We start from the raw sequence: 98206 nt of genomic DNA, 5'->3' as shown, positions 1-98206 counted from the left end.
CGGGCGGGCGCCCGGCCCCGGGTGGTGGCGTCGGCCGGCGCCCGGACCCTCGCCGTCGCCGACGGCACGGCGGACGCCTGTCTGCACACCGGGACCGAGGCGGCGGAGGGTACGGCGATCGCCGCCGTGGCCACGGCCCTCGGGCTGCACACCCTCCGCCCGGCCGAACTCGGCGCGGTCCCGGGCGCGTCCGAGAACGACGTACTGCTGTGCCGGGCGCCGCTGGCCCGCGTGCTGCGCGCCGCGTCGGCCGCCTCCGCCGGCGGGCCGCCCGGCCGCGCGGTCCGCCTCGTCGCGCCCGGGAGTGCGCGGGGCACGGCACTGCGGGCTCCGAGCACCGCCCGGCGATAGCACGGGGCGGCACCCGGCGGCAGTCCCGGCAACCGCCACGGCGTCACCCGGTTCCGGACACCGGTCGGGCCGGTGTCCGGAACCGGGTGACGCCGTGGCCGCGTGGCACCCCGGACGGTACGGACCCGGCGCGCGCCACGGTGCCGTGCGCCGGCCGATCATCCCGCGGTGCCGTGCGCCGTGCGCTGTCCGGCCGTCCCGCTGTGCCGCCGTCCTGCCGTCCCGCCTCCTGCCGTCCCGACGGGAGCGCGCGCCGACTACCAACCACCCGCCGACCGGCATCCGCCGACCGGCATCCGCCGACCGGCATCCGCCGACCGGCACCGCCGACCAGTAATGACCCACCCCCACCGCTACCCCCCACCGGCCGAGATGCCGAAGACCTCGAGCAGGGCGTAGACGGCCAACCCGGTGATCGCGACCGTGCTCACCGCCAGTACCGCCGTGGTCCAGGAGCCGGAGCGGAAGCGCCGGTCCACCTCGGTGGTGCGCAGCTGCCAGACCGCGATCAGTACGGCCAGCAGGAAGATGGCGTTGCCGATGGCCCCGATCTTCAGCAGGAGCAGGGGCGACTGGACGAACAGGTACATGGCCGCCCAGACGGCCGGCAGCACGACGGTGAAGATGCGCACCCAACGCGTGCGTACGGCCAGGTCGTTCCAGTCGATCACGCCCATCAGCCCGAGCGTGTTGGTCCACAGCCGCGGCACCGCCGCCACGGCGGCCACGTGCGTGGAGAACAGCACCGCGACGGCGCCGACCAGGAAGGCGACCTCGGCCCAGGAGCCGAGCGTGTCGGTGTAGATGCGCGACACCGTGGTGATGACGTCGTTCCCCTCCGGGACGGCGTTCTGCGGTGCCAGGACCGAGGCGCCCACGATGTAGAAGGCGAGCGTGGTCAGCGTGCAGATCACCCAGGAGACCAGTACGTCCAGCTGCATGACCTTCAGCCAGCCCTCGGCGCGGAGGGCGCGCTCCTCGGTGCCGTCGTCCGGACCGGTCCAGCGGGCGTACCCCTTCTCCAGGCACCAGTAGGTGTAGTTGGTCATGTCGTCGGCACCGACGCCCGTGGAGCCGAACATCGCCAGGGCGAGTCCGAGCGCCCCGGCCGGGATGGCGAAGCTCAGCCCCGTACCGAAATCGGCTGCCGAGTAGGAGTACGAGGTGAAGGGCAGCGCGAGCACGAGCGCGAAGGTGCTGGTCGTGAAGAGGGCCACGGATATCGTGGTGACCCGTTCGACGACGCTGTACCGGCTCGAGCTCATCAGCAGCACGCTCACCACCGTGATGACCACGGTCCAGAGCACCAGGGACGTACGGCTCAGTTCCGCGCCCGCGATCGGCCAGGCGATGGAACAAGCCGCGGCCGCTCCGCCGATGACGCCGCCGCGCTGGAAGTTCTTGGCGGTGTCGAGGCCGATCCAGAGCCAGTTGATCCATCCCATGCGGCCGATCCTGGGCCGGACCGCGCCGTACCCGGCGAGAGCGGTCCCGCCGTTGAGGATGGTCCATCGAGCCAGCTCCACCTGCACCCAGACCTTGACCAGGGCGCCGATGATCACGAGCCAGAGCAGGACGAACCCGGCTTTCGCGCCGAGTGAGGTGGTGACGAGGAGTTCGCCGGATCCCACGACGGACGCGGTGAGCACGATGCCGGGGCCGAGATAGCGCAGCCGTTCCCGGAAGGTCCGGGGCGGGACGCGGACGTCCTCGGCGCGCAGTTCGTAGGCGTCCCGGTCGGGGGCGAGGGCTTCGGTGACGCTCAAGGTGGGCTCCTTCGACAGGCCGGTGGTGGTCAGCTCGGGCGGCGCGGACGCGCGGTGGCCTTCGCGAACCGCTGGGCACCCCGGACCACCGATGCGATGTCGTCGGGATCGCCGAGCAGATGGACGGCGACGCCCACACCGGCGCACCCGGCTTCGACGCACTCTCCGGCCAGTTCCTCGTCGACGCCTCCGGTGGCCACGAACGGCACGTCGGGCAGGGGCCCGCGGAGTTGCCGGATGTGACCGGCACCGGCCGAGCTGATGGGGAAGACCTTGACGGCGTCGGCCCCGGCCCGGACGGCCCGGACGACCTCGGTCGGTGTGAAGGCGCCGGGCACGGACCCCATGCCGAGTTCCCTGGTGCGCTCGACGACCTGCGCGTCGATGTCCGGGGAGACGACGAACTGGCCCCCGGCCTCGGCCACCCGGTCCACTTCCCCGGTGGTGAGCACGGTGCCGGCGCCGACGCGTGCGCCCGCGCCGAGGCGGTCGCGGAGCGCGGTGATCCCCGCGAACGGATCGGGGCTGTTCAGCGTCACCTCGAACAGCCGGATACCGGCCTCGTGGAGGCCCTCGGCCAGGTCCGCGCACTGGCCGGCGGACTGACCGCGGAAGATGACCAGGAGACGGTCGCGTTCCAGGTCGTGCAAGAGGTCGTTCATGGTGCGGCCCTTCGTCTCGGAGACCCGGCTCGTCCGGGATCTCGGCTCGTCGGGATCTCGGCTCAGAGGTGCCGGCGCGGGACGGCGTGGCCGCGGCGCCCGGTCAGGAAGTCCAGATCGGCCCCGGTGTCGGCCTGATTGACATGACTGCGGTAGAGCGACGCCCAGCCCGAACCCGGGGCCGGGCGGTTCCGGAGGCCGCCGGAGACCGAGTCCTTCGGCGCGCGAGCGGCGAGTTCCTCGTCCGGGACGTCCGTCTCCAGCCGCCGGCCGGGAACGTCCAGGGTGACGCGGTCGCCGTCGCGGAGCAGGGCGAGCGGTCCGCCGGCGGCGGCCTCGGGCGCCACGTGCAGGACCACCGTCCCGTACGAGGTCCCGCTCATCCGGCCGTCGGTGACGCGGACCATGTCCCGCACGCCCTGGTCCAGCATCTTCCGCGGGATCGCCAGATTGCCGATCTCCGGCATGCCGGGATATCCGACGGGGCCGGCGTTGCGGACCACCAGGACGGTGTCGGGGGTCACGGGCAGGTCCGGGGAGTCCTTCGCGGCGTCGTAGTCCTCGATGGTGTCGAAGACGAGGGCCGGCCCGGTGTGCCGGGTGAGCTGGGGGGACGCCGCGGACAGCTTGATGACGGCACCGTCCGGTGCGAGGTTTCCGCGCAGCACCGCGGTGTGGGAGCCGGGTTCGGCGACCGGGTCCTTCCGGGTCCGTACGACGTCGGGGCGCCAGTTCGGGGCGTCGGCGCAGTTCTCGCCGAGCGTCCTGCCGGTGACGGTCATCGCGTCGCGGTCGAGGAGGTCGCCGAGTTCGCGGATGACGGCCGGCAGGCCGCCGGCGTCGTGGAACTCCTCCATCAGGAACCGGCCGGACGGCATGAGGTCGACCAGCAGGGGGACGGAGGCGGCCAGCCGGTCGAAGTCGTCGAGGGCGAGAGCGACTTCCGCGCGCCCCGCCATGGCCAGCAGGTGTACGACCGCGTTGGTGGAACCGCCGATGGCGGCGTTGACCCGGACCGCGTTCTCGAACGACCGCCGGTCCAGGAGACGCGAGGGGGCCAGCCCCTCCTCCACCATGGCGACGATCCGCTGACCCGCCTGCTCGGCGATGCGGGCGCGGCCCGCGTCCACCGCCGGGATCACCGCGCTCCCGGGCAGCGACAGGCCGAGGGCCTCGGTGACGCACGCCATGGTCGACGCCGTCCCCATGGTGGTGCAGTGGCCGGCGCTGCGGGAGAGGCACGCCTCCGCGGACCGGAACTCGCACTGGGTCATCCGCCCCGCCCGGACCTCCTCGCTGAACTTCCAGACATGGGTGCCGGATCCGATCGACTCGCCGCGGAAGCGCCCGTTCAGCGCCGGACCCCCGGTGACCACGACCGTGGGCAGGTCGACGCTGAGCGCGCCCATCACCTGTGCCGGCACGGTCTTGTCGCAGCCGCCCAGCAGGACCACGCCGTCGAGCGGGTTCGCGCGGAGCGTCTCCTCGACGTCCATCGCCATGAGGTTGCGGAACAACATGGCCGAGGGCCGCATCAGCGTCTCCCCGAGGGAGATCGTCGGGAACTCCATCGGCACGCCGCCGGCCATCAGCACACCGCGCTTGACGGCCTCGGCGACCTGCCCGAGATGGGCGTTGCACGGTGCGAGATCCGATGCGCTGTTGGCGATCCCGATCACCGGGCGGCCGTCGAACATGGACCCGGATCCGCCCCGGTTGTACAGCTTCGACCGGTGGACGAACCCCAGCTTCCCGTCGAGCCCGAACCACGCCGCGCTGCGCCGCTGCTCCACGGCCTTGTCTCCCTCGGGCATCTCGTTCCCTCCATCGTGAGATCGGTGACATGTAACATCATCGAAAAGCATGCAGCAATACCTATCTACATGTAACTTCAGCGGACCTGCATGTAGGATCGGCATCCGTCCACGGTTCGAGAGCCCAGGGGTGAGTCATGACCGTCGCGAGCGATCCCCGCGTCACCGATCGTGTCCATCAGGAGTTGCGCGACCGGATCTTCGCCGGTGACCTCCCGGCCGGCGCCCGGCTGAGCGTTCCCGCCCTGGCCGAGAGGCTCGGTGTGAGCCGGAGCCCGGTCCGGGAGGCGATCGTGCGTCTGGTGCACGAGAGACTGGCCCGCGAGGAGCCGCGGCGGGGCGCCGTGGTGGCCGACGTCAGTCTCAAGAGCCTCATCGCGATCTACGAGGTCCGGGAGGTCCTGGAGGGTCTCGCGACACGCCTCGCGGTGGAGAACGCCGGACGCCGGCTGCTCCGGACGCTCGAAGAGGTGCTCGGGGAACACGAACGCGCGGTCTCGGCGGTGGACCTGACGGCCGCGTCCGAGGCCGACATGACCTTCCACCGGCTGATCCGCGAGGCCGCCGACAACGCCGAGGTGGTCCGCATGCTCGACGACGTGCAGACCCAGGTCCGGCTCGCGATGCGCACCACCCAGGTCACCGGCGGGCCCAAGCTGGCGATCGCCGACCACCGCGCGATCGTCAGGGCCATGGAGGCGGGCGACCCGGCCGCGGCCGAGGGAGCCGCCCGGGCGCACATCGCCCGGCTGCGCGCCGTGCTGGCCGGGCAGGCAGGGGGGCCGCGTTGACCCGTATCGCCGAGGCCCGGGTGCGCGTCCTGGGCGCACCCGTCCGCGACGGCATCGAGATGTCGTTCTCGCCGCTGAACCGACGCACGATGGTCCTGGTCTCGCTCACCGACGAGGACGGGAGGACCGGGCACGGGGAGAGCTGGGTCAACTACCCGCCCTGGGCCGCCGCGGAGCGCACGGCGACCCTGCGGGAGGGAGTCCTGCCGCTGCTGGCCGGCCGCCGGGTGGACGATGTGCCGGCGGTGCACGCAGGTCTGTGCGACCGGCTCGACCCGCTGGGGCGGCAGTGGGGGGCTCCCGGCCCGGTCCGACAGGCGGTCAGCGCGGTCGACGTGGCCCTGTGGGACCTCCGAGGGCAGCGGGCCGGCGCCGCGATCGCGCGGGTGGCCGCGCGCCGGGTGCGGGACCAAGTCCAGGTCTACGCGAGCAGCCTGGGGCCGCGTTCCGTGGCGGCGCAGGCGGCTCAGTGCCGCGACGCCGGACACGTGGCGGCGAAGGTCAAGCTCGGTTTCGGGCCCGAGGCCGATGGGCGCAATCTCGCCGCGGCGCGGGAGACGCTCGGCGAGGACGTACTCCTCTACGCCGATGCGAACCAGGCGTGGGACCTCGGCGAGGCAGTGGCGATGGCGCCGGTGCTCCGCGACGCCGGGGTCGAGTGGATCGAGGAACCGGTCCGCGGCGACGAACTGGCCGACCTGGAGGAACTGCACCGCCGTACCGGCCTGGTGATCGCGACCGGCGAGAACCTGTACGGCCGCGGAAGGTTCGGGGCCTACGCGGCCTCGCCGGCGGTCGCGATCCTGCAACCCGACGTCGCCAAGGCCGGCGGGATCACCGAGGTGCTCGCGGTGTGCGACCTGGCGGAGAAGCACGGCACCGCCGTCATGCCCCACCTCTACGGCGGGGCGGCGGCCTTCGCGGCGACGCTGCAGGTGGCCGCCGGATCCCACGCGGTCGGCGGCGTCGAGTACGACGTACGGGACAACCCCCTGCGCGACCCGCTCCTGCTCGATCCGCCGACTCCCCGGGCAGGCCGGCTGGACCTGCCCGACCTGCCCGGCCTGGGGGTCCGGTTCGACACCGCGGCGCTGGAACGGCTGACCTGCCACGACGAGACGCTGCCGCTCGGCTGACGGTCACGCCCGCGCCGACGGCGCCTCCGGCACCGGGCCGGCCTGACAGGCGGCCGGCCTGACAGCCGGCCGGTCTGACATCCGGCCGGGCGGATGCGGCCGCGTCAGATGTCCCGGAACTCATAGACAAAGCTTCTGACCTGTGCAAACAACCCTTCTCGAAGATCGTCTTGCACGGTTGTTGCACAAGCCGAACGGTGCAGGAGTCACGCGGCCCGGGTGTAGGCGCTCCGGACCGCGATGCGGACCTTGGAACCGGCTCCCACGACCCGGTGCACGTACTTACGCAGGGTGAACGCGGGATCGGCGTGTCCGAGTCGGTCCGCGAGCGTGTACACGTCTACACCGCCGCTGATCATCATCGACGCGTACAGGTGTCGGAGCGCGTGCATCATCACGTCGCGGGACTTCTCCCAACGTCGTCCTTTCGCGTCGGATTCAAGGGGCTTGATGAGGCCGGCCGACGCCAGGGCGGGCTTCCAGCGGTAGGAGTTGAACCAATTCGACTGAATGGCGGTCTTCTCCCGGGTGTAAAAGATCAGCCGCACCGTGACCGGGTCGCCGCCTTTGCTGCCCCACGGTCGGGTCACCTCGGCCGGCGGGTACTTCTGCATGTGCGCGCGCAGGGGGATGGCCACGTCATCGGTCAGCTCGACCCACCGGTCCTTCGGGTCTTCGTCGTCTCCGCCCTTGGGGAGGGCGTATACGAGGAACGAGCCGTCGTGGACTACTTGCCGTTGCACGTGCACCATGGCGCCGTCCGGATGTGCCCAGTCGATATCTTCTGGTGACAGGCCGAATATCTCTCCTTGCCGAAGACCCAGGCCGCGACCACAGTCGACGAGCGCTTTGTAGCGGTCGGGAAGTTCGGCACGGATCTTCTCGGTGTCCTCCCATGTCAGGGTCAGCTCTGCCCGGCCGCCACCTCCTCGCTTCGGCTTGGCGTCCTGCACCGATTTGGCGAGGCACGGATTTTTGTGTATCAGGCTGTCGTCCACGGCCAGGTCAAAGACAGCCCGAAGGTTGTCGAAGACCAGGCGCAGTGTGGAACTTTCGAGCAGCCTGCGACGGTCGTGCAGCCAGTCCAGCAAAGATGAGGCGTTCACGTCCTTTACGCGCATCTTCCCCACTGCGGTAGGAACGACGTGCAGGAGAATTCGCTCCTTGTGGCGTCGGTAAGTTCGTGGATTCTTGTGTTCGTGCCCCTTGAGCCACGTAATGGCGAGCTCACTGACCCTGACCTCTCCGGCGCGAGGGTTGATATATGAACCGTCGTCCACTCCGGACCGCATCTTGGTCTCATGCCTGCGGGCTTCGACCTCGGTGCGGAAGAGCTCCGTCTGCTGGACATCTTCCCGGTTACGCCATCGGGCCTGCCACCGCTTCCCCGTCCCGTGATCCCGGGTCGGGACTTTGCCGTGTTCCTTGCAGGTCGACTCCCCGTCTTTCGGGCGCGACTTGTGCCAGCGGTCGTACGGCATCAACTAACTCCTAGTTTTCAATGGGCCTTTGAGTCTATTTGTGGACTCTCTTGAATCAGGGCGATCGTCGACGGCGAGATCGTGTGCCCGTTCATCGCGCCCTAAGTGAATTGGATGTTGATCCAGGCGAGCCGAAGATGTCAAATGCATTCTTGGGGTCTTCGTGACAAAGGGCGCAGAGTGGTAGAGAAGATTTCACCTAGGCGAATGCTCGCTGAGGGTTCGACGAGGTTTCGACGAGGGCTCGACGAACCCTCAGCGAAGATTCGCCTGTGTCCTTCGAGAGTTCGCAAGAGTCGTGGGTATTTCGCCGAAAGGCCCTCTGTTTGGTCCGGCCGGAATTCAATGCAAACGTTCGCCCACCACCACAGCGGAGTACCGCTCACGTGGTTCTTTCCTGCCCGCTTCGAACCGTTTTGGAGTGCCCATGCGTCGAACCACTGCCCGTGCGGAAGAAGCCGCCAGTGGCGCGGGGGACCGTTGTCCCTTGATGAGCGCGGAGGAGCTGGCCGACTTCCTGGGCGTACCTCTGAATACGGTCTACATATGGAATCACCGACACCAGGGGCCGCGAGCCCACAAGGTCGGCCGCTATTTGCGCTACCGCTGGCCGGAGGTAGAGGCATGGCTGGAATCTCAAGCGGTGAATCGCGCGACCTGATCGGCCAAGATTGGCTAGTGCCCTTGTCCTTGGTCGGGCGATAGAACCCGGCGTACAGCCCGCCTCGCCCGACGCCAACAGCGGCTTTGCCTTGGAAAGGGCCTCCGACGTAGGTCTGAGGCCCCTTCTAGTGACGCGCCATCCTGAAACGGCGCGGCCCCCCTACGCCCGGTCGCGCCTGAGAGCCGTCTCGCCGAGCCCGAGGGCCATGCTGCCCATGAGCTGACGAGCGAAGTCTTCCAGGATCGAGGGGTTGGTAGCGAGAAACTCCATGACCCGCTGGGTTCGCTGCTCAGGCGAAAGCTCTTTCAGTTCCTGCTGCCATGCCAGGGTGGCAACACCGCCATCCTCGACCTCGGCATTCACGATGAGGCTCCAGAGCGCCTGCTGGGCGTCCTCACGAGCGAGCCAAGTCAGGAACATCTGCTGAAACTGCTGGCTCGTCACAGTGACCTTCGGGTCGCTGGGCGTGGTGGCCAGATCTTGGGAAGGCGCGTCCGCCTCGACTCCCGGGACGGCAACAGGAGGTGTTGTGGACCCAGCCCGCAAGGCCTTCTTCTGGGCTCTGCGGGCCTGTTGTTTCAGCACCAAGGCTTCGCCCTTGGCAACGAGGGCCGGCGCGGCCCGGGTGCGCCACCAGTGGGCAACGCGAGGTTTTGCGATTTCTACAAGAGCCTCAATGATCTGGCCCGTGATGTCAGCCACGGCCTGTTGGCCGGGGGTGAGCTGAGGACGCTGATCCTCCACGTACTCGGTGACGTAGACGATCTCGGGCTTGTCTGCGAAACTTGACTCCTTTTCGGCCCTCAGGCGGATCTCGACGTGCTCCGGCCCTTTGTCACTCGTCTTGGGAGTGAACCCACGCTTCCAGCCTTCGCTCTTCCGCGAGTCGGCGAGGTGCTCGCCCTTGGGGATACGAACAACTGCGGGGACCTCGTCGTACTCCTGGTCCTCGGCCATGCGTCCTCGCTAGTGCTCGGGTCTTCCTCGGCGCTCGGTCGACGAGGAAGACGCGGTAGTAGAACCTCACCCATGACCGTAGCTGCAGCGTCCGACGATTTGGCAGGTTCGGCGGGCATCGCACCAGCCGCCACAAAGTCGCAGGCCCAAGGTTGTCACCAGTCCTTTTGCCGGATCCGCTCGTCGGACACGATCCCGTAGACGTAGCGCCCAGAACGTTCGGGGCATCGTGGAATCTCCGACGGCCCCGCGATCGGCCATGCCTCCAGCGCTGACCTGATCTCGTGCCACTGCACGTTGCGCCGGCTCTCGACGATCACCAGGGTGTAGTGGTTAGTCCGGTAGGTGAAGGGCTTGCCGGTCTTCGTGTAGAAGACCTCGCCTTGGTGCTCCTCGATCCGAGGCCTCGCCGTCTCCATGTTGGGACCGACCGGCACCGGCTCGGGCGGAGGTGGCGGCGCCACTGGATGCCCTGCCCACCGGAGCCGTTCCTCCGGCGTTGGCTCCCGGCTACTTCGATGCCAGGATGCGCTCCCCGGCACGGTGGTCGAGGTGACTGCCAGCTCTGTTCCGTCCGGCAGCACCCCACGGCCAGGCTCTCGGTAGGGCTCCGCGATCTTGATGTCACGCCGCTCATAGCCGAGCCTGGTGGCAACTGACTCCAGGGTGCCCATTTGAGTGTTCCCGACGTACGACAACTGGTCCTCGCTCGCATCGTCCGAGAACTCCACGACGCCGACCAGGTAGACCCCGTTCTCGTTCGGGTCGCCGAAGAGCTGCCGCAACAGGTCCGGTCCAATGTCGCCCGTCATCTATCCGTCCACCCCTGCATCGTCGCTGTCAGATTCTCCGTCGATTAATGCGATCACAGTCTCCCTTGCGGCTGAGTCGCGTGCTGTGCCATCCGGGACCCGATCACAGCCACCCTGCTGAGCACCTCGGTGGCTTCCTTGAGTGTGGTTGAGGGAGGCAGCACGAAGCGCGCGCCGAACTCGACTTCACCGCTGAGCTTGGCCTGCTTCTCGCCGTAGCCAGCGCCGAGGAACGCTGGAGCGCCGAGCGCCTTGAGTCGAGCCACGCCATCCTTCTCCCACTGCAAGGTCTTGCGCGGTGGATGGGGTCTCCACGGAATCCAGTCTTCTTGGGCGAGGTACTTCTGCCAGAGCAGCGCCAGGTGATCCCAGTCGTAGGCCTTGGAGGAGGTGACTTGTTGCTGTACGAGGAAGAAGCGGAAGTCGACCCCGCGAAGCCCGTTGCTGTCGACGAGCTTGCCAACGTCCTGAGTCGGCAAGCTCTCGGTGGCTTCCCAGCGGACGGTGTAGCCGCTGCCCGGAATCGGGGCGTCCACGATCGCGACGTACAGGCCACCGGAGCCGATCTCCTGGATGGACTTCGATGAGCCGCCGGGCAAGGCGACGTTGTCGTACAGGTAGGCAGCACGAAGCCGGAGGGCGAGGTACAGGTCGATATCGTCGATCTGATTCCAGATTGTGTGGCCATCCACCTCCGGCACCTGGGACTCGATGTGGCTTGTCCAGGCTGTGGCGGTCGTCGCGGCCCACGGTACCGGGGACGAGGCGAAGGGAGCGATGAGTTCCTCCCAGGTGAGGTTCTGCCAGTCCTGGGCATGGGTGGTGTCGAGACGGATGCGCTGAAGCGAGACCGCCACGAACCGGCAGTCGTCTCGGTCCTCCTCGGCGACGTATCTGTAGTACCGCTCCAACTGTTCAATTCCGAGGCCGGCAAGCAGCTTCACTTCGACGACAGCGACAACCTGACCGTTCGCCTCCACCACCAGGTCGGGGCGATCCGATGCCTTCCGGCCCCGCGACTTCGAGACCTCCCGACGGATCCGGAGCGGGCCATCAGCGTTGATGCCGAGGACGGAGCGGGTGATCGCCTGGTCGGCATTCATGAGGGTGGCGAGCAGATCGCTCCACGCGTTCTCGCTGTTGATCGAGAGCAGGAAGCGAAGGTCTGGAAGACTGCTCACTCGCTGCCCTCTCCCAGCTCCGCGTCGATGTTGAGCACGCGGATCCCGGACTGCGACTGCGCGAGGAGCACCGCAGCGTTCTCGGCAAGGCGACGGGCGGACTTGAGCCGCAGGTCCAGTTCGACATCGTCACCCCAGCGGACTGACGTTGCGATGGCGAATGCGATTGAACCACCGGACTCCAAGTGGCCGACGATCTCCTTGTGGATGCGGCGGCTGGTGCGCTGTCTAGAGCGATCCGTCTTGGCGTTGCGGTAGTTGCTGGCTCGCCTGGCCAGCTCCACGGACTCCCCGATGTAGAGTACGCGGATGCCGTCGTCGTGCACACCGAAATCGTATCGGTAGAGCCCTGGCGCTCGCGGGAGTGCGGGAAACCTCGGCAGGCCGACTTCGTCCAGCGTGATCGGGCCGGCGCTCAGCCACGAGAACGCAACGCGGACGTCGAGCGCCTCCAGTTCCTTGAGCTGGGACTCTTCGAAAGGCTCACGATGAGTCGCGCCGGTCAGCTGCGGGATTGAGCCGCTCTCGGTGGCCAAGGATCCGACACCGATCAAGAACCCGAGGTTCTGCAGCCACCGCCGAGAGGCTTGCGACTGAAACCGGCTGCGCTTGGCACCTGTCGCAAGGGAGATGACCTGCTTGACCGGCCAATGCACACCATCTACTTCGACCCAGTACTCACGGATCTCCTCGGGCACGTGACCAGCGAGACGCCTACGAACAAGCGTGGGCGTCAGCTCGAAGGATTCGCCATCGAGGGTGAACTGCATGGAACGGAGGTTAGCCTCAATCGTGCATGAGTACTCATCAGTTCGCTGACGGGGACGCTGTGCGTGTGGGGTGCGGCTCTTCCGGGGGTGAGGTCGCTCCTCCCGGACGACCAGCCTCATCCCCCTGGGCCAGGTGCCCAGGTCGGGCATGTCGGTGATTTCCGCGGCCCAGGCGCCGGGCCGTTCGGTGCCGCCGGCGTATTAGGGCCGGCGTCCACGCCTTCTTAGGGATCTTCAGTACGGCTTGGCGGATGGCGTCGGTGATGGTCATTCCGACGGACTACGACAGCCGCTGCCCATCAAGCGTGGATGCTGCCGCCGGAGTCGGTGCGGATCAGTGTCTGCCGCCCCAGCCGCAGAGTCTTGGAGAGTTGTGCCAGGGCGAGTCGGGCGGTTTCGATGTGGTCCGCGGCGGTGTTGGAGCCTGCGTTGCCGGGCCGCAGCAGGGCGGCCACCGGCTCCCCGGACCCGGCCTGGCCGTGGTCGGCGAACGCGACGAGGGGGCGGTGGCCGAAGCTCTTCTTCTTCCGGGGCGCGGTGGTGTCCTGTTTCTCGGAGTGCGCGAGGGTTAGCACTCCGCCGATGTCCACGATCACCTGGCCGTCGGTGGCCGGACTGTTCGCACGGGCCAGCGCGGGCCGAGCCGGATGTTCGGCCCGGAGGCCTCCGATCCCACAGTCTCCCGTGTCATCGGCAGACTCGCCGCATCCGGCCCGAAAGCCCACGCGGCGATCCGGGACGCACGCTCCCGAGCACGGGGCGGGTCTGGGAAAGCATGCCGATGTCGGCCAGACAGCCCCCGCCGAGTGCGATGGCCAAGGCCACATCCAGCAGGATCTTCCCCGGATCGTGCACGGGCCCGCGGCTTGCGCCACGGCGTGAGTGCCACCGATATCGCGGTGTTCAAAACGGACTTGCGGACCATCTCGGCCAGCAGCAGCGACCCGGCCTGTGAGTGGAGTGTTTCGCCATTGTTGAGGGCGAGCTCGGTGATGGGCAAAAAAGTAGAGAAGCCTTATTCTTGCTGTTCAGAAGCACGTCTCGCCTACGAGACCACCCGTCGGACAGCTCGCTTCATGAAAGCGCGAGGTTAGCGGTCAAACTGTGGGTCGGCGCATAACTGACCAGGAACGGAGACGCCGTGACGGACCTCCACACAGACGGCCAGCCCATCGAAGCCCTGCCGACGGAGTACAGCGGCACCACCTTCCGTTCCCGGCTCGAAGCCGACTGGGCCCGCACCCTCGACACCCAACGCATCCTCTGGCAGTACGAGCCCGAGCGAGTCATCCTGCCGTCAGGGGCGCATTATCTGCCGGACTTCTGGCTGCCCGAGATCGGGACATGGCTTGAGGTCAAGGGACCAGCCACGCCCCGTAAGGAAAAGGCCGTCGAGCTGGGCAAGACGCGCGCCTGCCGCTGCGACGGCCCCTGCGCCTGTGCGTGGCCCGGTGGCGAGATGGTCCTCCTTGGCTGGGTCGCGGAACGCACCCACGGCGACATCAACGTGGCACGCAGCCGGTCGGGCTATGCCAGTTGGGCCGCCGCTCACGGGCCCAGCGCGTACTTCGTGTTGTGCCCATGGTGCGGGCTCAGACAGTGGATCACCCTGCGGCGCCCGTGGAAGTGCCGCGCCTGTTGCCGCAGTCTGGAAAGCGAGGAGCTGTTCCAGCCCCACGACCGTGTGCTGCCTTTCGGGAGCGGCTCGGTATGGTCGCCTGCGGACACGGCGGCCATCCGCAGGGAGATCGCCGAACAGATTGCTGAGGCAGAGGCCGCCGATTCGGGCCACTCTCGCTCAGAGGCCCCGTACGAAGAGTGAGGGCGCGGGCGCCCACTCGCGGGTGAAGGTCCACTCTCGCCCGGCACCGACTGGGCGCCGTGCTGCCGCCACGAGGCGGCGACACTTCGACGGCTCCCCAGGGGCGGTCGGTCGGGGGTACTGAACCCGGCAGACCTGGAACAGATTCGCGCGCCCGGCGTTCTCAAATCATGGCGGCTCGAACACTACGGGCCGCTTCCGCCCCTCTCGCTGGCCTGCGTCGAACACATGGGTAGGGTCGCGGTACCCGAGCTGGAGAGGTAGCCGCATGGACCCCGAGATCGTGATCGCGCAGACGACGAGTGACGACGAGGAGCAGGCGAAGACCCTCGCCAGAGGCGCTGTTGAGAGCAAACTGGCGGCGGGCGTCCACATCGATGCGCCCATCACCGCCTTCTACTGGTGGCAGGGGAAGGTCGAGGCGGCTCAGGAGTGGCGGATCTCCTACATGACGTCGTCGGATCGCCTCCCCGCGCTAGAGGCATGGCTGCACGAGAGGCACCCGTACGACGTCCCCCAGTGGGTCACGCTGCCTGTGACCGGAGGGTCGGAGGCGTACCTGTCCTGGGTCGTCGACGAGACGCGCCCAGGGTAAAGGCCCCCACGACAGCGCCTCGCTCCGAGCCTGTGCGCTTCGACGCTTCACAGCGTCGCGAACGTCAGCAGGTGGCTGGCCAGGTCATGCTCAGTGTCGGGGAGCCCGGCAGCGATGGCCTGAGCCCGCTGCCGGCCCATGGTGTTGGGCTTCGACTCCGCCGCTGCGGCGAACTGGTGCGCTACGTAGGCTCCGCGATCTACGTCACCGCCGCGCAGAAGGGCGGACGCCAGGTCACCCAGGACGACCACACCGGACTCGGGTAGTTCACCGCCGAGGCGCTCGACTGCGGAGTCGGCCGTGGCGGTCAGCTCCTGACGCTTGAGTTCGCCGTAGACCGAGAGGGTTAACGAGTCCATGCGGTATGGCGTCACGAAGCGGACCCACGCCTGCTCGCTCGTATGGTCGGCGAAGTCATAAGCGAATTTGGCCTGGTCGAGAGCACGAAGGGCGCCAGCGTCATTGCCTGACTGAGCGGCTTCCTCCGCGTACCGGCCCAGAGCCCACGCTGCGGCGGTTGCGTTGCCACGTCCGCGTACGTCCTGAGCTGCCTGCGAAAGCATCTCCAGCGCCTTCGCTGGGCTGGGGGCACCGTAGCTCGCGTAGCCCAGAGCGAGAGCGCGCAGCGGGGGGTGTCCAGCCCTTTTCGCGCACTCCGAGGTCACTCCGTAATAGGAAGTGGCCTTGTCGTGCTCGCCGAGGTCCCAGGCGACCCACCCAGCAAGAGCGGCAGTCTCCCCGGCCGCGATGGTCAGGGCTCGCTCGTGGGCTCCGGCGCGGGGAAGGGCTGCGGTGATCGCGTCCAAGTGCGCCTCGACGCGGGACTGCAGGCTGAGCGCGCTCTCGTTCAGCTCGTCCACGTGCAACCGGGCCGCATGATCAATAAGCACCCCCGCGGACTCAGGGTCGATCTTGGAACCCTTGCTGAGTGCGTAGGCCAGCCGGCCCCACGGCTCGGCAGCCGCAGCCGCACCGATGACTGCGCCTCCCAGCAGCGTTCGGCGTTTCACGTCGTCCAGGTCCTCCGCCTCGGCCTTGTTCTTCTCTCGCCGCCTGGCGCGGGCGGCTTTCGCCTCGCGCAGCAGCGGCTCCAGCGGGACGCCACAGGCCAAAGCGATGTTCCCCAGGGTGTGATCCGTCGGAACGTTCGCACCGTTCTCGTACCGGTTCACCTCTCGGCGGGTCACCGTTGCCCGGCCGGAAGCGGCGTTGATCGCACCGGCCTGCTCGTCCTGCGTCCGATTCGCGTTACGCCGCAGGTGACGGAGCAGCTCGGCAAATGGATCCACTGCCATGAGTCTGACCCCTATCCGTGGGAGAAAGTCAATACTCCCCTCAACTCCCCCCTGATTTTCCCCCCTTGACAAAGATTTCCCCCCTCCGGTTTCCCCTGTCCCGGATCGCGCAGCCACGGTGCGATGTGCTCATGACCACGCACCGGACAGCAATGCCGCCCCGACCTCGGGGCGACGACGGTGGCGCCCACGTCGTCGGCGCCGCGACCGCTCGGTGTCCGCTGGCCTCTCACGTCTTCGAGATGGCCATGGAGCCGGTAGATGTGCACGTCGCTCAAGCGCGACGAACGACGGCCACCGTGCTGAAGCACTGGTCGTTGCCGGAGACGCCGGCAGAGGACGCCCGGCTCGTCGTCTCGGAGTTGGTGTCCAACGCGATCATCCACGGTTCCGGGGACGTCCGACTGCGACTGCGACACGACGAGCACGAGCTTCGAATCCGAGTCACCGACGACAGCACGGCACCGGCGAGGCGACGACGTGCAAGTGCCGCCGGCCTCGGCGGTCGAGGGCTGCACCTCGTCGCCTGCCTGTCGCTTCGGTGGGGCATCGCGGACGGCGGCCGGACGACGTACGCGGTCATCCCCACTCTCACGGAGGCACCCCCATGTCGCCGCACAACGCAATCAAGCACGGAGCCGACGTGTTGAGCCTCGTCGCCTTTGATCGGGGGCGAGAGAAGCACACGGGCGGTGGGGCGCCGACCGCTGGCCGTGACCACCCCAGCTGGCCTCGCACCTCTGCCCAGGTGAAGCGCCAGTCCCGAGCTGGCCAACTCCGAGGCTTCCGTCAGCACTTCTACCGTCAGGCCGTCAACGCGCAGGCCGATCAGCCGCTGCGCGTGCTGGCGTACAGCCTGGTACCGAGTCCGAGGGCCCGACCTGACGAGGACTGGGGGACGCTACAGGCTGAGGCCGACCAGCTCGGTTACGCGATCGCCGCCCGGCTCCACGATGTGGCGGTCCCGGTGACCACGACGTACTTCCCGGCATCCAGTGCGAGCCAGGGCGTCTACACGCCGCCTTGGGATCGACCTGGTTGGCGGGAAGCCGAGCGGCAGCTCCGAGAGGGCTTGGCCGACGGAGTGCTCGTCCTCGACCGGCACAACATCAGCTCCGATGACGACGAGTACCACGCCGTGATCAAACACCTGGGCGAGCACTGCCGGGCGTTTCTCCACCTCGTGATCTCCGAGGAGCCCGTAGCGCCGACTTGAAGGCGTCCACCGCGCTGGATGGACAGGAAGGGCTGGGGCTGGCGGCAGATCAGCGCCCAGATCGCCCTGATCGTCACCGTGAGTGTCGTGCTCGTCTTCACCTTCAAATACACCTGACCGAGGGCTGACCATGACTTTCGAGGGACACATCGATCGTGCGCCGCGCCTCCTTCCGCACCGCGAGCAGGGCGAAGCGCTCCTCGCCATCAGGGAGGTCGTCCCTTCGGCACCCAGCGAAGAGGGGATCGACCTCTTCGCCGTGCCCGCTGGTGAGGTTCAGGGGCGCGGCTTCGACCTCTCGCGCTTTCACCGGCTCTCGCGCCTGCCGGCCGTGCCGGACGGATCGACCTCGCCTTCGGCTGACGGCCCGCCGGACGCGGCCTGACTCTCCTCCAGCGAGCACGACGGCGACCACCACTGCCCCGGATGCCGCCGCCGGTTGCCACACCGTCCCATCCATCCTCGAGTAAAGGTCGCAGATGAACCGTCCCGTTCTCGCTCTGGCCACCACCATCGCCCTCGCGTCCGCAGTGCACATCGCCCAGCGTCGCCAGCAGCACCGCCAGTCCCTGGAGTTGGCAGTGCACCAGGCCCACGGCCGCATGCTCGAAGTCGCGACCACACACCCGGACTTGGACCCGATCTGGGTGCGTAACCATCCCGATCACGTCAAGGACGACGAATCGGGTCCGCTCCTGATGTGCCAGTGGTGGCTTGAGTTCTGGCGCACCGGCCTCAATCTCAGGGTGTTCACCCCCGCCGTCCTGCGGCAGAACGCGCGGAACTTTATGCAGGATCCGACGGCCCTCAAGGCGTGGGCCCTGACCCGCCACGGGCGTGCTCTGCAGTCCCGAGGGCGATGGGACCGCTTGCACGTGGCGTTGCTCGACGCGGCGTTCGAGGAGGCCGGCGGTCCGGCCCAGTACCCCGAGTTGGAACTTGCCCCGGCTTCGGCCCTCTGAGGCACGACGACACCCTGACGAGAGGACGATCATGACCGTTCCCGCTTGCGGATCGCCACCCGCTCCGGCCGCGCCGAGCGACCACGGGTCGCGCGCTCTTCTCCTCGACCTCGACGGGGTCCTCCTCGACACGCGTCCCGTGATGAGGAGGGCGTGGCAGAGGGTCCAGGAGATCCACGGCGTCGCGCTCCCCTTCCGTGACTACGAGCGCCACCTGGGCCGAGAGTTCGGCGACATCATGCAGCGACTGGGTGTGACCGATGCCGAGGCGGTCCGCCAGACGTACGAGGCGGAGTCCGTGGCCACCGCGCACCTCGCGGAGGAGTTCGCCGGCATCGTCGAGACGCTCCACGCCTTCGTGGCCGCCGACTGGCGGCTGGGCGTCGTGACGTCCAAGCACGTCGACCGGGCGGCCCCGCTCCTCGCACGCCTCGGGTGTCCCTTCGCGACCATCCGCACGCCCGCCGGCGCGGGCCGGACGAAGCCGGCCCCGGACCCGCTCCTCCTGGCGCTGGTCGACCTGGGAGTCGACCCCGCCTCCGCCGTCTACGTGGGTGACATGGCGGTCGACCAGGAGTCGGCCGCACGCGCCGGCGTCCCTTATGTGCACGCTGGGTGGGGCTACGGGCAGCCGACGGCTCCCGCCCCGGAGACGGTCTCGTCCCCCAGGGAACTTCTGAGCCTCCTCCCCGCCAAGCAGCTCGTCGAGGGGAGCACGGTGTGAGCCCCCGCACCGCTGGTGGCCTCGGCCTGGTCCGCTCCTCCAACGCCGGGAAGCCGACGTGGACTCTCGTTGGAACCGGCGCCCTTACGCACGCGCGAACCGACCACATCCACACGACGGACCTTGATGCGACGGTCGTCGACAAGCAGTTACTGCGCTCCGGCGTCGAAGACGTCATGGAGGCCGTCGACCGCTACAGCGCCAAGTGGGCCGCCACCCCGGGCGGAGCCGACTGGCTCCACGTTCAGCACGTCCCCGTGCGACGCTTCGTCGCCGAGATCGTGCGCAAGCTCCTGGCCCTGAACTCCTGGGCACCGTTCGCCTCCGCCCCAGGGCCCCTGATCCTGGCCCCCTACGAAGGTCTCGTGGGACTGCGTTCGAGCAGCTCGCGTGAGTACCTGGCCTACACCGTGACATGGTCCGGCGTCGCGTACGTGCTCGGTGCTGCGGCACCGCACAACCCGCCCCGCTCCACCCAGCTCCGGAACCGAGCCCGGACGAGTACGGCGAACACGGAGCCGAGTCCGCTCCCCTCGGATCTCGGACGGCAGGACGTTCTGGCGCTGTCGTGGACCTCCCGCCATGCCGCCACGCTGACCCCCGTTCTCGGCGAGCTGGCGCGAGGCGGGCAGAGGAGCCTCCTGCTCGATATCGCCACTGATGCCGCCGAGCGATGCAGCGCGGGACCGGCAATGGGTTTCGAGCTGCGCTCGGCTCCGAGCGACCTCTTCACCGTCTCCGGCACCGCCGAGGGCCTCCACCGCCCCGACGACGAGCACGTCGTCCAAGTGGAAGGCCACGGCGTCCAACTTGCCCGGCTTGTAAGGCTCTTGTCCGTGCTCTTGGAGACCAGCGGGGGCTGCACCCAGCCGTCGTGGCGGACGGTGGTGCGGGCGGAGAGCTGGCTCGACGACATCCTGTCGACCACCCGGCCGCACACCGTCCTGCTGAGCAACGACACCAGCCCACTGGGCGTGCTGGCCGCGCACGCCGCCGAGCGGCACGGAGCGAACTCGGTGCACGTCCAGCACGGGGCGTGGACGGCGGAATCGGTCGCCTGGCCGGCCCTGCACAGCCGCGACATCATCGTCATGGGCGAGCGGGACCTCGCCCTGGGCCGTGGGTGGGCGCGCCACCCCGAGGCCGAGGTGCACGTCCTCGGGCAGCCCCGCTTCGACGTCCTCGCCAGCCTGAGCCGCCAGGCACAACGGCGGTACTTGGAGAAGCTGCTCGCTCCGGGGGGCCGACGCGCGCCGACCCGGATCGCGGTGTGGGCCTGCCAGCCCTTCAACCCCGATCACCTCAAGTCCCACGCGGACCTCCTCCTGGACGGGCTCGCCGAGGCGGACGGCGACTGGGGGCTCGTCATCGCTCCACACCCGGCGCAGGGAGCCGACGCCTTCACCGCTCTGGTGAAGCGGGACGCCGGGCCGCCCATCGCGGTGGCCGATCCCCGAGTCGGAGCCCGAGGCTGCCTCGCTGGCGCGGACGTCCTGGCGAGCGCGTACTCGACGTGCGGGATCGAAGCCGCGCTGCTCGGCATCCCGGTCCTCGAAATCGGCCCGCCCGGCGAACGCACCCTGGGCCTGACCGGTCACGGACTGGCGACCCGGTGCGAGGCCGCCGGTGAGGTCGCCGAAGCACTCTCCGGCTTGCGCGCGGGCCCTGCGCCGATCCCGCGGGCGGCCTTGGACGCGGTCTGCCGGTGGCGCGGCGACAGCGCCACTCGGATCGCCCGGCTCATCACCGACCGCGCCACCTCCGGCCCGAGGGCCGACGACTCCACCCACCACCACCCGGGCGCCGCTGCGTCGCCCAAGGACGAAGGAGCATCCGTCCGATGACATCCCTCACGGCCGACAGCATCGCCGAGCTGTTCTCCGGCGCCGTCACGCTGGCCAAGTCCGGCGAGAAGATCAGCCCCCGGGGCATGGCCACCCACGAAGTCCGCGATGTGCACCTGCTGCTCACCCAGCCGCGTGCCCGCCTGCTCTACGCCCCGCCCGTCCGCATCGTGAATCCGGCCTTCGCCGTGGCCGAGACGGTCTGGCACCTGTCCGGCTCCGACGCCCCGTGGATCTTCGACTACAACAACCGGCTGCGGCAGTTCGCCGACGAAGGCGTCCTCCTGGGGGCGTACGGCCCCAGGATGCGGAACTGGGCCGGCAAGGTCGACCAGCTCGCCCGCGTCGTCGAGATCCTCCAAGCCGACCCCGACTCCCGGCGAGCCCTGATCCAGCTCTACGACCCGGCCCAGGACGCCGCAGGGCACAAGGACGTGCCGTGCACCCTTGGGTTCCGGTTCCACCTGCGCGCCGGCCGCCTGCACATGGCGACCATGATGCGCGGCCAGGACGTATGGATCGGCATGCCGTACGACGTGTTCTTCTACACCGTGTTGCACGAGCTGGTCGCCGGATGGCTCGATGCGGAACTCGGCGAGTTTCACCTGCACATCGGCTCGCTGCACATCTACGACGAGCACATCGAGCAGGCCGACATGCTCACCTCGCTCCCGGCGAGCGAGATCATGCCCGACCTGCGAACACCCTGGAACGGCTTCGGCGGCCTGCTCGACCAGGTCGAGGCCCGTGACGTGACCGGCCACCCCGGCTGGGACGCGATGGCCGAGACGCTGCGCAGCTACCGGCTGTGGAAGGACGGCAAGCGCGAGCAGGCGTGGCGGGCGGCCGACACGATCGACGGGCCCCTCGGCCAAGCCCTCACCGCCTGGTACGGAGAGCTGGAGCGGCGCTCGACCAATCGCGCCGCGACGGCCGGGGCAAGGTGACCGCCGCCATGAAGCGCACCCCCTCCGTGATCCTCGGCCTGTGCTCGTACACCCACGATTCGTCGGCCGCCCTTCTCGTGGACGGTGAACTCGTCGGCTTCGTCGAGGAGGAACGCCTCTCTGAGCAGAAGCACACCAAGCTCTACCCGGCCCGCGCCTTGGGATGGCTCCTCGACCAGGCCAAGCTGAGCGCCACCGATGTGGACGCCGTCGCCTACAACTTCCAGCCCACTCGCTACCTCGCCGAGTCGCCCGCCGCCCTGCGCATGGCGCTCTCGCCAATGACACGCGACCGGAGCCTGGCCCGCGCCCACGGGTTCGCCAAGGTCGCCCTGCGCACCCGGCGGCGGCTACGCGTCCTCGGCAGCCAGTTCCCCTCGGCCCGCGTCACACCGGTCCTGCACCACCGCGCCCACCAACTCACGGCCTACGCCGCCTCCGGCTGGGACGAAGCGGCCGTACTCGTCGTCGACAGCCTCGGCGAGCGGCAGACCACCACGATCGCCCACGGCCATGGCGTTCAGCACCCCCGCGTCCAGACCCTGGAAGCGATCAACGACCCGGCCTCCCTCGGTTACGTGTACGGCGCCGTCACCGAGCACCTGGGCTGGCGCCGGGGCGACGAAGAAGGCACCGTCATGGCGCTGGCCGCCCTCGGTGACCCCGCCCGCTTCCGCCACCTGTTCAGCACGGCCGTCCGCACGACGGCCACGGGCTTCCGCATCCACCCCGGCTACTTCCCGGCGCGCACCCTCACCTCGGGATACCCGAGGACATCCCGGCGGTTCGTCGCCGAGACCTGCCCTGAGCGGCACCCGAGCGAACCGCTCACCGACGTCCACCGAGACCTGGCGGCTGCCCTCCAGGAGCGGACCGAGCAGGTGATGGTCCACCTGGCCCGCCGCGCCAGAGTGCTCACCGGCTCCCGGCGCCTGTGTGTGGGCGGCGGCGTCGCCACGAACTGCGTGAGCATCGGGAAGATCATCGAAGCCGGCATCTTCGACGAGATGTTCGTCCCGCCGGCACCGGGGGACGCCGGAACTGCGATCGGGGCCGCCCTCGCCGTGCACGTCGACGCGCGCACGCGTCGCCCTGTCGCCGGCATCGCCCGCCACTGTTACCTCGGCCCCTCCTACGAGGACCAGCCCCTCGACCTGACCCCCTGGCCCGGCCTCCGCCAGAAGACCCTCGGCATCGAGACCGCCGAGTTCCTCGCCGACCAGCTCGCCCACGGCATGATCGCCGGACTCTTCCAGGGAGGGGTTGAGGCCGGGCCGCGTGCCCTGGGCAACCGCTCGATCCTCGCCTCCCCGCTGGAGCCCGGCGTCGTCGAGCGGCTCAACGCCACCGTGAAGTTCCGCGAGCCGTTCCGGCCCTTCGCCCCCATGGTCCCGGCCGAGCGCGCCGCCGAGTTCTTCACCCTCGGTCAGCCGGCCCCGTACATGTCCATGGCCTCCGGGGTGACGGACCTGACGCGCGAGCGAGTGCCGGCCATCGTGCACGCCAACGGCACCTCCCGCCTGCAGACCGTCACCCGGTCGCAGAACCCGTTCATGCACGCGGTGCTGACCGCCTTCGGCCGCCGAACCGGCATCCCCGTGCTGATCAACACCTCCCTCAACGTCAAGGGCAAGCCGATCTGCGGGACACCCGAGATGGCCCTGGACTGCCTGGCCAACTCCGGCCTCGACGCCCTGCTCCTCGAAGGGCGGTGGATCACCAAATGAAGATCGGATACAGCTTCTGGGGCTTCCTCGGCAACGGCGTCACCGACACCCCCGACGGAGGCCGCAGCCACCGCCGCCCCTTCATCGACGCCCTCCTTGCCCGCGGTCACGAGATCGTCTTCCTCCAGCCCGACCGCGACCGCCTCGAAGCCGGTGACGACCTCGGCGGCGCGTACACCTTCGACGACGGCCTGCCCGGCATCGACGCCCTGTTCCTGGAGTGGCGCTGGGCGATACCCGGCCGCAACACCACCGTGTGCGGCAGCGAGGGGCACACCTGCGACCTCCACCGGCAGGCCCAGCTCATCAACCACTACACGGCCCGGCACCGGACGCCCACCGTCATCTGGGACAAGGACCGCACCCTGCGCACCGAGAGCGTGTGGCGCCGTACGGCCCACACCCGCGTCTGCGAGGCCGCGCTCGCCCCGACGCTCGGCGCGCACTCGTTGCTCTTCCCTGTCGCCGAGGACCTCCTCGCCCAGGCCGATCCCCTCACCCTGGCGGCGCGGCCCCGGGATCTCGCGCTCGGCTACGTGGGCAACCAGTACGACCGCGACGAGCCCTTCGACCGCTTCTTCGCCCCGGCAGCCGCCCGCGTCGAGCACATGGTCGCTGGGAAGTGGCCCAAGACCGGCCGCTGGCCGCACGTCCGCTTCGCGGGCCGGATCCCGTTCGAGGACGCCGCCGGCGTCTACGGCCGGTCCCTGGCCACGGTGCTCATGCTGCCCGAGCGGTACGCCGCCGTCGGGCAGATGACCCAGCGCATCTTCGAGGCCGTGCTCGCCGGCTGCCTGCCGCTGGCCCCGGCGGACATCCGCTTCGCCGACCGGTTCGTGCCGAAGGAGCTGGTCGTGCGCTCCGGCAGCGACGTGCTCGAACGCCTCTCCTACCTGCGCGAGATCGCTGGCACCGAGCAGCACGCCGCCCTGATCGCCGCGTGCGTGGACCGGCTGCGTCTATTCGGCCTGTGCAAGCAGGTCAACTCCCTGGAGTCCGTCCTGCACGGCCTCCTTCAGGCCACCGCGACCGAGCGGGGGGCTGCCTGATGCAGACCGCTCGATCGACCACGGCGCGCGGATCCTCTGGGCGCGTCCCGGAGGATGGGCTCGCCGGACACCCGAACCTCTCTACGCTGGAGCACCATGAAGAAGGTCGCCATCGTCGGCTGCGGAGGCAGCGGCAAATCCCACGTGGCCCGCGAACTGGGCAGGATCCTCGACGCCCCGGTGACGCACCTGGACGCCGCGTTCTACGACGACGAGTGGAACGCGTTGCCCATGGACAAGTTCACGGACGTCCAGCGCGAGCTGGTCGCGCAGCCGCGGTGGGTGATCGACGGCAACTACAACTCGACGCTGCAGGTACGGCTCGAAGCCTGCGACACGGTGGTCCTGATGGACGTGTCGACCGTGGCGGCGCTGTACGGGATCTTCTCCCGGCAGATCCGGCACGGGGCCGGGCACAAGGGCAACGGGGTGCACAACCGCATCCACTGGGGCGTGATCAAGTACGTCGCCACGTACCGGCGCAAGATGCGGCCCCGCGTGATGGCGAAGATCGAGGAGTTCGGCTCCGGCACCGACGTGGTGCTGCTGGCCAACCGGCGTCAGACGCGCCGCTGGCTGCGGAAGGTCGCCGCCGAGCAGTCCTGACCGGTCCGCGCCCCCGGTCAGGGGGTGCGGCATGAACGAGCCCAACCCGTTCCTGGACCCCGCCCGACAGTCGGAGCTGTACGGACACGCCTCTCGGCTGGCCGGGCGGACCAGCGCCCTGATGCGCGCCAAGACCGTCGGCCACCCGGTGCCCGAGACGATCGTCAGCCTGGTGCAGACCCATCACGCCCGGCCCGACCGGCTCGGCGTGGTGCTCGACATCGGCTGCGGTCGCGGCACGAGCAGCCTCGTCATCGCCGAGCAGCTCCGGCCCGAGCGCCTCGTGGGTCTGGACGCCGCCCCCTCCCTGCTCGCCCAGGCCCGCGAGCGCGCCAAGGACCTGGCCGACAGCACGGTGGACCTCGTCGAAGGCGACTTCCACGACCTCCCTCTGCCCGACGGGTCGAGCGACATCGTCGTCGCGGCGTTCTGCCTCTACCACTCGCCGCGCCCCCAGGACGTCGTCGGACAGATCGCCAGGGTCCTCGCCCCCGGTGGTGTGGCCGTGCTCGTCACCAAGGGCCTCGACAGCTACCGGGAGATGGACCAGCTGGTCGCCGCCGCTGGCCTCGATCCGCGTGCCGCCCAGCACGAGAGCCTCTACACCGCAGCCCACAGCGGCAACCTCGCCGACGTGGCCGCCTCCTCGCTCGACGTGATCGCCGTCCTGGACGAGGAGCACGTCTTCACCTTCGACGGCCACGACCACACGGCGCAGTACCTGGCCACCAACCCCAAGTACGACCTGGCGCCCGGCCTGTACGGCAACCCCGGTGCCCTGGCGGCGACCCTGCACGAGTTCCTTCCCGACCAGCCGCTGACCACCCGGTCCCGGATCACCTTCGTCGTCGCCCAGCCGAAGGAAGGAGGAGAGCTGGCATGAGCCCCGCCTCGTTCACCAAGCACTACGCGGAACCGGAGCGCGCGGCGGGGGCGGTGCGCCACTACCGGTGGCTCACCGCGCACGCCAAGCCGCTGCGGCAGCCGGCCCTCCACACTGCCGGACCGCGGTTCCTGACGTTCGAACGGATCGAGGGCCGCCCCGTACGTCCCGAGGACCTCCCGCGCGTGGCGGAACTGCTCGGCCACGCCCACGGTGCCGCCTGGGCCAGCGGCCTGCACTCCGCGTCGCTGGACACCCCGTACCACTTCGAGGACGGCACGCTGTTTGACGACTACCTCGGTCCCCGGAAGGTCGCTCTACGGCGACGCCACGAGCAGGGCTACCTGCCTAACAAGACGGCCCTGCACGCGATGCTCGGCCTGCTGCAGGCGACCGCCGAGGGCCCGTGCGCCTTCTACAAGGACAGCAACCCGCGGAACTTCATCATCACCGCGCAAGACATCGTCGCCGTCGACACCGACGACCTGTCCCTCGCCCCGCTGGGCTACGACCTCGCCAAGCTCGTCGCAACGCTCCACCTGACCTACGGGCCGCTCACGGACCAAGCCGTCACTACCGCCCTGCTCGCGTACAACGCGGCAGCCCGACGCTACGACGCCCGGCTGGGCACGACGGACCGGGGCCAGCTCGACAGCTTCCTGGGCCTGCACGCCGTGCTCACCGCCCCGTACGTCGGCCGCAACGGCTACCACTACAGCCTGCCCCTCCGTTTCACGCACCGAGGAGCCTCATGATCACCACCGAACTCGTCTTCGTCCGGCACGGCCAGGCCCAGTGCAACGCCGACGGCCTCGTCGGGGGCCCGCGCACCTGCACCGGCCTGACCAACCTCGGTTACGCCCAAGCCGAACAAGCCGCACGCCGCCTGGCCACCGAGCACCTGAAGAAGCCCTTCGACGTCATCTACACCGGCCCGCGGATCCGACTCGTCCAGACCGGCGAGATCATCGCCCAGACGCTCCAGATCCCCGTGCACCACGACGAGCGACTCGACGGACCGGTCCACGGCGACGCCGACGGCCGGCCCTGGGACGCGGTGAAGACGGCCGCCGACGGTGGCCCGCACGCCCACCCCGACACGCCCTGGGCCAAGGGCTCCGACACCTGGAACGGGTTCCTGGAGCGCGCCAGCAGGAACCTGAGCCAGCTCATCAAGGAGAACCACGGCAAGCGCGTCGTCTTCGCCGCCCACGGGGAGACGGTGATCACCGCACACACCCTGCTGCTGGGCATCCCAATCGGCTCGCCCGCCGGATTCACCCACAACCACGCCTCCATCACCCGCTGGCAGCACCACCGCAACCGCCTGGGCCAGACCCGCTGGATGCTCGACCGGCACAACGACACCGAGCACCTCAGCCTCCTCACGCCGGAGCCGACCCCGTGATCGCGACCTCGCGCGACCCCCGGATACAACTGGCGCACCTCCTCCTCGGCACAGTCGACATCGCAGCGGACCCCGCGCTCCCGCCCCGCGTCGTACGCCTGGTGGCCGGCGACGGGCGTCAGTTCATCGCGAAGCAGCACGCGGAGCGAGACCGGTACGCCGGAGAACTCCACGCCTACGGGGCGTGGGTCACCCATCTGACCGGCCATGCACCGGTGTTGGTCGGCCGGGATGATGCCACCCACACCCTGCTGCTCACCGCACTCGCAGGCGACCGCGCGGACACCTTCGCTCCGGGCTCGCCCGAGGAGGAGCTGGCCCACTACGAGGCCGGGCACGTGCTGGGCAAGCTGCACCGAGCCACGGCCATGCCCCAGGGCGGTGCCGTCGGCGCCTCGCTCGCCGAGCGGTTCCAGGGGTGGATCGACCGGGCCGTCCACGCCGACCTGCTCGACGCGGCCGAGGAGAACCTGCTGAAGCACCACGCGGTGATCCTGGGCACCAGCCACATGGACAGCGCGATCTGCCACCTCGACTATCAGCCGCGCGACTGGCTGCTCGGCGACACCTTCGGCATCTACGACTTCGAGCACATGCGACGCGACGCCCGGGTCCGCGACTTCGCCCGGCTCGAATTCCGACGCTGGCAGGCCGCTCCCCACCTCCGCACCGCCTTCTTCGACGGCTATGGACGCTCACCCAACGACCTCGAACGACGCCTCCTGGAGTCCTTCGGCGCCATCGAGGCGGCCACAGCCCTGGTCAAGGGCCACCAGGAGAACGACGCCGCCCTCAGCGCGCACGGCAGAACCGTCCTGTCCCGGCTCACCTGACCAGCCCCTTAGACGACACCACTCTGGAGATCTCCGTGCCACAGCACGAGCAGCCCCCGACCAACGCTTCCCCCCGACGGGCCGTGGTGACCGGCTCCGCCGGATTCATCGGCTCCCACCTCGCCCACGCCCTCGTCCAGGCCGGCACCACCGTGATTGGCGTGGACCGCCGAGACCCGTCCACCGACCCGACGGCCGCCGCCAACCTCGCCGCGCTGCGGGGTCGCCCGGGATACCACCACGTCACGGCTGACCTCCTCCACTGCGCGATCGACCCGCTCCTGATCGACGCCGACACCGTCTTCCACCTCGCCGGCATCCCCGGCGTACGGCCCTCGTGGGGACCGCAGTTCGGCGACTACCTCGCGTCCAACGTGCTGGCCACCCACCGCGTCCTCGAAGCCTCCACCCGGATCGGCGTATCCCGACTGGTCGTAGCCTCCTCCTCCAGCGTCTATGGCCCGACCGACGGCGACGCGAGTCGCGAGACCGATCGCCCCAACCCCGCCTCCCCGTACGCCGTGACCAAGCTGGCCGAGGAGCAGCTCTGTCTCGCCTACGCCGAGCGCCCCGTCGGCCCCAGCGTGGTCGCCCTGCGGTACTTCACCGTCTACGGCCCCCGGCAGCGTGCCGACATGTTCACCCACCGCGCCCTGTACGCCGCCCTGACCGGACAACCCCTGCGCCTTTACGGAGACGGTCACCAGCGCCGCGACTTCACCTACATCGACGACGTGGTCGCCGCCACGATCGCCGCCGGCACCGTCCCGAACGCGCACGGCACCATCAACGTCGGCGGTGGCTCGAACGCGTCCCTGCTGGACGTGATCAACATCGCCAACAGCCTCACCAGCCGCGAGATCCAGCTCCACCAGGACCACGTGCGCAACGGGGACGTCCTCCTCACGCGTGCCAACCCCGGCCGTGCGGGAGAGGTCCTCGGCTGGCAGCCGCGCGTCGACCTCCACAGCGGACTGCGCGCCCACATGCAGGCTCTGGCCACCCCAGTACCGGACTACAGCCGTGCCGCCTAGGCGCACCCGTCGGATCACGAGAGGAGTGCTCATGGAGACCCCCGAGCGAGCGCGGCTGGACGCCTTCTTCCGAAGGATCACCGCGCAGTTCCCCGCTGGCCAGGCGATCACGACGCTGGTCATCACGCACCTGCTCCAGGAACGACCTGCGTTCTTGCGCGCCATGACCGCGGTGTCCACGATCGGCGCCGTGCTCCCCAAGCCCCGGTCGATCCACCAGCCGACCCTCGACACCGTCCGCCGCACCCTGCCGGTCCACGACCTGAGCCGCGAGCGGTTCACCGACGAGACCCAGGCCCTGCACTACCTGGAGGACACGGCCGGCGGCCAGGACGTCGTCCTGGTCGACATCGGCGGCTATTTCGCAGCCAGCCTCGACACCCTCGTGGACAAGTTCTCCGGCCGCATCCTCGGCGTCGTCGAAGACACCGAGAACGGACACCAGCGGTACGCGGCCCTCGGCTCGCTCCCGTGCCCGGTCGTGTCCGTGGCCCGCTCACCGCTCAAGGACTGCGAGGACCACCTCGTCGGCCGGTCTATCGTGTTCTCTACCGACGCCCTCGTCCGCGCCCGCGGGGACATCCTCACGAGCCGCAGCGCCTGCGTCATCGGCTTCGGCAAGATCGGTCGCTCGATTGCGCAGACCCTACGTGCCCAGGACCTGCGCGTCACCGTGTACGACAACGACGCGGTCAAGCGGGTACAAGCGCACGCCCTCGGCTTCCACACCAGCGCGTCCACCACCGAAGCCGTCCACGACGCGGATCTCGTCCTGTGCGCCACCGGCAATCTCGCCCTCCGGCACGAGGATTTCGCCGCCCTGCGCAACGGCGCGTACCTCGGATCGGTGACTTCCTCCGAGGACGAACTCGAACTGGGCAGCCTCGACGACCTCTACGAACGTCAGCCCGTTGGCCCCCAGTTGACCCGGTACGAGGTCACCGGCCACTACTTCTACGTTCTCGCCGACGGCGGTGCCGTCAACTTCGTGCACGGCGCCGCCGTCGGCACCTACATCCACCTCGTCCAGGCCGAGATACTCGCCGCCACCGCCGCACTCAGCCACACGCGGCTCCAGCCCGGACTGCACGAGATGCCGGCGGCCGACCGCGACACCATCGCCAGAACCTGGCTCCGCCACTTCGAAAGGTGACCTCGTTGCCACCCTCCACCGGACACGTCCGCGCCGTCACCGAGGCGTACCTCGCCTGCCACCCGGACGAGCGCGCCTCCCTGACGATGCTGTTCGACGTACTCGCGGGCGCGGACGATCCCACCAGCCGCAAGACCTTCCCTGCCCACGTGACCTGCAGCGCCATCGTCATCAACGGTGAACGGCACGTGCTCCACATCCTGCACAAGGCGTCCGGGAAACTTCTGGCGCCCGGCGGGCACAACGAACCGTCCGACCAGCGCCTGCGCGACGCCGCCCTGCGCGAATTGCACGAGGAGGCCGGCATCCCGCCGAGCGCCGTGGTTCCCCTCGCCGGCCACGAGGACATCCCCCTCGACATCGACGTGCACGCGATCGACGCGAACCCGTCGAAGAACGAGCCGGCCCACCACCACGTGGACTTCCGCTGGGCCTTCCAACTCGCGACCGATCACGCGGTGGTGCTGCAGGAGGAGGAGGTCGACGGCTACCAGTGGCGGCCGTTCGCGACCACTTCCTCACCCACCGTCCGCGCCAAGCTCGCCCAGCTCACCTGAAGCCTGCCCGAACCCGACCACCAGGAGGACGCCGTGGCCGCCACCACAGCCCGACAGACCGACGCCCAACGCCGCCGGCACATCGCCGTCATACCGTGCCGCTGGGGTGCCTCCCGTTTCCCCGGCAAACCACTGGCCCTCCTCGGCGGCAAGCCGCTGCTCTGGCACGTCCACCAGCGCTGCCTGGAGGCCAAACGCCTCGACGGAGCCATCGTCGCGACGGACGACGAACGCATCGAAGCGGAGTGCCGCAAACTCGGCATCGACAGCATCCGTACCGGGGAGCACCTCACCGGCACCGACCGCGTCGCGGAGGTAGCCGCACGCCTGCCAGCCGACGGATACATCAACGTCCAGGGCGACGAGCCGTTCATCTCGCCGACCGCCATCAACGACGTCTCCGAAGCCCTGGAATTCACTCCGCCCAGCACCCTCGCCGTGAACGCCTACACCGAGCTGGTCGATGTCGGCGCCGTCCTGGACCACAACGTCGTCAAGGTCGTCGTCACGGCTCGCAGCGAGGCCCTCATGTTCTCGCGCCAGCCCATCCCGTACCCCAGGGGCGACCGGCCGAAGTACCTGCGCCAACTGGGCCTCTACGGCTTCACCGGCGAGGCTCTCCAGCACTTCCGGCGGCTCCAGCAGGGGCCCTTGGAGCGTGCCGAGGGAGTGGAGATGCTGCGCTTCGTCGAACACGGCCACGCCGTACGGATGGTGCCCGTCCTGGACGACGGAGTGGCAGTAGACACTCCCGAGGATCTGGCGCGAGCCGAACGTCTCCTCGATCAGCACCACTGAGACATCCGCGCGAACGCAACCCTTCCTGTTGGACGCCTCGTTGCATTTATCGGCCGTCAACTAGGTTATTTAGGCGACGGGTTAGCGAAGGTCCTCGGGCTTTCTGGGCAACGGTGCTTGGTGAGAAATAGAGTGCCTCCCGAGAGCGCACTCCAAAGGCATTTCAAGATCAATGGGAGAGGTCACCGGCCGCTTTTGATCTTGCCTTGCCCTAGTGATCCGTCACGCCCGGGTGACCTTTGCAACACGTTCTTCTCTCATGGTCACTTAATCCCCCTTGTACGCTTAGGCGCGGACAGTGCGTGCCGGTCCAGCACCGTGCGCATCGAATACGGCTCCAGCCTGCCAGCGCCTCGCGTACGCGCGTTGAGGTATGGGGTCTGCAGTGAGAATGGAGCGACTATGCGTTGGCGTAGGGATCCTTCACGTCGCGCCCTTGTGAGGGAATGCGAGAGGAAGCTCGCTGATCTCCCTATACCAACCCCCTTCAGCGTCGAGACGCTGGTGAGCAATATGGAAAGCGCGCTGAGGCGTCAGATCCAGTTGGTCCCACTGGACGACCCCGACGGGGGCCTAGGGACAGCGTGCGGCCTTCGGGTGAAAACTCCCGAGGCGACCATCATTCTCTATCGTCGCCGCTCAAGCAGAAATCAAACAGAACACGTAATCCTCCATGAGATCGCGCATGAGTGGATGGATCACGGCACCTCTCTGACGGCCGTGGAAATCGAGCGCTACGTCCCTGAGCGTATCCGGCAAGAAGTGCTTCGGCGCTACCCATCAGCCCTCATTCAAGCGCGCGTAGATTTCGACAGCCACGAGGAGAAGCAGGCCGAGCTTTCAGCGTCATTGATCAAGCGCCTGGCACGTCGCCAGTCTGCTACCGGAGACGATGTGATCAGCCTGTTGGAGTATTCGTTGGCGCATCCGGTTGCCCCGCCGCGGCGTCGGCGGTAGCTCCACACGATCCGCAATCTCGCACTGACCAAGTCTGCACTCTGCAGGGCCCGTGAGCGGCGACAGGTGTGGCATCTATAGATCGACTGATTCCGTGTTCGACTCCTTCAAATACTTCACTGCTGCAGTCATGACGCTGATCTCCATCTGGCGTTTCCCGGCTGTCAGGTATGGCGATGCGCATCGTAGGGCGCTCTGGGGCGGCTACGCCGGGTTTGCAGTGGCCCTGTGTCTATACACCCCAGCAGCAATGGACGCGGTCGATCGCATTCCGGTGGTCGATCTCAGCGCCCTGCTCCGGCACTTTGCCAGCACGGCGGCGATCATGGCGGCCCTGACCTATGTCGCCACCAGCTACGGCAAGACCGCTGAGGCGGTCGTGCCCAGGCACGTGGAGTTCTCACGGTGGATCGCCCGAGCGTCGTACAAGGCCGGAGCCGTCGGCGTGGTGCTGCTCGCGATCCTCTTCTTTACCGTTGTCCAACGAGATCGGCCGAGCGAGGACTTTCTCGTTGACCATGCGGGAGAATGGGGCGTCGCGGTCTACATGACCGTGTTCTATTTCTTTCCGCTAGTCACCACCGCCGTATGCGGCTATCAGTGGACGAGGGCGGCACGCCGAGCTGAGAGCACGAGCATGCGCATCGGGCTCGGTTTGATGGGTTTCGCGATGTGGATGGGGCTCGTTCACACGATAGCCAGAATTGCCATCTTGTGGAGTGCCGTAGTATTCCCGCTCAGTCAATCGACGGTGCGATTCCTGGTTGATGCCACTGCGATCTGGATGAATCTCCTTTTCGTTATCGTCGCAGTAGGGGCAAGCATCCCGACGACCCGCGCGGCTGCTGCGCGATGGAAGACGTTCCGAACCCTGAACTTGATCTATCCGCTCTGGTTCGATCTAGTCGAGGCTTTTCCCGGAACAAGCCTGTACCCGCCCAGCCGACGGATCACGGAACTCTTGCAGTTCCGCGTCCCCATTGATGTTCGCTTGGACCGATGGACGCAGGATATCTCCGACGCCTGCGAGAAACTGCGCTACTACGTGCCACGCGACTTGATGTTTGCTGCGGAGGACAAGGCGTCCCCACACTCCGATCCCGAGCCTGCTGCGGAGGCATACTGGATAAAGGCTGGCCTTCTTGCCGCTAACGCGGAATCCGTCAGGCCGTCTTCGGCCACCCTGATGAGAGACAAGCCGTTCGTGGACACCGAAAGTGAAGCTGCGTGGTACGTGCGAGTCAGCACGGTCTACACGCAGATCACCGGTGACCAAGCGCGAGAAGTTCTTCTTGACTCCGAGAAGCTGGAATCGGAATCTCGGCGGTAGTTCTGGAGCACGGGGTGCGTCGGGTTGCCGTATCCGTGTTTTCGGCGTGTGCGCCCTGTCACTCAGAGATGCGATCTTGTAAGGCTTGCGTGAGATTCGGCACCACCGGGCATGCGGTCGCGACTGGTACCGTGGGCAAGGCGGAAAGAGAGGTTTTTCTCCGCCCTGTAAGTGCACTCCCTGGCCTGCGATGCGCAGCTTCTGCGACCGCCATGTACGCCGGGTCCGCGACGCTGTCCGGTCTGGATAGGCGTCCGAAATCTCAGCAATGGAGTTCCCCGCATGTCCAACCGCCGTACCGGCCTCATTCTTGATTTCGGAGGCGTTCTCACCACCCCCCTGCTGCCCGCTGTGTTGGCGTTCGAGCAGCGTGAAGGGCTTCCCCAGGGGGCCTGCCTCACTGCCCTGTACAAGGACCCGGAGGGCGTCCGGATCACCAGCGATCTGGAACGCGGAGTGGTGTCCCAGCGCGAGTGGAACGAGTTCGCCGGCAGGATGCTGAATGTGCCGGCGGACGGGCTGATGGGGAGGATCTTCGGCGACCTCCGCCCTGAGCCGCTGCTGATCGACGCTGCCGCCGCAGCACGCCGGGCCGGGATCAAGGTCGGCATCCTGTCGAATTCCGTGGGCCTGGAGCCGTGGGACCTGTATGCGGGCTACGAGCTGGAGAAGCTGTACGACGTCGTCGTCATCAGCGAGCACCACATGATGCGCAAGCCCGACGCCCAGCTCTTCGAGACCACGCTGAAGCTGATGGGCCTGCCTGCCGAAGAGTGCGTCTTCGTCGATGACACCGAGGCGTACGTCCAGGCAGCGGAGCAGCTCGGCCTCGCGGGAGTGCACAACCAGGACCCGAAGCAGACGGTCGCAGCCCTGTCCGAGCTGTTCGACGTCGACCTGGCCGCTTCATAGATCGGCGTCGATTCTGTCCGTAGGAAGGGACTACGGCTCGGCCTCCCCGGAGGCCGAGCCGTAGTCCCTTCGTGCATCCGGTCCGAGAAGTGTGCTGGCCCGGCCAGAGTCGAGGAGCGATAGGCGGTCAGGGGTCCTCGGACGCGCCCGCAAGGCGGCGGTACCGCAACTGATCTCCACCCGCCCGCTACTAGCGGGGCTGCTCTTTGTCCTGAACCTCGGACAGTGCGTGCCGCAGCTCTCCTACGAGCCTGTTGATGTCGGCCATCGATCTCCGGGAGAGGATCTCGCTGCCGCGTGCGGCCAGGCCGAGGATGTGTCCCTGGTGAATCGAGTCGATGAAGCGAACAGCCTCCAGGAACTCCTGGACCATGGGGCTTAGTTCTGCGTCATCGCCGAACAGCCAGGCGGGGACCTGGAAGGCGTGCGCCAGGCCGGCGCGCACTTCATCCGATGCCGCGGTTTCGGTTCCGTCGCGCAGCTCGCCGATGCCCTCGGCGGTGACGGCTGCGGTCGGCGCATGCTCGTTGACGAGTCGCGCGATCTCCGCGTCGGAGAGCGCCTCCTCGCCGGTGGAACCGTACTGCAGGAGAAAGTTGATCTTTTCTCCGATCGTGCGAGGCGCGGCCTCTTGATCGCCATGTGGGGCGGTGGTGCGAAGGCCGAACGAGCGATCCTGCGCCGCGAGCAGCTCCTCCTCGGTCACCCCGTACGCCGCCGCCAGCGGCTTCACATAGCTGGCGTTGAGCCTGCGCCGCCCGGACTCGGCGTTGCTCACCGGCCCCCGGCTTGCGCCGATGATTTCGGTGGCCTCCGCCACGCTGAGACCGGCGTCACAGCGTAGGAGCTGTAGGTCCGGCGGCCCGTCGTGGGGGAACAGTTCGTCGAGTGGTTCGTTGAGCGCCGTGGCGATCGCCGGCAGCTTCTCGCCCTTGGGAAAATCCTTCCCGGATTCCCATCGTGCGACGGTGGCACCGCTGACGCCCACCAGTTCGCCCAGCTGCCTCTGGTGCATGTCCCTGCGTCGGCGGACAGCACGCACGCGGCTGCCGTCGAACTGGCGAGGGGGCACTGGGACTCCTGGTGCGAGGTGGCGATGGGCTCGGTGTCGGGGTCAACTGTAAGCCAGGGTTGATGCATTTTCGAAACTGACGTACGTTTCCGTATCGCACCTGTTGATCAGGCCCGATTCTACGGTGCCGAGCCCTGGGGGACCTCTGTGCATATTCGTATGCCATAACCGCTCACGCGACAAGCGCTTGCGGCGCTTGCCGGTCGGCGTGGATCCACGTCTGCATCGCCCTCCTGAGAGCGGCCGACACGGAGTAAGACGACCGCAAACGATCTTCCGGACAACGGGATGGACTTGTCCGCGGGGTCTACGTATGTTCGTCGTCCCACGCCGGGCAGCGCCCCGGAAAGGGGCCGATGACCAGCGAAAAGGAGGCGGGACAGATACCGGCATACGACCCGTGATCTGACCCCGAAACTGAAACCGGCGCCGAGGAGCTACCAACTCCCAAGCGCCGGGCTGGCACCCCGAGGGGCGCCAATTACACATCACGCGGGCGGCAGGGCTTCTTGCACGAGACCGCCGCACCGCGCTCCTTCGAACAACGGAGTATCGCATGCTCGCCACGCCGAGCGGAAGCCCGGCCTGCGCGGACGACGGCCGTCCGCGCCGCCTCGCCGCACAGCTCGCCGACATGATCCCGGGGGCGGCCACGATCCGGGTCAGCCTCACCGACCCGACACGGACGTGGCCTCATCTGCACGCCGTCGTCAAGGACCAGGCCGGAAGGACCCTGGAGCTGGGCCGCCCGACCGCCAGGGTCGTGGCACGCTGGATCCTGCGGGTCTGGCCGGAGGTGGATTGGATGCGCCCCCACACCTTCTGCCTTGCCGACGCCACCCTGACCCGCAGCGACCTGGTCGCCGCTGAGCGGGGCCGCTGAGATGGCCCGGATCCGAACCGTCAAGCCGGAGGCGTTCACGTCCGAGTCGCTCGCCGAAGTGACCGTGGCGGCCGAGCGGACCTTCTTCGGCCTGCTCACCCAGGCCGACGACCATGGTCGCCACCGGGACAACGCCGCGATCATCGCGGGGCTCCTCTGGCCCCTGCGCGCCGAGCACACCTCGGTCCACGTCGAAGACGACCTCCACCAGCTCGCGAACGCCGGACTGATCTGCCGATACACCGGATGCGACGGTCGCCTCTACCTCCACATCGTGACCTGGTCCGAGCACCAGAAGATCGACAAGCCGAGCCAGTCGCGCCTGCCCTCGTGCCCGCAGCACCAGGCTGCCGACCGATGCGCCCCCTGCAAGGGCTCCTGCTCCCAGAGGGGGAAGGACTCGCCCACCACTCCCCGAGGACTCGCTGAGACCTCGGCGAGGGCACCCCGAGCTCTCGATCTTCCTGCCGCACCCTCCTCGACGGTGTCGGAACAGGCAGACGGGCCAGCCGCCGACCGGCAGGAGGCCGCTGATGCAGCCAGCAGCGCACCCGGGCGGACCGGAGTTAAAAGTGCAGCTCAGAGGGTTGTCTCCGGCGGCTCCCCGAACCTTCCCCGAAGCCTCCCCGAAGGCTCGGCGCCTGGATCTAGGATCTTGGATCCTGGATCTCTTGTCCCTACGGGGCGCACAGCGCCCGCAGCCGGCATCTCCGCCAAGGACCTCGTCGGGGAGTACGTCGCCGGGTGCGACCAGCGCCCCCCGAGCGACGTGATCGGGCACCTCGGCCGGATCATCAAGAAGCTCCTGGACGAGGGCATCGCACCGGCGCACATCCGAGCCGGGCTGGCGAACTTCACGGCCAACCCCAAGCACCCGAGCGTGCTGACCAGCATGGTCAACGAGGCGATGAACGCTCGCCCCGGCGGTTTGGCGCGGCCGGGAATCCGGCCTAACGTGCCCGCCCACCAGGCGTGGACCAACCCGGCCAACGCTTCTGCCGCCTACGCCGAGGAGCTGTGATGCACACCCGTCACCGCGAACCTCAGCTCCTCGGCAACGAAGCCACGCTGGAGCGCATGGCCCGGATCCTGGCCGCCCGCAACATCGACCCGGCCGACGCCGCGCTGCCGGACGACGCCGAGCCCTTCTCGCCGCTGGACGCTCTGCTCGCCGGGATGCCCCCGCGCTATCAAACGGCTGTCGCCGACCACCCCACGGTCCTGGAGTGGGTCCGGAGGGTCACCGACGCGGCCGTCGCCCCCAGCCGAGGAGCCCGACGACAGGTCACCACCGGCCCTAGCTTGCTGATGGCCGGGGTCGTCGGCGCGGGCAAGACACACCAGGCGTACGGCGCAGTCCGAGCGCTGGTGCAGAGCGGGGTCGGCGCGCGCTGGCGGGCGACCACCGCCGCCGACCTCTACGCCGATCTCCGTCCCCGACCCGGGGTGGACAGTGAGCGGGAGCTGGCGGCCGTCAGCCGGTGCCCGCTGCTGATCATCGACGACCTCGGCGCGGCCAAGGCGAGCGAGTGGGTCGAGGAGATCACGTACCGGCTGATCAACCGGCGGTACAACTACGAACTCCCCACGCTGATCACGACCAACCTGGCGATCAAGGACCTGCGTTCCTACCTCGGGGACCGAGTCGCCAGCAGGCTCGCGCAGATGACCACCCGAGTCGAGTTCGAGGCCGTCGACCGCAGACGCCACAGCGCCGCCGCCTGACCCTCCACAGGCCACCCCGCCGGACCGCGCCCTCGCAGCGCCGTCCCCCGGGTACCTACCGCCAGCGCACCTCTCCGCCGACGCCCCTGCGCGCGGAGAGCGATCGGAGCACCCGCATGACCAGCACGATGAACGGCCCCGCCCACCACCGTCAGCTCGGCGACCAGACCTGGCAGGCCGACGCCGTCTGCCAGAACACCGAGTACAACCCGGTGGACCCCGAAGTCTTCTTCCCCGAACCCGACGAGACCGCCAAGATCGCCACGGCCAAGGCCCTGTGCGGCCAGTGCCCGGTCCGGCGCACCTGCCTGGACGCCGCTCTCGAAGGGGGTGACACCGACGGGATCCGTGGCGGCCTGACGGAAGAGGAGCGCGGGCCGCTGCACGGCAAGCTCGCCAGCCGCCTCGACTACAGCCGCGTCAATGCCACCATCGCCGGACGCGACGTGCACCTCACCCATACGGAGCGCCGCGCGGTCGAGTACGCGGCCTACCGCCACGGGGTGAGCGAGCAGCGCCTGGCCTGGCTTCTGAAGGTCACCGAGGAGCACGCCAAGAAGCGGTACCGCGAGATCCGCCGGGCCGAGCGCAACCGAACCCTGAACCAGCCCACCACGAACACCACGCCCCCCGAGACCAGCGGCGAGCGCCTGATCCGCGACGACTTCGGGACGGCGGCATGAACATCGCAAGCGCGTCGAAGACGGCGCACATATCCGGGTGGGACCGCGCGGCTGTCGTGGCGCTCGGGGGCGCGGGGTGCGCGCTGTCGTACGACGCCCTGCAGCAGATGGCCGTGGCCATCCACATCCGAGGCTTCCTTACCTACCTGTTCCCCCTGGTGATCGATGGGTTCATCGCCTACGGCATCCGAGCCCTCCTGGTCCTGCGCAACGCACCACTGCGCGCCCGGCTCTACGTCTGGACGCTCTTCGGCACGGCCACCGCCGCCAGCATCTGGGCCAACGCACTCCACGCGGTGCGCATCAACCAGGACACGGTCGCCGGCACCGGCCTCCAGCTCGGTGACGCGGTGGTCGCGGTGCTCTCCACCATTGCCCCGCTCGCACTGGCCGGAGCGGTCCACCTCTACATCCTCATTGCCCGGGGCCCGGTCGAGGACTCTGGCCGGCAGAACCTCGGTCAGCCCGGTCACCTCGGTGAGACCGACCGGGGCGACGCTATCGAGGTCACCCGGACCGACCGAGCCGGTCAGCAGTGGTCAGCGGCCGGTCAGGTCAAGTCCGGTCAGTCGGTCACCGCTCTGACCGACCGGCTGCCGCTGTCCCCGACCGACGAGGACACCGCCGCCCGGTCAGTGACCGGAGACTCGACCCCGGCGACCAGCGGCCAGTCGGTCACCGACCACCACAACCGCAGCCACGGTGCCCCTGACCTGCCGGGACAGGCGGACAAGGGTCGGACGGTCACTGACCGCCCCGGCAGTGCGGCCCCGGTCGGTGATGACCAGGGCAGCCCGGCGGCGGTCAGTGCCCCGCCGGTCACCTCGCCGCCGGTCACTGACCGGGCCGCTCGGCCGACTGGTGACCGGCGTCCTGACCCGGACACCGAGGAGCTGCTGGCGATCGCCCGGTCGGCGGTCAGGGCCGAGGACAAACTGACCCGCAAGGTGGTCGCCCAGGCGATCCGAGGTCAGCAGATCCCGCTGTCCAGCGACACCCTGACCGCGCTGATGGCTCAGCTGCGTGAGCAGCACCGCCAGCCGGTCACTTCCTCCCGGCCCTGACCGAACCTCCACGGAGTGGGTGACCGAACCGGTCACCCCGGCCGGTCACCCACTCCGCATGTCACCGACACACCCCGCCACAGCAGAAGCGGAGAGCACCCGATGCGCACTCACCCGGCCACGCCCGCCGAAGTCGACTCCTGGCTGACCGTCCTGCACCAGCACGGACACCTCCACCGCGCCCAGTCCGGCCCCGACACCACCTGGATCGTGCAACGCGAGCAGCACGACCGGCCCTGGACCCTGCACCACCCCGTCCTGGCCATGGACTGGATCGAGGAACTCGTCCGCGAAATCCAGCAGCAGGACCCGGAGACGAGCCGGTGAACAGCAACGACCCGGTGGCCACCTCCGCTGGACAGCAGCGTGACCCCACCACGGCTCCTGGCGGAGCAAGCTATCGCGTACGACGGTCCTACGGCCCGACGTACGCACTTGCCCCCGCCCAGGAGGGCGGGGGAAGCCCGGCTGGTCCCCGAGCGAGGGCGCACGGGGACCAGCCGGGCAACCGGCACCAGGGGGCGCCGGTCACCGGGGGAGAAGCCGACCGTGACGACCACCGCGAGCAGCCGAGCCCGAGCACGCCCGCCTACCCCGACCGCAAACCGCGCCGCCGCACCCGCAACCCCAGCGAGCGCACCCGCAAGACGACCACCCGCCTCTCCGACACCGAGAAGACCGAGATCGCCGAGGCCGCCACCAAGCGCGGCGTCACCGTCGCCCGCTTCCTCGCCGTCTCCGGCCTGAGCGCCGCCCGCGGATGCGCCGCCGTGAACAGCAACGACCAGCTCGACACCGCCATCGACGAACTCGCCGCTCTGCGCACCGCGCTGGCCCGGATCGGCAACAACATCAACCAGATCGCCTTCGTCCTCAACAGCGGTGGCCAGCCGCGCGCCGGTGAACTCGAACGCGCGCTGGGCGCGCTGACCGGAGTTCTCGCCCGCGTCGATGACGCGGCGAACGACCTGGTGACCCGGCGGCTGTGATGGTTCCCGACATCGGACGCGGCTCCCGCACCCACGGACTCCTCGTCTACCTGTACGGCCCCGGACGGCGCGAGGAGCACACCGACGCACACCTCGTCGGCTCCTGGGACGGCTTCGCCCCCGACCCCGGCCTCGACCCCGACCCGAAGGTCACCCTCGCCCGGCTCACCGCCGCCCTGGACCTGCGGGTCAAGCAGGCCGGCGACCGCGCACCCGCCAAGCACGTCTGGCACTGCTCGGTCCGCACAGCCCCCGGGGACCGGCGGCTGGACGACGAGGAGTGGAACGCCGTCGCCCAGCGCATCGTCCACGCCACCGGCATCGCCCCGGCTGGAGACTCCGACGGCTGCCGGTGGATCGCCGTCCGCCACGCGGAAGACCACATCCACATCGTCGCCACCCTCGTACGCGGCGACCTGCGCAACCCGCGCCTGAACTACGACTTCAACAAGGCCCAGGCCGAATGCCGCCGCATCGAGAAGGAGATGGGCCTGCGGCGCCTGAACACGGGCGACGGAACCGCAGCGAAGAATCCCAGCAGCGCCGAGAAGTTCAAGGCCGAGCGCACCGGCCGCCCGGAGACCTCGCGCGAGACGCTCCGCGAGGCCGTTCGTCGAGCCGTGGCGGGAGCGGATTCGGAAGAGGAGTTCTTCACGCGGCTCCGAGAGGCGGGAGTACGGGTGAAGCTGCGGCACGCACCGTCTGGTGACGCGCTCGGCTACAACGTGGCCCTGCCCGGCGACCGCAACCGCGACGGAGCCCCGGTCTGGTACCCCGGCTCCAAACTGGGCCCCGACCTCTCCCTTCCGAAGATCCGCCTACGCCTCACCGATGGGGCCGCCGAGCCGAGCGCGCCCGCGGTCGCGGCTGACCGGACGAACTGGTCACCGCCCGCCCGTCAACGACGCAACGCCACCGTCATCGCAGAGCGCTCGGCCACGCTCCTGGAACGCGATGAGGACGGCGAGGCCGCCCCCCAGCTCGTCGGCGTCGGAGAACTCCTCGACGCAGTGGCCCAGACCTCACCGGCCACTACCCGCACCGAGCTGGCCGCCGCAGCTCGCGCCTTCGAACGGGCAACCCGCAGTCATGTCCGCGCCGAACGCGCCGACACCCGGGCCCTCCGCTCAGCCGCCCGAGGCATTGTCCAGGCCGGCGGGGCGCTCGGCCGAGGCGAGGACGGCGGCACCACCGCCATGCTCGTCTCCACCCTCGTCCTCGTCACCCTCGCCGCCGCCCGCTGGCACTCCGCCCGCGGACACGCCCAGCAGGCCGACGCCTCCCGACAAGCCGCCGCGCACCTGCGCACCGCCTACCGGCAGGCCGCCGCCACCCCGATGCGCATGCTGCACGACCAAGGCCGCGCCCTTCCTGACGCCCAACGCCTCATGCACGAGGCCACCCTTCGCGCCGTCCTGCCCGAGAAGGTCGTACGGGCAGGAGGCACGGAAGCGAGGACCGACGCCTTGGTCGCCACCCTTGCCCAGGCCGAGCGGGCAGGCCACGACTCCGAAGCCCTCCTGCGCCAGGCCATCGACATGCGCGAACTCGACAGCGCCGATGACGTGAACGACGTCCTGGTCTGGCGCCTGCGGCGCATCGCCCAGCTCCCGGCACACCCGGGTGACGGTGCCCGTCGTCCGCAGGCCGCCACCCGCCAGGCCACCACGCCGAGCAGCCGCACCAGTGAACGAAACGCGACGGCAGCCGCGCTGCTCGGGACTGTTCAAGACCCCAACCGCCGCTCGCCACGTCGCTGAACAGGTCGAACCGGTAGCCGGCCACCGACCGAGCGGACGCCGCGAAATGTATGGACAGCCGGTTCCACCGGCTGTTACGGATGAAGACAGGACCGACAACCGGGAGATGACGCTCGTGCTCAGAACCACCACCCGCACCACGGAGCCGGCACCCGCGCTGCCCGTCCTCCCCACTGGTACCGACCCCCTGCTGCAGCTCCAGGCCGAGACTCGGCCGGCCGACGGCCCCGGGGCGATTCGCTGCGTCGGCCACTCACGCGAACTCGCTCTCGGGGGCATCCCCGTGATGTGCTCCGCCTGCCGTGCCCGACGCGACTGGCTGCTCATCAACCACGGGCGCAACGTCTGGGTCCGCTGCCGGTGCGGCAACCAGTGGCTCGAGCCCGAGATCAGCCGCGCCGACTTCGACGCCCTGGTCGGCGGCCCGCACGGGACGACCTACCCGAGTGTCGAGGCGGGCTTGGCCGCGCTCGGCTTCGACGGTGCGTTCGCCGGAATTTACCTGGAGTAGGCAGGTAACGGGCTGGAGGCGCCGCCGGCGTGACAGTGGCGCCTAACCCACCGTGCCGTTTGCCGACAGACTGGCGCTGCACCTTGAGCGTTGTCGCGTAACAGACCTTAACAGCAATGGAGTTAGTAGGTATCTGCTAAGTGCCAGCAAGGGCAGGCGAGCTAGCAGGCCCTGCACTATGGGGAGGCGGGTGTGGCCGAACGGCGGGGGGTACCCTACGGATCTTTCCGATGTCGGATGGGCGGTGCTCGAACCGCTGGTGCCGCCCGCGATGCCGGGCGAGCGCCCGCGCAAGCATCCGCGGCGTGGGTTGATCGACGCACTGGCGTACTGGGTGCGGGCTGGCGGCTACTCTCTCGGCTGTGGCGCGCCCGGCTTCACGCACGCAATGGCCGAATCGAGTCGGCACGGGCAGACCGAGGATGCAGTCATCCGCCGCCCGCCCCGGGTCGGCGTCGGCCACGTCGGCGGCCGCAACGGATGCGTCTGTTTCTATTGTTGAGGATGAAGTGAGCACTATTGTGTGTGTTTGCTGCACACTCGGGAGCGTCCGTATGCGCAGTGCTGGTGCGGGTATCGCCTGAGACGAGATAGTCACAGGCCCTGGGGATGGGCAAGAGCAATATGTCTGCACAGCTGTGGTCGGACGAGCCGACCCGCCTGGATCTTCTGTCTTTTGACGCGGTGGCCAAAACTGTGGTCCAGGCAGTCCTCGACGACGCCCTTGACCCGGTGACCGTCGGAGTCTCGGGCGCCTGGGGGAGTGGCAAGACCACCGTGCTCCGCCTCATCGAGGACGAACTCGCCCCCAAGCCGCCCGCAACGGACACGACCATTCTCGTGATCAGCACAGACCCGTGGCGCTACGACCCCGGTGTGGGCGCCAAGGAAACCCTGATCGGCGAGGTGCTCAGCGCCGTCGCCGCCGAGCTCGCCAAGAAGGAACAGCCAGAGGGCCGCATCAGCCGCGCCCGGACGATGCTGACCAAGCTGCGCCAGCGAGTCGACTGGGCCAAGGCCCTGCAAGTGGCGGCCAAGACGTCCCTGACCCTGCAGTTGCCTTCCGTCGACGACCTCACCAGCCTGATCAACACCGAGCCCAGCAACGATGATGCCGACGCAGGCGACCCGCCCTCACGCGGACTCGGCGAATTCCGCAGTGAGTTCCGCACACTGATGGAGTCCGCCGAACTCAGCCACCTCAGGCGCGTGGTCGTGCTGGTCGACGATCTCGACCGCTGCCTGCCCGACACGGTCGTGGACACGCTGGAGACCATCCGGCTGTTCCTGGCCGTGCCGAAGATGGCCTTCGTCGTCGCCGCCGACGAGCACCGGGTTGCCGACGCCCTGCGAGCCCGCTTCCCCGACCCCGGCAGCGGACAACAGGCAGCGCAAGAGAGATACTTCGAGGAACCGGCCAGCCTCTACCTGCACAAGATCGTGCAGACCACGGTGCCGCTGCCCACCCTGAGCCGCTTCGACACCGAGGCATTCCTCGTCCTGCTGCAGCTCTCTCAGCGCCTGACCGTCGAGGAACTCACCCCCTATATCGAGGCCTGCGTACACCTGCGGCTGGAGAAGGGCCTGCTGGACGACCTGGCCGAGGCCGTGAACGGCAACGACATCTTCGCCGAAATGGCCTTTGCCTCACGGATGACACCCATCCTCTACGAGAAGCTCCAAGGCAGCCCCCGCCGCATCAAGCGCTTTCTCAACGACCTGCGGGTGCGCCAGTCCGTCGCCGGCCATCGCGGCATCGAACTCGAGCCGGACATCGTGGCCAAGCTCATGGTTCTGGAGAAGCTGCTGCCCAACGCCTTCGCTACCGTCCTGGGATGGCTGGCCCGCGGCGAACTGCGTCCCCGCATGGCCAAACTGGAGACAACCGCCGGCCGGCCCGCCCCTGAACCCCCCATCGCCGCCGACCCCGATCCCGACGACGCTGCTTCCCCGGAACAGCAACCGACGCCGGACGAAGGCGAGAGCGAGCCGGTCGCCTTCGACGACGACCTGATCCGATGGGCCAAACTTCCCCCCGACCTCGGCCCCGTGGACCTGGCCCCCTACCTCTACCTGGCAGCCGCGTTCACCGGCGAGCAGCTCCTCGACGCCGGACTGCCCGGTCGGCTGCGCGACATCGCGGCCAACCTGCTGTCCAGCGTGCGCTTCGACCAGCGCCGGGTCACCGAAGCCGACATCACCGCGCTCGGCGAGGACGACGCTGCGAGCCTGGTCGAATACCTCGGCCGGGCCGGCCGAGACCGGCCTACCGAACAGACCGCAGCCGTGCGCAGCCTGGTTCGCATCACCACTGCCTACCCGGCCAGTGCCGAGCGGGCCACCCGCCTCCTTCAGTCCATTCCTGCCCGAGAATTGCAACCGGCCACCATCCTGGTTCTCCCGTCCGCCGTCCCCGTCTTCCGCGGCGTGCTAGAGCACTGGAAGAGCCATGTCCCGGCCGGCCAGGACCAGATCGGGCGCACCCTCGACCACGCGCTGGGCACAGGAAGCAGCCGCTGATGGGCACCAAAGGCTCCTACACCGGAAACGGCACACCGGCCAGCAAACAACTGCAGCACAACATCACCCAGTGGCTCGACGCTCTAGCCGGCTCCGGTCCCGGCGCGCCCCCACCCCAGCTCAACACCGATCAGCTGATCCCTGCCCTCGGCTTGTTCCGCCCCTCCGGCGGCCACGCCGACGGCCCCGGCGGCGGAGGCGGAGGGGCCGGAGGGGCCGGAGGAGGCCGTAGCGGGGGAGGGGCGCAGCGCAGCGTCGCCCGGTCCTCACGCACCGCAGGCCGTGCCGCGGCCGCGGCCTACGCCTACCGCACCGGCAACGCGCAGGCTCTGCACGAACTTGGCCTCGACTACGCACAACTGCAGGCCGCCGCCGCCGACCCGATCGACTGGACCCGCCGCATCGTGGACGCGGCCTGCGGGCCGCTCGCCGACGGCACCATCGAAGACCAGGAACGCCGCTTCGTCGCCAGCGAAGTAGCTCAATGGGTCCTGGAAGCTGGCACCGACAGCACACCCCCCAGCCCCGACGAAGTCGTCCGGGAAACCCTGGCCCTGATCATCTTCGAAGCGGTCATCAGCGAGACCGCGGCGAAGATGAACGACGGCTCCCGCCCCGCCTGGGCCACTGCCGACGGCGAACGCCAACTGCGCGAGACCGCACGCGCCCTGGCCGACCGCACCTCCCTCACGATCACCGGTCCCAGCACCACCGAGATCACCCAGGCCGTCGAAGAGGGCATCACCGCGATGCGGTCCATCTGGATGGAGCCCTGATGCCCGCCTACACCATGCGCCTGGACGCGGACACCACCCGCCCCGCGCCCGACGACACCACCGTGTTCTGGTGGCCCGCCGGGGCGGGCGGCTCCTTCGTCTCCACTCTCGGTCCGTCACTGGGAGCCCTGGGCCCCGTCCCCGAACCCAACATCGAACTGGTCCGCCTGGCCGCCCTGGTCTACGCCGCCGACCGCACCACTACCCGCCGCGCCGCCCACTCCAACTGGACCCAGCGCACCTTCGAACTGGACATCCCCGTCTACGACCCGGCCCGCTGGACCGCGGTGCGCGAACGCCTCGAAGCCCTCCTGGCGTTCCTGTCCGGAGACCGATGGTCGATCCGCTTCCACACCGCTGGCACCCCGCACGAAACCATCCACGACACACCGCACCCCGGGATCCGGCGAGTGGTCCTGCTCAGCGGCGGCGCCGACTCCGCCGTCGGCGCCCTGCACTCCCGCCACGACCTCGGCCCCGAGCAGCATCTGCTGCTCTCCCACGTCGGCGCCACCACCCTCGCCCCCATCCAGCGAACCGTCGCCGACACCATCGGATACCTCATCGACGGCCCCCCACAGCCGCACCAGGCCCTGCGCTTCTCCCGCAAAAGCCATCAGCCCACCGGCACGAAACTGCCCAACGAGTACTCCACCCGCACCCGCTCCCTGCTCTTCCTCGCCCTCGGCCTGGCCGCCGCAGCAGTGGAAAAGGTCCCACTGTGGATCCCGGAGAACGGCTTCGCCTCCCTCAACGTGCCGCTCACCGCCGACCAGCGCGGCGCCGTGTCTACCCGCACCACCCACCCCCTCTTCCTGCAGACCCTGGCTGCCATCGCCCACGACGCCGGAGCCCACGCACACATCCACAACCCCTTCGCCGCCCACACCAAAGGCGAAATGTTCACCCGGGCCGCCGAACTGGTCGGCCCCGCCGCAGCCACTCGGCTGCTCAGCAACACCCACTCCTGCGCCCACACCGGACACCGCACTCACCGCATCCCCGTACGCACCCACTGCGGCGTGTGCTTCGGCTGCCTGCTGCGCCGCGCCTCCTTCCGCGCCGCCCAGATCGAGGACACGACCGACTACCTTCACACCCGCCACGCCGAGAACCTCAGCGCCTACCTGACCGGCAAGTCGGTCGAACCCTCCCTGCGCACCTTCCTCGCTCGCGGGCTGCGCCCGGCCGACATCACCACCCTGAACCTGCCCTCCGACTACTCCACCCGTCAGGCCTACGACCTGTGCAGGCGGGGCGTCGCAGAACTGGAGTTGCTGTACCCATGAGGACGAGCGCACTGCCGCCGCTGGACCTGCACGCACACATCGACAGCAGCGTCCCGGCCGACGACCTCGCAGGCCTGGGCGCCGTCATCTTCGCCGCCACCCGTTCCCTGACCGAGGCCACTGAGGCCGTCCAGCGGCACGACGACCGGATCATCTGGGGAGTCGGCGCTCATCCCGGACTCGCCCGCAGCCACACCGCATTCGACCCCGACGCCTTCACCCAGCTGATCGCCCACACCCCCCTGGTCAGCGAGATCGGACTCGACGGCAAGAGCCGCGTCCCGCTAGATCGCCAGCAGACCACTTTCCGCAGTGTCCTCGGCGTCCTGGAGCGCACCCCGCGCATCGCCAGCATCCACAGCTACGGCGCCTGCGAGCAGGTGCTCGACGAACTCGAACGTGCCCCGGCCCCTGGCATGGTCCTCCACTGGTGGCTTGGCGACCCGGAACAGACCGCCCGCGCCGTCCGCCTGGGCTGTTACTTCTCCGTCAACGTCTCCGCCGCACGCAAGACGGCTCTGCTGCAGACCATCCCGCTCGATCGTGTGCTGACCGAGACCGACCACCCCTTCGGTGACCGCAGCTCCGCTCAGCCACTGCCCGGTAACGTCGCCGACGTGGAGCAGACCCTGGCACGCCATCATCGGACAACGCCCAGGGATATTCGCCAGACCGTATGGCACAACCTGGCCGCACTCGTGAGAGACACGCGTTGTGCAGCACACTTCAGCCGGCGCGTGCGGTCTCATCTTGCATCGCTCCCGCCTCGTTGAGCCCTCAGCGGGTGGGTGCCTGAGCCGCCGGAGAGCACCGCCTCGTAGCGGGGAAGGTCCCTCCGGGATCCAGGCCTGGGGTTCCCTACAGCATGCGGTCTTGTCATTCCAGGAGCAGCCCTGCCCCTCAGCCGATAGCGTCGCCGGACATGTACAACGATCTCGATGCCACAGAGGCGTGGGAGCGGCTGAGAGCCAGTGGCAAGCTCCTCAGCGTCGATCACAGTCAGCACGCCGTAGGGCATCGCTGACGAGCTCCAGCCGCGGTACAGGTCAGCGGCCTGCGCGTTCGGTGGCCTATCAGACTCCGGCGAGACTGTTCGAGAGGTCGAGGGCGTCGGTGGCGAAAGCGAGGGCGGCGCACAGGCCGGTGACCTCGTACAGGGTCGGACGGACCAGGCGCGGCCAGTCGTCCGGGGCGGCGGGCCAGGAACCGAGGAGCACCTCGGCAGTGGTCAGGCCCAGATGCGCCGTGACGTCCCAGCCGGTGCGCGATGCGGACTCCCAGCGCAGTCGGATGCGCCCAAGGGGAAGTCTGGGAGTTCCGGCAGCGAGCCAAGTGACATCGAGGGGGCCGTCGGAGCGGTTGGAGATGCGCTGGACAAGCGCGCTGTGCATGCCATGCGGCATGGGGCCCGCCGCGAGATCGTGCAGCGCGAGGCAAGGCGCGGGGCGCGACAGTGACGAGATGGAAACCTCCGTAGTGATGGGAATGAGATCAGGCCCAGGTGAGGGCGTGGCGCGTCCCCACCGGGAGGTAGTCCTCTTGGCCGTCATCGGCGATGTATGCCTTGCCGTCGCGGATGACGACCTCGGCCCCCACAAAGTGGGCGAACGGGAAGTCGGGGTTGACGGCGAGACGGACCGGCAGGTTGGGGTCGAGATCCTGGAGCTGGCGGAGCAGGTGGCCGACGGTCAGGTACTGGGGCAAGGGAGTCTCCGTGAACGGTGAACATCTACGAGGCTGGTCGGCTCGACGACGGGGAGTCGTCGAGCCGTCAGTGAATGTATGAGCGGAGCCTGATCGGCAGTCAGCACGAGGAGTTGGTGACCAAGGCGGCGAGGAATCCGGCAACGGCCTCGGAGGGGGTGTGGAGACCGAACTCCTGGACCTATGTGTCGCCATCGGCGGACTGCACCCGGACGTGCCAGACGATGTTGCGCTGCCAGGCCGACGGGTCCTCGGGGAGCCAGCCGACGTAGACACAACCGTCGGGGCTGGTCGCGTGGACGTTGGCCTCGGGGGTGTCAACGATCGCCCACCCGAGTGCGTCCAGGAGATCGAGCACCGGGCCCGCACCGTGGTCGGCGGAGAGCCAGTTGAGAGCATCCGCTGCGGGGCGGATAACGGCCGGAAGGAGGGTGGAAGAGGGGCTCACGGTTAGATGGATCCCTTCGTTGAGCTGCGGTTTTCCCGACACCCGTACGTTGGCATGTGACATGCCGAAGTGCGTAGTCGTTTCCCGGCAAGGACGTCTGCCGTGGGCGAACCCGGGGTCGTCGGCAGGTGACGGGAGACCGGGGAATGGACAGGCCACCGTGGTTGTCCTACATGGGTTGCGGTGACGGGCCGCAGGCGAGAGAAGGGGGACAGCGATGGCCGAGGCGAGCAGACACTGGGACGGTGCCGGGTTGGAGCGCAAGGTCCGGGCGGCCGGGCGGCCGTGGACCGTGGGCGACATCGCGATGGTCGCCGACGGCCAGTGGGGAGTCGGCGCACAGCCCGACCGGTGGCCGGACGAGGAGACGTTGGAGCGCCGGGTCGCCGAAGGCCAACGCGTGGAGCTGACGGTGGAGGAGCTGGCCCGCGCGGTGGGCCCCCGGGCCGAAGAGGGCCACCGCGACGAGAATCGGAGCTAAGCGTTCAACGTCGGGGCCCCGTTGTGGGCGCTGACGGCCCTACGACCGCCGCCGGAGAGGACGGTTCGGGCACGGCCCCCGGGGCGTGCCGCGTCTGCCCGGAGCGGGCGACAGCGGCCTGAGCCAGCCGAACCGCCGGTGCCTCAACCTCGGGTGCGGCGGCCTCCCGAGCCTCCACCACGCGCCGGATCGCCTGGAGGTACGCACGGCTCTCCGCGTGGGCGACGCGGAGCTTGACCGCCGTTTCGGTGATCCGGTCGAGTTCGTAGAAGTCAGGCACGTACCCATGCCGGGACAGGGCGTGAAGACGGTCCTGGTGAACGGTTACCGCGCTGTCCGTGATGGCCAGGGCCGCGCGGGTGTGCATGGCGCAGCGCAGGAGCGGGTCCTCGCTGGGGCGGCGGACCCCTAGGACCTCAAGAGCTTCGATGGGCTGCCCCCAGGCGTTCTCGATCATGGCCGTGGCCTGGTCGAGCATGGTGGTGGTGGGCATGGTGGAACTCCTGTTGGGCGGGGACGGTCGCGAGTGGAGTGCGGCCTGGGGTGGGAGTCAGCGTCCGCGCCGGGGCGTCGGCGAGCTGGCCGGCAGCCGGGCAGAGGTCGCGGGCGCGGGGTGTCCCGTCCGTTTCTGCGCCGCCCCCGTGGAGCGGCTCTGCGCGGCCATCACCCGGAGGTCGGCTGCTGTGCGTGGTGCCCGCGCGGCACGGTGTACGGCCTGGGTGACCGCGGTGCGGCGTACGTCCAGCGGAGTCGGAGCGCGCGAGACCTGAGCCTCGGCGATCGGCGTGGACGACGCGACAGGGGTCATGGTGACCAAGTGCTGCATCCGCCGGTCGACTTGGTGGCGCTCGCGGACCACCGGGGTCGACTCCGCCATCACAGCGGCGGTTGCGGCGATCAAATGGGACGGTGTGCGGGCCGTGAACGTCGCTTCGGCACGAGTGCCCCAGCCCGGCGGGCCAGCCCACAGCTCAACGGTCGTGCGGTCGGAGCCGTAGCCGCGCCGATCGATAAGGATGCCCGCTTGGTCGTCAGGAGCGATGATCTCGACGGTGCCGAGTTCAGCAGCTCCGTCAAGGTTCCAGCCGGCATCGGTCAGCGGCCCGACGGTGTCCCTCCAGGGGACGGTTGGCCCTGTCAAGAAGCGGCCGAGGGTGTCGGAGGCGATGGCTTCGTCGTAGTCCTGGACCAGTGCGGCGGTGAGGCCGGCGACCATCTCGGCCGGGGTGACGTGGTTGAACGTCGCCGTCCAGCGAGGCGCCGAGAAGGCGTCCTCGGCTGCGCTGATCTTCCACAGTTCGAAGTCGTCGCCGAACCAGCCGATCCGAATCCGTTGGTCGGGAGAGGTCACGAGGAGCTGGCAGGGGCCCTCATCGAGGTACTGATGGGGCCAGTGGGCGACGGGCGCGAAGCCAGCCTCGCCGGTCCCGTTGGAACCAGCCAGATACATGGGGCTGACCAGTACCTCTTGGTACCGGGTCGGGTCATCAGGGGCGTACATGGTCGAGTCTCCGGAAGCGAAGGAGGAGAACGGATCCGCGTATGCAGCGGCGGGAGCCGCCGGAGCGCACGCGGATGCCGTAGTGGCGGCGAGTGGCCTCTAGTTCTCACCTCCGTCACCGGCCCCGGCCCGGTGCCGACTGAGCGGTCACGGCCGCCGGCACCTGCGGTTCCGGCTGAGGCGCGTGGCTGAACATGACGTTCGACGCGGCGGCGCTCCGTCGTAGGGCCGCCGCGGTCCGGGCGCTGTCGGCTCCCGCCTCCAGCGGAATGCCGACGTGGGTGCGCGTGGCTGCCGCTGCCGGACGCGGTGCCGCTGTTCCACCTCGCAGCGCGAAGGGCTGGCTCCAGTGCTCGACACTTGCGTAGACGGCCCCCAACGCCTGGCTGGCATCGGTGAGCACGTAAGGGTCTCCGTGCCGGGAGCCCGTCCGCGTGACCAGGCCATCGGCCTGAAGCCGGACAAGTCGCTGCCGTGCGAGGCCGTAGTCCAGACCGGCCGCCTCGGCGATGTGAACGAACCGCATCTGGCCGTCAGCCGAGTCGAGGGCCTGAATCACGGCAGTTGAGTGCCGAAGATGCAAGCGGCGCAGCGCGTCCTCGACCCGCTCGGCTTCGGCCATCGGTTCCTGTGTCGTGTCGCTCGTCCAACGCCGCTGCGGCTTCGATGACGCGTGTAGCGGCCTGGTGCAGCGGCTCCTCCGGACCATGCGCGAGGGCGTGCACGCTGACATCCCCGACACCGAGCACTTCGACGACGAGATAAGGCCCAGGGTGTGTGTCTGCGTCGTACGGGTTCACTCCGTCGCCTCCATCCGGGCCAGCAGGGAGCGGACCAGAGCGGGCAGGCTCCCGGGATCGTTGTCGAGCCGAGGGCGGTCACTCACTTCGCTGAGGAGATCGGCGTCATCGAGCAGGCCGCTGGAGATCTCCATGCAGGCGTCGGTGATCCGGGCGGCGGCGAGTAGCGACTGGGAGAGAACCTCGACGTAGGCGTCCGGCGCGAGGCCGGCGGCCTCGGCTGCGTTGCGGACCGCCTCCAACTCAAGTGTGCTGAAGGCGAAGTCGAACTCGTCGTCCCGCTCGGTTCCGCCGGACGTGGCGGCGATCGGGGCGCAAGGCTCCGTAGGGATGCCCACGCGGGTACAGATCTCGTCGACCGAGGAGGTCAGCTCGGCGAACGACTCGGTGAGCCACCCCAGCGCGGAGGCGTAGGAGGCCAGAGCGAACAGGCCCGCCGAACCAGCGGGGCGTGGCTCGGTGGCCACGAAGCCCTCGAACCGGTCGTTCAGCTCGGTGATCACGCGGGGCCCAGCGGCCAGCGGACCCAAGACGGGATGCAGGTAGGAGCGGGCGGCGGCCGTCGGGTACTCGGCGGCAGGGATGCCGCCGACGTTCTGAGCGGCCTCGGTGAGGAGATCCGCCAGCTCTGAACGGGTCAGCGCAGTACCGTCGTTGGTCATCGCTGGGTGGCCTTTCGAGAAGCAGTGGCCGAGGGCGGCGCTGGTGACGGGGCAGCCGCGCGGCCCGTTGTCGGCCGTTCGGTGGTGAGCGTCGAGCGAGACCGGGCGGCCTGCACGCGGGCCTCCGTGGCGGAGTCCGGGCCGAGCCCTTGCTGAGGCTCGGTCCGCAGGTGGGCCGCGCGGTAGACCGCGTAGTTCTTCCGGCTGCCAGCCGCCACGAGGTAGATCTCGCGCTTGTGGGTCGAGGTCGGTGGCGCTTGGCGGAACTGGATGACCAGCCGGTAAGAGACCGCCGGGTCGACGTACACCTTGTGGAAGCCGGCGAGACGGCCCTTCAACGGCAAGCAGTCGTCGCTTCCGTGGACCAGGTTCTGCAGCTCCAGCAAGGCCAAATCGCGCATCTCAGAGGGGAGTTCCCGCAGGTCGGCGATGGCGTCAGGGTGCGCGGCGAAGGCGAAGCGGGCGCGGCTCACAGCAGCCTCCCCTGGACCGCGCGCTGGACCGGTACCGCCGCTGACGCGCGGGGCGCGTCGAGCCCGGTCTGCGGTGTCGGAGAGGTTCCGGCGGACCGGGAAAGGGCGATGCGGGCGATGCGGGCCCGGACGACAGCACCGTTGTGGTCGCTGTACTCCGGAGGCTCGGGCAGCGGTTCGCTGCGCTCGTCCAGCCAGGTCTGGGCGACGCCGACGTCGGGGAAGGCGCCTTCGCGCATCGTGTACGTGCCGGCACCGTGGTTCCACTCCTCGTAGAAGAGACGAACCGGTGCCTGGGTGGCCTGGGAGTCGTTGACGAGTGTCCACGCCTCGCTGGGGTTGTCGTCAGAGGTGTAGGTGTCGAGGACCTCGTAGCGGGTGCCCGACTTCTGGATCTGCTGTTCCACCTGGAGGGTGAGGTCGTCGGCGGGCTTGATGTAGTCGCCACCGTGCAGTGCGATCCGTTCGAGCGGGCAGCCGCGTTCTGCCAGCCAGTTCTGTGCGAAGGACGCCGTGGCGTGGTGACTCGTCTCGAACGTGAACGTGGACTGCCGTAGATCCCGAGCGACCGCGATCGCAACGAGCTGTGGCTCGCCGGGTATCCCCCAGGTGACCGATCGGTCGTGGGCGAGGACGAAGCTGTGCGAACCGTTGGGTGTGGTGTGGTGCTGGGACAGCACCGTCAGGTCGCCAGTCCAGAGGGCCTCCATCGCTTCCTCGGAGTCGTCGTTGGCCGGCGATAGATCGGCGAGGCCGAAGTCGAGAATGTCGTTCACGCCGCCACCCCCGCCTGCTCGGGCGCCGGGGTGGCCAGCACCCGGTGATTGGGGCGAGTTGCGCTGGTCGTGCAGGCCGCGAACGGTCCGTCGGGCGCACGCAGGTGCGCCAGGGTCTGGTCCAGGTGGTCGCGGTGCCAGGTCGAGGGGCCGGACAGGCCGGCCTCCGTGTCGGTGAACTGCTGCCAGGCGAGCCAGAGTGCGTGGAGCCGGGCGACGGCCTCGGGGTGTTCGTGCCAGTGCGCGCACCAGGGACGGCTCGTGCTGATCTCCCGGCCGTACACCGGTAGGAAGAGGTAGTTCACCCAGTCGCTGAGGGCAGCGAGTTCGACGGCGTACTCCTTGCCGCCCAGGGCGAGGATGAACACCGAGGCGGGGCCGTCGGGCTTCTTCCCGTCAGCCGCCTCGGCTTCCGGAGCGCCGTCCGGCGGCTGGATGGCGCCGGGGTCGGGCTCGGAGCCGAGGCGGTCGAGGATGACGCCGTGCTGCCTGACCTCGGCCATGGTCTTGGCGAGGGTGCTGGCGAGGTCGTCGAGGTCTGCGTCGGGGACGCGGTACGGCTCGGGGCCGGGGGAGGTCGGGCTGGTGTCGGCCATGGGGGTGTGCTCCATCTGTGAGACGGCGACATGCCCGAGAGGATCCGGAGAATCAGCGGTTTGGTCCGGCCGGAAGAACGCGGTAGTGGAGCGCTATCGGTCGGCGCAGCGGGGACAGCGGGGGAAGGGTGGTGCCAGCAACTGCAAGGCGTGCGAAGCCTGTTGTGGGACGACACCGTTGCCGAGCGCGGTGAGCTGCGCCGGACGGCCGAGCCCCGGAGTCGCGGTGACCCAGCCGGCGTCGAGGCCCTGCATCCACTCCACGAAGTCCGCGCGGAGCCGACCGGCCGCGTCCGTGGGAGCCGGGGCCGGGCGGGTGAGGCTCTCCCATCGGGTGATGGCGGATCCGTACGCTCCCCATCGCCGGTCCGCGTCCCCGCCTCCGGCGTCTCCTCCGCCCAGAGGGGCAGGACCACCGCCGACAAGGGAGGCCGCCATCCCTTCCCGGGGCGGCGGCCCGGGGTGCCCGTGTCGCTGGCCCTCGGCGTCGGCAACAACGACGCAGCCGCGCTGGGCAGGGTCATGTCGCCATTCCCGTGCCGCTGGTTCGGCGAGCCCTTGATTCCGTCCGACGCCTTCGGGGTCGGCAGCAGCAGCCACTCGACCTCGTCGGCCAGGTTCGGACCGTGGCCCCCGCTCTTCCGCTTCGATGGATGCTGGCTGCCGCCGTTCTTGCCGATGTTGCTGGTCGGCGTCTTCAGCAGGGTGCCCGGCGGGCCATGCGGCGAGGAAGGTCCGCTCGCGGCGGTGCGGGGCCCCGACGTCGGAGGCGCGAAGCACGAGCCACTTCGCGTCGTACCCGAGGTCGGCCAGGGATCCGAGTACGGCACCGAGTGCCCGCAAAGCAGGCTGACCTGCGGTGTCTCCCAGACACCACGGGCAGAGTTCCACGTCGCCAGGGGAGCCGGCGGGGGAGGTGAGGAGGCCGCGCACATTCTCGATCACAACCAGGCAGGGTCGGAGGGCTGCGACCGCACGGGCGACGTGCAGCCAGAGCCCGGAGCGGGTCTGGGCGTTGAGTCCGGCCCGGCGGCCGGCGACCGAGACGTCTTTGACAGGGGAAGCCGGCCGTCAGGACGCACACCCGGGGGACGGTGGACCAGTTGACGGCGGTGATATCGCCCAGGTTCGGGACGCCGGGCCAGTGGCGGGCCAGGATGCGTGAGGCGTTCGGGTCGACCTCGGCGTGCCAGGCGAGCGTGCCGCCGAGCGCGGACTGCACACCCAGGTCGAGGCCGCCGTACCCCGAGCAGAGAGACCCGATCAACGGGGTGGCGAGGCTTGAGGCCGTGACGCGTAGGTCCGGCGCGGCTGCGGAGGTGGGGTAGATCAATGCGAGTTCCAGGGGCAGAAGAGGCTGATGGGGAGGGGGCCTCACGGGTGGCCGCGCGAGGGTGGTCGGGCTGCTGACAGCGTGGGGAGACGGCTGGCCGGGGCTGGGGGTGACGCGCCTGGGCGGGGTGTGCTGCGGGCGCGGGCGGCCTTCACTCGGTCGGGTGGCGGCTCGGCCGCCGACGGAGCGGATGCCGTGGTCTTCGGGGCCGGACTGCTGTTCGCGGTGGCCCAGCGGGCACGTACTTCGTCGAGCGGACCGAGTTCGTGCAGGGCGTGGTTGATCAGCCGGCCGGGCCCCAGGACCTCGTCCTGGGCCAGGGTCCGGATGGCTCGCGCGGAGGCGGCGGCGGTGCGGGTGACGGAGGAGCGCATCACCCGCTGTCCGAACCAGTCAGCGCTGCCGGGGACCATGCCTTCGCAGACGGCGGTCAGCTGCTCGCTCGACACTGTGCCGTCGGCCAGCAGGCCGCGTCGCTGGGCCTCCCAGAGCAGGGTGATCCGATCGATGGGTTCGCCCCGGTGGTGCAGCGCGCCCAGGCACCGGTAGAGCTGCCCGTGGGTCGGGTCGGCGAAGTCTCCCGGCCGCAGCCAGGCCACCACCTCGCCCATGGCCCCCGGCTGTTCGGCGAGGACGGCCAGGAGGAACCGCTCGTCCTCGGCGACCTGGCCGCTCTGTGCCGGAGGCGGGATGTCCGTGGCGGCAGAGGGCCCAGCGGTGGGTGGGACCGGTCGAGGATCGGTTCCCCAGCGTCGCGCAAGGTCGGTGAGTACGCCGCTCAGGACGTCTGCCGTGCGCAACGCTCCCTCGACCTCGCCCTGGACGGCGTCGGCCCGAGCCGCCTGGTGGAGACGGATTGCGTGCTGGGCGACGGTGCGGTGAATCGCCCCCTCCAGCACCATGCGGCCGTACACCGGGGCGTGCTCGGTTCGGGGACACGCCTGGATCAGGGTGTGGGCGTACGCCGCGGTCAGCCCGCGCACGTGCTGTCCGGCCTCCTCGACCGCGTCGGTCACCCACGACAGCGGCAACGGACCATCGGCCGAGAGCGCGGGGTGCCCGTCGTTGCGCAGCTTGCGGAGGGCGTCGAACAGCGCCTGGTGGACGGGCCGATAGAAGTGGTCCGCAGCGAGCCACTCCAGGTGCGTGAGCTGCTCGGGGTCGAGGAGTGCGGCGCCGAGGACCGCCTGCTCGGCACTCATCAGCGGGTTCACCGCCGGCCTCCGGGATCAACGGAGGACGCCTCGTCCTGCCGGATGAGGAGGTGGGCGACTGCCTGGTCGGCAGCGGCCATCGACAGCGCGAAGTCGTCCAGGACGGCGGTGAAGGCGGGATCGGAGGCGGGGACCGAGCCGGCCCCGCTGTCAAGCCACCACCGGCCACCGCGTAGGACGACCGGGGCGTGGGCCAACCGCCCCTGCTGTGGTGTGGGCGCGCTCATGCCGACAGTCCAAGATCGTCCTGGCCGATGCTCTTCGCGAGGGCGCGCTCGGTGATGGCCTTCGTGGCGCGAGCGGAAGCCGGGCCGACCACCTTGACGGAGGGCTCCTTGTACCAGGGCTTGAGGTTGAGCATGGCGACCCGGATGCCGGTGGCCAGCAGCAGCACCTTGCCCTTGGGCAGGGCGCGGATGGCGTCCGGTGGAAGGATCCGCTCCGTGCGCATGCTCACCGAGGTGGACTTGCCGCCCTCGCTGGTCGACACCGAGGTGGTCTGGACGTCGTGGTCGCCGACCTGTCGGCTGAGCCGGTCGGCGAAGTCGGCGTCGTCGATGCCAGATCCGATGATCTTGATGGTGGCGGCGGAGTACAGGGCGTCCATACCGGCCTCGCCCCAGCACCGCTGGCCCTGACGGTAGGACTGCAGGATCGTCATCGGGATGACGCCTCGGCTTCCCAAGTGGCTGTAGAGATCAGGGAGGTCCGAGATGCGGCAGACATTCGCCGCCTCGTCGAGGACGCACAAAGCGGGCGGGTCGAGTCGCCCGCCGGAGCGCTCGGCGACGATCACGGCCGCGCGCATGACGGCGTCGGCCGCCGCCGCGATGATGGCGGACGCACTGCCGCCGCCGTCCTTGCTCAGCAGGTACAGGGTGTCGCGGGACGTGGCGAAGGCGAACGGCTGGAACTCGGGGAGGTCGTCGTTCGGGGTGACCCAGGCGGCGACGTCCGCGTCGAGTAGGCAGCTCGCGTACTGCCTCGCGGTCTCATAGATGCCGTCACGCGTTTCGGTGGCGCCGGAGACGGTGCCCTGGAGTTGGGCGGCGACCGCGTGGTGGCCGGCGTCGGTGAGCAGGTCCACCGGGGTGCGGTCGGCCGGCATGGCGAGCCAGGCCAGGACGTCGGTGATCGGCCGCCGGTGGGACGCGGCGGCGAGGAAGAGGGCGCCGAGGGTGTTGCTCGCGGCGGTTGACCAGAAGTCGGAGCCGCTGGACTCGTCCACGCTCGCCGTCACGAAGTGCCCCGCCAGCCTCTTCGCCCCGGCGAGATCGCGGGCGTCAGCGAGGATGTCCCACCACATCTCGCGCGGGTGGTGGGCGATCTGCTGCGGATCGAGGGTCCAGATCGTGCCGACCTCGGCGCGGGCGTCCACCGTGGCGGTGAAGGCGTCGTTCGCGGCTTTGTTACTGGTGAGTAGGACCGGACCCGGTGCCGAGAGGATCGCGGGGATCGCCAGCCCGGACGTCTTGCCGGAACGCGGAGCCATGATCGCGACGATCACGTCCTCCCAGGACGCGCGGACCTCCGCACGACCGGGATCGAGGGTGCCAAGCAGGATGCCGCGGTCAGCGGGCAGGACCTCTTCTACTCTCCCGGCCGCCCAGGCTCGGGCGGAGGCTCTTCGCCTTGGCGACGATCTCCTTGTCCAGCAGCGGCGCCAGGTCCGCCTTGCGGGCGAGGCCGGACTTGGACCCGGCACGCCAGCGCATCCACATCACCGCAGCGGTGACGACCAGGGCAACGGTGAGCAAGCCGGGGACGACGCGGGCACCGACCATCAGCATGCTGGTGCTCAAGGTCGGCCACAGCACCTCCGGGTGCAGCAGCGCGTCCGTGACGCGGAAGGGGGCCCATGTCCCGCTCCCGACGAAGTTATTGGTGAGATTTCCGGTCAGCCAGGCCAGGGAGCCGAAGGCCATGGCGGCGCCGAGGATGCCGAACAGGAGGTAGAGGAGCGCGTCCGACCCGGTGGTGGTCGAGGGCGCGCTGGTGCGCGGGGAAGGCACGGCGGTTCCTTGGGTGTGTGAGCGGGCGGGGGCGGGGCGCGCTCGGCTCTCATGCAGCTCATGGGGGTACTCCTGGACGTCTGAGGCGGAACGCTTCAGCGGGGTCGGCCGGCAGAACGAGGCGCGGGCGGAGGTGCTGCGGTGGCCGGCGGACTGCCGGTCGACGGCGATGTTCCGGCGCGCGGCGAGGAGGCGCGGGCCGCCCGCTGCCGGTCTGAATCGACGTTCCGGGGAGCGGACGGCACACGAGCAGCCTCGGCACCGAGGACATCGTCGAGCAGCTCCCGGCTGCGCAAGACGTTGACCATCTGGTGGTGCCGGGGGTCCGTGCGCTCTGCGGGACAGGCAGCGAGACTGTCCTCGGCGACTTCCAACTGCTCACGGACGTCCTGGAGCATCCCGTACGCGGCTGCCAGTCGTGTCCACGTCTCGAAAGTCGGATTGTGATGCGGGTCGTCGAAGTCGAGACGGGCGCGAGTCCAGTCAGCGGCAGAGGCGACGAGTTCGGCCAGCTCGGGCAGAGCCCCGACCAGTGCGCCGTTGACCTCCTCGATGATGCCCGCCACCTCATCGGGCGAGGCGTCCTCGTGGAGGCGAGAGATCATTCCACGGACCGAGTACGGATCGGCGGAAGCGCTGGGCAGGTGCCTGACCTGCAGCGGCTTGTCGGAGCCCGGTGCCGCGCTGCGGTGGGCGAGCCGGATGTTGTGCTGCATGGCCGCACCGACGGCCTCGCCGATGCTGGAGTAGTACTCGGGCACGTTTGCCTCTTCGGGTGAGTGGTCTTTGACAGGTGGGTCGAGCGGGGACGCGCGACGTACTGGTGGCCGACGGCGAAGAGAGCCGCCGGGGTCACCGTCGGGGCGTTGCGGCGCGCGGCGGGTGACCCGTCGTAGTGAGCGGCGCCGTCTGGGAACTGGACGCCGAGGAGACCTTGGCCTGGTTCGCCGCAGGAGAAGTGGCCAGAGCGGCACCACGGTGATCACGGACGGTCCGTGCTGCCGAGTAACTCGTCGAAGCGGCGCCGACGCGGCGTAGCTCGGCCTCGGAATCGACGAGTTCGGACTGGGCCGAGCTGACGAACTCCGAGGCGAAGCCGAACCGGTCGGCGAGCGCATACGCGTCGTCGTCCAGGTCGTTGACCTGTTCTCCCGCTGCTTCCAGCGCCTCCCGGACACGCTCCAGCGCACCGTGCTCGGGGTGAAGGAGGTGGTCAACTGCCCGCTGAAGGCTGGCTCCGTCTTCGGCCGCACGGATCTGGTCCGTGATGCTGAGAAGTTCGGCTCCGGCGGCGTAGGGCCCCAGCACATGCACCGGAGGGCTCATCCGGGCCGTGTCCAGAGACGGCGGAAGGGTGACGTCATAGCGAGCGGCTCGAAGCATCTCGGCCGCATGGCTGGCGATGGCGACCTGGTCGGCGAGCGGAGTGGTGGTGGGCAGGCGATGGCGTCGGCCGTGCCAGTCGTCGATCTGCTTGAAACCGGCGTGACGGAGGAGCTGCGCGGAGAGGTCATCAGTAGCGCCCTTGGCAACGACGCTGCCGCTGAACTCGGACGTGATGGTGATCGAGGTAGGCACGGAAGTCTCCGGGGCAGAGGGAGCGAAGGACCCGTTGGAGGTGGGCCAGTGGGCAGAGCGTCCGGCAAATCCGGGGTTTGGTCCGGCCGAGAATCGCTGGTAGAGGCCGCACGGTGGCGGTCAGCCGGGTGCCCCGCCGCAGCAGGGCACCCGGTCGGTCAGAAGAAGGGATTCTCTGTCGGCCGGTCGGCCTCGGTGGCGGCTCGGAGCAGTTCGGTGAGGTCTTCGGGCTCGGACGACCTCTGGTCTATCCACCACCCGGCACGGGTCACCGTACGAGCGTTCTCCTCGATCTCCGCCCACTCCGCTTCGCTGGTCGTGCCTTCGGTGACCAGTGCGGTGTAGGCGTTGGTCAGGATCTGGTGACGACAGCGCACGCCCCAGGGAACGGCCCGCTCCGTCCCCTCCAGGGGAGGCATCCGGTACTGCTCGGACCAGGCTTCGGACGCCGTCTGCTCCTCGGCGCGCTTCGCCTTGAGCCAGGCGGCCTTGTCTTGCTCGGCGCCCTCGTTCGAGGCGCGCCAGCAGTCCGTGCACTCCTGCCTGGCGAGCCACTCGGCGAAGCCGGCGCGGCGGTCGGCCGGTCGGTCGGACAAGTCGCGGTCGGCATGGTGACCGCAGGTGTGGTCGATAGGCCAGATCGTCTTCACGGCCATGGAAGGGCCTCCTTGAGGAGTTGGATCAGCGGTCGCGGGAGTACGCGATGCGGGGGTCAACCGGCCGGACCGCCGGTGTGGTGACGGCGGCGGGGACCGGCGCCCTGCCCGGGATACCGGCACGGGCCGGGCTGGCGGCGAGCGCGGCGGCGCTCAACGGAGACGCGCGAGCGGGACCACGGCCGCGCTCACGGCCGACGGCCGGCGTGGCAGCAGGGCGGGGCCGAGCCGTCACCTCTTGAGCGAGGCGGGGCTGCACTGCGACCTGGAGCCCCGAACGGTGCAGGGCCACCGTGGCGTCGGCGACTTTCCCCAGCGCCTCGACGCGATCGGTGGTCGCGGGGAGCGTGTAGATGTCCAGGCTCGAGTTGTGCCGCCAGCCGTCCTCCACCAGCGCGAGCCCGCTGAGGCCGGAGACACGGTCGTCGAGGGCTGCGACGATGCCGAGCTGCGGGTGATCGGCGAAGGCGACGTCTGGTTCACCGAGCGGACCGCGGTCGCGTACCTGTGCCGTGTCGGGCGCCAGCGCAGGGTCAAGTGCGACGTCCACATCGACCTGGTAGCCGGCCTTGCGCAGCAGCTCGATGGCCCGGCTCGTACGGCCGTGGCCGTCACGGTTCTGGTCGGCCAGCGCGTACAACGTCGGCTGGTCGGGGACGGGATGGAAGTCGAATCCCTTGAGCATCCAGGTGCTGGCCGCGAGGTTCTTCGGGTTCGCGGCGACGATGCCGTGGACGGGGTGGTGGCCGAAGGCCAGGTCGGGCAGCACGTCGTAGTGGCTGGGCATGGCAGATCCATCCGAGGCGGGTGCGGTTACAGGTGCGGGCGACGGGCGGATCAGTTCTGAGGGTGCCGTGCACGGAGGACTCCTGGATCGCGGTCGGTTAGAGCCGGGGGGCGGATGAGGACCTGGCCGACGGCGGCGCGGCCCGCGCGGAAGACTCCGGCGGCGGACCGGTCGGGAGCACGCGCTGGCCGACCGACGGCGAAGAGGCGAGAGCGACACTCGCCCGGGATGGAGCGGAGTCGGGCGGGAGCACGGTGGCGGCGCGCGCCTTGCCGGAACGTTCCTGCTCCTGGCGTGGTGGTACGCCAAGCTGGTCCAGGCGGGCGTCGACAGCGGAGAGGAGATCCGGCACGCTGCCGCCGTGGCGCGCATGCGGACCGTCCGGCTCGGAGTCGTAGATCACCTCGTAGACGGCAGGCTCGACGGACCGGTGGCGGGTGACCATCCAGCTTTCCGGGGACTCGGGGTGCTCGGAGGGCGGCTCCTGCGGCGGCGAGATGATCAGCGAACTGCCGTCGGGAAGCTCGGCGTGGACGATGTAGTCGCTCAGGCCGTACTCGACGGTGCCCTCCAGGCCGCGCTGCCCGAGCGCGGAACAGAGGGCAGCCTGAAGGCGACGCGGATCGGACCTGGCGGTCGGGGGCGAGGTTTTGTGGTGCATGGAGTTCTCCGTTGCGAACGCCCCGCCGCACGGCGGGAGCCGACGGGGGCGTGGAGCTTGAAGGAGTGCGGTGGTCCATGAGGATCCGGTGATCGGGCAGTTTGGCGCTGCCGTGACTGCGTGCTAGGGATCACCGCGAGCGACCGGGAGCCGGTGGATGCGATGCCGGCGGGACCTGGGGCAAAGCAGGTGATACCCCAGGGGTGTTGTGCGTCGAGCGGGTCCGGGCGACGCGAGCCCGCTCGGTCTGCGCCGGCCGTTCGGTGTCCGCTCGGTGAGCTAGGTATTCACCGACACGCACCAACGCCGGTCCCTTGGAACCGAGTTCATGTGAGTAGTGCCAGCCCTCGGTGTTGCGGTGCTCCTCGGCACGCTCCTTGTAGAGGTGAAGCACGCTCGGCTGCGAACCGTCCATAAGCGCCATGACGCCGTACCATTCGTGCCGCAGCTCCTCCGCCCGGAACAGGATGGTGTCGATCCCGCGTATCCGACGGAGGTCGTCACTGATCGGCCCCTCGACGTAGTCGGGGCCGTCGGCGGCGGCGCGGACCCCGGCCAGCACCTCGGGTCCGTGGTCGAGGAACACCTCGGCGTGCTTCCACGCTTCGGCGTCCCGCTTGACCTTCCCGTCCCCGTAGACCTTGTCGTCCAGCGGCCAGCCGTCCGCGTCGCAGAGCGAGTCCGAAACCGCGTCCCAGGCGTCGCACGCCTCGTTGATCCCGGCGGCGGCCGAGGCCAATGCCGGGAGGTGCCGTCGCCACGCCAAAGGGTCGGTGGCCTGCGACGGCTGGTTGTCACCGGAGGAAGGAGTGGAAGAAGCAGACATGATCGATTCCCGTTGCTGTGCTGGTCGTTGGGCTAGGCCGCCATGCGGGCGTCTGTGTCAAACAGCTCCCGCTCAGCCGGGTGGAGGATGTGCTGGGTGATGAACGAGCGGCCGGCGACCTTCCACAGACCTCGGCCCTTGGTCAGAGCGGACACCGCCTGGGTCTCGACGCCGGTCAGGCCGAGCAGAGATGCAGCGGCGGCGAGCTGGTCGGGCTCCTGGCGGTAGATGATGCGCGTGCTGCAGTCCGCGAGGAGCCCCTCGGCAAGGACCCGGCCGCGCGACCCGGCGTCGCCCGCCGAGAGCAAATCGCTGAGGCGGTGGATCACCATCAGGTTCGCGATGCCCAGCCCTCGGGAGAGCTTCCACTGGCTTTGCATCCGCTCCAGCAGCCCGACGTGCCGCATCAGCCGCCACGCCTCGTCGTAGATCACCCAGCGCCGACCGCCATCGGGATCACTGAGGGCTGACTCCATCCACGCGCTCGCGCACGTCATCGCGAGTACCAGTGCCGTGTCGTCACCGGAGCCGCCGAGACGGGAGAGATCGATGGACAGCATCGGTGTGGTTGGGTCGAACGACACGGTGCTCGGCGCGTCGAACATGCCGCTCAAGTCGCCGTGCACGAGACGTCGCAAGGCATGGGCGAGGTCCTGGGCGGCTGAACCGAGGTGCCCCGCCTGGTGGCCGAGGGCCTGGTCGAGGCGTTCGGGGGAGCCGAGTACGTGGGCGATCTCGCCGAGCAGCGGCACCGTGCCCCGGGCGGCGGCGTCAGCGACGACCAGATCCAGGGCCAGGTCGAGGGCGGTGTGCTCCATCGGTAGCAGGTCGCGCTTCAGCACGGTGCGGGCGAGGCTGGCCAGCAGCAGCAGACGGCGCTTGCGAACCTCCGTGAACCAGTCCTCCTCGCTCACGGAGGCGGGGCGAGCCGGGGCGTCCAGCGGATTCAACCGTCCAGGGAGCCCCGGGCCCAGGGCGATGCTGTATCCGCCGAGGGCCTGCGAGACACCGGTCCACTCCCCCTTGGGATCGCAGGGGATGTAGATCCGGTAGCCGTGGGCGATCGACCGGGTGGCGATCGACTTCGCCAGCGCCGACTTGCCCATGCCGATGATCCCGGCCAGGACCGCGTTGGGGTTGGTGAAGCCCTCCACCCTGCCGCTGTTGTAGAGCGAGAACGGGTCGAAGCAGAAAGCCGCCTCCGCGTGCACATCGCGGCCGATGAACACCCCTTCGGCGCCCAGGCCGCCCTCGGCCACGAACGGGTACGCGCCGCTGGCTGTGGCGGTGGTCATCCGGTGGGCGGGCAGGGCGAGCTTGCCGCCGCGGGCGGAGGCCGGACCGGGGCGACCGGCGAGCGGGTAGGTGGGCCGCAGATCTGGGTCGAGGGTCTGCTCGGCGCGGTGCTTGGGCGGGTTTCCGGCGAGGCGTGCCTGGCGGCGGGCTTCGGTGAAACCGGCTCGGGCGGCCCGCTGCTCGGCGCGTGTCGTCTTACGGGGCACGAACAGAGGGGAGGCGCTGGCGCGGGTACGAGGCATGAGCGTTTCTCCAGGTGAGGGGTGGGTCAGCGGCGGACGAGGCCGGTGAACGGAGCGTGCAGGTCGGCCGGGGTGGTGCGCCGCCGCACGAGATGAGCGGTGCGCTGGTGGCGCTGGCAGATGGTCAGTTCCGGTGCTCCCTCGGGAAGGCCGGCCTGGCACGCCTCCGGTGCGGGGATCTCGCCGGACTCCGGCCGGGGTGCCGCGTGGTAGGCGGCGTGGAGGTGCTCGGCGGCCTGCCAGATGCGGGTGCGGGCGGTACGGAGCTGGTCGCCCTCGACCGCGACGAGCCCCCCGGTGCGACTGGCGTGGGCGTCGAGCAGCCCGTACAGCGAGACGAGGTGGGCGTGCAGGGTGTCCAGCTCAGCCCGGGTGGTGACCAGCGGGCCGCCCGGGATGTTGAGTGCCCGATGGAAGTCGAGCGCGGCGGTGGCGAAGGGCACGAAGTCCTGCGCGGTCGGGCTGGCGGTGCGGGACATGAGGGTGCTCTTTCGAAGGGAAGGGTCAGGCGGCGAGCGCGAGCGGCAGGGCGGCGGCGGTGAACGCCTCGGCCTGCTGCCAGGTCAGCGGCCGGAGATCGAGCTGGGCGCCGACAGCGGCGGTCTCCACGACGGCGCAGGCTGTGCGCAGCTCGTCCTCGGTGTCGGCCGAGACGGTCAGCAGACCGGTCAGGGCGACGTCGGCGTGCCCGGCGATGAGCTGGCGTTCGCGGGACTTGATGTCCTGGTACTCGATCGAGTCCGCCTCGGAGTCGACCTGGCCGCGCCGGGCCCGTTCGGCGGCGTCGGCGATCACGCTGGACTTCTTGCGCTGCACGTCGCGCAGGGCCGCGTCGAGGTTCTTCGGCTCGTAGGAGAGCGACAGCGTGCGCCGGACGCCGCCGGTGAACAGGAGCTGGTGCAGGAAGCCGGCGCTGGTCTCGGTGCGCGGCCAGTTCTCCACCCAGTAGGTGGCGTGCACGGCGGAGTCGGTTGCGATGTGGTCCGCCTTCTCGACGACCACGACGGGGCCGGCGGCGGCGGGCTCGGCCTCGGGGCGACCGGCCGTGGACCAGCGGTCGAGTGTCGCCAGCGCCTTGGGGTCGTAGGAGGTGCGCACCACGGCGGCGATCTCGCGGGCGGTGAGCCAGCCCGTCGGGGTGAGACCCGCGGTTCGCGCCGCCTGGTCGAACGTGGAGGTGAGCTGGGCGAGGACACTGAAGGCACCGGTGAGACCGCCGCCAGCCTGGTTGATCAGCCGACGGGCCGCCTTGGTGTCCAGGGACACCGCGACGTACGCCTCGTGCGGGGCGGCTGCGGGGCCGGCGCTCTGGATCAGCTCGTTGTAGATCGCGCCGGCCATCGGGGTGTCGGGTCGGCCGTGCTCTTCCCAGTAGCGGCGCAGCGCGTCGCCGGAGTCGGGGATGGTGCGCTCGATCACCTGGATGCGGGCGATCTGCCCGGTACGGGCGAGGGCTGCCAGAGCGCGTCCCCAGCCGCCGACGTTGGCCTGCTGCGTGCCGGGGTCGAGCAGGGCGTAGGCGCGGGAGGAGACCTTGACCACCGCGGTCAGCGTCCCGGTTTGCGGGTTGTGGACGGCGCCGTATTTGCCGTCGGGAGCAGTGGTCACGCGCAGGCTGGCAGCGGTGCCGGGAAGGTGGAGCAGGCCCTCGCGGGTTGGCCGGCGGGAGGGCCGGGTGAGCCAGACGAGCTGGCCTCGCATCCGGCGCAGCGCGTATCGGACGACGATCGGGGCCCAGTCCGCCAGAGCACGGCCTCGGTGGCGGACGAAGACGAGCAGGGCGATCACGGCCCACAGCGGGATGAGCTGGAGGGCGCCGACCACACCGCGGGCGAGAATCACGGCGAGCAGGAGAAGGCCGGTGAGTCCGGCGACGGTCAACTGCGGGACGGTCAGGCCGAGCAGGACGCCCCGCCTGCTGCGGTGCGGGAACTTCACGGTGGGCGTGGAGGACTGGTGCTTGCCGGACATGGTGGTTCCAGACGGTGGGAGCGGGCGGAGGACGGGGCGCGCGGCGCTCTTCTGGACGTCATGGCGAAACCTTCCTGCTGGAGGGGAGGCGGGGGCGGGCCGTGGAGTGCGGCCCGCCCCCGGGGATGTGGGTCAGGAACCCGACGGCGGCTGGGTGGGATACACCCAGTTCGTCGGCGTCGCGGAGCCGGTGGCCGACGGACCGGACGCGGACGCCGGAGTGCCCGAGGCCGAAGGTCCGGGGTCGGCTGGCGGCATGGAGGTCATGTCGCCGCCCGGAGCCGATGCGGCTGCAAGGTGACCGGAGCCGCCCGCAACGCCTTGGGCAGTCGATTCGGACCCTTCCGGTTCGTCCTCGCCAGGACGTGTGATCAGCGGCGGGATCCCGGGGCGCTGGATCAGAGCCCGGCCCTTGTCGCCGCTCGCGTTCGGGTCTTCGCCGTACCGGAAGCGGGTCTGCTGCTTGGGCGGCCCGGCGTCGATGCCCTCCTTGCTGAGGTTGCCGCCGGAGGGGTTGATGCCGGAGGCGACGCCATCGGTGCCCGCGCCCGGGACCTGGTTCGGACCCTGCGGAGCGGGGGCGCCGGTACCGGCCCGCAGTGCGAGGCTGCCTGCGGTCTTCGCGGCTCCTGCGGCGACCGCCATGCCGGCGACACCGGTGCGGTGCATGTCGTCGTGGCCGCCGCCGTCGCTGGCCCAGTGGACGAACTTGTACGTCGCGTAGGGGCAGAGCAACACCAGGACCATCACGACGATGCCAGCCATCGCGTCGGACAGGGCCGCCATTCCGTCGCTGGCGTCGGTCTTGCCCATGGCGGAGACGCCGATCAGGAAGACCACGGTCATCAACAGCTTGGAGACGATCAGGGTTCCGGTGGCCTCGATCCAGCCGCGCCGCCACCGTTTGGCGACTTCCCAGCCGCCGCCCGCCCCGGCGAACACCGCGAGCGCGACCATGATCAGGACACCTACCTTGCGGGCCACCATCACGCCCCAGTAGAGGAAGGCACCGATCGCGCACCCGAAGGCCACCAGCGCGGGCACACCCCAGCCGAGGCCGTACATGGCCCCCATCTGATCAACCTTGATCACACGACGGATCGCGTCGTCGATCGAGGTGTTGGCGGCTTTGAAGAGGCCGTCGGACAGCGCGTCCACCACGGTGATGGCGACGGTCGTGAAAGCGATCGCGGAGAAGCTGAACAGGACTCCGGTCATGGTGCCGAACGCCGCCTTGGCGAGGGCACGTTCGTCTCGGCGCCAGGCCGCGGTCATGAGCTGGATGCAGAAGATGCCGACGGTCAGGGCGAGGCCGATGGGCAGCAGCAGCTCGTAGTTGTCGCGGAACCACCCGGCGTTGAGGTCGATGGCCGTCGTCTTGTTGACGGCCTTGGCGGCCAGGTCGGCCGCGCTGGACGCCAGCTCGCCCGCCGACTTCGCGATCCACGCGCCGAGACCGTCGGTGACGGTGCCGGCGGGGTTGGTGGCGAAGTCGACAGCGCCGCACACCTTGTCCATCAGCGGGAAGTCGCAGACTCCCATGGGTCGTACCTCCGTTCTGGGGCGAGGGTCAGGGCGCGACGGACGGCATGACGCCGACCAGGGCGCAGGAGTGGTTGGGCCGGCACTGGACCGCGAGGGTGGTGGACCGGCTCTCCGCGCCGCCGGCGGCCGAGCCCTTCCAGCGAATCGACTGCTTGCCGGAGACCGTGATGGCGTAGACGTACGCCTGGGTGATCGCCCCGGGGTCGTCCTGGAGGGCCTGGGTAAAGGCGTGCGGGAAGTGCCCCTCGTTGATCTTGGCGGTGGCGACCTGCCTGTTGGCCGCCATCTCCTTCCACAGCACGGCCGAGGGGACCGCCTGGTCGACGGAGGCCGGGTCGGCGTACTTCGACTCCGTGGTCAGCCAGCCGCGCAGCGCCTTGCGCAGCTCGGGCTGCGAGTACGCGCGGGTGTCGTACGACCACAGCGCTGCGGCGGCGGCCTTCCCGTACGTGATCGGGTCGTGGGTTTTCGGCGGAACGGGCAGAGCGCGGGGCCGGGTGTGCGGCCCGGACGGTGCCGCGGGCGACGAGGACGCCGTGGGCGAACTCGGCGGTGGGGAAGCAGTATCGGAGGGGCTTCGGCCCTCGCGGGTGAGGTAGGCGGCCAGGCCGGCGAGGGCGACGAGCACCGCCAGGACGGCAGTGCCGAGCAGCGCCCGGCGGCGCACGCGAGATGCGCCGCCGGGGTGGGTGGAGTGCTGAGCCATCAGTGGACCTGCGTCCCGAGCGTCGAGAAGAACGCCACCACACCGTTGGCCGCACCGAGAAGAAGGGCCGCGCCCGCGCTTACCAGCACGCCCTTCTTCCCGTTCGCCTCGGCCTGGTGACCACCGGAGTGGTGACCCCAGGCCCACACGCCCGCACTGACGGCGAGGGCTCCGACCACGGCAATGAGTCCGAACAAGTTGATCGAGCCCATCACCTGCTTGAGGACGTTGAGGCCAGGGAGCCCGCCCTCGTTGGGCTTGATTCCGGGGTCGTAGGCGAGCTGTATGACCTGTTCAGCGAGATACAAGGGAACTCCAGTTCGAATGAGTGCACGCCAAAGCCCGGTGGGGCGAACCAGCGGTGCGAGGGGAGGTGAGGAGGGGGGAGGAGCGCCGGTCAGACGACTCGGCGGGCCGCGAGAGTCCGCGATTTCCAGGACGCGACGGTGGTGATCCGTACGACGTCACCGGTGTGCGGGGCGTGGACGATCAGGCCCTGCCCGATCGCCATCCCGACGTGTTCCGGTACGGCGGCCGTCCCCTCGGTGAAGAGGAGGTCGCCCGGCTTGAGGGCATCGACCGAGACGGCCTTGCCGTCCTTGACCTGCGTGTACGTGGTCCGCGTCAGGGTGACCCCGGCGGCCTTGTACGCGCCCTGCATCAGGGAGGAGCAGTCGCAGCGGCCCATCGGGTTTTTGCCGTGGGAGTCGGTGCACGTGCCGCCCCACTGATACGGGGTGCCGAGCTGGCCGAGCGCCCACCGGATCGCCGTCTGTACCTTCGGCGGCGCGGAGGCGGGAATCTTGTACTCCTCCGGCAGTACGCCCGCCGGGATGGTGCCGAAGTCCGTCCCATCGCCGTCCGCCGAACAACCCCCCGCGGAATCGGGAGAGGGGCTGCCGGTGTCGGCAGAGCCGGACGGCGACGGGCTCGGCGATGCGCCGCCAGCCTTCTGCAGCAGGGGCTCGATGGCCTTCTGCAGGGCGGTGGCCAGCGGCTCCCATTTGGCGTACGCCTCCGGGAAGCCCGACTTCTGTACCGCCTGGGCGGCCTGGGTGACAGAGAGGGACTGCCAGCCGGAGACCTTCTTGAGCCCCTCGTAGAACTTCGTCGAGGCGTGCACCGGGTCGAGGATCTGGCTGGCCGTACCCCAGCCCATCGACGGCCGCTGCTGGAAGAGACCCAGCGAATCGCGGTCGCCGTAGGTCAGGTTCCGCAGGCCGCTCTCCTGCAGCGCGGTCGCCAGGGCGACGACCTGCCCTCGGGCGGGGATGTTCATCGCGACGCCCGTGGCCTGGATCGTCTTGGCGTTGGGCACTTGGTCGGCAGGCGCGTCCAGACCCGGCACGGAGACCGAGCCCTTGTCGCCGCCGTCCAGGATGGCCTTCACCTGCTTGGCGACGGCGGAGGCGTCCACACCCTGTGCACCGTCGGTCGAGCACGAAGCCGAGGCGGTCCCGGCACCGATGCCAAGGATCGGCAGTGCCAGCAGGAGTGGTCCGGTGGCGCACAGACCGACGAGGGCTCCCGTCGTCTTCTTCACGGCCGCCGCCGTTCAGCGTGTCGGTGGTGCGGACCGGTCGAGGGAGGTGGGTCGGGGCGCGGGTGTGTCAGGGCATGCTGCATCGCAGCGGCTCCTCGGTGTTCGAAGGAGACGCGGTGCCGACTTCTCGTGCAAAGCCGTCGGCACCGCGCCGATGTGCATCCGCCTCTCGGCGGGCCCGGGTCAGAGGAGTTGGTAGCTCCAGGACGCCGGTTTCAGGTCACGCGCGGCAGCCAGCCGCGCTCGTAATCTCAGGCAGTGCACAGGGGCCTCCTCACGGCGCTCGCGGGCAGATGGGCAACATGCCTCCGACGCTGCTCGATTGGACGAGACGGCACGGATAAGCACAGCTCAACGGGGGTGGAGCAGCGCTCCTTCCCGGTGGCACGGCGAGACAGTAGACCGGGATTCCGGCCGCGCCAAACGACTGCCATCCAGGGGCCCGAAGCAGGGAGCCACCTCGTTAGGCGCGGCCGGAATTCGCCGTTAACCTCCGCTGCAACCTCGCACCGGATGCACGCCGTTGAGCGCTGCCCGGAGCAGGTCCAGACTCCGCCGCGCCCGAAGAGAGGCCCTCCCCATGAGCTACACGCTGCACCGAGGCGACGCCCTGACCGTCCTGAAGTCCCTCCCGGACGAGAGCGTCCAGGCGGTGATCACCGATCCGCCGTACAACTCCGGGGGCCGCACCAGCTCTGATCGAACCGGCCGTACCGCACGTGCCAAGTACGTCACGAGCAACTCGGCGCACGACCTCGCCAACTTCCCGGGCGAGAACCGCGACCAGCGCTCCTACCGCTCCTGGCTCACCGAACTTCTCACCGAGGCGTACCGGGCCTCGACCGAGCACGCGGTCGCGATGGTCTTCACCGACTGGCGCCAGGAGCCGACCACCTCCGACGCCCTGCAGATGGCGGGATGGACCTGGAGCGGCACGATTCCGTGGATCAAGCCGTCCAGCCGGCCCCGCAAGGGCGGGCCGAAGCAGGACTCGGAGTTCATCATCTGGGGCGTCAAGGGCTCCCTCGACAACACCCGCGACCTCTACCTGCCGGGGCACTACATCGCCTCCCAGCCCCGCAAGGGCCGGGTTCACATCACCCAGAAGCCGGTCGAGGTCATGCAGCAGCTCGTCCAGGTCTGCCCCGAGGGTGGCACCGTCCTCGACCCGTTCACCGGCAGCGGCTCCACCGGGGTCGCGGCCCTGCGCGAGGGACGCCGCTTCGTGGGCGTCGAGCTGTCCGCGCACTACGCGGACGTCGCCGAGGAGCGGCTGCGGGCCGAACTGACGAAGGACGACTTCGAGCTGGCCGGACCGGAGGCCTGAGCGTGAGATCGAAGAGAGGCCAGGGCCGGCGGCCCACAGACGCCAGAGGGGCGGCTGGAGCATCGACTAACCGATGCACCAGCCGCCCCTCCTGTTACGTCAGGCCGCCTCGAACGCCCGCCGGATCAGCGGCGCCGCCTTCTCCAAGTCGGCTGCCGAGACGATACGGACCTCCAGGTCGCCGGTCCCGAGGTGTCCGATACCGCGCATGTCCCGGGTGAAGCCCTCCTCCAACTCGACCGTGTCCGGGTCGAGTCTGAGGTACACCAGGATCGCCTCGTGCTTCGGACGGAAGATCACCGACGCCACGTTCACCAACCGCCGATAGGCGATGTAGTGCCGCAGGGACGCCACCTCCACCTCGCCCCATGCCGTGAGCGCCTCGTCCAGTTCCGCGTACAGGTCCCGCAGGCACTCCGGCACCGCTCCTCCACCCGCAGGCGGAGAGACCGCCGAAGCCGTCGGCACGCTGTCCGCCACGGGTGCCCGCTCCCGGCCCCGGCGAGACGAGGCAGCGCTCGGGAAGCCGGTCGCGGAGTCCACGAGCAGCAGCCCCAGCAGGCCACCGTCGAAGATCCGGTAGCGCACCAGGTCGATCCGCTCGGGCAACCTCTGCACCGCCACCCGGTCGTGGTGCGAGAAGCCCGCCGCGATGCAGATCATCCGCGGACGACGCCAGTCGACGGACTCGGCGGCCTCCGCCCCCAGCACCTTCCGCACGAGCGCCTCGAACTCGTGGTGCGCCGACTCCAGCCAGGACAGGTAGGAGACCGCCTGGGACATCACCCCGCTGTCCGAGCCCTTCTTGAACTCGATCACCACCGGGCTGCCGTTCTCATCGAGCCCCAGGGTGTCGATCCGCCCCCGGTGCCAGGGGCCAGTCGGATACTCCGATGCCAGGAAACGGACGCCCAGCATCTGCTCCAGGCCGGCCTCGACCCGCCGCTGCAGCTCCACCTCCAGGGCTACCGTCGAACTGCACAGCTCGACATCCCGTCCGTCCGCGTTGAGCCGGAATAGCTTCAGATCGCCCACAAGTGTCCCTCTGTTGCGTACGGGCCAACTACGGGAGAATCCGACCGGACTTTGATCTATTCCTATAGGCGCGGAGCAGTCGGTATCCGGCTCTACTTGCCGTGTGTGTGTCCTCTTGGTGGCCTCAGCGTTGACGAATGTGGGCGCAGGCGAACAGTGATCGAAGAGGGAACAGATGAGCCGCTTCAAAGCGATGTGGGAACCCGCTCGTAGAGTGAGTCTTCCGCTCGCAGGAGTTCGCGTTCGACAGCGTCGGTCAGGTTCGGATTGTCGATGAGCACTCCGAACTCGATGTTGTTGTGCTCCGCGCTCCACGAGAAGTTGGCACTGGTCACGAGCAGAAAGCGGTGGTCGATGGCGAGGAACTTCGCGTGGTTGCGGACGTGATCGCCGTCGAACTTCCTCGTTCGCAAGATAGTCGCCGGCTTCATATGCTCGGCGACCTCGGTGGTGGTTGGGGACCAGCTTCGCTGGCCGCGGTCAGCGGCCCTGGTGTCGAGGTAGACGCGTACGGCGATCTCCGGCCGTTGCGCTATCAGCCGCAGTGAGTTCCAGAGCCCCGATGTCCTTTGGAAGTTGAAGGTCGAACACGTGACGGAGCAGCGCGCGCTGTCGACCAGCTGGGTCGCCGAGGTGGTCAGTGGCCCGCTCTGGGCGAGGGGACCAGGCATGGTCCAGAGAGGGGTGAGAAGTGTGGGTGCCGAGCGAGCGCCTTCTATGGCACGCAGGAGGGTGATGAGATGGCTCGGTGAGGGGGCACTCGGGTCGGTGAGCTCCAGGAGTGCCCGAACCTCTGCTCGGTGGCCGACGGCGATGACCTTGAGCGCCGTGGTCAGGGTGTCGCCGTCGGCCAGTCGGTCGGCGACTTCCCTGGCCTCGGTCCCGGTGAGCAGCTGGCCGAGTCGCCTGGCCGCCTCGGCGTCAGCCGAGGGGCGAGAAGAAGCCAAGGTCGCTCCCGGGTAGGTCGACGAGGAACCGGCGGTCGAGGAAGCGATTGGCGCGTTCGCACGAGGTCTCCGACGCCATCACGCAGCAGTGGCACGCCGCCCCGTGTAGAAAGTCCTCGGGGTCCTGGGGCGTGCGCATAGCGCAGATGGGGTCTGAAGAGCACCGCGTCGCCTTGTCGAGCGCGTTGGACACGACGCGCTGCAGGCGGGCGGGTTCGCTCAGCTGGACCAGGCCGCCCAGTGTCCCGTCGCTGTCCGACGCCGTGGTGCAGATCAGCAGACCGGCCGCTGGCTCACGTCCTTCCGCCTCCGGCCAGGCGTAGAGCCGTTCGCTCAGGCTTGCCGCGGAGTAGCCGCATGTCATGGCGAGTTCGCGGATGAGGACATGCGCGAAGGTATGGACAAGCCAGTATCGCGGAAACCTCAGCCGGGTGTCGGGATCGACGCTCGCAGCCGTGTCGGAGAACCGGCGGTTGAAGTTGCGCTGATGCGCCTTGCGGTGGGCCTGCCACAGGTCCGTCGCGAGGACCCGGTTTTCCCAGGCGGCAACCCTCTCCTCGTCGAGCTGCAGGAAGATGCCCTCACCCCGGTCCTCGGTCGCGACCGTCCAGGTCGGCCTCGCGGCACGGGTCAGGGGCGCCAGCCGCCGGGGCAGGTCGCCTACACGATCCATGTCGTCGATGCGCGTGAAGCCCACCAAGGCATTGACCTTGCGCAGTCGTTCCACGGCGAGAACCCGCGTGATCTCGGGCCGGAGAGCGGGGTCGCGCGCACGCTTTGACAGCGTCAGACCGCTCGCCTCGTCCTCGTGGCGGGTGCCGAGCGGATCCTTCAGCAGATAGCGCCACTCCGGAACCAGCAGGTCGACCGGATCCCAGGTGCGGATCTGCTCTTCCTGCTCCTCCTCGGTGGCGGGCGGCGCCGAGGCTGCCGTCACTGCCTGCTCCAGTTCCTGGTCGGACAGCAGGGTGATGTCCACCTTGCCTTCGAGCAGATCGCGGAGGATATCCAGGTTCTCGCGGTACTTAGCCAGTTTGTCACCCAGGGAAGTGCGGATCCGGTCCGCGAGGTCGCTTGCCCGTTCCTGCTGGGACTCTGGCATGACGATGATCGACTGGGTGGCGGGGAACCAGAGATTGGAGGCACCGACCAGGATCAGCCGCGTCTTGTTCCGACAGCCCTTGGGCTCGAAGGCGTCAAGGTGTGGGTGGCGGCCCCGGCAGTCGGGCAGCTTGGACTTTCCGGCCTCGCCCTGGGCCTCGTTCATCGGGCGGCGCATATTGCAGGACGCGCAGTGGATGACCGCCGAGGCGCCCTTGCCGGCCGTCCGGTCGACCATCTTCAGGGCCGGGAACTGCGCCTGGGCACACGGCTTGCCGTGATGGACCCACTGGTCGTACGGGAACTCGTCCAGGTGTCCGTCGACGCAGGCGAGCAGATAGCGGGCGGGCACGGCGGTGCGGCGGGCAGGCTTGCGTGCCCTGTTGCCGGACCGGCCGGTGCACTTGGCGTGCTCGAAGCAGGCCAGGTCGGTCCGGAACGGGTGGGTGTTGCGGTAGTCGAACTGAGAGAGCATGCCGAGCATGTCGCAGCCGGTGCACCGCAGCCACTGCGGGAACACGCGGGCCGGCACGCCGAGATCATTGCCCTCGGTGGACAGACTGATCCGTTTCGGCTGCCAGGGGTGGGGGCGCAGCTGGACGTCGGGGGAGCGCAGGAGCATGCGCACCACGTCGCGCAGACGGGGCGCGTGGATCTGAGGCGGGAGCGAGTCCCGGCGTCGCCAGATGCGGTCCCAGTCGTCCAGGCCGGTGGACATGATCGTGAACTGGGGCAGGTCCATGATCGAGCCGGGGCCGTAGGTGTAGAGCAGCGAGGACGGCCGTCCCGAACCGACCTTGGCGCGGTTGTGCTTGGCCGCCTTCTCCGCTTCCTTCTCCAGGTCGCCGAGGGGGTCGACGGCGGTCGCGGCGTCGTAGACGAATCGCGTCACGTCGGTCACGAGGTCTCCTCGGGAAACACCCACTGTGGTGCACCGGGGGGTGCGATGTACACCAGGTTCTCCTTGATCGGGCTCACGAGCAGGTTGATCTCCGGCTGCACCTCGCGCATCGAGTTCGCCACCACGAACGGCGGAGCGTCCCGGGTGTCGGCGCGCGACTTGGCGTTCTCGGCGCTCATCATGAGGGCGTCGTGCCGCGTGTCGTCAGTGACCTTCTCGTAGACCAGCGATTTACGCAGGTCCTCAAGATGCTTGCGGCGCTTGCCCCAGTGGTCCAAGCGGTTGCTCAGCCGCAGCCGCGCCCGCTCGGCTGCGTCCTCGTCGGACGCTCGTCGTACGCGGCTTACCAGCGCGTCGATCAGCTCGCCAGCGAAGTGCTGCTCGCCCTCGATGCGGGCCGCGCCGTGCTCGGGTGAGAGACCCTGCACCTGGACGGCCTGGAGTACGCGGGCCGCGCTGACCAGTACGCCGTCCAGGCCACGCTCCAAGGACGTCACAGAGAACGGCGTGACGGACAGCGCCTCGACCTGGGCGTAGAAGGTCTCGTGGTAGTGCCGGAACTGCTCGAAATGAGCGAGGTCGCGCGGTCTCGCCCAGTTGCCGAGCGCGACGACCAGACCGGGCTTCTCCGCGACACGTCCCACGCGTGAGGAAGCCTGGATGTACTCGGCGGTGTTCTTCGGCTGACCGACGACGAGCATCAGGCCGAGCCGGGTCACGTCCACGCCGACCTGGAGCATCGAAGTGGCCAGGACCACGTCGTACGGGCTCACCTCGCGCTCGGGCACCGGCTTCTTGGCCTCGCGCAGGGACCGGAGCTGTCGCTTGCCGGCCGTCGAGTCGAAACTCGGGTCGAACGGCACCGCCATCTGGTCCAGGGTCGCGGTGATATCGGCGCTGGCCACGCGTGAGGTCAGCTCGGCGACATGGAGGGCACCGAAGTTCGTTCCGGTACGGCTCGGCAGCTTCGACCACGGGCGGCGCTTGGCGAGCGCGGTCTGGATGTCGTCGCCCATGTAGCGGGCCATACCGGCCAGTTCACGGGTCGCGCTGAAGTAGCCGACCAGACTCAGGTACGGATCGGCGGCATCCCCGGACCGGTCGAGGAGCAGCTGCGCCGCGGCCATCAGGACCTCGGACACACGGATCTCCGCCGTGGTCAGGCGCACACCGGTGGTGCTGATCCCGACGTACTGCCGGCCGGGCGCCTTCTCGGAGACCGGCACCTCCTTGGAGAAGAACGTGTTCCCCGCGTCGAGCACCTGCGGCGGAAAGATCGTGACGTCGCGCCCGTAGAGGGCACGCACCTGGTCGGGCGCGTTACGGGCGGTCGCCGTCGAGGCGACGAGGAGGGGACGTACCGGACGCCCATCGCTCGCACGCCAGGCGGTCATCACGTCGATGGCGACCTCGAACAGGCCGACCGTCGTGCCGAGCGCCCCAGTGATCAGGTGCAGCTCGTCCTGGATGATCAGGTCTGGCGGCCGGAGCCGCGCCGCCGGGTGCACGGCGGCGGCTGGCAGCGCGTCCTTCTTCGGATGCTTGCTGCCGTCCTTGATCTCGCAGTGCTGGTAGTCGGGATGGACGAAGCCGTGGCGTTCGCACCGCCTGGACACATAGCCGAAGAGCGAGGCCGCCTCGCCCTCGCGCGCTAGTCGGGCGAATTTGTCGACGGTGGCGATGACGAAGGCGGGGGCGAGGCGGTAGATCTCCTCGTCGACAGTGAGTACCGGCAGCCCTTCGGCCACCTCACCGCCGTCGGCGAACGGGCACTCGGCCAGTTCGTCACCGCAGTAGACGTACACCCGGCGCTTTCCGCCGTCCGCCCGCACATCGCGTGCCTCGATCCTGGTGCCGCACCAGGGACAGCGCTGGATCTGCAACACGGTCAGCCGGTACCCCCGGCCCTCGTTGACCTTTTGCAGCTGGGTCGCTGCCTCGTCATAGCGCTTCGGACTCACGTCCGTGCCGACCCACAGGCCGATCCGGAACGGCTCGTCGCCCCACGTCGTCGGGTCCTTGAGGCGCGCCATCTCGGCCGCGCAGATCAGGGCCGTGGCGCGCTGGAACTGCTGGGCGGTGAGCAACCGCAGCGTGTACCGCATCAGCACGGCCACCCCGGACCTGCCGTCGAGCGGGCCGCCGAAGGCGTCGACGACACCCTGGCGCCGCCGGATGGCGAAGGTGTACGCGGCAAGGCCGAGGTACGCCTCCGTCTTGCCGCCACCGGTCGGGAAGAACAGCAGCTGCGCCTTGGCGAGGTCGCCGGAACGCTTCTCGGCCGCCGGATCGGACAGCAGCGGGAGCTGCATCAGTACGAAGGCGAGCTGGAACGTACGCCACGAGTGCGCCTTGGCCTCCAGCTCGGAGAGGATCGTCGCGCGAGCTTCGTCGATGCTCTCATCGGGCTGCTTCGCCCGGCGCTGGGCCACCTGCGACTGGATGCGCTGGTCGGCCATCACCTGGTTCATGAACCGGAAGCAACGCAGCGCCTCCTCATCACCGAGCAGGTGTTCCAGGCCGTCCTCGAGCTGACGCTGCACCTTGCGGGCCTCGGCCACCGCGTCCAGGCCCTCGGAGCGCAGGTGCGCCGGCAACGCCTCGGCCCGCTGCTGTTCGCCATCGAGCCAGGCGGCGTAGCCCGCGACGATGGGTGTGAGCCCGGCCATCAGGTCTGCGGGGCTCGCCGACGCCAACTTTCGCATGTCCAGCAGCGCCTCGCCGATCTCCTCGGCGGCGGTCTGCGGCGTCTGACAGGCCGGCAGCCAGGTCGTCCAGACCTCGCTGGCCCGACGCGCGCCGTCTGCCACCGCCCAGTCGACCGAACACGTGCGCCCGATCGCGAACTCGAGCCGGTCCCGGTACTGAAGCCGCAGGCGGCGCAACTCGTCGTCCCGTTCCAGCCGGGTGTCCTGAAGCACGTCGGCGACCGGGAGGAAAACCTCGGCGCCACCGGCCTTGACAGACAGCTTGGTCTGGTAGAGCCATGCCTCGACGGGGATCTTGCGGGGAGTCTCCCGGTCGTTGCACAGCGCCACCTCGATCAAGCGGCAGCCGCGATCGGTGTCGTCGTAGCGGTCGACCCGCAGGAGCACCTTGTCCTTGAGGGGGATCATTTTGGTCTGGGAGGGGCGCAGGTCGGCGACGATGACCGTCTTGGTGATCTCGATGGGCGTGCGCTTGAAACGACGAATGCGCGAGGTCGTCTCTCCATCGCTCCCGTCCTGGCTGCCCTTCTCCTTGATCGGCTCGTACACGCCCCAGGAGGCGGTCACGGTGAACGAGTCGAGGGCGTCCGGGATCTGGCAGCGCAGACCCATCGACGCCGGGATCATCAGGCCGCGCTTCTGCGGATCGTCCTCGACGGTGTCCTCGTCAGCACTCGCGCCGGCCTCGTCCACGGCGGTCACCGGTACGCCCCGGCTTGCCACAGCGTCGACGGCGTCACCGACGTCGGTCGAGGCATCGTCCGAGCCGGCCTCCCCGGGGTCGTCGTTGCCAGAGGTGAGGCGAACGGGGGCGATCCGTCCAATCAGATAGGCCGAGTCCGGTACGCCGTCGAGGACCTCCTCGGGCCCGTTGGCCGGTCCGAGCAGCTCGCGTTCCAGGATGTCGACCAGGTTCTCGCGGGCGGTCCAGGACCGGTCGTCCGGTTCGAGAGCGAGCCGGTAGGGCAGGTCCTGGGGGTTGGCTGGCGTGGTCACTCGTCGCCCTCCTCGTCCTCGGAGGCCGGGGGCAGAGCCTCACCCTGAGCGGCGGCTCGTCGGTGGTTCTCTTCCAGTAGCCGGTCCAAGATCTCGACGCGCGCGGTGGGGCTGACCGTCCACCGACGCATCTGCCGGTACGTGTGGAAGCCGTGGTCGAGCGGGACATCGCTCCAACCGTAGGCGTCCATGACGGCCTGGTCGAGTTCGAAGTGAATCTCCCGCATCCGCGCCACGTCGCCGTCGGCGGAGTCGGTGATATTGGGGTCGTTGACCAGGTTGTAGAGCTTGGTCAGACCGAGGTCGCGGCGCAGCATGATTTCGCGGCGCTCGGATTCCACGGTTCGGCCCATCTCGGCCAGTCGGACGGTTGGCGCAGGCCGCGGAAACGTCTCAAAAACACCCGAAGGCGTGTAACGGGGATCCTTTCGCAGGCCAGATCCGTACTTGATTGCCCACATCTGGTGGGGGCTCGACGACAGTACAGCCTGATCGGTAAATGAGTCGGTTGCGAAGACTACGGTGGCTTCACTTGGGACAAGCCATTCATCATCGTGGCTTTTGCTGAAGCGACACGGCATCAAGGTAACTGAGTGCCTTGTCAAAATCAGCATCTGGTCCAGTTCGGCAATGGCCTTGCGTAGCGCTGGTCGCGATCGCAGAAACAGCCACCACGGGGCTTCCCGCTCCGCTTTGCTCTTCTTCGCTCGCTCAGGCTTTACCCTGGAGAGCAGGCGTTCATATGGAAGCGGGTATGACCGAGCTGAATCCTCAGAACGGTTGTTGAAGTCGATGACCCATCGGGATGGCGAGTTATCCGGCCGAGAGTTGAGGTCCTCCCCGTTGAGGTAGGGTCGCAGAACTTTCGAATTTCTAGGGTCGGACTCAATCCACTCGTCAGCTTCTTCCGGAGATAGTACGAATCCCATTCCCAAGGCATAGCAGCCGATATAGGAAACTTTGGCATTCTCGACCAAGCGCCTCGGTTCGCCATCCACTCGGCCAACAGGTTCCAGCAGCGTAGAGATGCACCGTACTGCGACTTCGTCAGCCATGCGTGGTGTGTCTGGATTTACGGGCGCGCGAGTACCCCAGACTGCCGCGTACTCCAGGTTGGCGCCTGCGGCTGGCCATGATCGACTTTGGATTGCGCGGGTAATTGTGAAGCCGGCAGCGACCATTTGGTCGAGCCCGACCTCGCGACTTTTGCCCTGAGCAATACTGTTAGTTGCGATAAGGCCGAGTCCGCCGCTCGTCGTCACAAGAGCCATGGCGTGCAGGAAGAAATAGGCGACAAGATCGGCTCTTCCGCGTCGCCCATGCGCGAGGGTATGGACAAGCCAGTCGCGCACATTGGTGCCCATCGCTCCTGTCACATCGGATCCACTGAGGAACGGTGGGTTGCCGATGATTGCATCGAAGCCGCCCCGCTCCATCACATCCGGCACGGCGAGGATCCAGTGCAGCGGCTTCCACCGTGAGTAGTCCGTCATCACCGTCGGCGTGAGGCCAGAGTCCAGGATGCCGTCGAGCATCCTCCGATCCGCCTCACCGCCATCACCCGGATAAGCGAGACCCACCGCGATACCGAGATTCTCGTACGCCGCCTTCAGCGCCTTGCCAGGTTTGCCGCCGAGCCGCAGTCCAGCTGCAATCACCCCGTCCGCGACGTCGGCGAGCTGGGCCGTCAGTTTCTGGTACTCCCGCCACTGCCGCCGCTTCGTGGCGGCGGAGCGCTGCGGGTCGCTGTCGTTCACCTCGGTGGCCAGCTGGCGCCGAAGACGGGTTGCCTGCGCGAGCACCCCTTCCACGTCCAGATCGAAGAGGCTCGGCGGGCCGCTCGCCGCATCGGGGTCGATGTGCAGGCGCTTGAGCTGGCGCGCGTCGGTGAGGCCGAGCAGTGAGTTGCCGTGCAGCACCTTGTCGTCGACGAAGGAGAACGGCAGCTTGGGATCGAGCGAGACCAGCCACAGCGACAGCTTGCACATCTCCACGGCCATGCCGTTGATGTCAGCGCCGTAGAGACAGGTGGCGACGACCGTCCTTATCGCGTGAACGTGCAGGTCGTGTGGCGTCCCGTGTGCCACACCCTCGCGCTGCCACGCCTCGACGAGCCGGGCGGCGAGGTAGCGCGCTGCGGCGACGAGGAAGGCGCCGGAACCGCACGCGATGTCAGCGATCTTGAGATCGAGGATCCGGTCCGAGAACACGGGCCGCCACGCGTCCTGGTCCGCGGTCTGGTGCGGGCCGGGCTCGAAGACGAGTGGTTCCAGCGCGTACCGCACGACTTCCTCGGCGAGCGAGCGCGGCGTGTAGTGCGCGCCGGCCGTGGCACGCGACGGGGTCTCGACGACCAGCACCCCACCGGGCACCACGACCAGGGGCCGGTTGCGCAGGTCGCGCCTGATGATCCCGATGTACGGGCGCAGCCGGTCCCGCAAGTCGGCGTCGGTGGTCGCGGCGCGCAGTGCGCGTTCCGTGTCCTCGAAGATGTCGCCGGCCCGTAGGGCCTTCGCGAGGGCGGCCTTCGTCGGCGGCTTGGCGGCCGGCTGGTACTCCTTGACCCAGGCCAGGATCGCGTCGGTCAGTGCGGCGTCGGTCTGCTTGGCCTCCGCGAGGGTTTCGAGTTCGGCGAGCGGCATCTCCGGTTCTTCACCCGCGGTGCCGATGAGTCCGACGATGACCCCGTCGGACTCGTCGACCTCGGCGCAGGAGTAGCCGAGCAGACCTTCGTAGATGTAGCCGATCTGCTCGACGTCGATGTCGCGGAACGAGATCCGCCGGGCGGGCTGCCCCTTGAGCTGGGCGATCTGGACGGCTCGCAGGACTTCGAGCATGACCCGGTCGCTAACGGTGATCGCGAGAGTGCCCTGGTCTCTGCGCGCGGTGAGGAACGGGAATCGATCGGGGTCGAACAGCGAGCCCCCATACTCAGGCAGACGCAGGTCCTCGAAGGAGGCTCCCCGGTACAGCGCCTGGGACGTAGCCAGCAGGCGGTGCCAGGTCAGATGGGTGGCGTCGAGTGCTTCGCTGCCCTCTTCGTGAGCTCGGGTGTCGAGGGCGTCCAGTTCGTCGCTGACGCCGTAGCCCATGGCGAACAGCCTGCTCTGCGGGAGCAAGCCGCGGTCTTCGGCGAAGAGTAGAAAGACGACCCGCATCATCACCGTCACGGCCGCTTCGTACACGTCCGCGCGCTTGGCCGGCAGCGGGTCCGTTTCGCCATGACGAACCGCCTCCAGGGCGGCTTCGGACAGCGCCTGGACGAGCAGTTCGACCGCGCGGCGAACCTGGGTGCCCAGCGCCTCGGTGATCTCCTCAGCGGCGGCGACCGACTCGCCGAAAAGCTCCGTCAGGCGGTCCTCGGGCTTGCCGCCGATCAGGCGCCGGCGCTGGAGCAGCTCGATGAAGGCGTTGCGGGTCTGAGGTTCCTCGATCCAGGTCTGTGCGTCGACGATGCCGGAGGCGACCATGGTCTGCTCGCGGGCGCTGACGATCCCCCACCAGCGTCCGTCCGTGACGACGCCGATCGGGATAGTGGTCGCCCGCAGCAGCTCCTCCATGCGGTCGACCGGGCTGGCCGCCCACCCGTCCGTGAGAGGGTCGCGCAGCGAGTCGACCGGATCGACGACCAGTACCAGCGCGCCGGTTGTATCACCATGCATGAGCGCACCGTTCGGACGTACGGTGACGGCGTGGTTCGGCGACCGGACCTCGCCCGCGGCAGCGGTTGCGTAGGAGCCGCCCCAGCGCAGGACCTGACGAAGGACGAGGTCCACCCAGGTATCGCGCGCTTCGCGGTAGAGGTCGACGGCGGCGCTGTCGTCCCGCTGCTTGTCCCAGTTCTCCCATGCCTTCTCGAACGCGGGCTTGGCGTCCTTGAGGGTGGCCAGGGCGCGGGCGTCCGGCTGGGGGATTCCCTGTGGCCAGACCCGCTTGAGCGCGGGAACGGCGAGGAACGGCCCGTCGGTGTCGACCAGTTCGAGCCAGTTGCGGTGCAGATCGGAGGCGTTCAGTGCGGACGTGCGGGTCATGACTGCACCATCCCGGCCTCGGCGTCCTGCGGGGTCAGAGCGAACACGACGGCCGCAGCGGACACGTGGGGCCTGATGTCGCTGTAGCGCTCCCCGATCGCGGTGATCTCTCGCTCCTCTTCCTCGTCCAGGCTGGCCAGCCGGTCCTCCATTGCTCGGAGGTCACGGCGGCGTTGGGCCTGTTGGTCGTCGGTGAACAGGGCTTCCTCCTGGGACCTGATCTCCCGCTCCAGGCGGTCTCGGGACTCGTTCAGATTGATCCGGAAGGCGCCGAAGATCTCTCGTGCCCTGGCGATGTCAGCGTCCCTGCGGTTCTGCAGGGACTCGGTTACCTTTTCCCGACGGCTTTCGCCCTTGCGTGTCATCGCGGTCAGTAGGCGGGTGCGCAGCCGGGAGTCGTCCTCGTTCCACAGCCCCGCGAGCATGGTCCGCACCCGTTCGTCGGCCAGCACGAGGTCCTCGGTGTCGAGTGCCTCGTCGAGGACCTGCTCGACCTTGGCCTCGGCGAGTGCCTGTCCGCGCAGCCGGATGCCGGTGAGGAAGACCTCCTCGTGCAGCCGCAGCCCGCCGCGTCCGACGAGGACCAGCCGTGAGACGGCGGCGACGCACGATTGGGGCAGGTCTTCGGCAACGACCGCCGTCACTCGGTTGACGGGGGAGTCGACGCTGAACAGCGCGCTGCGCAGGACGCGGCCGGAGCGCTGCATGAGAGCGTGGCCGAGGTGGACGTGCACCAGGTCGGTTCTGCCCTCGGCGGCCTGGTCGTCGAAGGTGATCGGGCGGGGCACGCCCGGTTCCAGACGGGTGTCCAGGCCGCGTAGCGCCGACTGCCATGCGGATCCCAGCGAGGGGACGGTGAAGACCTGGGCTTCGGTCCGGTCGTCGCCGATTTCCTCCAGCGGTGGTTGGGCGGTGAGCGCTAGCGCCGTGTCCACCACGCGGCGTGCGTTGCTGGGGATGAGGTGCATCTCCGTCTTTTGCTCGTGGTAGGTGCGCGACAGCTCAGTCAGCCGACGGTTCAGTTCGACACCGCCGGCCAGGGCGCGGTTGATGACCTCGTTGCCGTCGTCCGGTGCGCTCGGCCGCGTCCTGCGGCTCGGCCTGGTCGGGCTGAAGTGATTCTGTACGTCTGCGTCGATGACCTGGTTGACCGAACCGAGATCGGCGGCGACGTGGCCGACCTTCTCCGCGATCCGACGCATGAAGTCCAGGTCAGCGGCATAGGTCGTGGAGGTGGAGTCAGGCGCGAAGTGGTAGATCTCGGGAGTCTGCTGCTGGCCGTAGCGGTCGATGCGGCCGATCCGCTGCTCCAGACGGGAGGGGTTGAACGGGATGTCGAAGTTGATCAACCGGTGGCAGTGGGCCTGCAGATCGATGCCCTCACCTGCGGAGTCCGTGGCGATCAGCACGCGGACCGGGTGCTTGGCTGGGTCCTCAGTGAAGCGGGCCCGGATCTTCTCGCGCTCCTCGGTGGGCGTCGAGCCCTGAATCGTCTCCAGTACGTCACGGTAGCCGCGCTGGGACAGGACATCGGCGATCCAGTCCAGCGTTGCGGCGTACTCGGTGAACACCACGACCCGTTCGTTTGTCCAGAGACGGCCGTCCGGGCGGCAGATCGCGTCGAGGAACGACTTCAAAGCCTCCAAGCGGGAGTCCGGCCGGTGTTCGTAGCGCCGCCCCCACTCAACAAGCGACGAGATCTCGGCACTGGTCGCCGCCACGAGGGGGTCCGAGCCCTTGCTCTGCCGCAGCGCGGTGAACTCCGGGTGGTCGGCCTCGCCTTCCTCCTCGTCCGACTGCCCGCTTCCCAGGACCTCGGTGTAGTACTCCTCTTCGTCGTCGACGCGGAGCTGTCGGTCGCCTGCGCCGGCTTCCTCGTAGAGCTCCAGCGTGCGGGCGAATGACCACGGGCTGGACAGGAATCGCTTCTTCAGAAGGATGGAGACGATGTCACCGGAGCGGCTCTTGCCGTTCGCGCGGGCACTGTCTTCGAGCAGGCGTTCCAGGCGCGTGAACTGCTGTTGCTCATCGCTGTCCGGCGTGAACGGGATCGTCTTGAGCTGACGGGTCTTGAAACCCTTGTCGGTCAACTCACCCTTGAGTCGCCGGACCGCTACCTCGCGCAGCGCGCGCTCGTCAATGCTCGCGCCGCGGCTGAACCGCCGGCCGTCGATCATCTCCAGCAGGGCCGCGAACGACTCGGGGTAGCCGTTGTGCGGTGTCGCGCTGAGGAACAGCCGGTGCTCGCAGCTGTCCGCGAGAAGCTTCGTGGCCGTCGTGCGCTGGCTGTCGACGGCGTATCCACGTCGCCCGGGCGCCGTGGTGGGGCTGGCGGGAGCAACGTGGTGGGCCTCGTCGACGACGAGGATGTCGAAGGCGAAGCGCCGGGCGTTGGACGTGCCCCGCACGTCGGCCAGCACGTCGCGCAGCAGGCGCTGCGCCCGCAGTGTGGGTAGCCAGGACATGCTCACGATGACCCGGGGGAAGAGCCTGAACGGGTTGGCGTTCAGCCCATGGCTGCGCCGGACCCGGGCCATCAGATCGCTGTTGACGATGACGAAGTCCAGGCCGAACTTTTCCCGCATCTCGTCCTGCCACTTCAGGGCCAGGCTCGGCGGGCAGACGATGACGACCGATCGGGCGCGGTGACGTAGCAACAGCTCCTGTATGACCAGCCCGGCCTCGATCGTCTTGCCCAGGCCCACGTCGTCGGCGAGCAGCAGGTTCGTACGGGAGGACTGCAGAGCTCGGCGAAGGGGCTCCAGCTGGTACGCCTCGACGTTGGCGCCGCTGCGGAACGGAGCCTGGTATGAGTCGGCATCGGCGGAGGTGACTGCTCCCCAGCGCACGGCGTCCACAAACGCGGCGAGCGTGTTGGGGTCGTCGAATGCCTCCGGGCGGATGGCCTCCGGAAGCCCCTGATCCGGAGCGACGGTATGCCCGACCTCCAATTCCCAGACCACCGCCAGCTCCTGGCCGAGCCGGTCCTCCTCAAGTGACTGAAGGCTCACCACGTGCGCGAGACCGGCAGTTCCTTCATCAGCGGGACTGCGGGGAAGGCCCTGCTGGCGGACGTCGGCCACAGCCCAGGTGGAGCCACGGACGTTGACCACCTGGCCCGGCTCCGGCAGGGGCGGATGCGATGCCGAACGGGTGGCATCGGCGCGCTCTCCCGGCAGGTGCTCCGCAGCAGTCTTCACCTTGAACCGGCTCCTTCTCGATAGGTCGCAGCCCTACGAGAGACATCTTCCTCCCGTCTTGCGAAAATCGCAAGACGATGGATAGTCTGGGCGAGTGCCCAGTATTCCTGACCGCGTACTGAGCCTGATCGAGGCATCAGGCGTAAGTCGCCATGCCTTCGCGCAGCAAGTCGGACTCGACGATTCGAAACTATCCAAGTCCCTGAACGGCACCCGCCGATTCTCCTCGCTTGACCTCGCCCGTATCGCAGAACTGTGCAAAGTCAGCGTGGACTGGCTACTCACGGGAGTGGAGCTGCCGCTGGCTGTCGCGGCCCGGACCACTACCGGCGACGCCGGCACCGCTCTCCAGGCGGCGAAGCGGTACATCGTGCTGCGCACGGACCTGGATGCCTTCGGTTACCCGCAGCCCTGGCGGCAGTCGGCCGTAGGGGTCGGCCCGGGCAGCTACACGGACCAGGGCAAGCGGCTGGCCGACGAAGCGCTTGCCCGTGTGAGCCACGCAGGTCTCTCGATCAGCGAGGGCGACCTCGCCGACCTCGTGGAGTCGGTCTTTGGGGTCGACGTGGCCATCGACCACCTCGGCACCGGTTTCGACGGGTTGGCTGCCTCGTCCGATGAAGCCAAGCTGATCGTCTTGGCCACTACCCACGTCCCGGCCCGCCAGCGCTTCACGCTCGCCCACGAACTCGGTCACCTTATCGCCGGGGACGACCAGGACGTCCACCTCGACCGTGACATCTTCGACAAGGCGCAAGCCAAAGACCCGAGTGAAGTTCGGGCCAACGCCTTCGCGTCCACACTCCTCATGCCCGAGGAGATGCTCCGCGAGGCCGTCGGAACCACGGGGCTCACCGAGGAGACCTTCGCCGAGCTGGCCTGTGAGCTAATGGTGTCCCCGTCGACGCTCGCCTACCGACTGCTCAAGCTCCGGTTGATCGACGCGGGCACCTGCGACCGATACAAGGCGATCACCGGAATGCAAGCCGCGAAACTGGCAGGCCGAGGAGAACAGCTGGCCCAGCGGACGGCCAAGGCCGCAACGACACGTGCACCAGGGATTCTCCTCAGGGATGCCTATGCCGCCTACGAATCCGGACAGGCCACGTTGCGTCCCTACGCCAACCTCCTCGGAGCCGACGTCGACGATCTCAGGCGCACGCTTGAGTCGGAGCACGGAACCCACGATGCCCTGTGACGGACTTCCTCTTCCCGGACAACACGGTTCTGTGCAACTTCGCCACCGTGGAACGCCTTGACCTGCTCAAGTCGGTCCTTGCCGGCAGCGGGCGCTGGACGGAGGCCGTGGCCTACGAGGCCGGAAGGTCCGCCCGCGTGCTGCCCGCGCTCGACGAGCTGATCGACGCCGGTTGGTTAGGGGACGCGATCGAGATCGATGGCGACGCGGATGCCCAGCAGATCAACAGGATCCGACGTTCCGTGTTCGGTGGCACCGACGACCAGCCTCTGAAGCACCTCGGTGAGGCTCAGACCTGCTTCGTGATCAAAAACTGGAGCGAGTTCGCTGGATCCTGGTGGATCTCGGACGACCGAGAAGCCCTGCGCTACGCGCGCATGCAGGGGATCACGACCCGCGAGACCATCGACCTCGTCTCCATCGCGGTGGTCAACGGCGACATCGCGGCGAGGGACGCCTTCGACCTCATGCGGCGGATGGCAGACGAAGGGCGAACGTTGAAACTCCCCAAGTCAGCTGCCGATCTCTCGCGCTGACGCCGGTCCGCTGTCGGCCTACCTAAGGTTGCTACATATAGAACGCATACCGCCCCTGCGCACGCTCTTGCGGCCCCAGATGGCGGAGGATTTGTCCGACCTGGTTAGCGGTGCGCAAGGTGATGGGCAGGCGGCCGTCGAGCTGGGTCTGGTTCCAGTTCATCTTGGTCAACGCGAGCAGTTCCTCGGCGAGGTGCTCCGGGCTGGATTCGGTCTCGACCATGCGGAACGGCAACGGCGCGGGGATGTACATACCGGGGTAGGTACCGTAGAAGGGCACGCTGCCCCGGGTGTAGAGGACATGCTGGCGGGCGTCGAGGCTGAAAAGCGTCCCTCGCAGCGGCGGGTGTGCGGCCGAGCGGAACAGCCGCGCGGGGTCGCTGGCCGGGAACCAAAGCATTTCGACGGTATCGATGTCCGCGCCGTCGGCGGCGGCTCGAAACCCGTCGACTTCCTCCGGCGTGTACGAGGAGGTCTTGTGCAAGACCACCCGTGCGGGGAGGTGGCGATGTTCCTGACGGTAACGGCGGAGGGCGTCACCGAACAACGCGTGGGCGTCCCCTTGAGCGAGGTGGGGCTGCCTGTCGTGGCGGGAGACTTTGGCAGCCGCTCCCCGGACGATGACGCCGTCGCCCCGCTGGTTGAACACCTGGGCGACGCTGGTCTCCAGAGTGCTGTGGTCGCCGCTGCGGTAGAAGGTCACGCCGACGTAGCAACTGTCGAGGTCCGTCGACTCACGGGGCAGGCGCCAGGGAACGCCGCCGGCCTTGTAGTAGAGAGCTGTGTGCAGGTTCCACGCACGGGTGGCCTCGTCCTGGAGACGCGGCTTGTCCCCGCCAGGTGGGGCGAAGCTCGGGTCCCAGGTGCTGCGGCGGATGATCTGGATTGGGCGGCTGTAACGCATGGCCATGGCCTTGAGCACGGCGCGGAAGTCGTCCACTGGTTCGGCGGGCGGGGCCTTCTTCCAAGGGGCATCTGGGTCGATCTCGGGTGCGGGGCGTTCAGGCAGGCTTTCGGGCCGGGCGATGATCACGACATCACACCCGGGCTCCTCGTCCAGAACGTCGAGTTCGGCCGCGTAGAGCTGCACGGCGGCCTTGACCGCGTCCCGCGGATTGAGGCCAGTTACCCGCTGCAGGTCACGGTCCCGGATAGGGCGCTCCAGTCGTGAATCCCACACCAGCGTGGATCGGAATCCGGTGCCGGTGTCGAAGCCGGGGAACGGCACGAACAGTCGCCCGAGACGGCTGTTCTTGGCGGCGATCGGTTGGCGGCATCCATCAAACCAGCGCCGTAGGCCCTGGATGGAGGCCGGCGTGCCGACGATGCCGACCCGGATGGTGCGCACGGCGGTGTTGGTGGCGTCAGCAGGCCCGTAGTCGGTGATGCCGTGACGTGGGTCGATATGGCGGGTACCGCCGCTGAACTCCAACGGTGGTTCGTCCAAGACGGTCAGCTTCACAGCTCCACCTCGAATAGCGCCAGCTCGCCGTCGATTGCGTTCTCGACCTTGGGAGCGCCCTCAGAGGCGTCCACACCGTCGGCGTCGGTCTTGCGGGGGTCGGCCAGCCAGGCCGCGTCGTCGATGGCCCGGTCGGCAGCGAGGGTTACCAGGTTGCCGTAGTCCAGGATCGTGTCGCGGGGATCGAGCACTCCGTCCTCGCCATGCAGGTAAGTCGCCCACATCTGGGTCTGCCCGTGAACAGCTGGATTCCGGTCGAGCCGCTTTATGCCCGTCAGGTACTCGGACAGATACAGGGAGTCTCGATAGCCGTCGCGGGTGTAGTGGAACGTTGGAGTCAGCGAGCAGTACCAGTCGCTCTCGAGGATGAGGAACTGCCACTCCAGCGCGGCGTGCTTGCAGTAGCTGACTTGGTCGGGCGCCCTCTTCTTGAACTTCGGGTGGAACACCAGCCGTTGACGCCCACTCGCTCCACGGATATGGCGCGGCTTCAAGTCGGGAGTGGCGCGGAAGTAGACGATCTTGCGCCCGCGGTGCCACGCGCAGTCGCTGTCGACATCGCGCTGAAGTGCGTAGTTGAGCAGTTGGACGAGCCAGCGCTGTCGGAGCGGGTCGGAACTCCACTCGTCAGAGCCCACCGCGTCGGTGGGACCGTTAACCATGTGACGCAGCGCCGTTGCCTCGGGTGGCAGCCAGCTGTAGATGCGTCCACCTCGCAGAATGAAGTCGTGCCGTACGTTCGGGTCTCCGCTCTCGCGTTGCCGGACGACTACATCCCGCGGGTCGGTGTAACTAGTCGGGGCGCCGTAGATGAGGTTGGGGACGGTGAGCCGCAGGAGGTTGGTGGTCAGAACTTCCTCGCCATGCTCGGCAACCGGTACGTGGGCGCGCCCGTGCGGATCGGCGAGGCCGAGCAGTCGGTATGCCGCGTCTTGGCCGAAGCGTTGGGTTTGCTTGTCGAAGTCGATCCGGCCGGAGGCACGGTGGCTGGGGTCCGCGAACCAGCTCTGGATATGCATCCACCACGCCTCACCGCTCTGTGGGTGGGAGCAGACCAGGAGGACGGGATTGTCGGCGCTCATCCAGTAATCCACATCTTCCTGCTTGCACAGGTAGTGGAAGCCGCGTTCGCTCTCACCAGGAAATGGCCGGTCGCTAGCCTTGCTTTGCACCAGGATGATCCTGTTGGCGACCTCTCCGGTGGAGGGATCACGCAGTTCGATCTCACCGTCGATGCCCGCGTCGAGTGTTCCGGCGCGCTCGTGCCAGACGAATCCCATGCTGTTGATCATCTGGTGGATGAGGGCGACGCCGCTGTCTCCGATATGAGAGCTCCTGCCAATCTTTTTCATTCGGCTCCAGTCACCGAGCGAGAGATGCACCCCCCCCGCGTGGCAGAGGAGGGCTCCCAGCTCTAGTCCGATCGGCCATCGGCGGGGCTCCCCTCACGATGACTGTTCACGTTACGCCGGAGGTCTGACAATGGGCTGCAGCCAGGGGAAAGCTTGTCCACTGGGAACAGACGACCGCCCGCAACTAGGCTTCCCATCCCGCCGGCAGGCTCGACGACGGCAGCGCGCATTTGACTGCTCTTCTCGACGTGCTCCCGGGCAGGGGTGTCGCGGATGCTGTCGGCGGGCGCCTCGGTCAGCAGGTCGCCGACCCGGACGTGGGGGTCAGCTGGATGATCGAAGGAGCGCCGGTGCGCGTGGAGGTTCGGGCTGGAACTGGCCGTGGCGGCGTAGTGCGCTTGATGCGCGTGCGTGGAAAGGACTGAACTCCGAATCTTAGGAACGCCAGCGGCACCGTCGGTGCGGACATCGCGAGGCCCCTGTGGCGAGCACTCTCCGTGAAGGCTGACGGGCACTCAGATATCTCTGATGCATCGTCACCAATTTAAGATCATCTTGCACGCACGTTGCACAAGGTGATGAAAAACAGTGATGATCAATGGCGGGTTCCGCAAGTGTGTAACAGCAGGTCAGCAGGCATTTAGAAGTGTCGTGCCCCTCATCTCCTAGGNGGGGCACGACACTTCTGCCGATCAGATGTCCCGGAAGATCTCGATCTGCGCCCCGATCGAGTTCAGCCGCTCCGCCAGCTCCTCGTAACCCCGGTTGATCACATACACGTTGCGCAGCACCGAGGTGCCGTCCGCCGCCATCATCGCCAGCAGGATGACCACCGCCGGCCGCAGCGCGGGCGGGCACATCATCTCGCCGGCCCGCCAGCGCACCGGGCCCTCGACCAGCACCCGGTGCGGGTCCAGCAGCTTGACGTCGGCGCCGAGCCGGGTCAGGTCGGTCAGATAGATGGCCCGGTTGTCGTACACCCAGTCGTGGATGAGCGTCGAACCCTGGGCCGTGGCCGCGATCGCCGCGAAGAACGGGACGTTGTCGATGTTGAGCCCGGGGAACGGCATCGGGTGGATCTTGTCGATCGGGGCCTTCAGCTTCGACGGATACACCGTCAGGTCCGTGAGCCGGGTGCGGCCGTTGTCCGCCGGGTACTCCGGGCTGCGCTCGTGGTCGAGGCCCATCTCCTCCAGCACCGCGAGTTCGATCTCCAGGAACTCCACGGGCACCCGCCGGATCGTCAGCTCCGACTCCGTCACCAGCGCCGCCGCGAGCAGGCTCATCGCCTCCACCGGGTCCTCGGAGGGGGCGTAGTCCACGTCGCGGTCGATGTGGGGCACGCCGTGCACGGTCAGCGTCGTCGTCCCGACGCCCTCGACCCGTACGCCCAGCTGCTCCAGGAAGAAGCAGAGGTCCTGGACCATGTAGTTGGAGCTGGCGTTGCGGATCACGGTGACGCCGTCGTGCCGCGCCGCGGCCAGCAGCGCGTTCTCCGTGACGGTGTCCCCGCGTTCGGTCAGCACGATCGGGCGGCCGGGGCGGACCTCCGACTCGACCTCGGCGTGGTAGACGCCGTCGGTCGCGGTGATCTCCAGCCCGAAGTGGCGCAGCGCCGTGAGGTGCGGCTGCACCGTGCGGGTACCGAGGTCGCAGCCGCCCGCGTACGGGATGCGGAAGCGTTCCTCGCGGTGCAGCAGCGGGCCGAGGAACATGATGACGCTGCGGGTGCGCCGCGCCGCCTCCATGTCCATCGAGTCCAGGTCGAGCCGGGCCGGCGGCACGATCTCCAGGTCGCCGCCGCCGTTCACCCAGCGGGCGCGGACGCCGATGCTGCCCAGCACCTCCAGGATCCGGTAGACCTCCTCGATCCGGGCGACCCGGCGCAGCGTCGTGCGCCCGGAGTTCAGCAGCGTCGCGCAGAGCAGCGCCACGCAGGCGTTCTTGCTCGTCTTCACATCGATGCTGCCGGACAGCCGCCGCCCGCCGACGACACGCAGGTGCATGGGGCCGGAGTAGCCGAGCGAGACGATCTCGCTGTCCAGTGCCTCGCCGATGCGGGCGATCATCTCAAGACTGATGTTCTGGTTGCCCCGCTCGATACGGTTGACCGCGCTCTGGCTGGTCCCGAGAGCTTCCGCCAGATGCGTCTGTGTCCAGCCGCGATGCTGCCTGGCGTCCCGGATGAGCCTGCCGATGCGTACGAGGTAGTCGTCTCCCATGTGATGGACGCTATCTCAGATATGAGATGGCTGCCCGTCGGGGGCATTCCTGTACGGCCGTTCGGGTGTGGCACGCCTGCCCGCCGACGTGTACCCCTTGTCCCGGTTTCTCACATCCGCCGCCGGAAGCCGTTGCCCGAAGGGGCACCCGTACGGCCGATCGCTGCCCGTGACGAGGCCTGCCGGTCCGCTGCCGGGACCGGCAGCGGCGGCTAGCGTGAGCGCGGCGTGGAAGGAACGCGTCGGGGAGGCAAGCGTGCACGCGCAGGAGCAGCGGGACGGGCAGCGGCGGGCGACGCCGGGGACACCGGCTCCCGGCCGGGGCCGTGGCCGGGACGGTTCCGCCCGGCCGGCCGCGGCCGCCGCCGGTGGACGGGCGGACGCACTGTCGCCGGCCGGGGTCCTGGCACTCCAACGCAGCGCCGGCAACGGCGCCGTGGCCGCGGCGCTGGGCGGCCCTTCCGGCGTTCAACGGGCGGGCGGCCCGGCCGCCGTCCAGCGGGCGGGCGGCCAGGAGGAGCGGGAGCCGCGCCCGGAGCGGACGCCCGCCGCCACCAGCGGCCCCACCGGCCTGGTCGGCGGCGGCTCGGATCTGGTCACCCCCGGCACGGGGGCGGACGTGGGACCGGATTTCCGCAATCCCGCCGTCAGCACGGACGCCTCCTACGGAGGCGGTGTGGCCGGACCCTTCGGCGTGGTCGCGGCCTCGGGGGTGAATCTCGGGATCAGCGCGCGGGGCATGCACACGGCCGGCCGCGGCCGCCGGGCCGCCCAGCCCGGCAGCGCACAGCACCAGGCGCACTCCCGGGACTACGCCGGCGCCGCCGGGGACACCGCCCAGAACGCCTCCAGCTTCACGGCCAACGCCCTCCACGGCACGGGCGGCGCGATGAACCTGTCCGGCAACTACCTGCCCGAGATCTACAACGGAGCGCTCACCGGAGGCGGCTTCGCCGCGCTGCCCGGCGCGCTGGTGCAGGCGGTGCGGTACAGCCGCAAGGCCCACAAGGCCGGCCGGCGGGTCGACCGGCTCCGGGAGACCATGGGGCGGGAGGACCAGGTCCAGAGGGAGCTGGTGCTGGCCGCCGCCCGCGAGGAGATCGAGGCCACGCGGGAGCTGGTGCGGGAACTGGAGGAGTACCACACCTTTGCGTCGAGCCGGAAGGCGGAGATCGCCGAAGGCCTGCAGGCGTGCGAAGGCGGCGCGGAACTCCCCGATGTCGACCTCGCCGCGTTCCAGGCCGAACTCGGCACGCTGGGCCAGCGGGTCGAGCGGGCCAGGGAGAAGCTGGCGGCCGCGGAGGAGCGGCGGCGCGAGCAGGACCGGGCGCAGGCGGCCGTGGAGCGCGCGCTGACCGAAGTCGCCCGGCAGATCAAGAGGTACGAGCAGGTCGGCGACGAGGAGATCACCCTGCGCGTGATCCAGGGCTACGCCCTGGCCAAGAACCAGCGGGGAAGACTGGTGAAGGCCATCATGGCGATGAGCGGCGCGCTGGCCGCGTCCGGCGCGGTGGCGTCCCTGGTGGCGACCATCGCCATCACCGCGGGCGCGGGCGTCGGGGCGGCGGCGCTCATGGCCACCCCGGTCGGCTGGGCCCTCGCGGCGACCGCCGCGACGGCGGCACTCGGCGTGGGCTCCTACCGGGCCTGGCAGTTCTTCGCCCACCGCTGGGCGCAGACGGCCGGGACGGAGACCGGCGGAGAGGCCGAGAACTCCGTACCGGGACGGCTGAAGAAGACCCTGCGCTTCTGGAGGCCGACCGGCCCGAAGCCGAGGGAACGGCTGGCGGCCGCCCTCTACCAGCTGGCGAGCGACCCCGAGCGGTCGTGGGGCCAGGAGACGGCCGAGGAGCTGGGACTCGACTGGGAGCAGTCGGACTACGACACCAGCTGGGCCCGGGAGACGGTCGCGGACCTCGGGCTCGACTGGGAACGGCTCCGGGGCGACCGGGAGAGCGCCGTCAAGCTCATCGCCGCGAAGCTCGCCTCCTGACGGCCGGAGCCGCGCCCCGACCCGCCGTTCCGACCCGGGGTGCGGGCCGGGCATGCGCGGCCGGGTGGGCGCGGGGCGGGGCATGCACGGGCGGGCGCGGGCCGGGCGGACGTCGGCCCGGCGGGCGGGGGGCAGGCGGAGGACGCGGACCTGCGGAGGACGCGGACCTGCGGCGTGGCGCCGGTCAGATCACGCGGAACCGGTCAGATCACGCGGAAGAGGTCGGCGGCGGCGTGGACGTCGGTGAGGTCCTCCACGGAGCGGAGGTTGTCGCACAGGGCGTCCAGGACCGAACCCGTTCCCGCGGCGGGCGGTGCGCCGATGGCCAGACCGAAGAGGCGGAAGCCCAGCCGGTGCTTGGCCTCGTTCCAGCCGCGCATCCACTCCTGGGTGACGCCGCACTCGTCATCGGTGATCATCACGATGTCGCCGCGCGCGCGGGCGGCGTCGTCGAGTTCTTCCTCCAGCAGTTCGCCGGCCGCTGTCAGGGGCGTCTGGTAGCTGGTGCCGCCGCCGAGGAAGGACTCCGCGAAGTCCAGGACCTCGGCGATGCCGGCGGGCCGGCCGGCCGGGAAGCGGAAGACCCGGAGCTGGTCGGCGGAGGAGAACAGGATGCCGACGAAGTCGCGCCCGGCGTGACGGGCCTGGTCCAGCAGCGCCAGGGCGCACGCCTTGGCCCACGCCTCCCGGGTGACGCCGCCGGGCCCCGCCACGAGCATGGAGTGGGAGGTGTCCACGCACACGATGACGGCACCCCGGCCGCTGGACTGCTCGCCCTGGCTGTCGTAGAGCATCAGCTCCCCGGCGGCGTAGCGCGCGGCGAACACCGCGCGCAGCCCGGGCAGGCCGAGGTGGGCCAGCTCGGAGGGGACGAGACGGGAGAGGTCGTCGCCGAGGGTGACACCGATCAGCTCACCGGCGGTGTTCTCCACCTTGCGGGCGCGCTCGCCGCCGGCCATCTGCCGGAAACGGCCGATCAGCTCCGCCCAGTCCGCGAGCCGGCCGGCGCGCAACCGCTCGGCGAGCCGGGCCCGCCCCTCGAGCGGCATCCGTTCCAGCTCGCCGGGGTCCACCCCC

The 98206-nt window shown here is 69.1% G+C and carries 92 protein-coding genes and 4 pseudogenes; 46 read left to right on the top strand and 50 right to left on the bottom strand.

Annotated elements, in window-relative coordinates:
• Positions 1-351, top strand: a pseudogene (locus GCU69_RS32865) (hypothetical protein); the annotation flags it as partial.
• A gap of 353 nt (positions 352-704) precedes the next feature.
• Here GCU69_RS32865 and GCU69_RS28555 read toward each other — a convergent pair.
• The 3 genes from GCU69_RS28555 to GCU69_RS28545 all read right to left on the bottom strand — a co-directional run bounded on the left by GCU69_RS28555 (position 705) and on the right by GCU69_RS28545 (position 4593).
• Entirely contained in the window at positions 705-2117 is a 1413-nt protein-coding gene (locus GCU69_RS28555) for an Nramp family divalent metal transporter (RefSeq protein WP_098754133.1), read from the bottom strand.
• Between the two features lie 29 nt (positions 2118-2146).
• The gene (locus GCU69_RS28550; RefSeq protein WP_156207621.1) at positions 2147-2779 is read right to left on the bottom strand and encodes a bifunctional 4-hydroxy-2-oxoglutarate aldolase/2-dehydro-3-deoxy-phosphogluconate aldolase; all 633 of its coding nucleotides are present in this window, start codon (positions 2777-2779) and stop codon (positions 2147-2149) included.
• A 62-nt stretch (positions 2780-2841) separates the two neighbouring features.
• Positions 2842-4593: an IlvD/Edd family dehydratase gene (locus GCU69_RS28545; RefSeq protein ID WP_156207620.1), complete on the bottom strand. Its 1752-nt coding sequence runs from the start codon at positions 4591-4593 to the stop codon at positions 2842-2844.
• 137 nt (positions 4594-4730) lie between these two features.
• Here GCU69_RS28545 and GCU69_RS28540 point away from each other — a divergent pair, with 137 nt between their 5' ends.
• Complete coding sequence (locus GCU69_RS28540; RefSeq protein WP_098754136.1) at positions 4731-5384, top strand: GntR family transcriptional regulator; 654 nt, start codon at positions 4731-4733, stop codon at positions 5382-5384.
• Positions 5381-6520 (top strand): mandelate racemase/muconate lactonizing enzyme family protein, encoded by a 1140-nt coding sequence (locus GCU69_RS28535; RefSeq protein ID WP_098754137.1) that lies wholly within the window; start codon positions 5381-5383, stop codon positions 6518-6520. Before GCU69_RS28540 ends, GCU69_RS28535 begins: the two co-directional genes overlap by 4 nt.
• Positions 6521-6726: 206 nt before the next feature.
• Here the strand turns inward: GCU69_RS28535 and GCU69_RS28530 are convergent, their stop codons facing one another.
• Positions 6727-8001, bottom strand: a complete 1275-nt coding sequence (locus tag GCU69_RS28530) for a tyrosine-type recombinase/integrase (protein ID WP_156207619.1) — start codon at positions 7999-8001, stop codon at positions 6727-6729.
• A gap of 427 nt (positions 8002-8428) precedes the next feature.
• Between GCU69_RS28530 and GCU69_RS28525 the strand changes: the two genes are divergently transcribed.
• Positions 8429-8662, top strand: a complete 234-nt coding sequence (locus GCU69_RS28525) for a helix-turn-helix transcriptional regulator (protein ID WP_078883411.1) — start codon at positions 8429-8431, stop codon at positions 8660-8662.
• A gap of 162 nt (positions 8663-8824) precedes the next feature.
• Here the strand turns inward: GCU69_RS28525 and GCU69_RS28520 are convergent, their stop codons facing one another.
• From GCU69_RS28520 to GCU69_RS34985, 5 genes and pseudogenes are all read right to left on the bottom strand, one after another.
• Positions 8825-9622: a hypothetical protein gene (locus tag GCU69_RS28520; RefSeq protein ID WP_156207618.1), complete on the bottom strand. Its 798-nt coding sequence runs from the start codon at positions 9620-9622 to the stop codon at positions 8825-8827.
• A 155-nt stretch (positions 9623-9777) separates the two neighbouring features.
• Positions 9778-10434: a hypothetical protein gene (locus GCU69_RS28515; protein WP_156207617.1), complete on the bottom strand. Its 657-nt coding sequence runs from the start codon at positions 10432-10434 to the stop codon at positions 9778-9780.
• Between the two features lie 53 nt (positions 10435-10487).
• Positions 10488-11615, bottom strand: coding sequence for a PD-(D/E)XK nuclease family protein (locus GCU69_RS28510; protein WP_156207616.1), 1128 nt, complete (start codon positions 11613-11615; stop codon positions 10488-10490).
• Positions 11612-12385 (bottom strand): GIY-YIG nuclease family protein, encoded by a 774-nt coding sequence (locus GCU69_RS28505; RefSeq protein WP_156207615.1) that lies wholly within the window; start codon positions 12383-12385, stop codon positions 11612-11614. The genes GCU69_RS28510 and GCU69_RS28505 overlap by 4 nt, the downstream gene beginning before the upstream one ends.
• A gap of 84 nt (positions 12386-12469) precedes the next feature.
• Positions 12470-13385 (bottom strand): annotated as a pseudogene (locus GCU69_RS34985) (transposase); the annotation flags it as partial.
• Positions 13386-13526: 141 nt separating this feature from the next.
• On the opposite strand from GCU69_RS34985, the gene GCU69_RS28495 reads away from it, so the two are divergent.
• Both GCU69_RS28495 and cutA read left to right on the top strand, forming a co-directional pair.
• The gene (locus GCU69_RS28495; RefSeq protein ID WP_156207613.1) at positions 13527-14207 is read left to right on the top strand and encodes a PDDEXK family nuclease; all 681 of its coding nucleotides are present in this window, start codon (positions 13527-13529) and stop codon (positions 14205-14207) included.
• A gap of 268 nt (positions 14208-14475) precedes the next feature.
• Positions 14476-14802, top strand: a complete 327-nt coding sequence (cutA, locus tag GCU69_RS28490; protein ID WP_004921029.1) for a divalent-cation tolerance protein CutA — start codon at positions 14476-14478, stop codon at positions 14800-14802.
• 47 nt (positions 14803-14849) lie between these two features.
• On the opposite strand, the gene GCU69_RS28485 is transcribed toward cutA, so the two are convergent.
• Complete coding sequence (locus GCU69_RS28485) at positions 14850-16097, bottom strand: helix-turn-helix domain-containing protein (RefSeq protein ID WP_156207612.1); 1248 nt, start codon at positions 16095-16097, stop codon at positions 14850-14852.
• Between the two features lie 131 nt (positions 16098-16228).
• On the opposite strand from GCU69_RS28485, the gene GCU69_RS28480 reads away from it, so the two are divergent.
• The 21 genes from GCU69_RS28480 to GCU69_RS28380 all read left to right on the top strand — a co-directional run bounded on the left by GCU69_RS28480 (position 16229) and on the right by GCU69_RS28380 (position 35037).
• The gene (locus tag GCU69_RS28480) at positions 16229-16747 is read left to right on the top strand and encodes an ATP-binding protein (protein ID WP_328630023.1); all 519 of its coding nucleotides are present in this window, start codon (positions 16229-16231) and stop codon (positions 16745-16747) included.
• Entirely contained in the window at positions 16705-17313 is a 609-nt protein-coding gene (locus GCU69_RS28475; protein ID WP_156207610.1) for a hypothetical protein, read from the top strand. Before GCU69_RS28480 ends, GCU69_RS28475 begins: the two co-directional genes overlap by 43 nt.
• 130 nt (positions 17314-17443) lie before the next feature.
• The gene (locus GCU69_RS28470; protein WP_156207609.1) at positions 17444-17698 is read left to right on the top strand and encodes a hypothetical protein; all 255 of its coding nucleotides are present in this window, start codon (positions 17444-17446) and stop codon (positions 17696-17698) included.
• Between the two features lie 94 nt (positions 17699-17792).
• Entirely contained in the window at positions 17793-18275 is a 483-nt protein-coding gene (locus GCU69_RS28465; protein WP_156207608.1) for a DUF6082 family protein, read from the top strand.
• Positions 18276-18306: 31 nt separating this feature from the next.
• Positions 18307-18999, top strand: a complete 693-nt coding sequence (locus GCU69_RS28460) for an HAD family hydrolase (RefSeq protein WP_156207607.1) — start codon at positions 18307-18309, stop codon at positions 18997-18999.
• The gene (locus GCU69_RS28455; protein WP_156207606.1) at positions 18996-20843 is read left to right on the top strand and encodes a hypothetical protein; all 1848 of its coding nucleotides are present in this window, start codon (positions 18996-18998) and stop codon (positions 20841-20843) included. Before GCU69_RS28460 ends, GCU69_RS28455 begins: the two co-directional genes overlap by 4 nt.
• Positions 20840-21790 (top strand): thymidylate synthase, encoded by a 951-nt coding sequence (locus tag GCU69_RS28450; protein ID WP_156207605.1) that lies wholly within the window; start codon positions 20840-20842, stop codon positions 21788-21790. Before GCU69_RS28455 ends, GCU69_RS28450 begins: the two co-directional genes overlap by 4 nt.
• An 8-nt stretch (positions 21791-21798) precedes the next feature.
• Positions 21799-23517, top strand: coding sequence for a carbamoyltransferase family protein (locus GCU69_RS28445; protein WP_156207604.1), 1719 nt, complete (start codon positions 21799-21801; stop codon positions 23515-23517).
• Positions 23514-24566 (top strand): glycosyltransferase family protein, encoded by a 1053-nt coding sequence (locus GCU69_RS28440; protein WP_176604667.1) that lies wholly within the window; start codon positions 23514-23516, stop codon positions 24564-24566. The genes GCU69_RS28445 and GCU69_RS28440 overlap by 4 nt, the downstream gene beginning before the upstream one ends.
• Positions 24567-24662: 96 nt before the next feature.
• Positions 24663-25172 (top strand): P-loop NTPase family protein, encoded by a 510-nt coding sequence (locus GCU69_RS28435; RefSeq protein WP_156207602.1) that lies wholly within the window; start codon positions 24663-24665, stop codon positions 25170-25172.
• Positions 25173-25203: 31 nt separating this feature from the next.
• On the top strand, positions 25204-26055 hold the full coding sequence (locus tag GCU69_RS28430; RefSeq protein WP_156207601.1) for a class I SAM-dependent methyltransferase: 852 nt from the start codon (positions 25204-25206) through the stop codon (positions 26053-26055).
• Positions 26052-26810, top strand: a complete 759-nt coding sequence (locus tag GCU69_RS28425) for a phosphotransferase (RefSeq protein ID WP_156207600.1) — start codon at positions 26052-26054, stop codon at positions 26808-26810. Before GCU69_RS28430 ends, GCU69_RS28425 begins: the two co-directional genes overlap by 4 nt.
• Positions 26807-27463, top strand: coding sequence for a histidine phosphatase family protein (locus GCU69_RS28420; protein ID WP_156207599.1), 657 nt, complete (start codon positions 26807-26809; stop codon positions 27461-27463). Before GCU69_RS28425 ends, GCU69_RS28420 begins: the two co-directional genes overlap by 4 nt.
• The gene (locus tag GCU69_RS28415; protein WP_156207598.1) at positions 27460-28296 is read left to right on the top strand and encodes an aminoglycoside phosphotransferase/kinase family protein; all 837 of its coding nucleotides are present in this window, start codon (positions 27460-27462) and stop codon (positions 28294-28296) included. Before GCU69_RS28420 ends, GCU69_RS28415 begins: the two co-directional genes overlap by 4 nt.
• Positions 28297-28331: 35 nt before the next feature.
• Complete coding sequence (locus tag GCU69_RS28410) at positions 28332-29330, top strand: NAD-dependent epimerase/dehydratase family protein (protein WP_235978756.1); 999 nt, start codon at positions 28332-28334, stop codon at positions 29328-29330.
• A 31-nt stretch (positions 29331-29361) separates the two neighbouring features.
• The gene (locus GCU69_RS28405) at positions 29362-30483 is read left to right on the top strand and encodes an adenosylhomocysteinase (protein ID WP_156207597.1); all 1122 of its coding nucleotides are present in this window, start codon (positions 29362-29364) and stop codon (positions 30481-30483) included.
• Positions 30480-31040, top strand: a complete 561-nt coding sequence (locus GCU69_RS28400; RefSeq protein ID WP_156207596.1) for an NUDIX hydrolase — start codon at positions 30480-30482, stop codon at positions 31038-31040. The genes GCU69_RS28405 and GCU69_RS28400 overlap by 4 nt, the downstream gene beginning before the upstream one ends.
• Before the next feature lie 33 nt (positions 31041-31073).
• On the top strand, positions 31074-31838 hold the full coding sequence (locus tag GCU69_RS28395; protein WP_156207595.1) for a 3-deoxy-manno-octulosonate cytidylyltransferase: 765 nt from the start codon (positions 31074-31076) through the stop codon (positions 31836-31838).
• A 597-nt stretch (positions 31839-32435) separates the two neighbouring features.
• Positions 32436-32795: a hypothetical protein gene (locus tag GCU69_RS28390; protein WP_235978755.1), complete on the top strand. Its 360-nt coding sequence runs from the start codon at positions 32436-32438 to the stop codon at positions 32793-32795.
• A gap of 94 nt (positions 32796-32889) precedes the next feature.
• On the top strand, positions 32890-34125 hold the full coding sequence (locus GCU69_RS28385; protein ID WP_156207594.1) for an MAB_1171c family putative transporter: 1236 nt from the start codon (positions 32890-32892) through the stop codon (positions 34123-34125).
• Positions 34126-34407: 282 nt separating this feature from the next.
• The gene (locus tag GCU69_RS28380) at positions 34408-35037 is read left to right on the top strand and encodes an HAD-IA family hydrolase (protein ID WP_156207593.1); all 630 of its coding nucleotides are present in this window, start codon (positions 34408-34410) and stop codon (positions 35035-35037) included.
• Between the two features lie 190 nt (positions 35038-35227).
• On the opposite strand, the gene GCU69_RS28375 is transcribed toward GCU69_RS28380, so the two are convergent.
• Positions 35228-36109, bottom strand: a complete 882-nt coding sequence (locus tag GCU69_RS28375; protein ID WP_156207592.1) for a helix-turn-helix domain-containing protein — start codon at positions 36107-36109, stop codon at positions 35228-35230.
• A gap of 556 nt (positions 36110-36665) precedes the next feature.
• On the opposite strand from GCU69_RS28375, the gene GCU69_RS28370 reads away from it, so the two are divergent.
• From GCU69_RS28370 to GCU69_RS28305, 14 genes are all read left to right on the top strand, one after another.
• The gene (locus tag GCU69_RS28370) at positions 36666-36992 is read left to right on the top strand and encodes a transcriptional regulator (protein ID WP_156207591.1); all 327 of its coding nucleotides are present in this window, start codon (positions 36666-36668) and stop codon (positions 36990-36992) included.
• 1 nt (position 36993) lies between these two features.
• Positions 36994-38013 carry a hypothetical protein gene (locus GCU69_RS28365; RefSeq protein WP_156207590.1) on the top strand — a complete coding sequence of 340 codons (1020 nt, stop codon included), beginning with the start codon at positions 36994-36996 and terminating at the stop codon, positions 38011-38013.
• Positions 38013-38717 carry an ATP-binding protein gene (locus GCU69_RS28360; RefSeq protein WP_156207589.1) on the top strand — a complete coding sequence of 235 codons (705 nt, stop codon included), beginning with the start codon at positions 38013-38015 and terminating at the stop codon, positions 38715-38717. Before GCU69_RS28365 ends, GCU69_RS28360 begins: the two co-directional genes overlap by 1 nt.
• A gap of 116 nt (positions 38718-38833) precedes the next feature.
• A complete protein-coding gene (locus GCU69_RS28355; protein WP_156207588.1) occupies positions 38834-39400 on the top strand; it encodes a WhiB family transcriptional regulator in 567 nt (188 codons plus the stop codon).
• Positions 39397-40464, top strand: coding sequence for a DUF2637 domain-containing protein (locus GCU69_RS28350; protein WP_156207587.1), 1068 nt, complete (start codon positions 39397-39399; stop codon positions 40462-40464). Before GCU69_RS28355 ends, GCU69_RS28350 begins: the two co-directional genes overlap by 4 nt.
• A 102-nt stretch (positions 40465-40566) precedes the next feature.
• Positions 40567-40791, top strand: coding sequence for a hypothetical protein (locus GCU69_RS28345; protein WP_003972986.1), 225 nt, complete (start codon positions 40567-40569; stop codon positions 40789-40791).
• Positions 40788-41453, top strand: coding sequence for a MobC family plasmid mobilization relaxosome protein (locus tag GCU69_RS28340; protein ID WP_156207586.1), 666 nt, complete (start codon positions 40788-40790; stop codon positions 41451-41453). Before GCU69_RS28345 ends, GCU69_RS28340 begins: the two co-directional genes overlap by 4 nt.
• Positions 41453-43213 (top strand): relaxase/mobilization nuclease domain-containing protein, encoded by a 1761-nt coding sequence (locus GCU69_RS28335; RefSeq protein ID WP_156207585.1) that lies wholly within the window; start codon positions 41453-41455, stop codon positions 43211-43213. Before GCU69_RS28340 ends, GCU69_RS28335 begins: the two co-directional genes overlap by 1 nt.
• 106 nt (positions 43214-43319) lie before the next feature.
• Positions 43320-43724, top strand: a complete 405-nt coding sequence (locus GCU69_RS28330; RefSeq protein WP_156207584.1) for a hypothetical protein — start codon at positions 43320-43322, stop codon at positions 43722-43724.
• 244 nt (positions 43725-43968) lie between these two features.
• Positions 43969-44226, top strand: a complete 258-nt coding sequence (locus GCU69_RS28325) for a hypothetical protein (protein ID WP_170315956.1) — start codon at positions 43969-43971, stop codon at positions 44224-44226.
• A 107-nt stretch (positions 44227-44333) separates the two neighbouring features.
• Positions 44334-46244, top strand: coding sequence for a KAP family P-loop NTPase fold protein (locus GCU69_RS28320; protein ID WP_156207582.1), 1911 nt, complete (start codon positions 44334-44336; stop codon positions 46242-46244).
• Positions 46244-47020 (top strand): hypothetical protein, encoded by a 777-nt coding sequence (locus tag GCU69_RS32855; protein WP_170315955.1) that lies wholly within the window; start codon positions 46244-46246, stop codon positions 47018-47020. The genes GCU69_RS28320 and GCU69_RS32855 overlap by 1 nt, the downstream gene beginning before the upstream one ends.
• Positions 47020-48309: a 7-cyano-7-deazaguanine synthase gene (locus GCU69_RS28310; protein ID WP_170315954.1), complete on the top strand. Its 1290-nt coding sequence runs from the start codon at positions 47020-47022 to the stop codon at positions 48307-48309. Before GCU69_RS32855 ends, GCU69_RS28310 begins: the two co-directional genes overlap by 1 nt.
• On the top strand, positions 48306-49082 hold the full coding sequence (locus GCU69_RS28305) for a TatD family hydrolase (protein ID WP_156207579.1): 777 nt from the start codon (positions 48306-48308) through the stop codon (positions 49080-49082). The genes GCU69_RS28310 and GCU69_RS28305 overlap by 4 nt, the downstream gene beginning before the upstream one ends.
• Positions 49083-49382: 300 nt before the next feature.
• Here GCU69_RS28305 and GCU69_RS28300 read toward each other — a convergent pair whose 3' ends face one another.
• The 3 genes from GCU69_RS28300 to GCU69_RS28290 form a co-directional block, all read right to left on the bottom strand.
• Positions 49383-49700 carry an esterase gene (locus GCU69_RS28300; protein ID WP_235978754.1) on the bottom strand — a complete coding sequence of 106 codons (318 nt, stop codon included), beginning with the start codon at positions 49698-49700 and terminating at the stop codon, positions 49383-49385.
• A gap of 100 nt (positions 49701-49800) precedes the next feature.
• Positions 49801-50013 (bottom strand): hypothetical protein, encoded by a 213-nt coding sequence (locus GCU69_RS28295; RefSeq protein ID WP_156207577.1) that lies wholly within the window; start codon positions 50011-50013, stop codon positions 49801-49803.
• Between the two features lie 181 nt (positions 50014-50194).
• Complete coding sequence (locus GCU69_RS28290) at positions 50195-50524, bottom strand: DUF317 domain-containing protein (protein ID WP_235978753.1); 330 nt, start codon at positions 50522-50524, stop codon at positions 50195-50197.
• A 154-nt stretch (positions 50525-50678) separates the two neighbouring features.
• On the opposite strand from GCU69_RS28290, the gene GCU69_RS28285 reads away from it, so the two are divergent.
• Positions 50679-50942 (top strand): hypothetical protein, encoded by a 264-nt coding sequence (locus GCU69_RS28285; protein WP_156207576.1) that lies wholly within the window; start codon positions 50679-50681, stop codon positions 50940-50942.
• Between the two features lie 4 nt (positions 50943-50946).
• Here the strand turns inward: GCU69_RS28285 and GCU69_RS28280 are convergent, their stop codons facing one another.
• The 26 genes and pseudogenes from GCU69_RS28280 to GCU69_RS28155 all read right to left on the bottom strand — a co-directional run bounded on the left by GCU69_RS28280 (position 50947) and on the right by GCU69_RS28155 (position 72120).
• Complete coding sequence (locus GCU69_RS28280; protein ID WP_156207575.1) at positions 50947-51435, bottom strand: hypothetical protein; 489 nt, start codon at positions 51433-51435, stop codon at positions 50947-50949.
• A 57-nt stretch (positions 51436-51492) separates the two neighbouring features.
• A complete protein-coding gene (locus GCU69_RS28275) occupies positions 51493-52443 on the bottom strand; it encodes a DUF317 domain-containing protein (protein ID WP_156207574.1) in 951 nt (316 codons plus the stop codon).
• Between the two features lie 115 nt (positions 52444-52558).
• On the bottom strand, positions 52559-53065 hold the full coding sequence (locus GCU69_RS28270) for a hypothetical protein (protein ID WP_235978752.1): 507 nt from the start codon (positions 53063-53065) through the stop codon (positions 52559-52561).
• Between the two features lie 174 nt (positions 53066-53239).
• Positions 53240-53905: a hypothetical protein gene (locus GCU69_RS28260; RefSeq protein WP_156207573.1), complete on the bottom strand. Its 666-nt coding sequence runs from the start codon at positions 53903-53905 to the stop codon at positions 53240-53242.
• A complete protein-coding gene (locus GCU69_RS28255; protein ID WP_156207572.1) occupies positions 53902-54378 on the bottom strand; it encodes a hypothetical protein in 477 nt (158 codons plus the stop codon). Before GCU69_RS28255 ends, GCU69_RS28260 begins: the two co-directional genes overlap by 4 nt.
• Positions 54375-55154: a glycosyl hydrolase gene (locus GCU69_RS28250; RefSeq protein ID WP_156207571.1), complete on the bottom strand. Its 780-nt coding sequence runs from the start codon at positions 55152-55154 to the stop codon at positions 54375-54377. Before GCU69_RS28250 ends, GCU69_RS28255 begins: the two co-directional genes overlap by 4 nt.
• On the bottom strand, positions 55151-55750 hold the full coding sequence (locus tag GCU69_RS28245; RefSeq protein WP_037882112.1) for a DUF4913 domain-containing protein: 600 nt from the start codon (positions 55748-55750) through the stop codon (positions 55151-55153). The genes GCU69_RS28250 and GCU69_RS28245 overlap by 4 nt, the downstream gene beginning before the upstream one ends.
• Before the next feature lie 93 nt (positions 55751-55843).
• Positions 55844-56749, bottom strand: a pseudogene (locus GCU69_RS28240) (DNA cytosine methyltransferase); the annotation flags it as partial.
• 121 nt (positions 56750-56870) lie between these two features.
• Positions 56871-56972, bottom strand: a pseudogene (locus GCU69_RS34470) (DNA cytosine methyltransferase); the annotation flags it as partial.
• A gap of 152 nt (positions 56973-57124) precedes the next feature.
• Positions 57125-58297 (bottom strand): DnaB-like helicase N-terminal domain-containing protein, encoded by a 1173-nt coding sequence (locus GCU69_RS28235; RefSeq protein WP_170315953.1) that lies wholly within the window; start codon positions 58295-58297, stop codon positions 57125-57127.
• Complete coding sequence (locus GCU69_RS28230) at positions 58294-58524, bottom strand: hypothetical protein (protein WP_156207569.1); 231 nt, start codon at positions 58522-58524, stop codon at positions 58294-58296. Before GCU69_RS28230 ends, GCU69_RS28235 begins: the two co-directional genes overlap by 4 nt.
• Positions 58521-59789 (bottom strand): type IV secretory system conjugative DNA transfer family protein, encoded by a 1269-nt coding sequence (locus GCU69_RS28225; RefSeq protein WP_235978751.1) that lies wholly within the window; start codon positions 59787-59789, stop codon positions 58521-58523. Before GCU69_RS28225 ends, GCU69_RS28230 begins: the two co-directional genes overlap by 4 nt.
• 79 nt (positions 59790-59868) lie before the next feature.
• Complete coding sequence (locus GCU69_RS28220; RefSeq protein ID WP_156207567.1) at positions 59869-60309, bottom strand: hypothetical protein; 441 nt, start codon at positions 60307-60309, stop codon at positions 59869-59871.
• Between the two features lie 95 nt (positions 60310-60404).
• Complete coding sequence (locus GCU69_RS28215; RefSeq protein WP_156207566.1) at positions 60405-61070, bottom strand: hypothetical protein; 666 nt, start codon at positions 61068-61070, stop codon at positions 60405-60407.
• 91 nt (positions 61071-61161) lie between these two features.
• Positions 61162-61887 (bottom strand): hypothetical protein, encoded by a 726-nt coding sequence (locus GCU69_RS28210; protein WP_156207565.1) that lies wholly within the window; start codon positions 61885-61887, stop codon positions 61162-61164.
• A gap of 158 nt (positions 61888-62045) precedes the next feature.
• The gene (locus GCU69_RS28205; protein WP_156207564.1) at positions 62046-62543 is read right to left on the bottom strand and encodes a hypothetical protein; all 498 of its coding nucleotides are present in this window, start codon (positions 62541-62543) and stop codon (positions 62046-62048) included.
• Between the two features lie 25 nt (positions 62544-62568).
• Positions 62569-63330, bottom strand: a complete 762-nt coding sequence (locus tag GCU69_RS28200) for a hypothetical protein (protein ID WP_156207563.1) — start codon at positions 63328-63330, stop codon at positions 62569-62571.
• A gap of 97 nt (positions 63331-63427) precedes the next feature.
• Positions 63428-63991, bottom strand: a complete 564-nt coding sequence (locus GCU69_RS28195) for a hypothetical protein (RefSeq protein ID WP_156207562.1) — start codon at positions 63989-63991, stop codon at positions 63428-63430.
• Positions 63992-64121: 130 nt separating this feature from the next.
• The gene (locus GCU69_RS28190) at positions 64122-64817 is read right to left on the bottom strand and encodes a hypothetical protein (protein ID WP_235978750.1); all 696 of its coding nucleotides are present in this window, start codon (positions 64815-64817) and stop codon (positions 64122-64124) included.
• Between the two features lie 32 nt (positions 64818-64849).
• Positions 64850-66355 (bottom strand): ATP-binding protein, encoded by a 1506-nt coding sequence (locus GCU69_RS28185; protein ID WP_170315952.1) that lies wholly within the window; start codon positions 66353-66355, stop codon positions 64850-64852.
• A gap of 26 nt (positions 66356-66381) precedes the next feature.
• The gene (locus GCU69_RS28180; protein ID WP_156207560.1) at positions 66382-66834 is read right to left on the bottom strand and encodes a DUF6238 family protein; all 453 of its coding nucleotides are present in this window, start codon (positions 66832-66834) and stop codon (positions 66382-66384) included.
• Between the two features lie 25 nt (positions 66835-66859).
• A complete protein-coding gene (locus tag GCU69_RS28175; protein WP_156207559.1) occupies positions 66860-68326 on the bottom strand; it encodes an SCO6880 family protein in 1467 nt (488 codons plus the stop codon).
• A 132-nt stretch (positions 68327-68458) separates the two neighbouring features.
• The gene (locus tag GCU69_RS28170) at positions 68459-69868 is read right to left on the bottom strand and encodes an SCO6881 family protein (protein ID WP_156207558.1); all 1410 of its coding nucleotides are present in this window, start codon (positions 69866-69868) and stop codon (positions 68459-68461) included.
• 28 nt (positions 69869-69896) lie between these two features.
• Positions 69897-70577, bottom strand: coding sequence for a hypothetical protein (locus GCU69_RS28165; RefSeq protein WP_156207557.1), 681 nt, complete (start codon positions 70575-70577; stop codon positions 69897-69899).
• Positions 70577-70885, bottom strand: a complete 309-nt coding sequence (locus GCU69_RS28160; RefSeq protein WP_011029048.1) for a DUF6112 family protein — start codon at positions 70883-70885, stop codon at positions 70577-70579. The genes GCU69_RS28165 and GCU69_RS28160 overlap by 1 nt, the downstream gene beginning before the upstream one ends.
• A gap of 89 nt (positions 70886-70974) precedes the next feature.
• Complete coding sequence (locus tag GCU69_RS28155) at positions 70975-72120, bottom strand: C40 family peptidase (RefSeq protein ID WP_156207556.1); 1146 nt, start codon at positions 72118-72120, stop codon at positions 70975-70977.
• Positions 72121-72700: 580 nt separating this feature from the next.
• Here GCU69_RS28155 and GCU69_RS28150 point away from each other — a divergent pair.
• Positions 72701-73447 carry a DNA-methyltransferase gene (locus GCU69_RS28150; RefSeq protein WP_047471334.1) on the top strand — a complete coding sequence of 249 codons (747 nt, stop codon included), beginning with the start codon at positions 72701-72703 and terminating at the stop codon, positions 73445-73447.
• Positions 73448-73546: 99 nt separating this feature from the next.
• On the opposite strand, the gene GCU69_RS28145 is transcribed toward GCU69_RS28150, so the two are convergent.
• The 6 genes from GCU69_RS28145 to drmD form a co-directional block, all read right to left on the bottom strand.
• Entirely contained in the window at positions 73547-74482 is a 936-nt protein-coding gene (locus GCU69_RS28145; protein WP_156207555.1) for a DUF5655 domain-containing protein, read from the bottom strand.
• A gap of 185 nt (positions 74483-74667) precedes the next feature.
• Positions 74668-75429 (bottom strand): DISARM system phospholipase D-like protein DrmC, encoded by a 762-nt coding sequence (gene drmC / locus GCU69_RS28140; RefSeq protein ID WP_156207554.1) that lies wholly within the window; start codon positions 75427-75429, stop codon positions 74668-74670.
• Positions 75404-77431 (bottom strand): DUF1998 domain-containing protein, encoded by a 2028-nt coding sequence (gene drmB / locus GCU69_RS28135; protein WP_156207553.1) that lies wholly within the window; start codon positions 77429-77431, stop codon positions 75404-75406. Before drmB ends, drmC begins: the two co-directional genes overlap by 26 nt.
• Positions 77428-81135, bottom strand: a complete 3708-nt coding sequence (drmA, locus tag GCU69_RS28130) for a DISARM system helicase DrmA (protein ID WP_156207552.1) — start codon at positions 81133-81135, stop codon at positions 77428-77430. The genes drmB and drmA overlap by 4 nt, the downstream gene beginning before the upstream one ends.
• Complete coding sequence (locus GCU69_RS28125; protein WP_156207551.1) at positions 81132-85166, bottom strand: DNA methyltransferase; 4035 nt, start codon at positions 85164-85166, stop codon at positions 81132-81134. Before GCU69_RS28125 ends, drmA begins: the two co-directional genes overlap by 4 nt.
• Positions 85163-88366, bottom strand: a complete 3204-nt coding sequence (gene drmD / locus GCU69_RS28120; RefSeq protein WP_218037996.1) for a DISARM system SNF2-like helicase DrmD — start codon at positions 88364-88366, stop codon at positions 85163-85165. Before drmD ends, GCU69_RS28125 begins: the two co-directional genes overlap by 4 nt.
• A gap of 94 nt (positions 88367-88460) precedes the next feature.
• Here drmD and GCU69_RS28115 point away from each other — a divergent pair, with 94 nt between their 5' ends.
• Both GCU69_RS28115 and GCU69_RS28110 read left to right on the top strand, forming a co-directional pair.
• The gene (locus tag GCU69_RS28115; RefSeq protein WP_156207550.1) at positions 88461-89564 is read left to right on the top strand and encodes an XRE family transcriptional regulator; all 1104 of its coding nucleotides are present in this window, start codon (positions 88461-88463) and stop codon (positions 89562-89564) included.
• Positions 89561-90100, top strand: a complete 540-nt coding sequence (locus tag GCU69_RS28110) for a hypothetical protein (protein WP_218037995.1) — start codon at positions 89561-89563, stop codon at positions 90098-90100. The genes GCU69_RS28115 and GCU69_RS28110 overlap by 4 nt, the downstream gene beginning before the upstream one ends.
• A 31-nt stretch (positions 90101-90131) precedes the next feature.
• On the opposite strand, the gene GCU69_RS28105 is transcribed toward GCU69_RS28110, so the two are convergent.
• The 3 genes from GCU69_RS28105 to GCU69_RS28095 form a co-directional block, all read right to left on the bottom strand.
• Positions 90132-91562 (bottom strand): argonaute/piwi family protein, encoded by a 1431-nt coding sequence (locus tag GCU69_RS28105; RefSeq protein WP_156207549.1) that lies wholly within the window; start codon positions 91560-91562, stop codon positions 90132-90134.
• Complete coding sequence (locus GCU69_RS28100) at positions 91559-92914, bottom strand: DUF4365 domain-containing protein (RefSeq protein WP_156207548.1); 1356 nt, start codon at positions 92912-92914, stop codon at positions 91559-91561. The genes GCU69_RS28105 and GCU69_RS28100 overlap by 4 nt, the downstream gene beginning before the upstream one ends.
• A 692-nt stretch (positions 92915-93606) precedes the next feature.
• Positions 93607-95136: a helix-turn-helix domain-containing protein gene (locus GCU69_RS28095; RefSeq protein WP_098754138.1), complete on the bottom strand. Its 1530-nt coding sequence runs from the start codon at positions 95134-95136 to the stop codon at positions 93607-93609.
• A gap of 256 nt (positions 95137-95392) precedes the next feature.
• On the opposite strand from GCU69_RS28095, the gene GCU69_RS28090 reads away from it, so the two are divergent.
• Positions 95393-97129 carry a hypothetical protein gene (locus tag GCU69_RS28090; RefSeq protein ID WP_156207547.1) on the top strand — a complete coding sequence of 579 codons (1737 nt, stop codon included), beginning with the start codon at positions 95393-95395 and terminating at the stop codon, positions 97127-97129.
• A gap of 203 nt (positions 97130-97332) precedes the next feature.
• On the opposite strand, the gene GCU69_RS28085 is transcribed toward GCU69_RS28090, so the two are convergent.
• On the bottom strand, positions 97333-98206 hold an 874-nt coding region (locus GCU69_RS28085; protein ID WP_156207546.1), incomplete at its 5' end, for a VWA domain-containing protein.

The sequence above is a fragment of the Streptomyces lycii genome, assembly GCF_009735685.1.
Classification (GTDB): Bacteria; Actinomycetota; Actinomycetes; order Streptomycetales; family Streptomycetaceae; genus Streptomyces; species Streptomyces lycii.
Note: the sequence above shows the minus strand (reverse complement) of the source record. Positions and strands in the feature narration are given on the sequence as shown.

What these genes read in the sequence shown, in the direction of transcription:
- GCU69_RS28345 (WP_003972986.1), top strand. Translation starts at nt 40,567, where the DNA reads ATGCGCACTCACCCGGCCACGCCCGCCGAAGTCGACTCCTGGCTGACC.
- GCU69_RS28505 (WP_156207615.1), bottom strand. Translation starts at nt 12,385, where the DNA reads ATGCAGTTCACCCTCGATGGCGAATCCTTCGAGCTGACGCCCACGCTT.
- GCU69_RS28440 (WP_176604667.1), top strand. Translation starts at nt 23,514, where the DNA reads ATGAAGATCGGATACAGCTTCTGGGGCTTCCTCGGCAACGGCGTCACC.
- GCU69_RS28305 (WP_156207579.1), top strand. Translation starts at nt 48,306, where the DNA reads ATGAGGACGAGCGCACTGCCGCCGCTGGACCTGCACGCACACATCGAC.
- GCU69_RS28270 (WP_235978752.1), bottom strand. Translation starts at nt 53,065, where the DNA reads ATGGCCGAAGCCGAGCGGGTCGAGGACGCGCTGCGCCGCTTGCATCTT.
- GCU69_RS28275 (WP_156207574.1), bottom strand. Translation starts at nt 52,443, where the DNA reads ATGTACGCCCCTGATGACCCGACCCGGTACCAAGAGGTACTGGTCAGC.
- GCU69_RS28515 (WP_156207617.1), bottom strand. Translation starts at nt 10,434, where the DNA reads ATGACGGGCGACATTGGACCGGACCTGTTGCGGCAGCTCTTCGGCGAC.
- GCU69_RS28230 (WP_156207569.1), bottom strand. Translation starts at nt 58,524, where the DNA reads ATGAGCGCGCCCACACCACAGCAGGGGCGGTTGGCCCACGCCCCGGTC.
- GCU69_RS32855 (WP_170315955.1), top strand. Translation starts at nt 46,244, where the DNA reads ATGGGCACCAAAGGCTCCTACACCGGAAACGGCACACCGGCCAGCAAA.
- GCU69_RS28470 (WP_156207609.1), top strand. Translation starts at nt 17,444, where the DNA reads ATGACTTTCGAGGGACACATCGATCGTGCGCCGCGCCTCCTTCCGCAC.
- GCU69_RS28300 (WP_235978754.1), bottom strand. Translation starts at nt 49,700, where the DNA reads ATGCACAGCGCGCTTGTCCAGCGCATCTCCAACCGCTCCGACGGCCCC.
- GCU69_RS28445 (WP_156207604.1), top strand. Translation starts at nt 21,799, where the DNA reads ATGAAGCGCACCCCCTCCGTGATCCTCGGCCTGTGCTCGTACACCCAC.
- GCU69_RS28095 (WP_098754138.1), bottom strand. Translation starts at nt 95,136, where the DNA reads ATGGGAGACGACTACCTCGTACGCATCGGCAGGCTCATCCGGGACGCC.
- GCU69_RS28285 (WP_156207576.1), top strand. Translation starts at nt 50,679, where the DNA reads ATGGCCGAGGCGAGCAGACACTGGGACGGTGCCGGGTTGGAGCGCAAG.
- GCU69_RS28530 (WP_156207619.1), bottom strand. Translation starts at nt 8,001, where the DNA reads ATGCCGTACGACCGCTGGCACAAGTCGCGCCCGAAAGACGGGGAGTCG.
- GCU69_RS28545 (WP_156207620.1), bottom strand. Translation starts at nt 4,593, where the DNA reads ATGCCCGAGGGAGACAAGGCCGTGGAGCAGCGGCGCAGCGCGGCGTGG.
- GCU69_RS28475 (WP_156207610.1), top strand. Translation starts at nt 16,705, where the DNA reads ATGTCGCCGCACAACGCAATCAAGCACGGAGCCGACGTGTTGAGCCTC.
- GCU69_RS28370 (WP_156207591.1), top strand. Translation starts at nt 36,666, where the DNA reads ATGCTCGCCACGCCGAGCGGAAGCCCGGCCTGCGCGGACGACGGCCGT.
- GCU69_RS28525 (WP_078883411.1), top strand. Translation starts at nt 8,429, where the DNA reads ATGCGTCGAACCACTGCCCGTGCGGAAGAAGCCGCCAGTGGCGCGGGG.
- GCU69_RS28320 (WP_156207582.1), top strand. Translation starts at nt 44,334, where the DNA reads ATGGGCAAGAGCAATATGTCTGCACAGCTGTGGTCGGACGAGCCGACC.
- GCU69_RS28180 (WP_156207560.1), bottom strand. Translation starts at nt 66,834, where the DNA reads ATGTCCCGCACCGCCAGCCCGACCGCGCAGGACTTCGTGCCCTTCGCC.
- GCU69_RS28335 (WP_156207585.1), top strand. Translation starts at nt 41,453, where the DNA reads ATGGTTCCCGACATCGGACGCGGCTCCCGCACCCACGGACTCCTCGTC.
- GCU69_RS28520 (WP_156207618.1), bottom strand. Translation starts at nt 9,622, where the DNA reads ATGGCCGAGGACCAGGAGTACGACGAGGTCCCCGCAGTTGTTCGTATC.
- GCU69_RS28355 (WP_156207588.1), top strand. Translation starts at nt 38,834, where the DNA reads ATGACCAGCACGATGAACGGCCCCGCCCACCACCGTCAGCTCGGCGAC.
- GCU69_RS28465 (WP_156207608.1), top strand. Translation starts at nt 17,793, where the DNA reads ATGAACCGTCCCGTTCTCGCTCTGGCCACCACCATCGCCCTCGCGTCC.
- GCU69_RS28420 (WP_156207599.1), top strand. Translation starts at nt 26,807, where the DNA reads ATGATCACCACCGAACTCGTCTTCGTCCGGCACGGCCAGGCCCAGTGC.
- GCU69_RS28380 (WP_156207593.1), top strand. Translation starts at nt 34,408, where the DNA reads ATGTCCAACCGCCGTACCGGCCTCATTCTTGATTTCGGAGGCGTTCTC.
- GCU69_RS28480 (WP_328630023.1), top strand. Translation starts at nt 16,229, where the DNA reads ATGACCACGCACCGGACAGCAATGCCGCCCCGACCTCGGGGCGACGAC.
- GCU69_RS28260 (WP_156207573.1), bottom strand. Translation starts at nt 53,905, where the DNA reads ATGACCAACGACGGTACTGCGCTGACCCGTTCAGAGCTGGCGGATCTC.
- GCU69_RS28540 (WP_098754136.1), top strand. Translation starts at nt 4,731, where the DNA reads ATGACCGTCGCGAGCGATCCCCGCGTCACCGATCGTGTCCATCAGGAG.
- GCU69_RS28225 (WP_235978751.1), bottom strand. Translation starts at nt 59,789, where the DNA reads ATGGCTCCGCGTTCCGGCAAGACGTCCGGGCTGGCGATCCCCGCGATC.
- GCU69_RS28310 (WP_170315954.1), top strand. Translation starts at nt 47,020, where the DNA reads ATGCCCGCCTACACCATGCGCCTGGACGCGGACACCACCCGCCCCGCG.
- cutA (WP_004921029.1), top strand. Translation starts at nt 14,476, where the DNA reads ATGGACCCCGAGATCGTGATCGCGCAGACGACGAGTGACGACGAGGAG.
- GCU69_RS28430 (WP_156207601.1), top strand. Translation starts at nt 25,204, where the DNA reads ATGAACGAGCCCAACCCGTTCCTGGACCCCGCCCGACAGTCGGAGCTG.
- GCU69_RS28280 (WP_156207575.1), bottom strand. Translation starts at nt 51,435, where the DNA reads ATGCCCACCACCACCATGCTCGACCAGGCCACGGCCATGATCGAGAAC.
- GCU69_RS28165 (WP_156207557.1), bottom strand. Translation starts at nt 70,577, where the DNA reads ATGGCTCAGCACTCCACCCACCCCGGCGGCGCATCTCGCGTGCGCCGC.
- GCU69_RS28245 (WP_037882112.1), bottom strand. Translation starts at nt 55,750, where the DNA reads ATGGCCGACACCAGCCCGACCTCCCCCGGCCCCGAGCCGTACCGCGTC.
- GCU69_RS28290 (WP_235978753.1), bottom strand. Translation starts at nt 50,524, where the DNA reads ATGTCACATGCCAACGTACGGGTGTCGGGAAAACCGCAGCTCAACGAA.
- GCU69_RS28175 (WP_156207559.1), bottom strand. Translation starts at nt 68,326, where the DNA reads ATGTCCGGCAAGCACCAGTCCTCCACGCCCACCGTGAAGTTCCCGCAC.
- GCU69_RS28450 (WP_156207605.1), top strand. Translation starts at nt 20,840, where the DNA reads ATGACATCCCTCACGGCCGACAGCATCGCCGAGCTGTTCTCCGGCGCC.
- GCU69_RS28100 (WP_156207548.1), bottom strand. Translation starts at nt 92,914, where the DNA reads ATGAAAAAGATTGGCAGGAGCTCTCATATCGGAGACAGCGGCGTCGCC.
- GCU69_RS28170 (WP_156207558.1), bottom strand. Translation starts at nt 69,868, where the DNA reads ATGGGAGTCTGCGACTTCCCGCTGATGGACAAGGTGTGCGGCGCTGTC.
- GCU69_RS28485 (WP_156207612.1), bottom strand. Translation starts at nt 16,097, where the DNA reads ATGGCAGTGGATCCATTTGCCGAGCTGCTCCGTCACCTGCGGCGTAAC.
- GCU69_RS28435 (WP_156207602.1), top strand. Translation starts at nt 24,663, where the DNA reads ATGAAGAAGGTCGCCATCGTCGGCTGCGGAGGCAGCGGCAAATCCCAC.
- GCU69_RS28330 (WP_156207584.1), top strand. Translation starts at nt 43,320, where the DNA reads ATGACGCTCGTGCTCAGAACCACCACCCGCACCACGGAGCCGGCACCC.
- GCU69_RS28190 (WP_235978750.1), bottom strand. Translation starts at nt 64,817, where the DNA reads ATGTCTGCTTCTTCCACTCCTTCCTCCGGTGACAACCAGCCGTCGCAG.
- GCU69_RS28195 (WP_156207562.1), bottom strand. Translation starts at nt 63,991, where the DNA reads ATGCACCACAAAACCTCGCCCCCGACCGCCAGGTCCGATCCGCGTCGC.
- GCU69_RS28350 (WP_156207587.1), top strand. Translation starts at nt 39,397, where the DNA reads ATGAACATCGCAAGCGCGTCGAAGACGGCGCACATATCCGGGTGGGAC.
- GCU69_RS28360 (WP_156207589.1), top strand. Translation starts at nt 38,013, where the DNA reads ATGCACACCCGTCACCGCGAACCTCAGCTCCTCGGCAACGAAGCCACG.
- GCU69_RS28125 (WP_156207551.1), bottom strand. Translation starts at nt 85,166, where the DNA reads ATGACCCGCACGTCCGCACTGAACGCCTCCGATCTGCACCGCAACTGG.
- GCU69_RS28205 (WP_156207564.1), bottom strand. Translation starts at nt 62,543, where the DNA reads ATGGCCGTGAAGACGATCTGGCCTATCGACCACACCTGCGGTCACCAT.
- GCU69_RS28550 (WP_156207621.1), bottom strand. Translation starts at nt 2,779, where the DNA reads ATGAACGACCTCTTGCACGACCTGGAACGCGACCGTCTCCTGGTCATC.
- GCU69_RS28460 (WP_156207607.1), top strand. Translation starts at nt 18,307, where the DNA reads ATGACCGTTCCCGCTTGCGGATCGCCACCCGCTCCGGCCGCGCCGAGC.
- GCU69_RS28150 (WP_047471334.1), top strand. Translation starts at nt 72,701, where the DNA reads ATGAGCTACACGCTGCACCGAGGCGACGCCCTGACCGTCCTGAAGTCC.
- GCU69_RS28185 (WP_170315952.1), bottom strand. Translation starts at nt 66,355, where the DNA reads ATGCCTCGTACCCGCGCCAGCGCCTCCCCTCTGTTCGTGCCCCGTAAG.
- GCU69_RS28405 (WP_156207597.1), top strand. Translation starts at nt 29,362, where the DNA reads ATGGAGACCCCCGAGCGAGCGCGGCTGGACGCCTTCTTCCGAAGGATC.
- GCU69_RS28200 (WP_156207563.1), bottom strand. Translation starts at nt 63,330, where the DNA reads ATGCCCAGCCACTACGACGTGCTGCCCGACCTGGCCTTCGGCCACCAC.
- GCU69_RS28365 (WP_156207590.1), top strand. Translation starts at nt 36,994, where the DNA reads ATGGCCCGGATCCGAACCGTCAAGCCGGAGGCGTTCACGTCCGAGTCG.
- GCU69_RS28425 (WP_156207600.1), top strand. Translation starts at nt 26,052, where the DNA reads ATGAGCCCCGCCTCGTTCACCAAGCACTACGCGGAACCGGAGCGCGCG.